Source organism: Mucilaginibacter sp. Bleaf8 (assembly GCF_018390515.1).
In the GTDB taxonomy this organism is placed as follows: Bacteria; Bacteroidota; Bacteroidia; order Sphingobacteriales; family Sphingobacteriaceae; genus Mucilaginibacter.
On sequence record NZ_JAHBBK010000001.1, the window covers coordinates 1,845,491 to 1,960,833 of the forward strand.

The following is a 115,343-nucleotide window of genomic DNA, read 5'->3' on the forward strand; positions in this document are numbered from 1 at the left end:
GCTGCAATACGGGTATTGTTTTGCTTAAAGTCGGGGAAGTTTTTATATAAAGACTGGATGCTTGACGGACTAAAGAAAGCAATCACATCATAAAACACCTCAGCCAGGTCAGACAAGTCGCTGCATACGGTACGGAAAAGCACTGCAGGTGTAAAATTATAGCCATTCTCTGTCAAAAACTTCTGCGTTTCCTCCGCTGCTACGTCCGAGCAGGGGTACAGGAACTTTTCGCCGGAATGCTTTTTCAATACCTCTGCCAGATCTGCCGCGGTTTGCTTGCCAAAAAAGATCTTGCGCTTACGGTACTGAATGTACTTTTGCAGGTAAAGCGCAATCGTTTCAGACAGGCAGAAGTATTTCATATCAACCGGAACCTCAAAGCGCATCTCTTCGCAAATGCGAAAAAAGTGATCGGCTGAATTACGGCTGGTGAAAATTACGGCTGTAAAATCAGCCAGGTTAATCTTTTCTTTACGGAAATCCTTTGCAGGAACGCCTTCTACATGGATAAAAGACCTGAAATCAATTTTCAGATTTAGTTTCTTAGCCAGTTCAGCGTATGGATTTTTGTCGGTTTCAGGTTTGGGTAAGGTAACTAATATACTCTTAACCTTTTTCTTTCTATCTTCCAATTTTTTGTGTCTAACTACCTAAGTGTCTAATTGTTCAGTGCCTTAATCAATATTAAAATTGGGCAAATTTCGAGGGCACAAAGATAAATAAATAAATAAAACTTATGAAATTTAAAGTTTGAAATGATACTCACACTACTACGCAGATATTGCCACACAAATATAACCACCACCAGTAGCAGCGCCACCATCAATACATAAGGTATGTATCTGGCCGCCAACAGGCTAAAACATAGCGTTACTGGTAAAAAAACGAAGGTTATATTGAAGTAGGTAAGATACAGGATGGAAGTGTAATCGCTCACCAGGCGACCCACGTTGAACACAAAACCGAGAAAACGCAGCAGGATCAGCTTTACAGCAAACAGCACAATCACCAGTAGTGAAAACGATACAAAAAGCTGTACCCCGCTGATGCTGTAATAAACCTCAAAATAGGAGGTTAGCTGATAAATGAACAGCCCGAAGGTTAAACCAAAAAGCAAGAACAGTCCCACAAACGTCCACGAATTAAGCAGGTTTTCCTCCTTACTCACTTGCGAGAGGATACGGTTATTGTAAAAAGACTCCAGCACATTGCGGATGTCTTTACTCATGGCCCGGTTAAGCAGCCCCATGTATACCAGTAAGGCGGTAATAATTAAAATCACCCATTGATCGCGCGTGCGGCGGGTACTGCCTTCGCGCAGATGACCGCGCTTATTATCGGGACGGTGAAATATGGTATAATCGCTGCTATCGTAGCTTTTAAGCATACTATCTACAAATAAATTGCGGCGATGCGGATCGGGCGCCTGCACAAATATTTTAGAAAGTGAATCGCCTACAAAATACTGACGTGCCTCCAGTGCATGGGCTACAGAATCGAGCAGACTGGCCGCAGCAGGCGGCGGTGTGTAAATGCGTTTAGGCGGCGTAGTATCGGCTGTTTGCTCAACCAATGAGGTATCTTCTGTCTGCGCAAAAGCCGTAGTACAGCAAAAACCAAATATTAATAAGCAAAACAGTATTAAACGCATAATTAAATGATGCTTCCAGCTCTAATTGGCCGCAAAAGTACCGAAAATTTAAAAGCAACCCCAACTTTGGGCCGTATTAAGTTATTGTAACCGGTATAAATAGTTTTAAAAGCAGCACTAAACGCAGGTGCCGCACGTTTAGCATAAGTTAAACTACAATGGTGGTTTAATGCCCAAATGGTTTTTTGTTATTTTTGCAGTATGGCCGGTATTTATATTCATATTCCTTTTTGTAAGCAAGCCTGCCATTACTGCGACTTTCATTTCAGCACATCGCAAAAATACCGCAGTGAAATTGTTGCAGCTTTAGCCAAAGAAATAGCTTTACAAAAAGATTATCTGAACGGCGAACCTGTTGAAACCATCTACTTTGGCGGTGGCACACCTTCTGTATTGGATGCCGGTGAAATTAATTTTTTGCTGGATGCTGTTACCCAACATCATTTAGTTGCATCCACAGCCGAGGTTACCTTAGAAGCAAACCCGGACGATTTAAATGACGACAAGGTGGCCGCGCTACGGCAAACGGCTGTGAACCGCTTTAGCATAGGCGTACAATCGTTTTTTGATGAAGATTTGATTTGGATGAACCGCGCCCACCGGGGCGGCGAGGCCGAGAGTGCCGTTAAACGCGTGCAGGATGCCGGCTTTAGCAACATCACTGCCGATTTGATATACGGCTACCCCCTTCTTAGCGACGATAAGTGGGCACATAATATCAACCAGATGCTCAGCTTTGGAATTCCGCATATTTCGGCCTATTCTATGACGGTTGAGCCCCGCACGGCTTTGGCTGCACTTATTAAAAAGAAACAAACCCCACCGGTAAACGACCACCAAAGTGCCGTACAATTCATTACCCTTATGAACGCGCTGCAGCAGCAAGGTTATGAGCATTATGAGATATCCAACTTTGCCCTGCCCGCACAGTATTCGCGCCATAATTCCAATTATTGGAAAGGCGTTAAATATGTAGGTATTGGCCCCTCGGCACACTCTTATGATGGGCACAACCGGCAATGGAACGTAGCTAACAACGCCCGTTACCTTAAAGCCCTGGATGCCGGCACACTGCCTGCCGAACTGGAAGAGCTTACCCTGAGCAACCGCCTCAATGAATATATCATGACCTCCCTGCGCACTATGTGGGGCTTGGATCTTGACCATTTGGATACCTTGCTGCCGTCGGCAGCGAAGCAGCTGCTTAAAGAAGCGCAAACCTTTATTACCCAGGGCTGGGTATTCCGCCAAAACGATAGCCTGTACCTCACTACTGAAGGCAAGTTATATGCCGATTACATTGCTGCCGAGTTGTTTTTTTAACGCTTAATACAATAACAGCTGCAACGTAATTAAAGCTTTTTTGGTTCTCAACTTATTACACCAAAGGGTTTTAAGTAGTTTGGCTATAAAAAAATCCAGAACATCCGGCAGGCCGTAATTCAGTCATATTTCAAAACATAACCCACTATGAAAAAATTACTGATTGCGGCATTTGCCTTGGTAGCTTTGGCAACCGCACCCCAAACAACATTTGCACAAACTAAAATGGTAGGCGGCGCTGCCATGTATCCCACAAAAGACATTGTTGATAATGCCGTAAACTCGAAAGCCCACACCACCCTGGTAGCCGCAGTAAAAGCAGCAGGCTTAGTTGAAACATTAAAAGGCGAAGGCCCCTTTACCGTATTTGCACCAACCAACGCCGCTTTTGATAAACTGCCTGAAGGTACCGTAGCAACCCTGCTAAAACCTGAAAACAAAGCGCAGCTAACCAAAGTACTCACCTACCATGTAGTAGCGGGTCGTTTAAGCGCTGCCGACTTAATGGCTAAAGTTAAAGCTGGCAACGGTAAAGCTACTTTAAGCACGGTAAGTGGCGGTACCTTAACAGCTATGATGAGTGGCAAAAAGCTTTATTTAGTTGATGATAAAGGCGGCAAATCATGGGTAACCATCTCTGATGTTTTCCAAAAAAACGGTGTAATCCATGTAGTGAATGCCGTATTGCTACCTAACTAACCATCAGTATATTACTGCTTCAATATCTGATTTGATGAGCCCGGCAGCCTTGAGCGCCGGGCTTATTTATTTTGTCAGGCTTACATCAAAAACAAAGCATGCATTTATTGCTTTTCAAAATTAGTTACATTTGTACGTTAATTAATTGTGAACTATGGGTTTGATTCTTACCCCGATTGATCGGGTTGACAATATCAGTAAAGAGGATTTTATTAACAATTACTTAAATCCGCGCAAGCCGCTGGTTATACGCAATGCCACCCAAAGCTGGCCCGCTCTGCAAAAATGGACCTTTGAATATTTGAAAGAAAAAGTGGGCGACCAGATGGTGCCGCTTTATGACAGCTCCAAAGCCGACCCTACCAAGCCCATCAACGCCGCCGCTTCTGAAATGAAATTTGGCGACTATATAGACCTGATACAGAAAGAACCTACTGACCTGCGTATCTTCCTGTTCGATCCTATCAAGCATGCGCCCGATTTACTGGATGATTACCGTTCGCCAAAAGACCTGATGGGTGGTTTTTTGGATAAGTACCCTAATATGTTTTTTGGCGGTGCCGGCTCGGTAACTTTTTTGCATTATGATATAGACCTGGCGCATATTTTTCATACGCATTTCCATGGCCGCAAGCACATTATGTTGTTTGATTACAAATGGAAAGAGCGCTTGTATTGCATCCCGTTTGCTACTTACGCGCTGGAAGATTACGATATAGAAAATCCTGATTTCAGCAAATACCCTGCACTGGATGGCATTGAAGGGCAGGAAACTATTCTGGAACATGGCGATACCCTGTTTATGCCTACCGGCTACTGGCATTGGATGAAGTATCTGGACGGATCGTTCTCTATATCGCTGCGCGCCTGGGATAAATCATGGGCCATCAAAGCCAAAAGCTTGTACAACCTCACCATCCAGCGCAAGTTTGATAACTTCATGAAATCCAAATACAAAAAACGTTACATGGACTGGAAAGAAAACCTGGCCGTTGAGCGTGCTAACAAAGCTTTAGCAGCGGGCGAACCGAGGTAAAGTGATCTTAGACAATACTTTCATAAACGTCATTGCAATAAACAAAGCAATGACGGTTTTTTGTTTACCGGTGCTTAGTCACCCCAACCTGCTGGCAGTAATTCAGTACCGGGCAGGTGGAGCAATGCGGCGCAGAGCCGGTACAAATATGCTTGCCAAACGGCATGAGCAAGCGGTTGATATCAATCCATTTTTCCTGAGGCACTTTTAGTTCCAGTTGTAACAAGGTTTTTTCGGGATGGCTGGCTTTTATATACCCCCAACGGTTCACCACCCTATGCACATGTACATCTACACTAATAGCCGGCACCTGTGCAGCTACCCCTAAAGCCAAATTAGCACACTTAGGCCCAACGCCTTTTAAATCGGTCAGCACTTTAAAATCAGCCGGTAACTCACCCTTATATTGTTCGACAGCAGTTTTAGCGATACCCAGCATGGTATAGGCCTTTTGTCCGGGATAGGATGAGCCATGCAACAATGCTTCCAACTCCTGCGGCGTAAGGCGCAGCAGTTGTTCGGGCGTTCGTGCTTTAGCAAACAGGCGTAGTGATACCGGAATAGAGGTTTCGTCGAGTGTACGGATGGAGATAATGCACGATAACAACTGCTCGAATAAAGAAGTATACCCCTGCTCATACAAATCGAACATGGCAGCCTTGGGGTACGGCGCAACGGCCTCCGCAATACGGCTGAGCATTACATCCAGATCAAACGGCAATTTGGCAACGGCTTGCATGGTAATGCTAACCTTGCCAAGCATCAAAATGTTTATTTATAATATAGATACGCTGAATCCTCGTGAGAGAAAATTTATTCTGAAGGCGGCCTGTTTTGCAGCCGGTTCAGCATGGTACCCAAAATAAGGCCTATACACAGGCCAATGATAAGTTTGCGGGTAGCTACCCCCAGGGCCAAACCCAATATCAAACCTAAAACAACATAATTTCTGCGTGGCCTCATAAATGCAATATAATGAATAAAACCATGCCATTGTGAGTATAACCTGGCAATCGCTTTATCAGAAATTGCCAGGTGCTATCATTCCTCACAACAACATGGTTTAAAAGCCTTAAAGCCCTCCGTATGGCTGAAGCTATATCATTACCTTATCGGGCGTAATGGGCAGTTCACGGAAACGCTTACCGGTTGCATTGTAAATGGCGTTAGCTACCGCGGCCGACATACCGATCAGCGCAATTTCGCCCATACCTTTGGCCCCCATCGGGTTCACTTTGTAATCAGGTTTATTTACAAACAGCGCATCAATCTGCGGAATATCTGCGTGCACCGGCACGTGGTACCCAGCCAGATCGGCATTGACGTAACGGCCAAACCGATGATCAATAACCGCTTCTTCCATCAGGGCCATACCAATACCACCAATAGCGCCGCCTACCACCTGGCTGCGTGCCGTTTTAGGGCTCACAATATGACCGGAATCGGCTACCGACACTACTTTATTGATACGGGTTACGCCGGTTTTGGGGTGTACCTTTACCTGCACAAAGTGTACCGAATAGGAGTAGCTCGAAAAATCGCGCATTTCGGATGAGCCAGAAGAAGTGATGGTCACATCCAACTGTTGCAGCCCTTTATCTTTTAACACTTTGGCGTAGTCGGGCTTATCGGAGCCGCCATTCCCTATCAACTGCTGAAACTTCTCTTTAAGTGCCAGGCAGGCATCATGCACAGCACCACCTACGGTTGACGTAATCATGGAACCACCCTGCGTTGGCGATGGCGGCAGTGACGAATCGCCCAGTTCAAATTTAATTTTGCTGGACGGTATACCAAAAGCATCGGCGGCAATTTGCGTCATAGCAGTACCTGTCCCTACACCAATATCAGTCACGGCGGTTTGCAGCAGTAAGATACCATCACTCTGCATGGTTGCTTTTACCGTAGCACGGCCCCTACCTGCCCCAAACACCCCCGAACCCATACCATAGCCTATCAGCCAGCCGTCTTCGGTTAGTGTACCGGGTTTGGACGGACGGTTTTTCCAGCCAATTTTGTCGGCGCCCATTTCATACGCTTCTTTCAGGTATTTGGTACTGAAAGGTTTGCCGTTCTCCGGGTCAGTATCCGCATGGTTGCGTATGCGCAGCTCAATCGGATCCAGGTTTAGCTTGTAAGCCAGCTCATCAATGGCTGATTCCAGCGCAAAGGCGCCGGTGGCCTCGCCCGGGCCACGCATCCAGGTTGGTGTATTGGTATCAACCGGTGTAATTTTATAAATGGTGCCTACGTTTGGGCAGGCGTACATAAAGCGCGCCATATTCACTGTACCTTCTGTAAACTCTTCAAAAGATGAAGTTTGCGCGCGTGCCTCATGTATCAGGCCAGTGAACTTACCATCGGCCGTAGCACCGATTCTGATTTTTTGCCAAGTGTATGGCCTAAAACCTACTGAGTTAAATTGCATTTCGCGGGTAAGCACCAGCTTTACCGGGCGCTTTATCATTTGAGCAGCCATTACGGTAGCCGTTTCGTGCGGCCAGGTGCGCAAGGCATTACCAAAAGCGCCACCTACAAACTTGGTTATCACCTGTACATTATCGGGCGGCAGTTTAAAGGCTTGCGCAATGGCATTCTGGGTTGATTTTACACCTTGGGTTTTGTCGTATACGGTTACTTTATCATCCGCCGTCCAATGTGCTACAATGGCGCTTAGCTCCATTGGGTTATGCACCTCAATGGGGATGATATATTCTTCTTCCACCTTTACAGGTGCATTTTGCCACTCCTCCGGGTTGCCTCTCTTGTAATCGGCAAAACGGGGACCTTTAGGCGTATCAGCCTTATCCAAAACTTTGGATGCATCCGTTTGAAACGACTCTTTGTTATAGGTAGCCTTTACCAGCGATGCGGCATAAGTGGCACGCTCAAAGCTATCGGCTACTACCATGGCTATCGGGTGCCCGTTGAATTTTACCGTATTGTCCACAAACAACCGTAGCGGACCGCCGCCGGTTGGTGGTTTGCTTGGATCTTTACCGCTATCATAGCCGGGTAGTTTAGGCGCGTTTAAGTAGGTAATAACTTTGAGTACGCCGGGTGCCCGCTCGGCGGCCTTGGTATCAATAGTGCTGATAGTACCTTTGGTAATGGTACTGGGCACCAATACAGCCCAGGCCATATTAGGCAGGTTAAATTCGGCTGCGTATTTGGCTGCGCCGGTAACCTTTAGTTTGCCGTCTACCCGGTTTATGCCCTCGGTAAACGGCGGTATATTTAAAAGTTCTTGTTGTTTCATGGGGTGAGATGATTAAGCTAAACCTGCAGCATGTGTTAAGGCTTCAATAATGGCAGCCGGTGCCAGCTTCAGTTTAAAGGCATTGTCTTTAAACGCTTTCGCACCTTGCATGGCTACCTGAGCTGCCTGCTCAAAGCTGGCCGCATTGGCAGGTTTACCCACAAGCGCTTTTTCGGCAGCGGTTAGGCGCCATGGCTTATGCGCCACACCACCCATAGCCAAACGTGCCGAACGGATGGTACCGTTATCAATATCCAGCGCAGCGGCTACCGAAACCAGCGCAAAGGCGTATGATGCCCTGTCGCGTATTTTAAGGTAATGGCTGTGCGCAGCGTAGTTATTTTCGGGTATTTCAACGGCTACAATCAGTTCATCTTTAGCCAGGTTATTATCCAATTGCGGCGTATTACCCGGCAGGCGGTGAAAATCAACAAAAGGCAAACGGCGTTCGCCTTTCTTACCGGCAATAATAACAGTTGCATCCAGTGCTGCCATAGCTACCGCCATATCCGACGGGTGCACAGCAATACACTGCTCGCTCATACCAAAAATGGCATGCATACGGTTAAAACCTTCCAAGGCGCCACATCCCGAGCCGGGATTGCGCTTGTTGCACGGTAAAGCCACATCATAAAAATAAGGGCACCGCGTGCGCTGCATCATGTTACCGCCTACGGTTGCCATGTTGCGCAACTGTGCGGAGGCACCTGCATTGAGCGCCTGAGACAACAGCGGAAACTTGGCTACTACCTGCTTATCCTCAGCCACCTGGCTGTTAAGCGCCAGCGAACCGATGTGCACCCCATTTTTAACTGTGCTGACGTTACGCAAGGGAAGCTTGTTGATATCTACCAGTTTGTCGGGCGTCATTACGCCGTGCTTCATCAAGTCGACAAGGTTGCTGCCGCCTGCGATGATTTTAGTACCGGGCTGAGCTATAGCAGCCAGCACGCTTTGCTGCGTAATGGGGCGAATGTATTGAAACTGCTTCATACCTGCTGCCCCCCTGCTTTCACTTCCATAATGGCGTTTACGATATTGGGGTAAGCGCCGCAACGGCAAATATTACCACTCATGTATTCGCGTATTTCCATTTCTGAACCGGCATGCCCTTCGCGTACGCAAGCCACGGCCGACATGATTTGCCCCGGTGTGCAATAGCCGCACTGAAAACCATCGTGCTTAATAAAAGCTTCTTGCATGGGATGCAGTTCATCGCCTTTGGCCAGCCCCTCAATGGTGGTTACTTTTTTACCATCTACCATCACAGCAAGCGTAAGGCAGGAGTTAACACGATGCCCATCCACATGTACGGTACAGGCGCCGCATTGGCCATAATCGCAGCCCTTTTTGGTACCGGTAAGGTTCAACTGCTCGCGCAGCAAATCCAGCAGGGTTACACGCGGCTCAACTAATACATTATGTTTTACACCATTAATCTCAATATCTACAGGTAGCTTTTCAAATACGGCGGCTACATGCTCGTCCACATGGTTCTCGGCTGCTTTTACGGCCACGCCTGGCGTTAAGGCTACCGCGGTTAATAGTGTGCTTTTCTTCAGGAAATCTCTTCGTGGGTTACCGGCAGACTGTCCCTGCCCATCCGGCAAACCTTCGTTATACTGTTCGTCCATAGGTATGGTATAATTTACACCAAGCTACCCATTTTCATTGTCAGAACACCAATCAAATACTTATTTATACCGATTAAAAATAGCACTGTAATGGCTATTCAATCGGTTGTAGGAGCTTAGCTTATAACTGCCGCTGCCATGCTTAACTCCGCCTATTCCGGCCCAGATAAAGGTGTACCACTTTTTGAAGTGGTACAAAGCGGAACAAACCGGTACACAGCGGAACAGGTGGTACACTTTGGTACACCCAAAACGGCCTTTGCAGCACATAGAGGCACTTTATAAAAAGTGGTACAGCGTGGAACACCCGGTACAGTTTGGTACAGGTATTTATACTCGTGACACGATCGTGTCAGTACGTAAAACCCAACAAGAACTTGGCGGTTAATATATTTTTAGTCTATTTGTAAGCATGACGACAAGACCACAAGCCCTGATTTTTGATTTGAACGGCACCATGATCAACGACATGGACTATCATACACAGGCCTGGCAGCAGATATTTAATGAAGAGCTGGGCGGCAACTTTACCTGGGATGAGGTGAAGCCACAAATGTATGGTAAGAACTCGGAAGTACTGGTGCGGGTGTTTGGCCCGCAGCGGTTTACCGACGACGAGATACAGGAGCTGTCTATCGAGAAAGAACGCCGGTACCAGCAAGCCTTTTTGCCTAAGCTGGCCTTATTGCCGGGGTTACCTGAGTTTTTAGAAAAAGCATACCAGCAAAATATACCCATGGCTATCGCATCGGCAGCTATCCTGTTCAATATAGATTTTGTGCTGGATAACCTGAACATCCGCCATTATTTTAAAGCGATTGTCAGTGCCGAAGACGTAACTTTAAGCAAGCCACATCCCGAAACATTCCTGAAAGCGGCCGAACTGCTACAACAGGCGCCAACCGATTGCCTGGTTTTTGAAGATGTGCCCAAAGGCGCCGAGGCGGCTTTGAATGCAGGCATGAAAGCCGTAGTATTAACCACTACGCATCAACAACAGGAGTTTGCCCATATGGATCACATCCTGCACTTTGCACCCGATTTTACCGGCAGCTATTTTACCGGTTTACTGGCATAAACATTTTTAACAGCATTGTCATAAACAACCACACCAGCCTTAGCACAGCATGGTTTATTGTAATATTGCACCGAATATATTTTACTATGGAACAATTAACCGGAAAAAATGCATTGATAACCGGCGCCGGCAAAGGCATCGGTAAAGCTATGGCACTGGCTTTGGCTAACGAGGGCGTTAACGTAGGCTTAATGGCCCGCACCACTGCCGACCTGGAAGCTGTTGCCGAGCAGGTAAAAGCTTTAGGTGTTAAAGCCGCGATAGCAACTGCCGATGTTGCCGATATCAATTCCGTAAACACAGCAGCAGATAAGCTGAAAGCCGAACTGGGCAATATTGATATTTTAATTAACAACGCAGGTACCTCAACTTTTGGCGGTTTCCTTGAGCTGGATCCGGCCCGTTGGGAAGAAATTATCCGTATTAACCTGCTGGGTGTGTACTATGTAACCCGCGCTGTTTTACCGGGCATGATAGAGCGTAAAGCGGGCGATATTATCAATATCTCATCTACCGCCGGGCAGCGTGGCGCAGCCGTTACCAGCGCTTATAGCGCCTCCAAGTTTGGCCTCATTGGCTTATCAGAATCACTGATGCAGGAAGTGCGCAAACATAACATCCGGGTAAGCACACTTACGCCAAGCACCATTGCTACCGACCTGGCTATTGACCTGAAACTTACCGACGGCAACCCCGACAAGGTAATGCAACCTGAAGATTTTGCCGAGTTTGTAATAGCCAACCTGAAACTGAACCGCCGCGTATTTGTGAAAGAAGCCGGCCTGTGGTCAACTAACCCATAAAATTTAAAGGCCTGTCGGGCAGGAATTATTATTCTTATCGGGCAGGCTTTAGCTTCTGCTCTTTTTACCCGCCAAGGCCTTATTCCTGAAGTTAATGTAAAATTTTTATAAAAATTAATCTATTAAAATTACCATGTATAGCAGCCTCAACTAAGGGGCAATCTATTTGTTAGACAGGCTATTTGTGTTAATACTTATATAAATATTTACATCACCTTAACCCTTACATTAACTTTTGGCTAATCACCTGTTAGCCAATTATAAAGACTCATCCATCTGGGTTAGAGTATAAAAATCCATTGCAATAACTTTAATGCTTTTCTCATAAATAACCAACCGGTTCATTAGCCTTTGCAGCTTGTTGATTTAACTCAAAAACGGCTTCAAACGCCTATCTAAAGCCGTTTTGGTATTTATCAGCCCTAAACTTTATACCGATGTAAAATGTATCTTAGGAAAACTTTTACCTATCTGTATGGACTTAATAACCGAGCTTGGTGCGCTTGCCCTGGCCACCCGCTTAAAGCGACTGAGTGAACGACTGGCGCAGGATGTGAACAAAATATACAAGGAACTCGACCTCAACTTTGAGTCGAAATGGTTTCTGGTGCTTGAGCTGTTGCGCAAAAACAAGATGCTTTCGATTGTTGATATTGCCGAATCATTAAAGCTCACCCACCCGGCCATTGTTCAATTTGTAGATCAACTACTTAAAGCCAAGCTTATTACCGTACATAAAGATATAAACGATGCCCGCAAACGCTTGGTTGCGCTCTCGCCCAAAGGCAAAAAGTTGTTAGAAGAGCTGGCTCCAACCTTAGCCATTATTAAAACCGAGAATGAAAGCTGGTTGGAAGAAGCCGATCATAACCTGCTCGATACCCTTGCCCAACTGGAACAGGCGCTTGACAAACAAAGCATGTACTACCGCATTAAAAAACAAATGGTACCTGCAGACGGACTATAGCCCCGTGCACAACGCCTAAATTAGTTTTTGCCTTTGCAGACCAAAGCTTTTAGCCTGCATACACAATATTATTCAACAAAAAAGCCGGCTTAGCGCCGGCTTTTTTGTTGATGGTTAATTACAATATTTTCTGATGGCATCGTAGGCTTTCTTTAACCCTAACTCGCCCGCTTTACTCAAATCAAGGCAGCCGCCATTCTTTTCGGCCGGGATGGTTGCCCGCAGTAGTCCGCGCTGGTAGTAGGCATCGCGGTAGCGCGAATCGAGCGAAATGGCCGTACTGTAATCTTCAATAGCACCTTTTATGTTTTTGAGCGCCGCTCTGGCGTTACCTCTGTTCAAATAAGCTTCTTTATTGCTTGGAAGCAACTGAACAGACAGGTTGTAATCCTGCTCAGCACCGCGATAATCCTGCTGCTTGTACTTAGCCAGGCCACGGTATACGTAAGCATCGGCATTGCCGGGATTCATATCAATAGCTGTATTATACTCCTGCATGGCATTAATCGAATCGCGCATTACCAAACGGGCTTTACCACGGTATATAAACACCTCTTCGTTTTGCGGCTCCAGCTCGTAGGCCCGGTTAAAATCGTCCATCGCACCTAATGAGTCGGGCAGGTGGCTTTTGGCTACACCACGGTAGTTGTAAGCGGTTACGCTGTTCGGGTTTTTATCGAGTGCACTGTTATAACTGTCAATTGCCCCCAGATAATCGTTCAGCCCCATTTTCACATTACCCAAAAACAAGTAAGCCTCTTCGCTGCTGTTTTTTGAAATGGCACGGTTAATATCAGCCAGTGCACCTTCATAATCACCGTAACCAGCTTTAAGGTTGCCCCGGTTCTGATAAGCATCGGCATAACCGGTATCAATTTTTATTGCCTGATTAAAATCACGGGCTGCACCCTGCATATCGCCTAGGTAGCTTTTGGCTACCCCACGCTTTACAAACAAGGCCGTGCTTTTAGGATTTAGCTGCAAGCCCAAATTATACACCTGTATAGCGCCCTGAAAATCGCGGTACATGCTACGGGCGTTACCCAACTTCAGGTAAGCATCTTCGCTTTTGCGCGGCGACATATCAATAGCATGCTGATAATCCTGCGCAGCGCCTACAAAGTTGCGCAAACGTGTTTTTACATTGGCGCGGCTAATGTAAGCTTCGGCATAAGCAGGTTTTAGTTCTATAGCTTTGTTATAATCTTCGAGCGCACCGGTAAAGTCCTTTAATTTGAATTTTACCTCGCCGCGGGCATAATAGCCGTATTCGTTTTTAGGATTGTACTGTATGGCCGTATTAAAATCCTGCAAAGCGCTAACGGTATCTTTTAATGATGACTTAGCCATGCCGCGCTCTATATAGGCACCGGCTAATTTAGGATTGAGCTTTAACGCCTCCTCGGCATCGGCCAGGCCATTCTCAAAATCTTTATTGATATTATACAAACGTGCCCGGTTTTGGAAAGCTTCAGCATACTCGGGCTTTAGGCTGATGGCTTTATTGATATCGGCCAAAGCTTTTGCCGTATCACCCAGATTGGTGTAGGACACGCCGCGGTACAGGTACAATTCGGGATTATCGGGTGCAGATGCCAATGCTTTGGTATAATCGGTAATAGCGCCCCGGTCATCATCCACATTACTTTTGGCATTGCCCAGGTAATGATATAAGCCGGCCAACTTAGGATTTATTTTGGTGGCCTGACTATAATCTTCAATAGCGCCCTGGTTGTTACCCATGTTGGCTTTGGCGTTACCGCGATAATAAAAAGCTTCGGCATTACGCGGATTCAGTTCAATGGCTTTGTTAAAATCCAGTATGGCGCCATAATAGTTTTTAAGGCTGGCCTTGGCATTAGCACGGTAGTAATAAATATCCTGTGTTTTAGTTTTCAGGGCGATGGCCCGGTCATAATCCATCACAGCGCCGTTGAAATCGCCCACGTTGCTTTTGGCTACGCCACGGTAAGTATATAGATCAGCCTCATTTGGGCTCAGTGCCACAGCCCGGTTAAAATCTTCAATAGCGCCGGCATGGTCGGCCATGTTCATTTTTGCATTTGCACGGTAATGATACAGGTCGGCATTTTTGGGCTTGTAGGTAAGCGCCTTGGTATAATCAGTAATAGCGTTTACATACAAACGGGTATTGGAGTAAGCATTTGCCCGGTAGTAATAAGCATCTGCCAGATCTGGTTTAATGTCTATTGCTTTGGTATAATCTTCAATGGCTCCCTGGTAATCGCTCAGGTTACTTTTGGCATTTGCCCGGTACAGGTAAGCCATTGCATTTTGTGGTGATACCTCTATAGCCCTGGAAAAATCGGCCACGGCCGCTGTGTAATTTTTTACATTGGCTTTGGCGTTACCTGCCTGCATATACTTGTCGGCTGTTTGGGCCATTGCACAAATGGGCAATAACGCTACAATAATGAGTAAAATTTTCCCCATACTTATTTTAACACGGTTAGGTTGCGACGATATACTTACAGTTAATTCCAATGCTTACAACTACTTTAATAATCAAAATTTAACAGCCAATGCCATCTCGAAGATAAACACTTTTATATCAGCAAAGATGGTAGTTAATCTTTCAAAATAGATACTTTTAAGATTATAGTGAAAGTATATTCTTAAAAATTTCATTCTTTTATTAACAAGTAAATAACCTTTAAGCTTTAACTTTAAACATAAGCGGAGATGACTGTTCATCACCATCTGCTTTTTCCACCACACTAACGCATTCTTTTCAATTAACTGCTATTTAATATGCCATTAGGTGCAAGTATCATGCTAATTAGTATAAAAGCGCCATGCCGATGTAAACATGCTGCGAATAAACCTTTAGCATAATACCTTATACAAACAAAAACGCCTGTATTGCTACAGGCGTTTGTAAACTGATAAAGCGTTATTTCTGATTAGAAGGGCTTCGACTCTTTAGCCACATCTTCGGCCTGATGCACAGCATCGGCAGAGCCGGTGGTACCGATAGGGCCTTTTTGCATGGCAGCGTTTTGATCGTTCAGGGCATTCAGTCCTTCAGCTACGCGGCGACCATAATCGGGGTCGCACTTGGTAAAATGCTCAACCATTCTGTCCTGAATTAATTTATTGGTTGGCGCCAGCGTATTTACCAGATTTTTGATCAGGTCATCGCGTTCCCAATCTTCAAACAGGCGATAGCGTTCGCCGGCTTGCTTGTAATCATTGGTACGATCAATTTTACGACGAACGAGTTTAGCCGTTTTATATTCCGGCTCGTGATCCTGACCCGCTTTAGGCGCTTCATTTAAGCCACCCAAAGCAGTTGATGGCTCGTAGTTTACACTTGGGTTTACGCCCGGTGCCAAATCTACATGATAGGCCATCTGCCCACCACGCTGGTTGGTAGCAACATGTGTACGCGGCGCATTAATTGGTAATTGCAGATAGTTTGTACCCACCCGGTAACGTTGCGTATCCGAATAGGCAAAAGTACGGCCCTGCAGCATTTTATCGTCAGAGAAATCCAAGCCATCAACCAGTACACCAGTACCAAAAGCAGATTGCTCTACTTCGGCAAAATAATCGAGCGGGTTGCGGTTTAGTGTCATTTTACCTACCGGCAGCCACGGAAACTGGTCTTCCGGCCACAGCTTGGTATCATCCAGCGGATCAAAATCCAGCTCCGGATGCTCATCATCGCTCATGATTTGCACCAGCATCTCCCATTCCGGATAGTTGCCAGCCTCAATAGCCTCAAATAAATCCTGGGTAGCATGGTTAAAGTTTTTACCCTGTATTTCCTGAGCCTGCTCCTGCGTTAGGTTTTTGATGCCTTGCAGCGGTTCAAAATGATATTTTACCAATACCCCTACGCCATCCTGATTTACCCATTTATAAGTATTTACACCTGATCCCTGCATTTGGCGGTAGTTGGCCGGAATACCGTAAGGCGAAAACAGGAAGGTAATCATGTGCATAGCCTCGGGCGTGCTGCTGATGAAATCGAAAATACGCTCGCCATCCTGAATGTTGGTTACCGGATCGGGTTTGAATGCATGTACCAGATCAGGGAATTTCATCGCATCGCGGATGAAGAACACTTTCAGGTTGTTGCCTACCAAATCCCAGTTACCATCTTCGGTGTAAAACTTAACGGCAAAGCCGCGTGGGTCGCGCAGGGTTTCAGGCGAGTGGCCGCCATGAATTACGGATGAAAAGCGTACAAACACCGGGGTTTGCTTGCCCTTTTCCTGAAATAATTTAGCGCGGGTATATTTGCCGGCAGGGTCATCACCTACGGTTCCGTAAGCTTCGAACACGCCATGTGCACCAGCACCACGGGCATGCACTACACGCTCGGGAATACGCTCGCGGTCGAAATGCGACATTTTTTCCAGAAACTGGTAATTCTCGAGCGTAACCGGACCGCGGTTGCCCAGCGTGCGTACGTTCTGATTGTCTGTTACGGGATGGCCCTGGCGGGTGGTCAGGGTTTTCGCTCCTTCGCCTTCTGTTTGGCTGTTAGGATTTAAAATTCCGTCTTTGTTCATAGTAGTTGTTGTTAGGTTTTACGCCATGTATATTTAGCAGCTAAGCCACTTACATGCAGATAATTAATAGCTTAATTATCAAACATCACCATTCAAAACTACAGCCCAGAACACGATATGTTTTTAATATAAATCAATAAGATAGCCCATAGTATTTATCTATAGGTTAATAGCTTTTTAATTACAATATTAAGAATTCACCAATCACTTAATGAAGTGTAGTTATAATGCTACGCTTTATGACGGGGTAATTTAAAGTAAAACGTAGTGCCTTGTTCATAAACAGTATCAAACCATATTTTGCCGCCCAGGCGGGTTACTATTTCTTTACACAAGTACAATCCAATGCCTAACCCCGGTGCTTTGTATACATCGTTTACCTGATAAAAACGGTCGAAAATAAAAGGCTGTTGTTCTTTTAATATACCGCGGCCAAAATCCTGTATGCTGCAGGTAAGCGAATCTTCATCGCAGTTGAGCCTTATATAAACTTTATTTCCTTTCGGTGAATACTTCACGGCGTTATCCACCAGGTTTGATATGAGCTGTATAAAACGCTCGCGATCCGCATAAACCTTACACGGCTGATTCTCGGTAATAATTAACCTGTGCGACGGAAAAACCAACTGAAGATCGGTGATTAGTTCGGCCAGTGTAATATTTACATCAAACTCGGTTTTACTGAAGCTCACATTGCCCGATTCAATTTTGGAAATATCCAGCAGATCTTTCACCAGCATATCCAACCGGCTTATCTGCGTACGCATTCGCGATAAAAAGCCTACCGCCCTGACATCATCCACAACATTTAAGCGGGTAAGCAACTGCTCATACGCTTTGATAGAGGTTATGGGCGTTTTCAGTTCGTGGCTTACGGTGCTGATAAATTCATCTTTTTGCAGCTCCAGATGCTTTTGCCGGGTAATATCCGTACATGAGCCTACCATGCCGGTAAAAGTACCATCGCTAAGGTAGCGAGGCGTACCCAAAGCAATTACCCAACGTATAGAGCCGTCGGGATATATAATGCGGTAATCGGCCTGGTATTCGCTCTTTTGTTTATGTGCTTGCAGGTATATGATATTTACCCGATCCTGATCATCCGGGTGAATGATGTTTAACCACCGTAAACCCAAGCTCTGATTAATATCATCATCATTGGCCCAATCCAGCCATTTTTGATTTACGTAGGTAACATTACCATCCGTATCTGACATCCATAAAACTGCCGGCGCTGCCGAGGTGATGGTTTGCAGCATGGATTCTGACTCCTCGCGCGCATGTTGCAATTCAATTTGCTGGCTTATATCCATCATTGACCCCAACATACGCACGGCTTTGCCGTTCCGGAAGATGGTATAACCACGATCCAAGATATACGCGTAGCTGCCGTCGGCCTTTAAAAACCGGTAATTGTCTGACCAGTTTTTTTCACCCCGGTTGATGACGGAATAAATATGCTCCATCACACGGGCAAGATCATCGGGGTGGATACGGTTGGTCCACGAATTCACATCCTTTTCCACACTGGCTTCGTCGTAACCAAACATCTGGAAAAACGAGGTGCTCCACCAAACGCTGTTGGTTTCCAGGTTCCAGTCCCAAATGGCATCGTGTGTAGCCTGGGTAATCAGGTTAAAACGCTCCAAATGCAAGCGGGGCTCGGTTTCATCATGTGCAATTACCAGGCGGGCATCGTAACCTTCAAACTTTACAGGATAAGATATGATGCTAACATGAATTACAGAACCATCTTTGATTTTATGCCTGAACGAACGCTTTTCAGTATTTGCGCCGGGCAAAGTACTTAATACAGCTTCGAAAATGGGGATGTCTTCTACAGGCCTTATGTCACGGATGGTCATGCCCAGGAACTCATTGATGGAGTACCCATAATGAGCAATAGCGGCATCGTTCACCTCCAGAAAGCGGAGCGTTTCGATATCGAATATCCACATGGGTTGTGGATTCTGATAAAATAAAATTTCAAATGAAGCTCCGCCGCTGGCTATTTCGATGCTATCCATGTAAATATTGGTCAATGTATCTGTAGCCAATATACAGATACTTCATCACTGTATTTGATTGCACATTGAATTGGGTATGGATACGGAAAAGCAGCAGAACAAGTTTCGGCAAAATTAAATATCTGCCGAAACTATTAGATAATATTCATCATCCCTTAATTTTGATTAACCGGCTGATGATGTGCATGGCAGGCCTCCGCACAAACCAGGCAGGCCAGGGCACATTGCTGGCAGTGATCGTGCTGGTGCTTACCGCATTCGGCAGCACATTGGCGGCAAATCTCTTCGCACAACAACAGGTACTGCAGAGCAATGTCCGACTGGCGCTGCAGCAGGCGGGCTGCCTGTGAACAGATATCGGCACAATCTCGGTCGAGCCGGATACACCCAGCCATCATCTTCACATCCTCTTCCTGCAGACAGGCGCTTGCACAGTTTTCGCAAGCCAGGGCGCAATCTATCAGCTTTTGAATCACATCCTGATATTGATTTTTAATTTCCATAGTGTTTAGTGTTTAACGTTCATTAATAAAATGAGCCTTAAACAGATATGTTTTCGATAAACGAAAAAAGGCATAATCCCTGCGGGCCATGCCTTTTCACAAAAACTACTAACATTTATTAACTTTTATTATTGCGCGTCCTGATCGTCGCTATCATTATTTGATGGAACGATGGCCACCACATATACTTTTTTACCTTCCTGGTTACGCTGCTCTTTCAGGTAGATACCGTCTGGGGTTACGTAAAACTTTTCACCGTTCAGGGTGATTTTGCGGCTGTCTGACGGCAACTCATCAATCACATCCCCTACCAGCGGATAATCTCCCTGGCTGGTACCTACCTGCGGAGCCTGACCATCCTGACCGGCTTGATCGGTTTCCAGTTCGCCGTCTTTACCGGCTATACGGTAAACTAACGAGCCATTGTTTCTGGTGATAGGCTCATAATACACACCGTTCAGTTCATAGTACTGCTGACCGTTAATTACAATTGACTCGGCACCCTCGGGCAAACGATCTATCTCGGCACCTACAGGTGGTTCAACTACCGTATACTGATTGTTGTTTTGTTGATAATAATAACCATCACTATAAAAATATTGGTTAGGACCGTAATAGAACGGATAATAACCGTAAGGCAATACACCTAAACTGAAACCTATACGTGGGTAATAATAGCGGTTGTAAAAGCCACGGTAATTGTAGTACAAACCGCCATATGGACGGCCATAATAGCCACGCACACCGCCGCGATAGTAAGGGCGGCCGTAAAAGTAACTACGTTGCGCATAACCGAACCTTGAACCTGCGCCTGGGTAACGATAAATGCGGTTGGCCTGGCCGGGAATACCACGGTAACCGTAGCTGCCTCGTGGTGCTGCACCAAACCTGTTGCTGTAACCGTTGCCAAAGTTGCCACGGAAAGCGCCGCGACCGCCCTGATAGCTGCTACCGGCATTGCCACGAAATGCACCGCCAAAACTGCCGCCCCGGGAGCCGCCGAAGCTGCTACCTCCGCGAGAGCCGCCACCGAAACCGCCGCTACGCATAGCACTACCTCCACCGAAGCTACCACCACCACGCATGCCGCCGCCGCCGAAACCTCCGCCACCGCCACCACGGCGTTGCGCATCAACAGTGCCCGAAAAAAGCAGTCCTGTCATCACACTCAAAGCCAGGGCTAATGCATATTTGTTGAATCTTTTCATGTTGTTTATAATCGATGCTTAAAAAGCTGTATTGTTATTTACAGTTTTTGACTAAAAAACAAGTTAACGGTTTAACGTACAGCATAAAATATTTTCAAATACCAGGCCACATTTCCATATAAATTTCAGACGTGTTAAAAACCGTCCGGGCTTAAAGGAGTTACTTTATAAAACAACAATAATTATGGCACTATCAAATGGAAATATAAGCGAACAAAACGACTTCTTAAACACCAACGAGAATGAACGCGCGCAGGACACCGGCAACAGTGATGCAGCTAAGTTTAATGCCGATGAACAAGAACAGGCTGTAAATGACCGTGAGTTTGTGGAATATGAAGACGACAAGAACCTGGACACCGGCGCATCAGCCAAGCCCGACCAGACTGCCTCGCCTCTAACCACGCAAGGCGATTTTAATGAAGTAGAAGAAAACATGGGCGGCACAACTAATTTGACACTCGACCAGTTAAAGAAAGAAGGCGACCCGGAAGGTGAGGATGCTTAATTCACACAAATTAACTGATATGCATAAAGGCTGCTTAATGCAGCCTTTTGCTTTTTATAAGCTTTTATGTCAGTATAACTTTCTGGATCTGCAAAAAACGGTAACTTTATATAAAGCAAACTTTATTACATGATCAACTACTGTAAACTTATTATCTCTATAAGCTTATGCACTTTTGCGTGTTCAGAGATCAAAGCACAAGAAGGTGTAAATATTGTAAACGACGGTAGAGAATTACGCCTTGCCGGAAAAGTACATACTACATCCAACGAATCAAATTATTTGATAAATGAATGGAGTAAAGGATCGGTTAAAATGACAGACGGATCTGAGTATAAAAACCTCTATTTAATGTATAATGTAAAAAATAATATCTTACTTTTTAGAGGAGACCAGTTACAATCTTTAGAATTTGATAAACCAGTTAAAGAATTTACGTTAATAAACGAAGATAACAACGAGACGGTTAACCGTACTTTTAAAAACGGTTTTCCTGCAATTGATGGTGGGTCTGCAGCTACTTTCTATGAAGTTTTGGCAAATGGTAATACCATGCTGCTTAAACGTACCTCAAAAAGATTGGAGGAAACCAGAGAGGCTGGTTCATTGATCCCCACTAAACGGTGGGAAGTCATAGACATTTACTATTTAAGTAACAAAGACGGCATCGTAAAATTGAAAAGGGACAAAAAATCAGTACTTAACGCATTAAAAGAAAAAAGTACTGAAACGGAATCATACCTATCAGCCAATAAATTAAACACAAAGGATGACCATGATTTAATAAAGCTGATTAACTACTATAATACATTATAATTCAAAAGCACAACGTTCGTATTATTTATTGCCACCTCCCCTCATTAAAGAACCGAGTACAAAGGATTTTGAAGACACTTGGTGCCATTATCTTTAAGATGTAAGGGTAACCCGTACAAATAAAAAGCCCTGTAACATTACGCTACAGGGCTTCTTGCTTCATTAAACCGTCTCTTATCTGCGTATTACAGCCAGAATTAAACGATAGCCTTGGTTACCGCTAATAGTATATCCAGACTTATCAACATTTGTTATGCTGACAGGAATGATATAACGGCCACCAGGTGTTAATGTAGATGGCGTAAAAGTTACAGTAATAGATCCATCACGACTGCCTGCTGGAATTTTAGCTACGCCGCCGTTAGATAAAGTGTATTTATCGGCCGGCATACGGGTGTAACGGCTTGCTGCTGCAACGGTAGCATTATATGCATTGATCTTAGCATCATCCTGATCTACGGCTAAAGTAACGTTCAACTCCTCACTTGCAACATCCTTAGCAGATAAATGCACAGGCACAGTTAATGTTACAGGCGTGGTAGCCGGACGATAAGTTATCGGATTACCATCGGATCCGTCATTCACTACAAGCGGATATGTACCTGATACTGCAAGCGACGTATTGGTTGACGGTATGTTAATTACCTTGTAAGACTCAGCAGCTTCTTGATTGATGCCAGTTTTGAAATCATCATACGCTTTATCTTTCAAACAAGATGCAAAACTTAAAGAAAGTAATGCAAGCGTCAATATTTTGGTGAATTTCTTCATGTCAGATTTAAATTTTTAATTATTATTTATCCCAAAAGATACGTGACGTTTGCGTATCAATTGCTCCTTGTGCCGCCACATTGGCTGAATTGTACTGATACTCGCTTTGCGGGTATGCTAAACGCAATGGAATTACTCTGTTTAATCTGTTAGTGTTTTGTGATAACGGTAAATCAGACGGAACGCCCAGTCTTCTGTAATCAACATACGCTTCGAAATTATCCAGACCAATTAACGACAAGTATTTTTGATAAACAATCTGCTCAACGGTTAAGCTTGTACCAATCGTAGAGGTAATGTACTGTTCGGCCTTATCTGCAGGAGCACCAAGATAACTATAAGATTCGCGGATTGCATCTTTAGTGGTTTCTAATGCATTACCAGAAATCCAGCCTCTTTGTTGCGCTTCAGCCTGCATAAATAAACTTTCTACAGATGTAATTACCGGCTGATCTTGTGTTGGGCTTTTAGCCAAGCCAGGGCCGGCCACGTCTGATTGATTTGGCGCTCTGTAAGGATCAGCGTTTGATACTATCTGACCGAAGTTAGTTCCACGATAATCCCAAGGTAAACCACCTCCACCTACCGGACCAGCAGTTGGATCTAATACAGGATTACCATCCTCATCTTCTACATATGCGTTTACTTTACTGAATACAAATTTAAATCGAACATCATCATCAGCCGTTTCACGGCGACCATCAGCTCCATAATATTTATAGAGTATATAGTTATTAGCTCTGTTGTACTGATCTAAAACACCTAAAGGTGATGTTTTGTACGTATCGTAGAATGGATTTTGCTGATCAACATTGACAGCATAACCCGGGTTAACAGCTGCAGTTTCATTTGCACCTATAAAGCCCGCACCATCAGCATTTATTTGTGCAATAACTGCTTGCCGCGCTGATGCTGATACCACCTCTGATTCATGCAGTAACAACTTCAAACGCAAGGTATTAATGAACTTACGCCATTGTTGAGTATCACCACCAAACATAATATCAGCTTTCGGAATACTCAGATCACCTTCAGTTTTTGCATTTTTGAACAACTTTGCAGCTGCATCCAACTGTACAAACAAATCAGCATAGATGTTTTCAGCTTTATCATAAGATGGAAGCAAGTTACCTTGAATATCAAAAGCTTTGCTGTAAGGTACATTATTATACTGATCAACCAGATACATGAAACCTATGGCCTTTAAAGTTTTGGCAGCAGCTTCGTAAAAAGTATTACCTGATGCTTTAGCTTTTTGCTCCATGATATTTTCATCATTCAAAATATCATACCAGCCGCTCCACTGGCCACTTTGAAAACTAGTGGTTATATTATAAGATTCTTGCTCAATAGATTGACCGTATGTACCAGAACGAGACCAATAGCCAGTCCACATGGCAGCATAGTCAAAGTTAGTTGCAATTCTGGCACCAGTAACCTGTAATGATCTTGGCAATATAAGGTTAGGATCTACCTTATCAATAATAGGAGAATTTTGATTCTCGTTTATATCGAAAAACGATTTTTTACAGCTCGGTGCGGTTAGCAACGCGATTGCAAAAAGTGGATATAAATATTTCTTCATTGTCTGTTTCAATTAATGTGTCTTAAAAGGTAAGTGTAATAGTACCACCAAAGGTTCTAACCGGAGGGTTAATAGTAGAGTTACTGATACCTGCCTGGTTGCCTGTGGTTACACCTGTTGTACCCCCGTTACCAAAATCAGAAGCGCTTGGGCTGAAGGTAAAGTCAGGGTCACCATACATGTTTGATTTAGGAACCCAGATAAACAAGTTACGGGCAGTAAACGCAACATTAGCAGATTTTATTACTTTTTGTTTTTTCAACAAGAAAGCTGGTAAATCATATCCAATGTTTAATTCGCGTAACCTCCATGCTGCAGCGCTGATGATATAGTTAGAAGCTGCTGAACGTGCAGTACCTGTAAAGAAGCTTTCTGGATTATTAAGGGTCACGTTTGTGTTTGGCACATACTGTCCGTTAACCAGAATAGACGAATTAGGGAAGATAAAGCGTTCGCGGTTGTTAACAGCTGACAACTGAGATACACCTGTCCAGGCCATCGCATCACCAATATCACTGTAAGCATAATAACCACCTTTATACTCGAAGTTAGCTGTTACGCTTAAACCTTTCCAACGTACATTTGGTGTAATACCAACAATCCATTTAGGCAAAGTATTTCCGAAAATTTTAGTGTTAGGATCAGCCGATGGTGTACCTGTACGCGCATCAACAATTACACGACCTTCTGAATCTCTTAAATAATCAGTTGCTCTAAGCACAAACGCCGGATAACCTACAGTAGCATAGTTACCTGCATAAGTATAGCCACCTATCGAAACTTCATTCAAATCACCATAAACTGAGGTTACTTTGTTTGTGTTATAAGTTGCGTTAACTTTTAAATTTACGTGAACTTTACCAATGTCAACTAACGGAGTAAGTCCTAAGTCCATCTCAACACCTTTGTTTATGAATGATGCAGCGTTGATTGTGTATGAAGTGATACCAATAGCTGATGAGGTGTTGATTGGAATAATTTGGTTAGTATTGTTCTGACGGAAATAGGTAGCCTCTAAATTAATACGGCTGTCCAAAAAGCCGGCTTCAAAACCAAATTCCAAGTTTTTAATACCTTCTGGTTTTAAGTTACGTACAGTTTGTGAGTTACTGGCTGTATAACCAGGCAGGTTACCATATGGGAAACCTACAGTTTGCCCGTTAGCCGATTGTGTGAAAGTTGGGGTTAACTGGTATGGGCTAATATCAGCGTTTGCTGTTTTGCTCCATGCACCTCTTAACTTCAGATAAGAAACGTATTTGTTATCCTTCAAAAACGGAAGCGCATCAGATAAAACCAATGAGCCGGTTACACCCGGATAGAAATAAGAGTAATTATTCAGGTCAAGTACAGAGGTTTGTTCCTGACGACCTGTTACCTCAACGTTAGCCCAGCCTTTGTAGCTTAATGAAGCACTACCATAATATGCTGCCAGTCGGGTACGGCGGCCAGGTGAACTACCTGTTAAGTTACCTGTACGTTGTGAAATATTGTATAAATTATCGACAACCAGATTAGTTGCGCCAACACGAGTATCGCGGGAATCGTCTTGACGAACGTAGAAGCCTAAAATACCGGTTAACTTAAAGTCTTCATTAAGCTGTTTGTTAAAGTTACCAAAAATCTCTTGAGATAAACGCTGGTAACGGTATGAGCGTTCTTCTAAAGTAGCAGGAATTGAGTTAAAACCTCTTACATCAATACCAAACTGGTTAGCGGTTTCACCCCTTGAGAATCTTCTTTCATCAATAGTAATGGCATTAATGCCTGCACGATAATTCAGGTTAAACCAATCAGCAACTTTAAAATTTAAATTCAGGTTGGTGATCAAGTCTTGTCTTTTACCTGTTTTACGCCAGTTGTCAATCGCAAAATAAGGGTTCAAACCATAATCGGTATAATAGTTATTATACTGAGCATAAGGGTTGTTTTCAAAATCTTTGAATTGTTTAAGCGGAATATAACCACCGGTGTTAAACAACAGGTTCATTAAACCTTGATTCAGACCAATGTTTTGGGAGCTGTTATAATCACCCATTCCCTCAGCATCAAAGATGTTGTAATTTTGCTGAATGTAATTGGTGTTGATATCTACTTTTAAACGGCCATATTCTCTTTGCGCGTTAAGACGAATACCTGTTCTGCGATTTTTATCATCAGGAACGATACCATTAACATTTGCATCCTGTAAGCTCAGGTAGAAATTTTTATCACCGTAGCTAATGTTATTCTGAATTACAGATCCTGTGTTAAAAAAGGTCTGACGATCATTTTTATTAGAATAAGTGGTAGTTAGCGGATCTAATTCAACACCATTACGACGATAATTAGGACCATACTGAATTGTTTCACCAGTATATGCAGGTCCCCATGACCAGTTTTCGGTAGGTGTATAATCACCTAAACCAGCACTTGTACCACCGCCACCTAAGCCAAACATTGTTTGAAACTTAGGAAAGTAACTAACTTTTTGAAATTGAGTTGAGTTGCTAACCGTGATAACAGGTTGATTGTTACGGCTACCTTTTTTAGTAGTTACCACAATTACACCGTTACGTGCATCAGAACCATAAACACCTGCCGCTGCTGCACCTTTAAGTACAGTTACATCTTCAATATCATTAGGATTTAAAGATGACAGGTAATTGATATCTGACTGCACACCATCTAATAATAACAAAGGGTTATTATTACCGGTTAATGAACGGATACCACGAAGGTTAATTTTAACATTCTCGAATACACCACTGTTAGTGGTAGTAACATTCAAACCAGATACCTTACCTTGCAAACCGTTAGCTAAGTTTACAGCATTACCAGAATTCAGGGTTTTATTATCTACTGCGGTTGCAGCAAAGCCAATCTCCTTTTTCTGTCTTTTAATACCCAACGCACTGGTAATAGTTACTTCTGAAAGCTGTGTTGCTCCGGAAGATGTTAATACCGCGTTAACTGTAGCACCGCTTGCAGGCAATTCAATAGTAGAATAGCCTATAAAGCTAAATACTAAAGTTGCACCAGCAGGAGCATTAATTGAATAATGACCTTTAGCGTCTGTTTGAGTGCCAGTTGTAGTGTTTTTAACCCTGACAGTAACTCCCGGCAGTGTAAGTCCGTCCTCTTTGGCGGTTACAGTACCAGTTACTGTTCTGTTCTGCGCAAATACGTCCACTGTAAACAGCGACAGTATGCACAAACATACTAGTAGAAGTTTCTTCATTTTGTTTCTATAAGATCAGTTAATATTTAATTAGTAATAAAAGTAGTATTAAGCTTTCATTAAGTCAAATAAAAAGTTAAAAAATGTTAATAATTCAAACAATATCTAAAAAATAAAAATAAAAGGTACTATGTATTGCATAGTACATTACAAAACATATATCTTTGTATCATGATAGTTGAAAACACACAAACCCAAATGCGCAAAGGGATACTTGAGTATTGTATACTTTGCATTATAGCCAAGGGTGAGATATATGCGTCGGATATTATTGCCGAACTAAAGCGCGCGCAGCTGCTGGTAGTAGAAGGCACCCTGTATCCCCTGCTTACCCGGCTAAAAAATAATGGTCTGCTTACCTATAACTGGGTTGAATCCACCTCAGGGCCGCCACGTAAATACTACGTACTTGCTGATGAAGGCCGCAGTGTGCTGGAAAAGCTCGACAAAACCTGGCAGGAATTAGCCTTTGCCGTACAAACCTCCATCGAAGGCAGAAAGTAACCAACATCACTAATCACAACGTCATGAACAAAACAATCATCATTAATATAAACGGGACTGTATTTCACATTGAAGAAGGAGCCTACGAGCTATTAAAGGAATACATGACTGAAGTAAAACGGCATTTTTTCAATTCGGCCGACAGCTTAGAGATCACAACCGACATCGAGAACCGTATTGCGGAAATGTTTACCGACATACTTAACCGCGAAAACCGGCAGGCACTGGTAGATCAGGATGTAAAATATGTAATTGAGCAAATGGGCTCGGTAGAGGATTTTGAAACTTTTACCGATGAAGACCCGGCCTACCAAGCAAACACCTACAGCCATAAAAACACTACCGGCCAGCGCCGGCTGTTCCGCGATGCGGACGATCACCTGATTGGTGGTGTGTGTGCCGGTATAGCTAACTATTTTGATGCGCCTGCTACTTGGATACGTTTGGCTTTCGCTTTGGCTTTTGCTTTTGCAGGTACCGGCTTGTTTTTATACATTATATTATGGATCATTTTGCCAAAGGCCGTAACCCGTGCCGATCGTATGGCAATGAAAGGTGAACCACTGGATTTGCAGGGGTTTAAAAGAAGCTTTGAGGCTGAGATGAGCATGGTAGGAGGCCGCCTGTCTGATTTGCACCAGGAAGCACGTCCGCTTATTTACAAAACCCGCGATTTTGTAGGTGATTTTTTTCACCACTTGGGCAAGTTCTTGGGCGGAACGGGTAAAATACTGGTTAAGTTATGTGCTTTGGCTATTATATTAGGCTGTGCAGCAGGTATTATTGCTACCATTATAAGCGTGGTGCTTGCTTGGGCATTTGGCGATAAAAGTCATTTCTCGGTACCGGATGTCTTTTTTAACTACCGTTACATTGACCAGGTTTATGCTGCTTTTGCGCTGGTTGCTATCATTCCGCTGGCGGCCCTTATTATACTGGTAGCCCGTGCAGCATTCAATACTTTGAGCTTTAGCCGAGGTACGGGTTATACCTTATTAATAGTATGGATATTTTCGTTTGTAGTTTTAGCTTATCATGGTGCACGTGTTGCCAGTGATTTCAGGGAATCGGCCGGGTTTACGCAAACCATCAATCTAAAGCCTGTAAAAAACCAGACATACCGACTGATGCTGAATGAAATTATGTACCTGACGCCCGAAGACAGCGCCCGCCTGGACATCAAAAATCGTTTTAAAAATGTAACCCTCATTGATGATGAGAACGAAAACTTTGAACCGAACCACGTACGCATTGATATTGAAAAGGCGGATGTAAGTTATCCGGTTTTGGTTGAGGAATTCAGCGCACGTGGCCGTGATTACGAAAGCGCACTTACCCATGCACGTAATGTTCGTTACATATTTACCCAGCAAGATTCTGTTTTAAAGTTTGATTATAAAATTAGACGCCCTGCAGGCGAGCAATGGCACAATGAATCTGTACGCCTGATACTGAAGCTGCCCCTGCACGCATCGGTAATTATAGATGATAAGGTAAACCGCTACATTACTAACATGATGGATATCTATGATTGCAATATGCTTAATGGCCGTGAAAGTGGTGCAGCTATATTTGCCATGACCGATAGCGGCATGCAATGCAAGGTAGATACCACCCTGGCGGCAAAAGCACGCTCATTAGCTGCGGCAAAAAAAGATACCGTTGTAGCCGACACGTTGAGGGCTGATACCCCTGTTAAAGCTACCCCGAAAAAATAAATTACCTTTATAAAGAAGGTTATTGTACCTAATTGGTGCAATAGCCTTCTTATCAAGCTTACGATTAACCTAACCTCTAATTTCACCGGAAAATTTTTCCGCCATTAACCCAACCCCTACCGTTATTCACCGATGTTTTCTGTACAATTACCGATTTCCGCAGAAAAACAGCATTCCATACTGTAACCATTTGGCACTTTATTGCATCTTATTGACAAATAAGCAAAGCAGCCAGCTACGGTAAAATAAGAGCAGCGAACCATTTTTAGCTTACTAACAAAAATTTAAAAAGACGAAAAATCTTTAACAGGATAACTATTGCCTCAATATTTACATCAAACAACACACTAACGATCATGAAATCAATCACATATATCATCTCTTTCGCAACGTGCCTGCTATTTGCCATAGGTACGGCAAAAGCACAAACCGCACCAGGCACGGCAAAAATCACCGGATCGCTGGTTACCGAGCAAGGCAAACCTGCCGATTATGCTACCGTTAGTTTGCTTAGGGCAAAAGATTCATCCATTGTAAAAAGCTCATTAAGTAATGAAGCCGGTGCGTATACGCTTGATCGTATCAGTACAGGTACTTATCTTATTAAAGCTACTATTATCGGCTATAACAAATCATTCAGCAGCCCCATCACCGTGGCTGCGGGCAGCACTGTAAATGTACCGGTAATCAAGTTACAGCCTGCTACCAACAGCCTTAAAACTGTCAATGTAACCGCCACCAAACCACTTATTGAACGTAAGGTTGACCGTACCGTAATCAACGTTGAAAACAGCGTACTGGCCGCCGGTAACTCTGCTATGGAGATTTTGGAAAGAGCACCGGGCGTTACTATTGATAAAGACGATAAGATCAGCCTGCGTGGCAAACAAGGGGTTACGGTTATGATAGATGGTAAGCTTACCTATCTTTCGGCCGATCAGTTAGCCCAGTTTCTGCGCTCAACCGATGGTAACACCATTCAATCTATTGAAATCATTACCAACCCATCGGCCAAGTACGATGCTGCCGGTAACTCTGGTATCATCAACATCAAAATGAAAAAGAACCGTTCGGCAGGTACCAACGGCAGCTTTTCGGCCAATGCCGGTTATGGCAGAAACCACAAAGCCAGCAGCTCACTTAACATGAACCACAAAGATGGCAACTTAAACATTTTTGGTACTTACAGTTATAACAACAACAAACGCCCGCAGGATATTACACTAAACAGAACAGTAGTTAACAAGGGCGTGCCTACTTATTATAATGAAGCAACCGATTTTACCGGCAACCGCAGTGCGCACAATTATAAATTAGGTGCCGATTATGATATTAGCAAACGCAACACCATCGGCGTACAAATAACTGGCTACAACACCAATTTTGATGCTAACACCTTTAATAACACATTAATCAGCCCAGACCGTATTACGATTAGCAACGTTACCACTACCAGTAATCTGGCCAAAGAAAGTTACAACAATATTGCCGCAAATATCAACAATCGCCTTATACTGGATACCACTGGTAAAGAACTAACTATGGATGCCGATTATTCCTATTTTTATAATAAGCAAAGCAGCAATTATCGTAACAGTTATTTTGCAGCTAATGGTTCTACACTAAATAAATTATCAATATTAGGCAACAACCTACCCACTTATATCAACATAGGTACTTTTAAGGCCGATTATACCAACCCAATTGGCAAAACTATGAAGCTGGAAACCGGTGTAAAATTCAGCTATGTACATACTGACAATGATTTACGATCAGACTCTGTGTTAAATGTTATGAGTAGCCCCGCTAATCAGGTAAAAGGAACCGATTGGTCTCGTACTAACCTGTATATCTATACTGAAAATATAAATGCCGGTTATGTAAACTTTAGTAAAACCTGGAAAAAAACTTCATTACAATTAGGTTTAAGAGCAGAGCAAACTAATTCAAAAGGTGATTCAAAAGATTCTACTAACATCTCCAAAATCAATGACAGGCACTACCTGAACCTTTTTCCAAGCGTATTCCTGAACCATGAAATTTCAGACAAACACAGCATCGGCCTCAATTTCAGCCGTCGTATTGATCGCCCAAGCTATGATGATTTGAACAGCTTTACCCAAATCATCAACGCTTACACTTACCAGCAAGGTAACCCTAACTTAAAGCCACAGTATACCAGCAACTATGAGTTATCTTACACTTATAAAAAGAACTACAATATAACTTTAGGCTACAGCAAAACAACCGATGTAATGGTAGAAGTGCCACGCCAGATTGATGCGCTGGGCGTTACATTTATTACCCGTGATAACCTGGCTGTGCAAAATGCCTACAACTTAAACATCAGCGCACCATTTAATTTAACAAAATGGTGGAACAGCAATAATAACCTGACCGGCTTTTATCTGGGCTTTAAAACCAATTCGCCCGAGTTGCAGCTAAACGATGGACAGTACGCAGGTAATGTAACCTCTATCAACACCTTTACCGTAAGCAAATCGGTTAAGCTGGAAGGCACCTATAACTACCAGTCGGGCTTAACATATGGCCTGTTCCATATCCGCAGCAACTATTCATTTGATGCCGGTATCAGCAAGTCATTTGCAGAGAAAAGAGCAACGCTGAAGTTTTCGGTGAGCGACATTTTCAACACCCGCCGGCAGTACTTAACCGTGCAGCAAGGCAACCTGAACTTCAATGTGTTCCAGAAAAACGAAACCCGTATTGCCCGCCTTACTTTTACCTACAATTTTGGCAACACAAAAATTCAGTCAAGAAGACACCAGACCGGTGCTGATGATGAAAAAGGCCGCGTAAAAAGCAACTAATACAACCGCCCCAACATATATAGCACAAAGCCGTCTTTCGGGGAAACCCGGAGACGGCTTTGGCATTGTCCCTCCCTTTCAGCAGGAATCATAAATAAAAAGAGCGCAGATGTTTGTCGACATCTGCGCTCTTTTATTTAGAGGATTCTATTACTATTTCGGAATTAGGTAGCTTATTGCACCATAAACACGGCGTTACTAAACAACAACTTGCCGTTTTCCCAAAAGCTGCGGAACAGCGGATCGTCGGTCAGGTACACAACCGAACCACGGCCCATTGATTGTACGCCAAACAGCAAACCGCTGTTCAGTTTTTCTTTAGCTTTTTGGCCGGCAAAGCCGGTGGTATAACTGTCTTTTTTTAATACACCTACATTCCAGCCGTTATCGCCCAGGTAGTCGTACACATCGGTGCTTAGTTTAAGGCTGTAATAATAATTGGGGAAACCATAACCCAGCGGATGCGTGTTATCCAGGTACACTTTGTATATAGCGCCAGGGATATTGTACCTGATACTTTCGCGGTCGCGCGTATCATAAGGCTTCAACTCAGTAGCTTTACCTGATGCTTTTTCATCCTTCTTATCGTCTTTGGTTTTTAAGGCATAGCCTTCTTTTTTATTAGCGAGTTGTGCCACGGCATTTTCCATGGCGATGAGCCTGCCGCCTTCCTGTACCCAATTTTGCAGGCGTTCGCCAGCCAAGTCATCATAATAACCATCGGGTGCAATAACCACATCAAAATCGCTCAGTTTAACCCGGTTTAAATCCCGATAGCGCACCAGGCTAATTGGGTAACCAACCTGTTGTTCAAAAAAGTGCCAAACCTCGCCCATGGCATTGGCCGATACGCCCTCGCCGGTGAGCAGCATTACTTTAGGTTTTTGAATGTAACGCACCGCGCCCGACCCTAAGTCGGCACCCTTATCCACAAAACCACTGCTAAGCGGTATCAGCGTACGGCCGTATTGGGCGGCCAGATGGTTGATCATCCGGTCAAAATCGGCCACACGGTTGCCCGAGCGGGTAATAATGAGCGAACCGGCCGTAAACTTTTTACCGGCAGCATCAAACGGCGTTACGCTGTAGCGTACTTTGATGTTTTTGTTCAGCAAGGCGGCCAGAAACTTCACATCCTGTACCGACTGCCAGGGAGCCACATAAGCATAAGCTTGTGTAGCTACTGTACTCACCGCTGTAGCTGCCGGTTGCGTTGTGCTCGGCTTAACCGACTCGGTTAAAGCATAAGCCCTTAAACCATAGGCATATGGTAAAGACCATGCCGTAATATCGTATGTATTGGAATCAGTTACCAATGTTTTGGGTTCCAGCAATACGTTCAGCAAAACGGCTTTGGGCTGATAGGCATTTACCACCAAATCATTAGCGTTTACAGTGTAGCTCTCTGTTTTACCGGTAAAGTAGTTGTAGCCGTTTACCTTGCGGCTTACCCCGTAGCCGTACTGAATCTTGTTTTGATCGAGCACCTGAACCAAAGCCTTTAGTTTGTCGGCATTATCATTACGGATGATATAAGTTTTGTAAGTGCCCGGCGGGTTGCTGCGGCTGTTGTCAAAATACTTTTTAAACTCGCTCAATACGCGGTCGGCATGGGCGGAGGCCGTTTCAATAGTGCTTAAACTGTTGGAAAGATGATGTGCAATACGATCGGCCAACGTTAAAGTATCGCCGCTGCTGGTTACTACGGCCAGGCCACCGGCCGAGTGCCCGCCCTGCTCATAGGTCATGCCGATGGAGCCATTGTAAATGGGATACGTATCGCCGTAAGACGGGTAAAGCAAATCAAACTCTTCTTTAGTAAAATACATCCAGCCGTTCTGGTCAAAGTATTTGGCGTTGTTTTTACCGATGGTGGTTTGAAATTCGCGCTGCCACGCAGTAATATCTTTATGAAAAGGCTCGGCAGCGGGGGCAAAATAATAGGGATTGTTATAGCCCTGTTCATGAAAATCAACATGAATTTGCGGCAGCCACTGGTTATATAAAGCAACACGGGTTTGCACTTCTTTTTGCGTTTGCCAGGCCCAATCGCGGTTCAGGTCAAAATAGTAGTGATTGGTGCGTCCGCCTGGCCAGGGTTCCATATGCTCACGCGAAGCCGGATCGGCATCGGGAACGGCACCGCGGGTTTGGTTATAAAAGTTAACATAGCGGTCGCGCCCGTCGGGGTTCATACACGGGTCAATAACCACCAGGGTATTCTTTAACCAGGGTTGCGTGCGGGTGTTGGCCGGGTTCACCATATCATACAAGGCCTGCATGGCGGTTTCGCTTGAACTGGGTTCGTTGCCATGCACATTATAGCTCAGCCAAACAATTGCCGGGGCGTTGCTGAGCGTAGCCGGACTGTTGCTTAAGCCAGCCAGGTACAGGTTATGCTTGCGGATATCCTCCAGCCGGTATATATTTTCCTGCGACCCTATAAAGGCTACCATCAGCGGGCGGCCCTCATTGGTAGTGCCGTACTGTACCAGCTTTACATTCTTGGCATTTTGAGCTACATACTTAAAGTACTCGGCAATACGGTAATGGTAGGTAAACTGGTTGCCCAGCGGATAGCCCAAAAACTGGGAAGGCGATTGTAAACTTTGAGCGAATGCCGTATAAATACAGCTAAAAGCAAGGAATAAGGCGTAAAATTTTTTCATTTGTTAAGGTACTCGCTAAGCTACTAAACATTACCGGCAAACCCTATCCCAGCCTAATTAATTTAGAAAAATGCCATTATTTTTAGTATATTAATACCTTTGTTTGCATACCATGACACCCTTACAGGCACTACATAAATACTACGGTTATACCCGGTTCAGGCACCAGCAGGAAGCCATTATACAGCAAATATTAAATGGCGGCGATGCCATGGTGCTAATGCCCACCGGTGGTGGCAAGTCCCTTTGTTACCAGCTACCTGCTGTGTTACTGCCTGGTTTAACCATCGTGATATCACCGCTTATTGCGCTGATGAAAGACCAGGTAGATGCCCTGAACATTAACGGTATCCCGGCGGCTTACTTAAACTCTACCCAAAGCAGCGATGAACAGCAAAATATCATCAGCCGGTTACGTTCGGGCGATATCAAATTGTTGTACCTGGCACCCGAGCGGTTGTTTAGCTCCGAAAGCCGTTTGGTGGCGTTTTTAAAAACGTTGCCGGTAAGTTTGATTGCCATTGACGAAGCACACTGTATATCACACTGGGGGCACGATTTCAGGCCCGAGTACCTGATGCTGGCCCACTTTAAAACGGAGTTCCCCAAAACGCCGGTTATCGCCTTAACAGCAACGGCCGATAAAGTTACCCGCGAGGATATTAAAGCAAAGCTGGCACTGGCAAACCCTGCCGAATTTGTATCCTCCTTTAACCGGCCCAACATCAGTTACCGCGTAGCACCTAAAAAGAACAGCTACCAGCAGCTGCTCAGCTTTTTGGATTCGCGTAAGGATGATTCGGGTATTATTTACTGCCTGTCCCGTAGCTCAACCGAAGATTTGGCGAGCGATTTGAAAGCACAGGGCTACCAGGCGGAGGCCTATCATGCGGGGTTGGACAATGATACCAAAGCCCGTAACCAGGAAAGGTTTTTGCGCGATGAGATCAAGATTATGGTGGCTACCATTGCCTTTGGTATGGGCATCAACAAATCGAACGTGCGGTACGTGGTACATTACGATCTACCCAAAAACATTGAAGGCTATTACCAGGAAACCGGCCGTGCCGGGCGCGATGGCTTGCCGTCAGAAGCGCTGCTGTTCTTTTCGGCTGGCGATGCATTCAAGTTACAGCGTTTTGCGCGCGTGGATGGTAATGAAGAGCAAAGCCGCATCATGCTCAAAAAGCTGGATGATATGGTAAAATACTGCCAGTTGCAAACCTGTCGTCGCCAATATTTGATGCATTACTTTAACGAGCCTTTTCCCGATCATTGCGGCTCGTGTGATGTTTGCCTCACTGAGTTTAAGAAGATCGACGGTACCATTATCGCCCAAAAAGCCCTATCGGCCGTAGTCCGTTTAAATCAGCGCTTTGGCACTACGTATGTGATCGACTTATTGCGCGGATCCAAAAGTGAAAAGATACGCGATGAGCATAAACAACTGAAAACCTATGGCATTGGTGCCGACATCAGCAAGGCCGACTGGCAGCGCTATATCGGTCAGTTACTATTGCAAGGCTACTTGCAGGTTACAGATGATGCTTACCCGGTACTGAAACTAACTGAAAGCAGCGAGGCGGTACTAAAAGGCCAGCAAAAAGTAGAATTTACCCAGGCCGAAGAAGTTGAAGTTGCGGAAGAAATTCAAACCCCGGTTTATGAAGCCGGCTTGCTGCAGGAATTAAAGACTATTCGCTTTAACCTGGCCATGAATGAGAACGTCCCCCCTTACATCATCCTGTCCGACGCTACCCTGCTCGAAATGGCCACCTACCTGCCGCAAACCTTGCAGGAGCTGGGCCGCATATCCGGCTTTGGCGAGGTGAAACTGAAACGCTATGGCGATGCATTTTTGCAACCGGTGGCAAGCTACTGCCGTCAGCACAACCTCAGCTCGCAGATGAGCAGTAAGCGAGCAAAAGCTACCTCATCCAAACCGAAAGCCAGCAGACCATCCAGCGGTAATACGCAGCGCGAAAGCTTTGAGCTGTACCAAGCAGGTAAAAGCATTGCCGAGATCGCCGCACTGCGCAGCCTATCAACCACTACTATTGAAAGCCACCTGTGCAGCTTTATACAAACCGGTGAAATGGAGGTGACCCAGATGGTAGCCCAACAAAAAATACCCGCCATACAAAACGCTATTGACAGCTACGGTGCCGACCGCTTAGCTCCTTTAAAGGAAGTTTTGGGCGATGGGTATAGCTATGCGGAAATTAAGGCAGTAGTGAGTTGGATGAAGCGGGAGGGTTAACGATTTCACGCTTTTTAATAAGTAAATAAAAAGATAACACAAACCTTTCAACCTTCAAAATGCCGAGCATGACTGCCAAACAGATCTTATTATCCTTAATTATAGTATGCTGCTGCCTTACTTTTGCCACCGCACAGCAATCACATTATAAAGTTTATGCTATCGGGTTTGCACGTTCCGGCTATCCATTTATGGAAGCTGATTGGGCGGCCGGAGCATCTAAAGCTAAACACTTGGATATCACTTTTTCTATCTGGTTGATTAAAGGTGATAAAGGGCGGAATATTTTAGTTGATGCCGGTTTCTATAACGACACAAAAGAAGCCAAAGAATTTCAGCTTACAGAATATACACGTCCGGACTCTGCCCTAAGAAAGCTTAATGTTAAACCGGAGGATATTACAGATATCATTATCAGCCACCCGCATTGGGACCATATTGATGGTATAGATTTATTTCCGAAAGCGCATTTCTGGATGCAAAAGGAAGATTACAACTACTTTGTTGGCCAAGCCTGGCAAACACCTAAGGATACCGGCGGATTCATAGAACGGAATGTAAGAAAACTACTGGAACTCAACCTTAACGGAAGACTGACGCTAATTAATGGTGATAATAAAGAAATTATGCCTGGTATCCGGGTATTTACAGGCTCCAAACACACCTATGCATCACAATACACATTAGTAAATACCGGAACAAATCGGATAATATTGGCATCCGATAATGTATGGATTTATGCCAATATAGTTCAAATGCTACCACCGGTGAGTGGTGGCACGCTGAGCCCAACCGGTTATATCAATGCAATGAAGCGAATGAAAAGCATGGTTTCAGATATACGATATATTATACCGGGACATGATGGAAAAGTATTTCAAAAGTTCATTGAAGCCAGTCATAATATTGTTGAAATAAAGTAAAGGCTTCGGCGCTGACCGTAAGCCCCATAAAATTGGGCAATAGGTTACAATTATGCGGAAATTAAGGCGGTGGTAGTTAAATAAAGCGGGAGGGGAATGAAATTTAGACCTCCTAAAATGCTCCATTTTGTCATTCCGAACGATAGAGAGGAATCTTATACAAGCGCTTTTTCAAACACAAGCAAATTTATGCTATTCCTTCTGAACAACAGCTTACAATCATGCTATGTGGAATTATAATTTTTTCCTGTACATAACAACCAATCCGTCTAAAACTACACTATATGTAGGTATCACGAATGATCTGCACAGGCGCTTACAAGAACATGAAGCCAACAAAGGTAAGCCGGAAACCTTTGCTGGTAGGTATTACTGTCATTGGCTTGTTTATTATGAACGCCATACCAACATTGAGCATGCAATAGCAAGAGAGAAGGAGATCAAGAAATGGCGTCGAGAGAAGAAGATAGCCTTGATACAATCTATCAATCCAGAACTACGCTTCTTGAATAAAGAGGTAATGCCCGATTAATAGTCTGATTCAGATTACGCCTTAACAACAAGAATGCTCTTTTTTAAGTAATGAGTTAACGTATAAGATTTCTCGTTATCACTCGAAATGACATCAGTAGTGATCAGAAGGGCAATTTTACTTCTTCAACTTATCCAACGATTTCTGATAAGTTTTACCCAGTTGGCCAATCATAAACTTGCGGGGCAGCAGTTTCATAAACCGGCTGCCAATGCGGTTGAGTGCGCCGGGGATATGGATAAAATGACGATTTTGTAAGGCACCTATACCCTCTTTTGCAGCCTGGGCAACAGGCATCAGCCAGCTTTTCAGGTCATTAAACTTTTCGCCTTCGGTCATTTCTGTGGCAATGCCGCCTGGCGCATAAACCGTGAGCGAGAATTTCTTATTCTTCAGCTCGGCCGACAGGGCATTGATAAAGTTCAGGATAAAACCTTTAGTGCCCGAATATGCCGCCTGGTAGGGCACCGGGAACATGGCTGCCATGCTGGATACTACCATTAAGCCCCCCTCCTTGCCCGTTTGCTCAAAATGATTAACAAACGCACTGGTCATACGCGATACACTCATCACATTGGTTTGCACAATACGCTCAAACTCGCTTTGTGAAAGCTCGGTGTGCGGGCCAAAGTAGGTTACACCGGCATTGAGTATGGCACCATACAAGTCCTGCCCCTGCAAGCTGAAGGCGATAAGCCGCTCTACATCATCGGGCACCGACATATCAGCCACCAGCACCTTCACCTGTACACCGACCTGTTGCTCCAGCTCTGCCTTCAACTGGTTTAGCTTATCGGCCCGCCGGGCGGTAATCACCAGGTTTGCTTTATACTGGTGGGCTAACTGCCTCGCCATTTCGTACCCCAAACCGGACGATGCACCGGTAACCAAAATCCATTTATTGTTAAAATCAAGCGGCTTCACGGTGCCAAATCTACTGTTTAAAAGTTGTATTCTGTGGCAAATCCTTTCAATTTGCTAACGCTGTAGCCTGCATTGCCAGGTAACTTTCGATATAGTTTTTAGCTGCTTTTTAACCTTTACTTTAATCAAGTCCATTATATTTGGCCGCTATATACTCAATACTGTACCGTATGAAATTTAAAAATTACACGCTGCTGGCCCTACTGATGTTGCTCATTTCTGGGGTTAGCGCACAAAACTTAACTGTAGCTACCTTTAACCTCCGCATGGATAATGCCGGCGACGTAGGCAACCTTTGGACGGCCCGCGCCCCTATTGTAGCCAGCCTCATCCGCTTCCATGACTTTGATATTATGGGCACGCAGGAGGGCTTTCCCCACCAATTAAACGACATTACCACTGCTTTACCCGAATACCAGCGCTATGGCGTTGGCCGCGATGACGGGTCGGACAAAGGCGAACACTCTGCTATATTTTTCAAGAAAGACCGCTTTAAACTGCTTAATAAAGGTGATTTCTGGTTGTCGCAAACGCCCGAAAAGCCTTCATTAGGCTGGGATGCCACCTGTTGCAACCGTATCTGCTCATGGGTGCAATTGCAGGATTTGAAAAGCAAGAAGAAATTCTTTGTATTCAACGTACATTATGACCACCAGGCCATGGTAGCGCGCGAGGAAAGCAGCAAATTGATTCTGCAAAGAATTAAAATTATTGCAGGCGGCCAACCCGTAATTTTAACCGGCGACTTCAACGGCGATAACAACAGCAGCTGGTACAAACGTGTGGCTACTTCAAGTATCTTAAAAGATACTTACGAGCAAGCTGCTCACCCTTACACCAACAACGGCACCTTCAACGATTTTGGCCGCAACATTCAGAGTGATGCCATCATCGATCATATCTTCACCACATCGGCATTCAAGGTGGAGCGTTGGGGCATTCTGTCTGATAGTTATCATGGTAAGTACCCGTCAGACCATTTTCCGGTAATGACGAAGTTAACTTTCTAATTTATTTCGGCTCACAACAAAAAGCCCCGCTTTACAAAGCGGGGCTTTTGTTTGTATAGCAATTTGTTTGATTCATAATTAATCTATAGCTGCCTGCTAAGAAACTCTCAAGGCTTCGAATGCTGCTAAGCGGTTTTGCCAAATGGCCACCTTTAATTCCGTATAATTTGAAAAATGGTTTTCATTATATTTAACCGTAGCACCGTTGGTAAGTTCAATCTCCTGCTGCTGGTAGCTGCCAGCTATGCTATCTCGCATCACTCTCGTTCGTAGGGTATGGATGGCTTCCATGTCGGTATAAGGAATCAGATGACGTATGCTTATAAAGTAATAGCTGATGATAAGCCCATCTTCACCAGCTTCCATACTTCGCATCAAGCCTACCCTGAACAGTACGACATATTGATAGATGAACCATAACAAGGGCAAAGCAACGCAAAATACTTTCCCTTCCGTTTCATAATTGGAATTGTAACTAAGTAAACAAGCTACCGCCACAAGCAAACCTACGGCTTTGATGATGAATACCTTAGCAACATTGAGTGGATGACGGACTGCGTGAACGATATACGGCATTGGATGGATATTAAAGTGATAAGGGTGGTGATCCCGAAACTTTCTTTTGATAAAATTAGCCAATTTCTGATATATATTTGCTTTATGCTTACCGAACAACTCTACCAGCTATATCTGCAGCACCCGGTTATCAGTACCGATACCCGCAAGATTACAGAAAACAGTATGTTTTTTGCCTTGAAGGGCGATAAGTTTGATGCTAACACATTTGCCCAACAGGCACTGGAAGCAGGCGCAGCATATGCGGTAATTGACAATGAGGCCTATCGCATCAACGATCGCTGCATACTGGTAGAGGATGTACTAACCGCCCTGCAGGATCTGGCCCGGCATCACCGCCGTCAGCTGCAAATACCGGTTATTGGCCTTACAGGCACTAATGGCAAAACCACCACTAAAGAGCTGATCAATGCGGTACTATCGCAACAGTTTAAAACGCTGGCTACCATCGGCAACCTGAACAATCATATCGGTGTACCTCTTACTATCCTTTCTATACGTCCTACGCATGAGGTTGCTATTATTGAGATGGGCGCTAACCACCAGAAAGAAATTGAGCTGCTTTGTACCATAGCGCAACCCAGCCATGGCCTGATTACCAACGTAGGCAAAGCCCACTTGGAAGGTTTTGGCGGTGTTGAGGGAGTAAAAAAAGGCAAAGGTGAGTTGTATGATTACTTGAAAGCCACAGGTGGCATGGCCTTTATCCATAGTGATAGCCAGGCGTTGCTGGAGATGCAGGATCAGCGTGAATTAAAAAACGTAACTTATTACGGCACCGATGCCGTTATGAACGCTATAAGCGGCCAACTAACCGGCAATGCACCTTATTTAAGCTTAACCTGGCGCCGAAAAAGCGAGGAGCAACAATACCACGTAGCCTCACAGCTTACCGGCGAGTACAATTTGCCTAACATATTGGCCGCTATTTGCATTGGCGATTATTTAAAATTGAGCACCGAACAAATAAACCAGGGCATTGCAGGTTATCAACCTAAAAACAATCGCTCCCAAATATTACAAACAGCCACCAACACGCTTATCTGCGACTATTACAATGCTAACCCCAGCAGCATGGCCGTTGCTATCGAAAACTTAGGTAAAATGCAGGCCGAACACAAGGTGATGATTTTGGGCGATATGTTTGAAATGGGCGATGAAGCCCCTGCCGAGCATCAGGCTATCATCCAGAAAGCACTCAGCGTACCTGCCAACCAGCATATTTTTGTGGGCGAGGAGTTCTATCAGCAAGGCCAAAACCACCCGGCTACTTTTTACCGCACTGCCGAAGAGGCTATTGCTTATGTACAAGCTAATCCGATCACAAATGCTACGGTATTACTGAAAGGATCGCGCGGTATGGCATTGGAGCGATTGGTACAATATCTGTAAATATTTCTTTCCGGTAACGACGAAATGTCAGTACTGCAGGCCTTTGCTTAGGCCCCTTGGGCCAATGTGAGGCTGTAGGAACGGTTTTTGAGACAGCTTAGGCATGGATCATTTACAATTAATAACCGGATACATAGCAGGATCGGGCGGTTTTAATTCCGCCTGGTTGCTGATGATTATAATTGCTTTGGTGAGCCTTGGTGTACAATGGCGTTTCAGAAGCAAGTTTAAAGAATACGCAGAGATCGGGTTAATGTCGGGCATGTCGGGGGCGGAAGTTGCTGAACGCATGCTGCGCGACAATGGCATTTACGATGTGCAGGTCATATCGGTAGAAGGACAGCTTACCGACCACTACAACCCCGAAAACAGAACCGTAAATTTGAGTCAGGATGTGTATTACAGCCGAAGCGTGGCCGCTGCGGCCGTAGCTGCACACGAGTGCGGACATGCCGTACAGCACGCTAAATCCTATAGCTGGCTTAAATTTCGATCGGCTATGGTGCCGCTCGTAACTACTGCCTCTACCATTACGCAATGGACATTGATGATTGGTGTAATGCTGATGTTTTTTTCGGGCAATGCAACCGTCTTATTTATAGGTGTGCTGGCACTTGCCGTGGTAACCGCCTTTAGCTTTGTTACCCTGCCTGTTGAATTTGATGCCAGCCGTCGCGCACTGGCCTGGCTTGACAACAATCACAGCGTAATGCAAACCCGCCAGGAACACGCCGAAGCTAAGGATGCCCTATGGTGGGCTGCCATGACTTACGTAGTTGCTGCATTAAGTTCATTAGCTACATTGCTGTACTATGTATCTATACTCAACAGCCGTAACAGAGATTAATGTCTGATTGTTATTTCATAAAAAAGCCCGCCCGGAATGTACCGGCGGGCTTTTTTTATTATTCATCCAGCAACATTTCGCGTATGGTTTCGGCCGATTCAATTACATCAAAGTTACTGTCGCCCACAAATACCTTGGTGGTGTTGCCATCAAAATCGGGCACTTCGTAAAAGTATTGTATGTGTTTCGTATTGAAATATAATTTACGGTTGTCGGGTGCTTCGGTTAATACAATAATGTTTGCCATAGTTTGCTGTTATAGTTAGTAAAAAGCTTAACATGTTATTAAAGTATTAGTTTTTCTACCATATCTTCTTAAAGCAATACATTTAAAGTCCGATAATCAACATTTAGCAATACTTTAATATATTGCATTACTAAACCTGATTACAATAATAATGAGTAAGAGAATTGACTCACAAAAAATTATGCTTGAGCATTCAGAAGCGAAAGTAAAATTATTGAACAAGTATTTAGACCGATACCTTAATATCATTTCTAATGATAAACACACAAAGAAGATAAGTGTCTTTGATTTGTTTTGCGGTGAGGGAATTTATGAGAATGGAGGACATGGAAGCCCATTAATTATATTAAATGCAATTAACAAACTCCATGAACTTAACACAGGTAGTATCAAATCTATTCCTCCAATAAATGTATTCTTAAATGATAAGAAATTAGAAAAAGTCGAAAAGGTAAAGTCTATAATTAGAGAGCAAGAGCTGCATAACGAAGCATATGGGAAATTAAACTTCACAAATAAAGATTATAAACAAATAATCCCAAAGCTTAGCACTTACTTAAGAAATCTCAAAGACGAAAAAGCTTTTATATTTATTGACCCATATGGTTACAAAGAAATAAGAGCTAGTGAGATAAAAGCCTTATTAGAATCGAATAAGGCTGAGATTCTTCTGTTCTTGCCTATACAATTTATGTATAGGTTTGATGAGAAAGGAACACCTATTTCATTAAAAGAATTATTGGAAGATTTGGTACCAGATGATACTTGGAAGTCAAACAATTCCGTTTATCAATTTATTGATCAGTTCAAAGAAGCTTTTAAAACAAGTTTAGGATCGACCTATTTCGTTGATACATTCACAATTCAAAAGGATCCAAATACGGTATACTGCTTATACTTTTTTTCAAGTCATATAAGAGGCTTTGAAAAGATGTTAGAATCTAAATGGGAAATTGACTCGAATGAGGGTAAAGGATGGAAATATGAAAAATCTGGAAACTTGTTTAGTGATTTTAAAACGAACAAGCTTGAAGAAGATATACTAAAATACTTAGCAATTAAGCCGAGGAATAATAAAGAAATTTATAACTTTACATTACATTTGGGATTTCTACCTAAACATGTAAATGAAGTATTAAGCGCATTGCAGGATAGCTCTAAAGTAATAGTAACACTCTTTAATGGAGAGAAAGCAAGAAAAAAAGCCTTTTATATTAGCTATGACTATTATAAGGAAGAACATCCTAAAGCAATGATTAAGTTGGTTTAAAGATGGCACAATCTGATATTGAATGGACTGAAATTACATGGAATCCAGTTACAGGATGTAATAAAGTTAGTCCGGGGTGTAAATTCTGCTATGCAGAGGTTATGTCAAAACGACTTAAGGCTATGGGTATTGAAAAATACAAACATGGCTTCAAGTTAAGATTGCATTTAGAGGCACTAAGCACTCCTTTCACATGGAAGAAGCCAAAAGTTGTATTTGTCAACTCTATGAGCGATTTATTTCATGACGAAGTACCACTTGAATTCATTCAAGCTGTATTCTCAGTCATGAATAATACACCACGCCACACTTACCAAGTTTTAACTAAACGATCTGATCGACTTTTAAAACTGGCTCCTCTTTTACAATGGAGTAAAAATATTTGGATGGGTGTCTCTGTTGAAAGCGAAAACTACACCTACCGTATCGATGATTTATCAAAAACCCCAGCCCACATAAAATTCCTGTCAATTGAACCACTTATTGCCCCTTTAAAAACTTTAAATTTAGAGAATATTAACTGGGTGATTGTCGGTGGAGAATCCGGTCACAAAGCCAGGCCTATCAAAAAAGACTGGGTTGACTTTATTAAGTTAAAATGCGCTGAAAAAGATGTAGCATTCTTTTTCAAACAGTGGGGAAAAGCAAAGTTTAATATTAATCCATCAGATCCAACAATTGAATCATCTCATCCGAAACATGCCAAAGGAGGCTGCGAATTGGATGGTCATATATATCGTCAAATGCCGATTGTTGCTGCATGATACTAACCTTGAACTATCAAGAGCAATAAAACTAAAAAGCCCCGGCTTATAATAAGTCGGGGCTTTTCAATATCCGTTATAAAATTGTTAATTCAATTTAAAAGGTGCAATTAAGTAAAACTCCGGTATCTGCGCGTTAAATGTCGAGTTATCAATTAAACGTAGCATTTCATATTCACCTTTCATGCTGCCCATATCGGTTTTCAGGTTGCATCCCGAAATATATTCATGGGAGTGGCCCGGCTCAATAACAGGTTGCTGCCCTACCACACCCTCGCCTTCCACCTCGCGGCGTGTACCGTTCGAATCAAATATCTGCCAGTGGCGGCGCATCAGCTGCACGGTATAGTCGCTCAGGTTTTCAATATGAATTTTGTAGGCAAACATAAAATGATCATTTGCCGGGTTTGAATACTCTGGTTGATACTGCGTTTCAACCGACACCTTTACTCCATCTGTTATTGTAGTAGTAACCATATTTAAAGTTATACTAAAGTATCTCAATAATCAAGCCATCTCCGTGGCGTATTTTTCATTTATCTGTAATAAGATATCGAATATCTCTTCCAGGTTTTCGGTTTGTACCAGCTTCATTCTAAACTCTTTAAAGTTTTCTAATCCTTTAAAATAGTTTGAATAGTGCCTGCGCATCTCAAATATCCCGGTTTTGGGGCCTTTCCACTCAATCGACTTTTCCAAATGCGTGCGGCACACCTCTATACGCTCGCTGATAGTAGGCTTTTCGCGATGCTCACCGGTGGCAAAAAAGTGTTTCACTTCCCTGAAAATCCAGGGATAACCAATGGCAGCTCTGCCAATCATCATGCCATCAACGCCATACTCCAACCGCCAGTTGGCAGCCTTTTCGGGCGAATCGATGTCGCCGTTTCCGAAAATGGGGATTTGGATACGCGGATTCTTTTTGATCTCCCGAATCAGCGTCCAGTCGGCCACACCTTTGTACATCTGGGCGCGGGTACGGCCATGTATGGTTAAAGCTTTAATGCCTATATCCTGCAGGCGCTCGGCTACCTCGTAAACGTTTTTGGTGTTATCGTCCCATCCCAAACGGGTTTTAACCGTTACCGGCAAATGCGTAGCCTCCACTACCGCTTTGGTCATGGCTACCATTTTGTCAATATCCTGCAGTAAGCTGGCACCGGCACCGCGGCAGGCCACGTTTTTTACCGGGCATCCGTAGTTGATATCCATCAGGTCGGGCCCTGCTTGTGTAGCAATCTCGGTAGCTTCGCGCATACTATTAATATCGCTTCCAAAAATTTGAATACCTATAGGGCGTTCATACTCAAATATATCCAGCTTTTTACGGCTTTTGACGGCATCGCGTATCAGCCCTTCGGACGAGATGAACTCGGTATACATCATATCCGCGCCGTTTTGCTTGCACACATAACGGAAAGGCGGATCGCTAACATCTTCCATAGGAGCCAGCAGCAACGGAAACTCACCTAAATCTATATTTCCTATTTGTACAGACATGCGTATCTTTAAGGCTGCAAAAATACGAAATTTTCAACAGATATAATGATTCCCGGAACTCCGCATAAACGTACCCCACTGAGCCCCTCATTGCAGTTTGCTATATTGATCTTACTTACTATCTCGATTTTAATAGCGGGTAATTTTATCAGCATGGCTGTAATTGCAGGTTTGTATGGTACAGATACTTTCAACAACGTGATCAGTTTTAACCCTAATGCACCGCATATTGCGCAAGGCTTATGGATACTGCAAATTATAAGCACCACCATACCACTGTTTATCACGCCCATTATATTTTCGATGTGGATTGTGCGCGAGCCGCAAACCTATCTGAAAAGCAATTTTAAGTTCAACCCGTTTTTAATGGTGATTGTGCTGGCTATTATGTACGTATCCTTGCCGGTGATGGAAGAAATGATCAGGCTGAACCAGCAAATGCAACTGCCCGATTCATTAAAAAATATAGAAAACTGGATGCGCAATATGGAAAATGCCGCACAAAAGGCAACCGCCGTGATGCTGCGCATGAATACCATAGGCGATTTGATAACAGCATTGCTGGTTATCGGCCTGTTTACAGCCATTGCCGAAGAATTTCTATTTAGGGGATGTATGCAAACCATTTTTGTACGGTGGACCAACAACCAGCACGTAGCCATATGGATAACGGCAACATTGTTCAGTGCTTTCCATATGGAGTTTTTCGGGTTTGTGCCGCGGCTGATGCTGGGTGTACTTTTTGGTTACTTTGCTGCCTGGAGCGGCAGTATATGGCCGGCGGTTTGGGCACATTTTTTAAACAATGGGAGCGCAGTGTTGATTACTTATTTGTATCAGCATAAGCAGGTTAACATTAATCCGGATGCAGACTATACCTTTAGCTACTCAACCTATGCGTTAAGCGTAATAATTACCGTACTTTTGATGTTGAATTACCGCAATGTGGCCTTAAATAAGCCCTATTTTAAAAAATACTGATGGAAAGAAACTGGGTTAAGATATATACCTCAACCAACTATTACCAGGCTGAAATTATTAAGCAGGTATTGCTCGAAAACGAAATCGGTGCAGTATTGCTTAACCGCCAGTCATCATCGCACCATACTTTTGGCGATATCGAAGTTTACATTCATGAAGAGGATTTTAGTGATGCCATTGAACTGATGGTAATGAACCAGATTGCTTTATGAAAACACGCGCTATAACCGGGATATTTTTTGTAGCTATAATGCTGGGTTCCTTTTTTGCAGGACCAGTTGTTTACAGCGTTTTTTACGGCCTGTTGAGCTTGCTTTGCCTGCAGGAGTTTTACAGACTTTTAAAGCAAAGCGGGCAGCAGCCTAATATAGCCGTTGGTTTACTGAATGGCTTGCTGCTTTTCACCGCTTTTGCCTGCACCTTTTACCTGGATGCCCCCATCAGCCATAAACTGCTGATTGTTTTGATACCTGCCATGAGCGGCATATTTGTTCATGAGCTTTATAAAACAGGTACGGCGCCTTTTGCCAATATTGCCTACACTTTTTTAGGGTTAATATTTACCATCGTTCCGTTTTCCTTTTTCCATGCATTAGCCTTTGCAGGTCCGGCAGGTTTCAACAGCCATTTTCCGATGGCGTTTTTGCTGATGCTTTGGGCTAATGATACCGGTGCTTATCTAACGGGGCGCCAATTTGGTCGCACCAAGCTGTTTGAACGGCACTCCCCTAAAAAAACATGGGAAGGATTTATTGGCGGTATTTTGATCAGTGCTATTGCAGGTTATATCATCAGCATTTATTTCACTGAATTGCCTTGGCGCAATTGGGTATCCATTGCTGTTATTATTGGCATAGTGGGCACCTCAGGCGACCTGGTCGAATCCATGTTTAAGCGCAGCATCAACGTCAAAGACTCGGGCGGTATACTGCCGGGGCACGGCGGCTTGCTGGACAGGTTTGACGGGCTGCTACTGGCCGCACCTATCGTATTTGCTTATTTGTATTTTGTGCTTAATTAAGATTTAGAAAGCCTCTTCGGAGGCTTTTTTGTTTTGGTATATAGTACTATATTAGTGGCTAACCTACCACCGCATAACCTATGGTGAAGCATAACCTTAACCAATTAGCATCAAACACATTGATGCGCCTGCTACTGTTTATCGTCTGTTTAGTAAAGGGAACTGCACCTGCTATCGCTCAAGATTCAGTTAGGGCAAACATCAATCAAATATTTTTGACGGTAAATAACTTTAATATAGAGCAAGCGGCTGAGAAATTATACTTGCATACCGATAAAACCTATTATGCTATTGATGATACCTTATACTTTAAAGCTTATTTATTGCAGGCAACCAACTTAACTGGATCTGTAAAAAGCGGCGTAATGTATGTAGAGATTGCTAATGACAGTAACCGGGTAATGAAACGCACTGTTCACCCGGTTTATAGAGGGGTAGCAGCAGGGCAAATCACCTTAGATAGCAAAGAGTTTCCACAAGGAGAATACACATTACGCGCCTACACTAACTGGATTCGGAATGTTGGCGAATCATGTGTTTTTAAAAAGCAATTCATGATTAATCACATTAATAGCAAAGAGTGGTTAATTACGTATAAGACTCAAGCAACTACCATTGCCGATAAAAGCAGAATACAACTTAATTTACGAGTTAATCAAATTGACCAATCGCCCGCCGGGCTGCGCAAATTGCAGTTAAAGCTTACTGACGGCCAAAGAACAATATTTAAAAACGACGCAGAAACAGATTTGGGTGGGCAGTTAGCTATGGATTTTAATTTGCCACAAAAAGCTGACAGTAAACGCCTATCATTAACTATACAGGACTTACGTAAAGGCGAAACAGACAGAAAAGTGTACATACCGCTCACCCTTAACCGGCCCGATCATGTAGACTTACAATTTATGCCTGAGGGCGGTTATTTGCTTGCCGCCAACCCAACCCGTGTTGCCTTTAAGGCTTTGAATGAGGACGGATATGGCGCAGATATTTTGGGCGATATTTATGACACTAAAAATCGTAAAATAACAACGTTCACATCACTACATAAGGGCATAGGCACTTTTGATCTAACGCCCGAAATAAATGAAACCTATATAGCCAAAGTAAAACTACCCGATGGCACCTATAAAACATATGCGTTACCTACTGTACAAGCATCAGGTATAGCCTTAAAAGTTAATAATATTTTTAACAGCGATAGCATAGAGGTCACGCTTAATTCCACACCGGATATCGCATCTGTTGGTCATGCTTATTACCTGATAGGCCATTCGCGTGGTGTAGTACACTATGGCTCCGCTTTACGCATTACCAACATTCGAAAAAAAATATGGGTAAGCAAAAAGCTTTTTCCCAGCGGTGTTGTACATTTTACATTAACTGATCTCAGTAAAAAAGCATTGAGTGAAAGAATTGTATTTATTGACCATGATGATGATATTAAAATTCACGTAAGCGCTAATAAACCCGTTTATAAGCAACGCGATAGCGTGGCATTAAATATCCAGGTAACAGATGCCGACGGAGCCCCACTGCAAGGCAGCTTTTCTATTGCAGTGACAGACGATGCACAGGCAAAAACAGATAGCATTAGCTTTACTTCGATAACAACGCACATGCTGCTTGCTTCTAACTTGAACGGTACAATTGAGGATCCTGGCTTTTATTATAAATGCAGTACGGATAGTACTAAATGGAAAATGCTAGACAATTTGCTTTTGGCACAAGGCTGGGTAAAATACAATTGGAATGATGCATTTTTACCAGCCAAGCCCTTCGCCTATAATGCAGAGCCGGAGTTTGTTATATCAGGTCGTGTTTCTAATATTTTCAATAAACCTGTTGCCAATTCGGGGATCACATTGTTTTCAAAAAAGCCTATGATGATAACCGACACGGTTACCAACAGCAAAGGTGCTTTTATTTTTAAAGGTATTATGCCTACTGATACTACCGTTTACTTTCTCCAAGCCAAAAATAAAAAAGGGAAAAGCTTTAACGTAGGCATAGAAATGGATGAATTTAAACCACCAGCCTTTATGTCACCAATTGAGCGGCTGGTACCCTGGTATGTAAACATTGATACTGGCAGTATAATAGCTGTTAAGAAACAGGTTTTATTGCAAGAAAATTATAAAAGGCTTACCGGAGGTAATGTACTTCGTGATGTGGTTATTAAGAGTAAACGAATCATTAAAGATTCTAAAAATTTGAATGGAGCTGGAGAGGCTGACTTAATAATAGATGAAGCCGAACTGGAGAAAGCAGGCAGAACCACCTTGGGCGATTTGATGAGAAATCGGGTTAAAGGCTTTGGTGTTAAAGCTACTAAGGAAGGGAAATTCTATTACCATATTCTCGGCAATTTGTTACACTTGGTTATAGACGGAATTAATACCGACTTCTTTTTACCTGAAGGCGCATCGAGATATGAATTCCTAAATGAATACTTTGATTATTACGACGCTGAAGAGATAAAAGGTATAGAAGTAATGAGTAGACCTTCATACGCAAGCCGTTATACTTCTGAATTTCTAAATCCCATGGAATCCCCTTTTAAACACTCCTTTATCGAAGTAACGACTCGTAGTGGGCATGGGCCGTTTGTTAAGAAAGCAGTCGGCACTTATGTATTCAGACCTACGCCTTTTACGATTTATAAGCCGTTTTATGCACCTAAATACAAAGTAAACAGCATACCTGATATGACCGATATCCGTTCTACCATACACTGGGATGCCAACATTATTACCAACCAGGACGGCAAAGCTACTATTAACTTTTACACCAGCGATAATACAGGAACCTATACCTACGTAATAGAAGGAGCTGATATGGCTGGAAGTATAGGGAGTGCAAGAGGAACAATTTCTGTTAAGTAAATTAGGCACACCAGGATACAAACCTGCACTACCAGCTTTTATAGAATTTTTACGTTGGCTAATTTGGCTTAATTAGTATTTTTGTTGTTTACATTCTTATATTTAACACATGACTTTTCATAAAGAAGGATACACCTCGATGGCCTTGTGCATTCTGGTAATTTTTGTGCTGAATGCGCTGGTTCACTTTTACTATCCTGATGCCGTTACATTAAAATGGATTGTATATATCCTGTCGGCTTTTCTGTTTATTGTTATCCTGCAGTTTTTCCGCAGCCCTAAATTCGCTATCAGCCAGGACGAAAAAACAGTGCTTTGCCCTGCCGATGGCAAAGTGGTAGTAATTGAAGAGGTAGAAGAACCTGAATTTTTTAAAGATAAACGCATCCAGGTATCGGTATTTATGTCACCTGTTAACGTGCACGTAAATCGCAACCCGATATCGGGCGTAGTTAAATATTTTAAATACCATCCGGGTAAATACCTGGTAGCATGGCACCCAAAATCATCTACTGAAAATGAGCGCACTACTATCGCTATCGAAAACAGTGCCGGTATACCCGTATTGTTCCGCCAGATTGCCGGTGCTATGGCCCGCCGTATTGTATGGTACGTAAAACAAGGCGATCAGGTACATCAGGGCGATCAGTTTGGCTTTATTAAATTTGGGTCGAGGGTGGATATCTTTTTACCTTTGGGCTCGAAGGTAACCGTAGGTTTAGGCGAAAAAGTTAAAGGCGGACGTACTGTACTGGCCGAATTACCCGTTAATAATGCATAACCCGTTCAAATTATTTTAAACCCTGATATATGAAAAAATTTACTTTAATGATGGCGTTAGCCTGCACCGTAACAGCTACCCAGTCTTTCGCACATGACAAAGACAAGGGCAAAGAAAAATGCACTGCCGGTAAAGAATGCTGCAAAAAAATGAGCAAAGCATCTGCTTCGGCTAAAGCCAAATGCGCTAAAATGTGCGCTGACGCTAAGAAAGCATAATTTAAAAACTCGTTTTAAACGAGTCAAATAAAAAAGCCACTTGTATATACAAGTGGCTTTTTTATTTGACTAAACCTTCGTCTGTTCAATATTAGATCTCAGCATATCTTAAAGCATAAAAGCCTATGAGTATGCATTTAAATCCATTAGAGGAATGCTATTAAACAATGCATAATGCATCGGTTCTGCAGTACAATATTTTATATACTAAAAACACAAACCAGTAATCTTCCAGCAGTTCAACCTAGCCTGCTCAATCACATATGTTTATATCGTTCAAACAACAATAGCCCCTCGTTTTGCGAGAAACTATAAAGTGCAAAAAAGCCCTTCCAGCCGAATAGCTGAAAAGGCTTTGAATATCGTTAGGTAAAAATTAAACTCTTTTTGATTTGATACGAGCAGCTTTACCAGTAAGTGCGCGCAGATAGAATAATTTTGCACGACGTACTTTACCGTGGCTGTTTACTTCGATCTTATCGATGTTTGGAGAGTTGATAGGGAAGATACGCTCAACACCTACACCGTTTGACATTTTACGTACAGTAAAAGTTTCGGTAGCACCGGCGCTGTTGCGCTGAATTACTACACCTTGATACAGCTGGATACGCTCTTTGTTACCCTCTCTGATTTTATAATGTACGGTTACAGTATCACCTGATTTAAACGCAGGAATTTCCTTTTTTACTACCGATTGCTCTTCAACAAATTTTACTAAATCCATGATTTTTAGCTCTTAAAGCGATTTTTAGCCCGTAAAAATCGGACTGCAATATTAGGTATTTTTTTTGTTTTTAAAAAGTGTATTTAAAAAAAGTTTTAGCTTTTTTTAAAGCGTTGATGGGGAACGAAGAAATCGGAGCAAGAAGCGGGGTTGCAGGATATACTTCTCAATAGTTAAAGTATCAAATTGTACTTTACAACCGGTCCTAATTTCTCGCTCTCCGCTCTATATCTCCCCGCACCCAAGGTTACTCCAGCAAATCGGGCCGGCGCTTACGTGTGCGCTCTAAAGCTTGCTCAAAGCGCCACTTTTCTATTTCGGGTGTGTTACCGCTCAGCAGTATATCGGGCACCTTGTGGCCGTTCCAATCGGCTGGGCGGGTATAAACCGGGGCATCCAGCAACTCGCCCTGAAACGAATCGGACAGCGCAGAAGTTTCGTCTGATAACACACCAGGTATCAACCTCACAATTGCATCTACCAGCACCGCTGCAGGCAGCTCTCCGCCCGACAATACGTAATCGCCGATAGAGATCTCGCGCGTTACATATAAATCGCGTATACGCTGGTCTATGCCTTTATAATGGCCGCACAGGATAATGATATTCTTTTGAATGGAAAGCTGATTGGCAAGCTGCTGATTAAACGTTACGCCATCGGGCGACATAAATATAACCTCATCATATTCACGCTCGCTCTTTAACTTCTCAATGCAAGTAGCAAAGGGCTCAATCATCATCACCATACCACTGCCGCCACCATAAGGGTAATCATCCACATTTTTATGTTTAGCGGATGAATAATCGCGCAAATTATGAACATGTATTTCGGCAATGCCTTTTTTTTGCGCACGTAACAATATGGAGTGCGCAAAGGGACTTTCAAGCAGGCCCGGCAAAACGGTGACGATATCGAAACGCATTTGTTTAAGAATATTTATAAGTCTGAAATAAAGATTTACTGCATACATATTGCAGTAAGTATCATCAATACAACATAAGCGATGCTGAGAGGCCTGTTACGGATTCAAATACACATCCAGCAGCCCTTCGGGCAGGTCGAGGTATATTTCGCCACCTTCTACATCAATGCCTTTTATAAAGGCTGCATTAAGCGGAAAAAGCACTTCGCGATGCTGGTAATGTACCGAAGCAATAGTTTGTTGCGGATATTCAATAACATCGGTAATTTCGCCCAGCTCGCCATGAGTTTCATCAATAGCGATAAAGCCCTGCAAATCCTTCAAGGTAAACTCTTCTTTTTTCCTTTTAGGTTTCAGCTTGTTAGGCAAGTATACTTCTTTTTTAACCAGCTGTGCCGTTTTATCCACATGGTCCACCTCTTCCAGGTTAAGGTAAGCGGTGTTGGCTTGTGGGTATTTAACCGAGCTTACAAAGTACGGAACCAGTTTGCCGGCCACATCAATAAACACGGTATTATACTTTATTTTTTCCAGCTCGTCAAAATCCACATATACCTGTAGCTCGCCTTTCAGGCCGCGGGTTTTAAGTATGGTGCCTATTTTAAAATAATCTTCTGTTTTCATGGTTGCTACCAATGTCATTAAATAACAATAGCGAAACACCGGTTAAAGTAGTTTCGCTATTGCTGTAAAAGATTTTTATAAAATTATTCAGCTGATTCAGCTTCAGTAGACTCTGTTGCTTCTTCAGCAGCAGGAGCTTCTTCTTCAGCAACCGGTGCATTTTTAGCAGCGATAGCAGCAGCTCTGTCTTCTTTCTTTTTAGCTTCAGCAACTAAAGCAGCTTTACGTGCTTCGTCTTTAGCGTTAGTTAAAGTTGATTTTTTGCCGGTAATTTTACCTTCTTTTTGCTCAACCCACTCAGCAAATTTAGCATCAGCCTGTTCTTGAGTTAAAGCACCTTTGGTAACACCACCTTGTAAGTGTTTTTTGTATAATACACCTTTGTATGACAGGATAGCACGGCAAGTGTCAGTAGGCTGAGCACCTTTGTTTACCCAATCAAAAGTTTTATCGAAGTTGATATCGATAGTTGCAGGGTTAGTGTTCGGGTTGTAAGAACCGATACGCTCAATAAAACGACCATCACGTGGTGCACGGGCATCTGCTACTACGATGTAGTAAAAAGGTTTACCTTTTTTACCGTGTCTTTGCAATCTGATTTTAGTTGCCATTCTTTTTTCTTCTTGTTATGTATTCAACATTCCCCCGGAGCTTCTTCTGCGGGGACGCAAAGATAAAAAATAATTTATTATTTAAAATACTGAAATGCAAACAAAAAGGCATTATCCCGAAACAGCGGAATAATGCCTTTTGCTATTAACTAATTGGTATAATTACAGAGACAATATCTCTACAATTTTCATCAAGTTGCTATCTACATCCGTAGTATGCTTAATTGCACTTTCAAACGGTGTGTAAGATATTTCGTTGTTGATGATACCGATCATTTCATGGCTGTGACCCTGCATTAACGCCTCAACAGCGGCAACCCCTACACGGCTTGCCAACACACGGTCCATACAGCTTGGGTAACCACCACGCTGCATGTGGCCTAATACAGATACACGGGTATCATAGTTAGGGTATTTTTCTTTAACTAAACGACCGATTTCAAAAGCGCCACCGGCTTCGTCACCTTCGGCTACAATCAGGATTTTTGATGATTTATCACGACGGCCTTGCTCCAAACGCTCGTATAGCGCTTCCAGGTTGTTTTTGGTTTCAGGAATCAGGATAGCCTCAGCTCCTGATGCAATACCGGTACGCAATGCAATCAAACCTGAATCGCGGCCCATTACCTCAACGATGAATAAACGGTCATGAGATTCGGCAGTATCGCGAATTTTATCAACCGCCTCAACCACCGTGTTGATAGCCGTATCATAACCTATGGTAAAATCGGTACCTTGTAAATCGTTATCAATAGTACCCGGTAAACCCACAATCGGAATATCAAACTCGTTGCTGAATATTTTTGCGCCGGTAAAAGTACCATCGCCACCAATACCAACCAAAGCATCGATACCATAACGTTTTAACTGGCGGTAAGCCTGCTGGCGACCTTCCGGTGTGCGGAATTCTTCGCTGCGTGCAGTTTTAAGGATGGTACCACCACGCTGTATAATGTTGGCTACTGATTTACGATCCATCGGAAACAAATCACCGCTGATCATACCAGCATATCCGCGACGGATACCGGTTACTTCCAGGTTATAGTATAAAGCTGTACGTACTACGGCACGTATGGCAGCATTCATGCCGGGCGAGTCGCCGCCCGAGGTGTAAACTCCAATATTCTTAATTTCGGCCATTGTTATTCTGATAGGCGGCTTTACCGCTGTCTAAAAATTTAATGTAATTCGCTACATCATAATTTGCACCCTGTGGCGGTACTAATACATCGCCCCTGGCATTCACTATAACATAATACGGCTGCGAATTTACATTAAAATTCTTAGCTTCATAATCACTGTTTTTATTCCCTATCGATTTAATCTTCTTTTTACTGAAATCAGAAACGTATTGCTCATTAGCCGGCAACTCGGTTTTCTCGTCAACATACAGCTCCAGCAATACAAAATCATTCTGCAAACGCTTATGCACTCCCGGGTCGCTCCATACTTCCTGCTCCATTTTACGGCAGTTGGCACAGTTCCAGCCGGTAAAATCAATCAGCACCGGCTTGTTCAGTTCTTTGGATACCTGCAGGGCCTGTTCATAATCGTACCACTCATCAAGCCCGGCATGCTTGCCGTTTACAAAAAGCGCTTCGTATTTCTTTTCTTTGATAGATACCGCTTGCTTAGGTGCAGCATCTGCACTGCCCCCGCCATTGGTCAGGTAAAAATCCTGGGTGGCCGGGGGTGGTAAAAATCCGCTCAGCACTTTAAGCGGCGCTCCCCATAAGCCGGGGATCATGTACATCACAAAAGCAAAAACAACAATCGCTAAAAACGTGCGGGGCACCGACAGGAACGGTAAATCGCTATCGTGCGAAAACTTGATTTTACCCAGCAAGTACAGGCCTAACAAAATACCTAACGCTATCCAGATTGACAGGAACACCTCACGGTCAAACCAGTTCCAGTGGTAAGCCAGGTCTACGTTGGATAAAAATTTAAGTGCAAAGCCCAACTCCAAAAAGCCTAAAAACACCTTTACGCTATTTAACCATCCGCCCGATTTAGGCAAACTTTTTAACATAGAAGGGAATAAAGCAAAAATGGTAAATGGCACGGCCAGCGCAGCCGAGAAACCAAACATACCCATGGCCGGCCCTAAACGCTCGCCTTTTGATGCAGCATCAACCAGTAAGGTACCAATAATTGGCCCTGTACATGAAAAGGACACCACTACCAGGGTAGCTGCCATGAAGAACAACCCGGCCAAGCCGCCTTTGTCTGAGTTCTCATCCAGCTTATTAGCCAGCGAGCTTGGCAGTACCAGTTCAAACGCACCTAAAAAGGAAGCACCGAACACCACCAGCAACAAAAAGAAAAAGAAGTTGAATATCCCGTTAGTTGCCAGAGAGTTCAAGGCATCGGATCCGAATAGTAAGGTGATCAGGAAACCCAGCGCTACATATATAATGATGATAGAAACACCATAAATAAGCGAATGCATTACCGCTTTGCTGCGGCTACCTGCCTTTTTGGTGAAAAAGCTAACAGTTAATGGCAACAGCGGATAAATACAAGGCATAATAAGTGCAGCAAAGCCACCTACCAACCCCTGAATAAATATTTGCCAAAGGGTTTTAGGCTTCTCTTCGGCCTTAGCAGCTACTGCGCCGGCTGCTTTAACTTCGCTCGACTTAACTGTTTTCTTTACCGTATCGGCAGCGGTTGCAGCATCTGTAGTTCCGGAAGAAAAATCAACACCATCTGCCGAAATCAAAGTATCGGCAGATGAAGATTGTGCTTTGGCAACAGAAATAGTTCCTGCACCGATAGTTATAATACCTAAAAGAAGGATGAAAAAAAACTTGATTGCCGTTCGGCTATATGTATCTGTCATTTTCGGCAACTTACTTGGTGGCTACAGCTACAGTAAACTCAACTTCATCAGGCGGCAAGCATTTATGATCGTTACATGTCATGAACTCTACTTTGCCTTTAACCATAGCCTGACCAGGTGATTTTAACTTAACCTTTTGCTGAAAAATTACCGATTTTTCAAAATAGCCTACATTCATTTTAAACGCATTCTCGAACTTGGTAATGGGTTTTGGCTCAGCAGGCTTCCCAACCAGGGTATAGCTGCCCGATGGTGCAAAAGTTATTTTGGTTGCCACTGGTCCGCCGTCTTTTAAATGCTGAGAGTATACATGCCATCCATCATCAATAGTAGCTTTAATAAACACAACAGCTTCGGTAGCACTTATTTTTTTTGCAGCGTATGCCCATTTTACCGGAGTTTCAATTTGTGCAAAGGCTGCTACCGTCATAAACAGGGATACAGCTACTAATAACAGTTTCTTCATTTCGATTAATGATTATGTAAAAATTCTATTTCTTTTAAATTGTATAGATGAGGCTTTTGCTCATGTACAACTTTCAGCAAGCCGTTATCAGTTACCGTTGTAATAGTACCTTCAAACACCTCTCCTGCTGCCGTATACAAAGCCGGCTCATTGTAACGGTAAAGCGCCTGCAAATACCGTTCTCGTATCAGACTGGTTTCACCTGCCCGAAGTTTAATGTACCAGCTTTCTATACCGGCACAAAGTTCAAACAATAAGGCTTTCAAATCATAATCTTTATGTAAGATTTGCTTGAGCGATACTGCATTGGGTACCCATTCAGGAAAATTATCCTGGTTAATATTTAGCCCTATGCCTATAATGCTATGCTTAATAGCGTTGCCACGAATAGTATTTTCTATTAAAATGCCACCCATTTTGCGCTTGTCTACGTATACATCATTGGGCCACTTAATTTTTACGGCCTCGCCAAGCAAAGGCACAAGCGCCTCATGAATACCTAGGCTTATTGCACGCGTAAGGTCAAACTGCTGGTCGGGTTTAAGAAACGCAGGGTTTAAAAGGATACTGAAAGCAAGGCTTTCGCCTGTTGAACTGTACCAGCGATTTTGCTGCTGACCGCGGCCGGCATACTGGCTTTCTGCCATAATGACCGTTCCTTCGGGTACTGGCGTGGAATTTGCCAATATATTTTTAAGGTATGTATTTGTAGAGTCAACTTCTTTTAGGGTTACTAACTTTTGTGCAACAAATAGTCCTGAAAAAATGTTATTTTGCAAGGTGTACTAAAGATTAAACTACAATCGTTCAAAATTAAAAGTTTTTAATGGTAAAAAACAAAGTGTTAAATGAATCCGCTTATATTTCTGAATTAGCAATACACGGCATTCAGGAAAAAAAGGGAAATGAAATTGTCAGATTAGACCTCCGTAATATTTATAGTTCTGTATCCGATTATTTTGTAATCTGCCATGCTGACTCCACCACACAGGTGAAAGCTATTGCCAACAGCGTGGAAGAGGAAATTTATAAAGCCACCCAGGCTGAGCCATGGCGCAAAGAAGGCCTTCAGAATGGTGAATGGGTACTGCTCGACTACATTGATGTTGTTGTTCATATTTTCAGAACCGACAAACGTGAGTTTTACGGAGTAGAAGATTTATGGGGCGATGCCGAGATTAAGTACTATCAAAGTGCTTAACTTAGCCCCTTGATCAAAGTGTAAAATTTAGAAAGCAAGTTTGAGCTTATAATAAGATGAAAGATAGTAAACCAGATAGACCGAGATCCTTCAGACGGATACCGAATAGAAGAAATACTCCCCGCCCGCCAAAGTTCAATTTCATGTGGATTTATGCCATTGTGATACTGGCTTTGCTGGTGGTACCCTATATTTTTACCGGCACTGCAGGTAAATCTATTTCGTTCAATCCGCAGTTTGTAAACATGCTGAGAAGCCGCGACGTGAGCAGGCTTGTTGCTTACAAGGATGGCGACCGTATTGTTGCCGAGGTTTATATTAAAAAAGACAGTTTAAAGAAAAAGCAGCAGTATGCCGAAGTAAGGCAGCAGCGCTCTATCAACGTTAATTCTAACGGCCCGCAGTATACTTTTACCGATGCATCTTTTGAAAGCTTAAAGCAATCATTGGCAGCAGCGCAAAAAGACATGCCCGATGCTGACAAAATATCACCTGAATTTGCAGAAGCACATGAAAACCTGTGGTCAAACACGCTGGTGCAATGCGTAATTATGGTGGTACTGTTTGCCGGCTTATGGATGTTCATTATGCGCCGTATGTCTGGCGGTGGTGCCGGCGGCCCTGGTGGTCAGATATTCAACATTGGTAAATCAAAAGCTACCCTGTTTGATAAAGAAGCCCAGATCAATGTAACCTTTAATGACGTAGCCGGCTTACAAGAGGCTAAAGAAGAGGTGATGGAGATTGTAGACTTCCTGAAAAACCCTAAAAAATACACGAACCTGGGTGGTAAAATCCCGAAAGGTGCACTGCTGGTAGGTTCGCCGGGTACAGGTAAAACCCTGATGGCTAAAGCCGTTGCCGGTGAAGCGCAAGTGCCTTTCTTTTCCCTGTCAGGTTCCGATTTTGTGGAGATGTTTGTGGGTGTGGGTGCATCACGTGTACGCGACTTGTTCAAACAAGCTAAAGACAAAGCGCCGTGTATCATTTTCATTGACGAGATTGATGCCATTGGCCGCGCCCGTGGTAAAAACAATATTGTAGGTGGTAATGATGAGCGCGAAAACACCCTGAACCAATTGCTGGTTGAGATGGATGGTTTCGGTACCGATTCTGGTATCATTATTATGGCTGCTACTAACCGCCCGGATGTATTAGACTCCGCTTTATTGCGCCCGGGCCGTTTTGACAGACAGATATCTATCGATAAACCCGATTTGATTGGCCGTGAGCAGATTTTTAAAGTGCATTTAGCACCGTTAAAATTAGCCGAAGGCGTAGATGCCAAAAAATTATCAGCCCAAACCCCAGGTTTTGCAGGTGCCGAAATTGCCAACGTTTGTAATGAGGCTGCCCTGATTGCTGCCCGCCGTGACAAACAGGCGGTAGATATGCAAGACTTTCAGGATGCGGTTGACCGTGTGATTGGTGGTCTGGAAAAGAAAAACAAGATCATATCACCAGAAGAAAAACGCATTGTAGCTTACCACGAAGCCGGTCACGCTATTGCAGGCTGGTTCCTGGAACATGCTGATCCGCTGGTTAAGGTATCTATCGTTCCGCGTGGTGTTGCTGCTTTGGGTTACGCCCAGTATCTACCCCGCGAGCAGTTCCTGCACACAACCGAGCAATTGCACGATGAGATGGTGGTATCAATGGGTGGCCGTGTAGCTGAAGATATTGTGTTTGGCAGAATATCAACCGGCGCACTGAGCGACTTGGAACGTATCACCAAACTGGCCTACGCCATGGTGAAAATATATGGTATGAATGATAAAGTAGGTAACCTGTCATTCTACGATCCGCAAGGCGAATATCAGTTTAACAAACCTTACTCTGATACCACTGCCGAGCTGATTGACGCCGAAGTACGCAAGCTGATTGATAACGTTTACCAGCGCACCAAAAACCTGCTGACCGAAAAACGCAATGGCTTGGAATTGTTGGCTGCAAAACTGCTTGAAAAAGAAGTGTTATTCCAGTCTGACCTGGAAGAGCTTTTAGGCAAACGTCCGTTTGAAAACCGTACGACTTATGATAAATTTGTGAACGGTGAGGCTGCATTAAATCCGGAAACTGATAACAACGCTATACCGGAAAGTGTAACCAACCCTGAAACCGCCCGTATAGACGGTAACACAGAGAAATAATTAATAAAGGAATAATTCTTTTTATATTTAAAGCCACTATTTTTATAATAGTGGCTTTACTTTTATACATGAAAGACAATACCACGCCCAAAGAAAGGTTACTGAAAAAAGTACGCAAAGCCCTACTGGAACGCCGGGACAATCCGTACCCAAATTTGGAAGACCTGCCCCTGTATGCGGCACCTGCCGAGGATGATATACCCGAACTTATATTTGCCGAAGAGTTTATTGCTGCGGGCGGGCAGTTTGTTTTTTGTGAAGACGAAATTCAATTTATTGAATCACTGCTTAACCTAGCCGAAGAGCGCAACTGGCACAAAATATACTGCTGGGAATCGGGCTTGCAACAACTGCTTAACCAGTACGAATACCCATATTACGAAACTGACAAGAACTTTGAACGTGCCGATGTAGGCTTTACGCTTTGCGAAGCATTAGTGGCACGTAATGGCAGCATTTTGTTATCCAACGCGGGGATGGCAGGCCGTCGCTTAAGCATTTATCCGCCGGTGCATATAGTGTTGGCCTATACCTCACAGATGGTACTGGATTTGAAAGATGGCTTTAAATTATTAAGAGATAAATACCGCCACAGCTTACCCAGCATGATTACCACCGTAACCGGCCCAAGCCGTACGGCTGATATTGAAAAAACGCTGGTAATGGGTGCCCATGGGCCTAAAGAGGTGTTTGTATTTCTGCTGGACGGATAACGTTAGCGCTTAGGGTTTTCGCAATATCTTCCAGCCGGGCTTCATCAAGCACAATCCTTTCTGATACACCGTGTGCATTATACTCCCATTTAATAAGGCGTATAAAGCCTTCGGCTATTTCAATACCGGTTATGTCACCGTCATCAAAACAGCAGCAACCGGTATTAAAATAGGTAGGCTGGTAACCCGGAAAGTTAAACTGGCTTTCGCCTTTTGCATTCAGCACCTTAATTTGGTTGCGCAGGCTTTTCACCCGCTCATCATCACCAGCTTCGCGGGCTTTTTCCAGGTCTATATACAAACGCTCTAGATGAGTTAACGATTGGAATACCGGTTGATGGGTGTGCCCGGTTACAAGCAACAGGTTTTGCTGGCAACTGCTCCAATCGTACATAATTTGGTTATGCAGGGTTTTCAAATGATCGTTAGCCGCCGGCGTGTTGGGGTTAATGCGCAGATAAGCCTGTACCAGTCCCCATACGTTTGCTACAAACCATTTACTGAACCAATTACCATCACTATGCAAATCGCCCTGGTGGCCGTGCGTTAAAAACAGGGATAAAGGCTGGCCATTCACTTCGGTTTGCAATATCACCCCTTCATAAATTTTAACGGGCACTTTATAAATCAGCTTTAAATTGATGGCGGCCAGCGGATCATTATCCCAGTACAGGTCGTGGTTGCCAAACACTTTGATAAAAGCACTGCGTTCTAAAAACAGGCGTTCGGCAGCAAAGGTTGCGCGGTTATGGCGCTTTACGCCAGCCAGCCTGTTTTCCCAGAGCTCTTCGCTATCCCCCAAGTTAATATAGTGATACTGTTGCTCATTATAATAGGCCAACGCTGCCAGGTAGTTCTTTTCGGCTAGTACAAAATCATCAGAAGCGTCCCTTGTTCCTTTATGCTGATCGGACAGGATAATGAACTTATCTTTTGACAGGTCATAAGGAATAATAACACCGCGTTTCCCCGGCTTATCCAAAAGCAACCGGTACAGTTCGCTCAATGCAGTATGCACCCGTTGCTTATCGGGCCGTGACGAATATTTATCTGCCAAGCGGATAAGCGTTTTGGAAAAGAGCGTCTGTAATAAACGGCGTACCATGTTGGATAAACTCACTGCAGGCGCTTTTGTGTGGCATATCGTAAATGGCATCTACTTTTCGTATCTTACCTAAACTCTTTGCTACTATAAGAGTTAAACTATATTGTATTCACCCTATCGTTGATACATTTTACCATGAAAAAGAAGGAAGAGAAAAAGCAGATCAACAAAAAATGGAAAGGTTTGAAAGCTCGTATCCAATCCTTTCTGGCATCAGCCGATCAGAACGAGCTGCACCAGTTCAGGGTGCAGGTTAAAAAACTAAAAGCCTTACTGGTTATGCTGCAAAGCGACAAAAAGAACCATAAATTACTGAAAGACTTTAAACCGGTAAAGCAGATATTCCGCGAAGCAGGCGACATCCGTAACGCTTATGTAAACCTGCAACTGAGCGAGCAATATCACCTCCAAAGCCCTGACTTTGCAAAACATCAGCAACAAATTATGGAGCAGGGTACTATTGCTTTTAAAACCAACAGCTTTAAGCATATCAAAAAGCTGAAAAGAACCCATACACGCATTAACCACGATATACACCAACTGGACAATAAATCGATCAGGCAGTTTTATCAGGACAACCTGTTCGACATTGAAGCTTTTCTACAAAACATTGTGTTTGATGAACAGCTGCACGATTGCCGTAAAAAAGTAAAGCTACTGATGTATAACCAAAAGCTTGCAGGCAAGGTGCTACCTAGAAAACTCAGGCTGAATACCGATTACCTTAACCAGTTGCAAGATAGCATTGGCCAGTGGCATGACAATGCATTAGCCATGGACCTGTTTAAGCCGGATGAAAACCGGAATAAAGCAGTGTTGAACAAACTGAGAAAAAACGGCCGGAAGCTACGGCAGGAGATTATAGACCTGTCTGAAAACTTTAAAGCAAAAGTTACGGCCCCGGTTGTTAAAGAAACCAAGCACAAAGACAAAGCCCAAACAGATCACGAAAAACAATAAGACAATGGGTATAGAGATTGAACGTAAATTTTTGGTTGATCATAAGCTCTGGCAGGAAGCAGACAAGCCCGAAGGGATACCCTATCGCCAGGGCTATTTGCTTAACACGCCCGAAAAAACCGTCAGGGTAAGAGTAGCCGGCACTAAAGGTTATATTACCATAAAAGGAGCAACCGAAGGATTTTCAAGAAAAGAGTACGAGTACGAAATACCTGTAGCTGATGCTAACGAGCTATTAGGCGGGTTTACCGAAAAGCGCATTGAAAAAACGCGATTCAAAGTACCTTATGCCGGTAAGCTTTGGGAAGTTGATGTTTTTGCCGGCGATAACGAGAGACTTATTGTTGCCGAGATAGAACTACGAAGTGAAGATGAAACGCCGGAGTTTCCACATTGGATAGCCGATGAAGTAACGCATGACAATCGGTATTATAACTCGGCTTTATCTATACATCCTTATAGTGAGTGGGATAAATAAAAGGCTTTGCTTAATTAAGCAAAGCCTTTTATTTTGTAACGGCGTTATTTTTACAGACCAAATTTGTAAGCAATACGGAATGCTACCTGACTGGCAGTTGATCCGTCTTGTGACCAACCTTCATAACGAACACCAAAATCAATATCATTTTTATTGGTTACAGGGAATGAAACGCCAATACCAGGTGAGTAAACGAATGACGTACCTGCGTTATTATTAGTGCCAATTAATGCACCTAATTCACCTTCACCATAAAAATTAGGTGAAAAATAGTATTTACCACCTGCTTTCAGCGGAACAAAACCGGTATAAGTATCTTCGCCAAAATACTTAGCTAATTGCTTTATTTCATCTTTATAATAGTAAGAGATATAACCGGCAGTAAGTGTAAAATTAAAAGCAGGCGCAACTGGTATCTCAACCTTACCATTGCCACCGAAACCGATTGAATAACCATCAGCTAAAGATCCGGTAGGTACGCCGAAATCCAAGCCAATACTTAATTTAGGACCGCTTGAATACTTGCTTTGTGCTGATGCGCCCATGAAAAGGCCAGCCACTAGAATGGCTACGAGTAAAGTTTGTTTCATCATTGTGATAAAGATTATCGTTGAAAAATTAGTGTGCAAAAGTACATTTTAAACTTAATTAAGCAACACCCGGTTTGCTGATAGTAAAATTCATCTCCGTTTCCAAAAATTGAGAGATTAGCTACACCTTGCTTTCTTACAAATCGGGTATATATCACCTGCTATAATCCGTATAAATACGGGTTATTACCTTTTTCTATTCCTGCACTTTTGTATTCTCAATATAGAGATACCAGACGTCCGCAAATAGTGCCGGGCTGATTACATTTACACTATGTCAGGAATTAACAAGGTAGTATTAGTAGGGCATTTAGGGAAGGATCCTGAATTCAGACAGTTAGAGAACCAGATAGCCGTGGTAAGTTTTCCACTGGCTACGTCAGAAATAGTTAACATAAACGGCGTTCGTGAAGAGCAAACCGAGTGGCACAACGTGGTGATGTGGCGCGGCCTGGCCGAGGTTGCCGTTAAATACTTAAGTAAAGGCAAACTCATATACCTGGAAGGCAAACTGCGTACCCGCCAGTTTGAAGATAAAATGGGCGTAAAAAAATATACCACTGAGGTGCTGGCCGAAAACTTTACCCTTTTAGGCCGTAGCAGCGATTTCACCTCAGAAAGAGCATCAGCCGAGAAAGAATAAATCAACTCTCCTTTTATAAACCTAATAAAAGCCCGCAGCACTTTTGCTGACGGGCTTTTTACTTATTTACATTTTTTATCGGGATGCATTGGTACGGTTATCAGCTATTAAGCCATCTTTAACCATACGCTCATGAATGGATTTCACATACCCTTTTAAAAAGTTGTCGATGCTGGATGGATCGTAGGTTTCTGATTGGGCGGCCCAAATCAGCTCCTCTGTTCTGGCATCATACAGATTAGTTTCCAGATAATATACCTGTTGCTGGTCATAGTAGCCCGGTGCATACAAATAAGGGTACCAATTATTGTAATACGTCCAAAACCGGTTATAATAACCATAGCGCAATCCCGGGTTCCAATAAGCGCCGCCGGTATTTACATAGCAGCTGTTGCATCAGGCTTGCGCCACGAGCTGGTTACCTGGGTTGTAGTACCGCAGGCGCTTATCATAGCCACGGCAATCAGCACTACTACGGCATTTATTTGTTTTTCATGGTGTTGTTCGTTATGATATTTTACAAAGCATGGGGTATTCTGCCCCGCTCATCGAGCAAATCCAGCGGACCAGTGAAAGGCGATTGCTTGGTAAACAAGGCGCTTCCGAAAAGGAACATACCCAGCAACAAATGCGGCCACACCACAAACGGATAAAACTTATACAGAAAAGGCGATACCATTAAAAAGAAGCCCAGCAGCATATCAATTACCAGGTGCGTTTGCAATGGTATCACTTTAATAAGGCCTGTTTCGTGCCTGGTAAAAATTACCATCAGCATTTGCAGTATGCCAAATACCAATGGAATAAATAATGGAGCTCCGCCCAGAGGCGCAAAACCGAACAAGTACGGAGACGCGGTAACTAATATGCCGGCTATGTAATCGGCCACGCCATGCATACGGGTTGAAATAAACTGTTTCATAGGTTATAGAATTAAAAATTAATTGACGCACTTGTTATCAATACAGCGCAGTACAATTGGGTTAATAAATGTTTTGATTGTGTATGGAACAGAGAATATGATCAAGGCACATACCAAATCTGACATACAACCGCCAGTTTGGCAACCTAAAAGAAGTAGCAAGTACCGAGCAGGAGCTTAAAAGCGCCTGAATTTGTAACAGCAAGAATATCTGTTGGTTTTTCGTTAAGATTAATTTATTTAATCCACAAACCACTTACACAACCGAAAAATTGGTTCTACAAGCCGAAGTTTAGGAATTGATGTCGCCTCTATATCGCTATACCTTTGACTCGTCAATACAAAGGAAATGCATAAACAATCTGATCACTATAAGCAAAAGCATGTATCCAGTTATTGCCAAACATAAGCTAACCGGCACAATCAACCCTGCATGAATAAACATTTACAAAAACAGATATAATTAATAATAACCATGAAAAAGTCAATCAAATTAGGCACCCTTGCACTTGCCTTAGCTACCATATTTACTTTCAGTGCAAAAGCACAGGACACTACACCTGCACCAAAATCAACCACTACCTCATCAGGTATTAAATTAAGCATCGGTCCGGAAGTAGGTTTGCCGGTAGGTAGCCTGCACGATGCATATAACTGGAACCTGGGCAGTTCAATCCAGGCCGATATTCCGGTATATGCCAACAAATTGTTTGTAACCGTTAATGCCAGTTTTAATAACTTTTTTGCAAAAGATAATAATCTGGGTATAGCAGCTAAAGACCTGCAACTTATCCCGGTTAAAGCCGGTTTAAAATACTTCCCGGTAAGTAACTTTTATTTACAAGGCGAAGCTGGTGCATCTTTTATAGCTGATAAAGACAAAGTAGGTGCCGATAAATCAGCCAGCTTTGTATATGCACCACAGGTAGGTTACCAGTTCCCGTTAGGCGGCCGTAACTACTTAGATGCCGGCGTTCGCTTTGAAGGCAACACCAAATTTTACAACAACGGCAGCAGCAATAACTTCTTGGGTTTACGTGTTGCCTATGCATTTGGCTTATAACAATCTGCGCTCTTGAGTTTATAGTGATTATAATTTGACAAAGCCTGCCCTACTTTTGGGCGGGCTTTTTTGTTGATGTGACATTACGCCAACCTTAAAATGAGATAAGATCAACTTTTATGTGTCGGGGCTTATATTTCTTTGCATCGTCAACTATTATATTACAATGGATGCCGATGCTCAACTTTTAGATATTCCAAACGCACTGCTAAGCTTTAACCCCATGCAGGCACTTACAGATGAAAAACTTTCTGTTGAACCTTTTCAGGAAACTTTAATTATACAGGATAACTTTGCTATAATAAAGCATGAAGGACCGCTCACTGACAGGCTCCCTGTTAAAACCAATCACTACGCTTTAGTACTTTGCCTGCAAGGCAGCGTTACCCGCACCATAGGCAGCTTTCAGTTTAGTGTTACATCTGATACTTTGCATTTAGCTACGCCTAAGCTGTTAAACTCTTACCAGCATGCCAGCCAGGATTTGCAGTTGTTTGTTGTGCTTTTTAAAAGAGACTTTTTAGATGATAGCCTGACCCGGTCAAGCCTGCTCGATAACTGGCTTGATGGCAATCCCGGCCACGCTCCTATTGTGACACTATCAAATACCAGTCGCGACCGGGTTTACGACCTGTTTCAGAAACTGGACCAAGAGTATCATACCAACGAAAACCACCATGTAACCATGCTGAAACTCCAGCTGATGGAACTGTTGTTGGAAAGTAATCGTGCCTGCAAAGGTTGCCCGGCAACTGTACATGCACATCTGGGCCGCTTGCAGCAATTGGTAAAGAACTTCAGAAGCCTGGTTGATGAGCATTTCCTTACCCACCGTACGGTTAAGGAATATGCCGATTTATTATTTGTAACTGCCAAGCACCTGAGCGAAGCCGTAAAGCAGGAAACTGGATTAACGCCCTTACACTTCATTCATCAACGACAGTTTCAGGAAGCCAGCTATCTGCTCAGTTCATCCGATCTCTCTATAAAAGAGATTGCCGATCAGTTAGGGTTTGATACCAGCTCACACTTCAGCCGGTTTTTTAAACATTTTTCGGGTTACACCCCTACGGCTTATCAGCAAGTTCAAGGCGTTATATCTTTTTGAAAGATTATAGAAATTACCTATATATGGGTAAAAACAACAAAGGCTCAGCGAATTATCACTGAGCCTTTGTTGTTAAAAGCAGATCTTATTATTGAATCAAAGTTGCTTGCAGGCTTTGCTTTAAGTTATAAGCTCTGCTTACCGGGCAATCATTTTTTGCACCTTCGGCAATCTGCTGAAACTGCTCTTCGGTAATACCAGGCACTTTGGCTGTTAATACCAAATCTGAAGTGGTTATGGTACCGTTATCCAAAGTAATGGTTGCAGTAGTTTCCAGTACATCAGGTGTAAAGCCAGCTGTGGTTAGGTCAAGGCTCAGTTTCATGGTAAAGCAGCCGGCATGGGCGGCAGCCATTAGTTCTTCCGGATTGGTACCTACGCCATCGGCAAAACGACTGTTAAATGAGTATTGCGTTTTATTTAAGGTAGTGCTTTGGGTGGTTAAGTTACCATTACCTTCTTTGATAGTACCGTTCCATACGGCGGTTGCATTACGTTTCATATGCTTGTTTAATTTTTATAGTTGATATACAATTTATACTTAAATACTTGGGCTGATGCACTATTATTTAAGTGCATTTTTAATTTCTGCAGCGGCCTGCAGCATGGCAGAACGAGTTCCGGGAATGGTAGCTAATGGATTCAGCAGGCCCCAGTCGTGAATCATGCCATTATAACGGGTGGCAGTTACTTTAACGCCGGCTTCATCCAATTTACGGGCATAAGCTTCGCCTTCATCACGCAGCACATCGTTCTCGGCAGTTTGTACCAGTGCTGGAGGCAGGCCTTTCAACTGTTCGGTTGTGGCGCGCAATGGTGAAGCATAAATTTCGTTACGGGCGTTTTGATCGGTAGTATAGTTATCCCAGAACCAGATCATCATATTTTTGGTCAGGAAGCGGCCGGTAGCAAACTGGTTGTAAGAGCCGGTTTCAAAATTAGCATCAGTTACCGGCCATAACAGTACTTGCAGCTTTATTTTAGGGCCATTCTCATTTTTAGCTTTTAAGGCCACAACGGCTGCCATGTTACCGCCTACGCTGTTACCTGCAACGGCCATGCGGTTACCATCCACACCTATTTCGTTACCATTTGCGGCTACCCATTGGGTTGCGGCATAGGCCTGGTTAATAGCTACCGGATAATGAGCCTCCGGAGACGGCGTATAATTTACAAACACGGCTGCTGCGCCAGATTCAACTACCAGATCGCGCACCAGGCGTTGGTGAGTTGGGAAATCGCCCAGCACCCAGCCACCACCATGAAAGAACATAAATACCGGTAAGGTGCCTTTGCTATTAGCAGGTTTTACAATATCCAGTTTGATGGACTGCCCACCTGCATTAATTGTTTTTTCGGTAACAATAATGCCAGACAGATCGACTTTTACAGAACTTTGAGCGCCGGTAAGTACGGCACGGGCATCTTTAGGGCTTAGTTGCTCCAGCGGCTTACCGTTACCTGAATTTAATACATTTAAAAAAGCTTTGATGTTGCTTTCGATATGTGGATCCTGAGCCGGATTACTTACCTGTGCGTTAACGGTAGTGCTTAGAGCTAATGTACCTACTATTGCTGCTTTTTTGAAGATGGATTGCGTTTTCATGTTTTTGTGATGTTAAAGTTGTTATCTCTTATTGAACATCACAAAGGTATAGCGGCCGGTCGGCCTGCACCATGCACCGTTTTCGACACGAATAGGACAATTTTCCCTCCGTGCGCTTTGTGTAATAATATATTTCTCAAAAAGATTGCTACAACATCGTAGCGCTCATTTATTAAGACATTTTACTTAATCCTTTCAAATACCGGTTATTACCTTTGCTTGGTATGCTAAATACGTTTTAATATGAATACTACTTTACTGAGACTGATGTTTGGATTAGTCGTTTTTATGATATTGAGCTATGTAATAATTAAGAATTCGGATCGTCAAATCGCAGAACGTGAGACATTTGTTAAAAGCTTACATCTCAAAGTAACTTTTACTATTGAGGACATGGTAAGAACAAATAATCATGGAGCAGGTATCATTTACGGTCGGATTATCAAATCCAACAAACAAAAGCTTAATGCTTGTTTCAAGAATAAATATCTGTTTTGCAAAATCAATAAGGGAAAATTTGTTCTTGTATCTCAAACAACAGAAGATATCAATGTAGCAGATACTATCGTCATAAACTCCGATTTACCAAACTATACGCTGCGCACCAGCCGTGGTTTGATTGACAGTCAACCTTTGTATGTCAGAACAGACAATTCTTTGTCAGACCTTGTGAACAAAGATAAAGCCGCTGATATAAAGCGGTATCTTGGCGAATAATTACGCAACTGTAATTTCTCGGAAATTTTGACTGTTATACAGGTAGCTGGCCATGTACAGGCAGCTTCGCAAACATAACCGAGATGCCCAAATCAGCCTTGGTGCTGGTAGGCGGATCGGAAGCTTTGAGGTGAAGTTTCTACCTGTTTGGTAAACAGCCGGGTAAAGTATGAGGTATCATCGTAACCCAGTTTGTAGCTTATTTCTTTTACACTCAGCTGCGTATGCACCAGCAGCCTTTTCGCCTCCAATATAATCCGGTCTTTTATAATATCGTTAGGCGTGGTTTGGCTATAACGGGTGATACGTTTGTTTAATGCCTTAGGGGTAATGTTGAGCAGCTCGGCATATTCGGCTACGGTATGGTGCCTGGTGTAATGCCACTCCACCAACTGGCTGAACTTTCTGGAAAATTCTACCTCCTGCTGCGCCTCTTTAGTTACGGCATGGTGCTCCTGTTTCCAGATACGGGTTGATTTAATGATAATTGTTTTAAGCAGAATACGCAGCATTTCTTCCAAACTGCTATCATCATGATCCAGCTCGTCTTTTATTTCCTGCAAAAGCGATTGCATAGCGGCTGCGTCTTTTTGTTGCATGTATACAACCGGTATTTCATACACGTTATTAAATAATATACCATCGCAGGCCACCTCCTTGTCGTGTATCTCCACACAATAAAAATCGCGGTTATAATAAATCATGGTACCGGCACAGTTTTCATCAAAATGATAGTACTGCCCATTACTCACAAAAAAAAGTGCATCCTGACCGGGTTGATACTCCTTGAAATCAATAACGGCTTTACCGCCAGCCTTCAGGTAAATTATTTTGATGAACGGACTCAGATCAACCGCTGCAACTTGTTGCTGTAAATTGTGATCAAAATCGAGATAACCGAATTTCTTGAAAGTAAACTCTTTAAAACGGGCCATTTGCAATAAAAAATACAGGGCAAATTAACAATTAAATCAGGGTAAACCGATAACATAGTAAGCTATGCAATAGGATATGACTCTTGCTAAACAAGCGCTATCTTAATAATTAAATGTTGCTACATAACCGGCAATCAATATAACTCCTGCACAAAAATGTATAGGTATAAATTCGGTTTACGGCATTTTTTATGTTTATTGGGCTTAAAACTTAATATTTATATCCCATGGCTGTATTAGTAGTTGAAGATGAACCAAGCGTGGTTTCTGTTTTAAAACGGGGACTGGCCGAATATGGCTTCGAAACCAGTATTGCCACCAACGGCTTAACCGGCTTGCAAATGGCATTAAATCATCCGTTTGATCTGGTTGTATTAGATGTAATGCTGCCCGATATGGACGGCATACAAATTTGCCACCGCATACGCGAGCAAAACCCGGCCTTGCCTATATTAATGCTCACCGCCCTGGATTCAACCGAGAATGTAGTAACCGGCTTAGATAGCGGGGCTGATGACTACATGGTAAAGCCATTCAAAATGGCCGAACTGGCAGCCCGGCTCAGAACCTTGATGAGGCGCAGAACCGGTAGTGAACCAGCGCCCGCAACCAGTATTTATATCATTGCCGATCTGGAAGTAAACACCGACGCCCGGACAGCCACGCGCGGGCAGGCTCCGCTTAATCTTACTTCAACCGAGTACCGCTTGCTTGAATATTTGATTAAAAACCAGCGCAAAGTTTTATCGCGTATACAAATACTGGAAAACGTTTGGGATATTGATTACAACATGGCTACCAATGTGGTTGATGTATATATTAACTACCTGCGTAAAAAGCTGGACAAAGCCGGAGATGTGAAACTGATACACACCGTATTTGGCATGGGATACATGATGAAGGATGAAGATTAAATGAAAATTCAGAGCAAAATAACGCTGCTGTTTTTAACACTTACCGGCGGCATACTGCTGCTGCTAAATGCGTTCATTTTATACTTTGACTACCAGTTTAATTACGAAGATTTTTTCAAACGGCTGGAATCGCGCGTTAACCTGGCCGCACAGATCAATTTATACCCCGGCGAGCAAAGCCGCGCCTACCTGGAGGTAAGAAATAACTACCTGGAAAGACTGGAATCGGAACAGGAACTTATTACCAAAGCCGACGCCAAGGGGCAGATTGACAATGCAGACTTACCCCGGGAGTTTTACCAGGAACTTATGAAAAGCAACCGCGCCCGCTTTCAACTAAAAAACAAGTTTTTTGCGGGCAAACTGGTTACTGTTGATGGCAGCCGGTACATGGTAGTGGTTACCGCACTTAACCCTTACGGAATGCGCGAGTTGAAAAAGCTGCAGCAAATTCTGCTGTTTGGTTTTGCCGGCTCACTGATACTCGTATTTTTTGTAGGTAAAGCGTTCTCCTACTACACCTTTTTGCCTGTACGCAAGCTTACCGAAAAGGTAAACAGCATTAAATCCACCAACCTGCATACCCGTTTGGACGAGCCCGGCGGCAAAGATGAAATAGCCGAGCTTACCCAAACCTTTAACCACATGCTGAACCGGCTGGCTACCGCGTTTGAAACGCAAACCAATTTTATTAGCAATGCCTCGCACGAATTGCGCACACCGCTTACGGTAATTAGCAGCGAGGTAGAACTTGCGCTGAACCGCGCCACCGTGGATGAGGAAAGTCGTAAGGCGTTGAATGTGATAGCCGCACAAACAGATAAATTAACGCAAATATTAAGCAGCTTACTGCTGCTTGCACAATCGGGCTATGATGGCAAAAAACAGCAGTGGCAGCAATTGCGCATTGATGAATTGATATGGCAAGCCATTGGTCAGGTAAAGAACATATACCCCGACAGCCAGATTGAGGTTGATTTTAAAGACTTACCTGCCGACGAGCAGCAATTGACCAGTTTAGGGAATGAGAACCTGCTTTGCCTGGCTCTAACCAACATCCTCAGCAATGCCTGTAAATACTCGCAAAACAAGTTGGTGCAGGTTAAGCTGTCTTACCAGGATCAAAGTATTGTGACTACCATAAGCGATCAGGGGATTGGCATTCCGCCAACGGAGGTACAACACATTTTTGAACCTTTTTACCGGGCTTCCAATGCACAGGCCTATCAGGGGCAGGGCATTGGGCTGCCTTTAGCCTTAAACATTATCCGTATACATAACGGCTCCATTAACATTCAAACAGCAGTAAATCAAGGCACCGTATTGCAGCTATTCCTACCGGTTGTAAAAGATATTTAATTTCTTATAAAATTCTAATGTGTTTCTTAAGACTTACTAATAACTGCACCTTATTATTGTATTGAAAGCCAATAATTTAAACAACAGTAAAGAGTTATGAAAACGGTGCTGATGCCGACAGATTTTAATATCCAATCGCTTAGCAGCATCCCTTATTTATTGCAGCAGTATAACACAGAAAAAATCAACATTATACTGATACATATAATGAAGGTAACCGGCTCTAGGCAAGAACTGTTAATGCTTTCCAAACGATCAAGCGATTACTAGCATATCTCGGATGAGTTTAATAAGGCTTGCGCTGATCTGCAAAGTAAATGCAGTAATCAGATAACTGATATACGGATAGAGTTCTTTTATGGCAGTACAGTAGCTGTATTTAAGAACTTTTTGGAAGCCAATAGTATAGATGCCGTTGCAATGCTGAATGAGTATCCCTATCAAATGCTCAACAAAAACAGCCTGGCACCATCCCTTTTAGTGGGCCGTTTGGGTGTACCGGTAATTAATTTACCATGGCAGCACCCTGGTTTATTTGCAAGCCACAATTTGCAAAGCTTAATTGAACAATGATAGGACATGAATTAGCCTAAGGAGCCAGTTGTGTTTATATATATTGTAGTGTGTGTTTGAATCGCCGCCACGTGAGTAAAATCCGGGCGGCTTTCTTATTTTTCAACCATTTTATATACCCGCACATAATCAACCTCCATTGCCGCCGGGAACACGGTTTCGTCCACACCTTTTACACCGCCCCAGTTACCGCCAACGGCCACATTAAGCAGCAGGTGGAACCGCTTATTGAACGGCCAGCTTGCATAACCTTTGCCATCATTTATAAACTCAAACACGGGTTTATTGTCAATATATCCGCGTACGGCATCGGGGGTCCAGTCAACCCGGTAAGTGTGGAATTTAGTAAATGCTTCCTCTATCTTTTTAGCCTGACCTTTTTGGGTACCTTTTGCACCATTATAGGCTTCGGTATGTACGGTGATATGAATATTTGCAGGATCATATCCTACGTGTTCCATAATATCAATTTCACCCGATTTTGGCCAGCCGCCGTAAGCATTATCAGTAGGTAACATCCATATTGCCGGCCAGGTACCACGCCCGCCAGGTATTTTAGCCCTGATCTCGAAGCGGCCATATAAAAAATCGCCTTTGTGCTTGGTGGCAATACGCGCCGAACTATATTCCCGGCTGCCTGAACTTTCTTTACGGGCGGTGATTGTTAAAACACCATTGGCCCTATTAACATTGTGGGTGCTGTTGGTATAGTTTTGCAGCTCGTTGTTGCCCCAGCCGTGGCCGCCTAAATCGTAACTCCACTTCGTACTGTCGGGCAAACCGCTGCCATTAAATTCATCGGCCCAAACAGGCTTTTTTTCAAATTTCCAGCTTTTATTTGCCGGTGCCAGCTGAGATTGCACTTTGCCGGTATCAGGTAGCGCAGCTTGTTGCTTTACTGAACCAAAGCTGCATGCCGACACTGCGGCCAAGATAAGTTTACTGATTATAATTGGTTGCATAGGATTCGCTAATTTACAGGGTTGGGTTAATACTTACTTATTTATTCGTATAAAATTGCGGTAAACAACCCGACCTACTTAAACTGGCTTAGTTTCTGAAATTCTGCGTTATCATTAAACCGTATATACCGCCATCCAGCACACCGATGCCCACCCGGCTAAAAGCGGCATTTAAAATATTTGCGCGGTGCCCCGGCGAATTCATTAAACCGGTGTGAGCTATGGATAAAGTTTGGGCTACGGCCAGATTTTCGCCGGCGGTTAAAAACTGCACGCCATCACGTTTCATCCTGTCAAACGGGTCAAGGTTTTCCGGCGTATAGTGTGAAAAGTAGCTTCGTGCAAACATATCGGCAGAATGCTTGCGGGCCACAACAGCCAGTTTTGGATCGGCCTTTAAAGGCAACAAACCACGACTAAGGCGCTCGTTATTTACCAACTCCAGCATTTGTGATTCCAGATCGGTGCGAACCTTGGCATCTTTGACACTGTAGGGCAGTTTAACTGTCCGTTCGTTATCCACCTCGGCGGTCATTTTAGGCACCGCATGGTTTAGCGCGTCACCAAAAATGGGTGCCAGCTTGTTTTCGGCCCAGCTTACGCCAACTACCAGCTTATTGGCCAGCCCGCCATCGCGCATCCGGTTAAATACCGGCGCTGTAACGGGCAACAGTAATAGAAAAGTACCTGCTAATGCTGCCCATATTAAACCATTTATCAATCCGGGTATAAAGCCCAGCGCTTTATTGGCAGCATTTTCGTGCACACGGTCGGGCGTTTTACTCAACAGCTTATCAACCAGATAAACCAACAGCAACCGGCAAAGCGTAACGGCCACTATAAACGCCAGCGGCGCCACCCAAACCCCTAATGATGGAACGACCATTCGAATGAGCGCTGCAAGAGGGCTATAAGCTATAAACCCCACCAGCAAACTGCCTACCCAAACCAGCAATTCCAGCCCCGCAACAATAAAGCCTCGCTGTATGCTCATCCATACCGATAAGCCTACAATCAGAACCAATACAATATCAATTAAATTCATTCCTGGTTTTTATGCGTACGTAATATACAATTAAAACCAAGCCTTGTTGACAGCAGGCCGCCAGCCATAGCTAAGTACTATACTTTAATGAGTTTACCCTGATGAATCACTTTACCCTTCAAGCTGATTATGTATATATATACCCCCGTGTTCACATTAAGCGTAATGGTATTTTGCAGTTCGGTTAGATTGGTGGTTAGCCTTACATTACCACTGGCATCATACAACTTAAATTCATAATCATTAATATCACCACTCAGAATATTTACATGCGTACTAACTGGGTTTGGATAAACCACAAATTGATTGGGCTGCAAATAATCTGCACTGGCCAGGTCGGTATAGCTAATGCGGTTATCGGTAGTAGTAAACTTGGCCCGGTAATATTGAGTACCTTTTTTGGGATTGGTGTCGGTAAACTGGTACGCCAAATTATTGCTAGTTATGGTTGTAGTGCCCAAAGTAAGGTACGTATCTGCACCCGCCATTTTCTCCCAACTAATCGTTTTCAGGTTGGCCACACTACCTACCTGCAGGTTAAGCAATACAGTATTCCCCGTTACCAATGCGAGCAGGCTTTTCACATAACAGCCCACACCCTGATTGGCTGTGTTTATGGTATAGCTTTTTATGCCTTCAAAACCATTGCCCATAGCGCTCACCGCAAAGTAAGGCGCATTTTGCTGCTGCACAGGTATTAGTACTGTAGTATCGGTTGCCGTGGCAAGCTTTTGCAGCTTATTCTCCTGAATATTATAAATCACATAACCAGTGGAGCCAAGCTGTGGGTTCCAGTGCAGCAGGGTACCATCGCTGCAGTTATATCCCACATCCAAATTTCGGGGCTTGCTTAGCGTAAACTCTTTACTAATTTGCGCCTGCCCGTTTATTTCCATTTTAAGCTTGGCAGTGGTGAACACATCGGGTGCGTGCCACTGATAGTAACTATTTTTCAAATTAACGCTGCCAATTTCCTGCCAGGTAGCGCCATGATTATAACTGACACTCAGTTTTCCCGTTGTTGCATCAAATGAATTTTGCCAGTGTAGGTAATTCTCGCCTACAGCAAAAAGCTGATCGGGGCCTGATGGATAAACCCATTCAAAACGGTTGGCCGGTACCGCCTGGTAGGCTACATAAAATATCTGCTGCCCTACCGGTATTTTACTTCCCTTTACGTGTACGGTATAGTTGCCCGGAACCGGGTTTTGCAACGTTATCTGCTCCACGTTGTTTATGGTATCCCTGCGCCTTTGAGCCGGGGCCAGCAAAGAATCCAGCGAAGGATAAGTACTCAACACCCAAGGCAGTAAAGTACTGCCCCGAGGGGCGGTTACTGATAAATCCAGATCATTTACCAATGCCTCGGGCGCGTTCAGTTCGGCAGGTATATCATTCCAGGCAAGCGTTACTTTGAGTTGCCTGCAATTGGGTGGAACGGTGATAGTGAAATCATGTTGTTGCTTGACCGTAACTACCCCTTTTTGAAACCGCTGATCCTTTATAGTTCTAATCGCCTCCAAAGCATTCAGTTTGCCATAGCCCGTTTTAAAATCGACAGCGGCTTTACCTATATCATCAGCAGCGTTGATCAGTATACTTTTTGTTAGTGCTGATGGGGGTTGCTGATGATATTGCTGCTTGTAAGCCTGCTGTAATAAGGCGACCGCACCCGACACCAACGCGGCGGCACCCGATGTGCCGTCCTCGCCGTCGGCTACCAGTTCGGGCTTTACGCGCCCATCATAAGCAGGGCCGCTGGAGCTTAAATCCTGCGGTACATCGTTTCTTCCGGTTCCACCAACAACCAATACATTTTTGGCTTGCTTGAAATCCCCCGAAAGGTTAGCGAAGTTTTTTAATCCACCATAAATACCCGTTTCGGGCGCTGATGTACCTACGTTACCCGACGAAAATACATGTACTAAGGTATCTACATCCAGCACTTGCTTATCATACGCTGCCGATTCAATACCGTAGTAATTTTCGATTCCCGTACCGTAGGAGTGATTCTGAAGGGTAATATTAAATTGTTTAAAGATGCCAACGCTATCAGGCATCAGGTTGGCAAAGTCCGACGAGGTGAACCTTACCTGCGGTGCTGCGCCAAGTCCGGTTATAAAGCTGTTTCCGCTACCCCCTATCAAAGTGGCCATGGTAGTGGCATGGCCGGAAGTAATACCGGCTGCGGTAAAAGAGGTAAAGGTACGCCCCAGCAAATCCAGGTCATCATCATACCTGTTCTCCTTAACTGCCACGTTGATACCGGCACCATTTATATCCGGGTAATTATTACGAATTGCGCTTATGGCGTTAACTCCCAGGTCAATATCGTCAATGACAATTTCCTCATGCGGCTGCCTGCGCTGATTGGCAAAAACAACAGCGGGAAGCGATAGCAATTCGGGCAATTGCTGTAAAGTGGTTTTAATGCGAATATGACTGCCGCTTTGCACAGTGATGGTGCCATACCTGGCCATATCAGTACTTATTGGCTTACGGATTTCCACCTCCAGTTCAATTGTACTGCGGCTATTGGGATGTTTTTGCCAGAGCTGTGCCAGATTATCGGCCGCTTTCCATAAACTGTTGGCTTGTGTAACCTCTTTCAGGTGCGGGTTAGCAGCTATGCCTGATGAAGCCGCTATCACACTAAATTCAGGAGATATCTTCTTGACGATACGCACACCTGATATTTGTGACGGGTTACTGAATTTTACCAGATAGTATTTAATGCTATCCGTATTTTTAGTTGAACCCAGACTTTGATACACGCTTCGGATAGCTTTTTCACTCATCATCTTCTGCCCAAGCGCCGCGTACGATCCGGCTATGAGGAACGATAAACAAATTACTTTTTTAATCATGCACCATTTATACAAAAGCAAAGGGGAGCTTATTACTCCCCTTTACCCGTAAAACTATTTAATTGATCAAATAAACACAATACTGTCAAATGCTTTTAATACAGATAGTTAAGCGCTACAACATCATTTGCATTAAAAGTACGGTCGGCGCCGTTTGAGCAGGCTAGCATGAATGAACCTGCATCAGGTGTTGATGGCGTACCTGGAATTTGTACAGCCCCCGGATAATTTTGCGGATTGCTGCTGCTGTAAGTGCTACCTTCATTTGTGGCAGTACCGCCGCAACTGTATGCACGGTTCATATAGTCGGTATGACGGAAACCGATGCAGTGGCCAATCTCGTGCTGTAATACAGAAGTTAAATAACCCACATTTGGATTAGTACCATAAGCTGCTGTATTGGTGTTCATCCTGATTTGGCTGTATGGATTACCAGATGTAGTTGGGAAACCGCCCGAACCTAAGGTGATGTAGCCACCGCTTGGCCCCTGGTTAAAACCAACAATATTAATCTGACCACCACTGCTCACCATCTGAAACTTAAGTGTCAGGTTCAATTGATTGTAGCGGGCAACAGCATTTGTGGCTGCAGTAGTATAAACGGTAGGCAGGTTAGACACCGAAACTGTAATAGTACGTGGCAGATTTTTAACCAGATTGGTGGTACGATACTGCTCATTTTCGGCAATACGTAAAACGGGGCTGCTGCTGGCTTCCGAAAGATTGGCCTCCGTTAGCAAAATATCACCTTCAACAAGGTAACCGCCATCCGTCTTTCTTACCTGATCGGTACTGAAACCCAGTTCGGCAATCTTCTGCTTCACAGCAGTTGACACTTCATCCTGTGAGGTTTGAGCCACGTCATTCTTTTTGGTACAAGAGAAAAAAATGGACGCAGCAAGGACTGTACATAGGCTGGCCCTAAGTAAAAATTTGTTTTTCATGATTTTTAAATAATGATTAAGTTAATCCTAAAAACCGCAAACAAATTGGCTGGCCAGCATTACCGGTACTACTTTTTAAGCATATGATTGCGAGACTATGCCGCTAAGCAGTACGGTAAACAAATATTTAATTACAATCTCTATTGGTTTTACAGGGTATCCCAATTTACTTACATTAATTTAAAATAAAAAATAAATTTTACTTAGAAATTAAAAAAAATTATCCACACGGCAACCTAAAAGCCTGCTACTATTGCCAGTATTACAATAATACCAAACTGCGTTAATGAAAAAGGCGCCATATGTGTTGTTTTGATACGGCGCCTTTAATATTGAGGGCAGTTTTAGCAAATCAAGATATTATCCTAATACTTAATAATAGTAAATTCTGTCCTTCTGTTTAATTGATGATCTGTTTCGCTGCATTTTACGCCGTTGCCACAACGGTTAAGCAGGCGGCTCTCGCCGTAGCCCCGTGCAATAATGCGATACTCATCAATACCGCCAACAGTGGTAATGTAATCAACTGCGGCGTTGGCCCGGCGCTCTGATAGTTCCTTATTATAATCATCATCGCCCCGGCTGTCGGTGTGTGAGCCCAGCTCTACTTCAATGGTTGGGTTGTCTTTTAATATCTTGATCAGCTTATCCAACTCTATAGCAGCATCCGGCCTGATATCTGCCTTATCCAGATCGTAATAAATATTTTCGAGCCGGATCGCTTTTTTAAGCACAATTTTTTCCAGATAAAGGTTCTTCCTTATCTCCTGAGTTGGCGGCAGGCCTGCAGTTGAGATCGGCCTGTCATCGTTATCGCTTAAATAACCTTCTTTGGCGCCTTTTAAACGGTACTCGCTGTTGCTTTGCAAGGTGAATTTATAAGCCCCGTTTGCATCGCTTTGTGCTTTAAGGTCGCGGCCTTTAACCGGGGTAAGCGTGACGGTACTGTTAGGAATGCGCTGACGGGTGCTTTTGTTAAATACTACGCCGGTTAACAAATAGGTTGGTGCCGGCTGATAGACAAAGCTGTAAATATCATCGCTACCTGCACCGCCCTGCCTGTTTGACGACAGGTAGCCCGTGGTATTGCTCGACAACAAAAACGCAAAATCATCTTGCGGCGAGTTGAACGGATAGCCCATGTTTTGTTTCTGATAACCGTTAATTCGGGGTACCGCCCTAAAAACATCCAGCCCACCCATTCCTTTCGCACCATCGCTCGAGAAATAGAAAATGCTATCTGTACTCATAACCGGCGTGCGCTCGTTGCCAGTGGTATTTAGCACCCTGAAATTTACCGGCTTTGCCCAGTCACCATCAACGCCCCGGTTGCAATACCAAATATCGGTACCGCCCGTTGTGCCGGTCATATCTGATACAAAATACAGCGTTTTGCCATCGGGCGTAATAAACGGATCGCCAACCGACCAATACTGCACGTTGTTATACTTAAACGGTACGGGCTTTTCCCACCGTTGGCTTATCGGGTTCTTTTTGCTGGTATAAACTTCAATGTTTACCGTTTTGACCGAATCTTTACGCCCTTCCCATCTTTCGGGAATGCGGGTCATGGTAAAGCACATTTCGGTACCATCAGCGGTAAACGATGGCGGCCCTACGTGATAATCGGCCCGGGCGGGCAGTTCAAAAAGTTGTATAGCATCGGTAGTTGCCGCATTTTGAGGCACGCTATACAACTTCAGGTAACTGCGACCTGTCCAGCCGTATATGTCCTTATTTGGCCCCTCATTACGGTAGTCGAATCGTAAGAAAGGTTTATTTTTCTTAGTTACTGCTTCTTTATCTTTAGCCGAACGGTCTGATGTAAACAAAATCTGGTTATTGTAAATTACAGTACCCCAATCTGATTGGTTGCTATTCAGCGAAGCCTCATTTTTAAGGGTTACCGGTACTGGGTTTTTCATCCAGCGCATGGCAGAGTCACAGGCTGATGTCCAAAAATTGAGCCTGGCCGTATCTATCGGTCTGCTTAAAGTATAATACTTGGTGTACTGCGCCTTAGCCTCGGCATACTTTAAGTTATTTTTTAACGCCTCGGCATATCTTAACACATTTTCGGTTTTGCTACCGGTTTTGGCTGTCGTGATAGCAAACCACTTTTCTGCGTTAAGATAATCGTGCATAAAACGGTAGCTGTTGGCCAGGCGTTCGGCGTTGTGCAGTGTTGAATCTTTTTTATAGGCTTTCAGGTACAGCTCAACCGCTTTGCTGTAGTTAAAAATATCGTATTGCTGATCGGCCTGTTTTACGATATACTGTGCCCGGCTGCTGAGGCCCGGCAACACCAGTAACAGGAATAAAATAAGCTTGGTATATAATTTCTTCATCGTTGATATCTTCAGATTAAGGCCGGTTAAAAATATCGTGGGGTAAGCATACGCGTTTTAGCCGTTCTGAAATAAAAGCCCACCGACAATTCGTGCGTACCGCTGCTATAGCCTTTCAGCGGTCCGATTGAAAAATCATAAGCATAACCTACACGCAGGTTTTCGAGCGGGAACAATTCAACCGCGCCCACAACCGAGTTAAGATTGCTCAGATCACGCTGCAGATAGTCCTTACTATACAGTTTAACACCAGTACGGTATGAGGCACCCAGCCAAAGCTTTTGGCCGAACAATAAAAATGCATTTACATCCAAACTGGTAGGGCCTCCCCTGTCATCTTTCAACAGCACACTGGGCTTCACCATTACATCTTCTGATAATGGTACCAGCATACCGGCGGTAAGGTAATAATGCGGTTTGGGCTGGGCCAGATAGCTATTGCTCGCTTTTACGTCAATAAACTGTGCAATCAGGTTATCGGCAGATAAGCCTGCATAGTACTTGTTGTCTGAGTAATAAACGCCAATACGGCCATCGGGCATCAGCTGGCTTTGGTTACCTACCGGCTGGTAAACTTCAGGATCGTTTGTATTGAGCAAGTTACCGTTGATGCCTGATTGTAGCAAACCAATACCTAAGCCAAAGGCCAGGCGCGAGCTGCCATCGGCGTTCATCCTTAACCGGTAGGCGTAATTAGCATAGGCCGACAGGAAGTTTTGCGCCCCCAGCTTATCGCTTGCTACCTGTAGCGCCAGACCCACATTACCATCATTGGCCGTAGCATCAACTGCCAGCGACATGCTTACCGGGCCACCGGGCATACCCGTCCACTGCGAGCGGTAAAAGCTGTGTAGATTCAAGCTTTGCTTATATCCCGCATAGGCCGGATTAATGTAAATTCCGTTAAACATATACTGGCTCTGCTGCACATCCTGCTGCGCAAAAAGCAGCTTTGTGCTCAATAATAATATAGCCAGGGTTAAAATTCGTTTCATAGTGTAGTATTTATCGCACCAACAAACAAGCATCCAGGTTAATTTTTAAATGTTCTGATCAGTGTTATATAACCTTTAAATACTTGCCAGTTATCATTAATCTTAACTTTAAGCAGGTAATAGTAAGTACCTTCTTTAAGGCCTTCGCCGGTCCAGTTGTTCTGGTAGCCGGATTGATGGTACACCTCGTTGCCCCAGCGGTTCACAATCACCAGCTCGTTTTGCGAATACTGGGTAAGCCCCCTGATCTCGAAAGTATCGTTCGCACCGTCGCCGTTAGGCGTAAATAAAGTTGGGATATTGAACAGCGCCGTGGCGTTGCTGTTTACAGTTACCGTAGCCACATTGGTATAAATACCGTTCAGATCCTTTACCCGGTAAGTAAACGTATCCGGACCGGTATAACCTGGATTAGGCGTGTACACCACGGTACCATTTGAATTTGCCACCGCAGTACCATGCTCGGGTTGGGTCATTACCTCAATAGTTGTTGGATCGAGTGCTGTACCGGCGCCACTATCGTTTGTAAGTACGCTGATAGCCACCGGCTGGTTGTTGCCGCTATAGCCCACATCATTGGTGGCAATTGGCGCTTTAGCAACGGCAGTTGTTGTGGTGGCCGAGTTGGTAACCGTATTACCTGCGGCATCGATGGCCGTAACGCTTGCGGTATTACTTACCGAACCAGCATCTCTATCAGGCTGGGTTAGTGTATAAGTACGTGTTATGGTAACGCTGTTGCCAGGCAGCAGGCCGCCCGCAGGTACATCCACACTGGTATTGGTTTGCCCAAGTTTGGTATCAGTAAACAATACATTATTTAATGCCGAGTTACCGGTGTTGGTAATCACAAACGTATAAGTGATGAAGAAAGAGTTTAATACCCCGGTTTTGGTTATACGGATGGCACCGGCAGGCAGCGGTGATATGGTAACCACCGTTGGGTCATTAGCCGCTAAGGTAGACGGATCATCGGAGCGCGCCGTTACCTGAGTACCTTTCGGGTCGGTACCTGTTACGGTAGCCTGATTGCTGAAGCTGCCTGCTGTTACATCAGCCTGCGTAACCGTATGGCGGGCCGTAACAGCGGTATTAGCGCCGGGTGCCAGGCTGGCTATACTTGCAGGTGATATAGAACCGGCATCAGCTCCGGCATCGGTAACCACTAAATTGGTTAAGGTAACGCCGCCTGTATTGGTAACCACCAGGGTGTAATTAATTACATCGCCGGCTTTGTTAACGGTATTGTTGGCTACCTTGGTTAACCTAATAGCTGCGCTATAAATAGTTACATTAACCGTGATAGGGTCGGATACTATCCCATCAGGTGTTGTTAAGGTATACGTATAAGTATCGGTACCAACATAACCAGGGTTAGGCGTATAGGTTACGGTACCATCCGGGTTTACAGTTGTAGAACCGTTAGCACCATTGGTTGGCGTAACGGTAGTATTTATACCACTTGGCCCATCGTTTGATTTTACGGTAGTAGTAACCGGTGTATTCACAGGTGTAATATCCGTATCGTTCACGCCAACCGGCTTAACGCGGATAGTAACCGTAATTGGTGCAGACACTAAACCATCAGGCGTAGTAAGGGTGTATGTATAGGTATCTAAACCAATAAAGCCATTTTGTGGTGTGTATATTACGTTGCCATTTGCATCAACCGTGGTAGTGCCATGCGCACCATTGGTTGGTGTAACGGTATTATTCGCCGCCCCGGAGCCATCATTAGCTTTTACATTTGTGGTAATGGGCGTATTAATAGGCGTTACACCTTCATCATTTACACCCAACGGGTTTATGGTTACTGATATTAAGGCCGCCGGGCTTTCGCTGCCCAAGTTATCTTTTATAGTGTAAGCTATAGGCGTTGTGTTACCGGTAAAGGCTGCAATTGGTGTGAATGTAACCCGGCCGTTGGTTGTGTTTACGGTATAGGTACCCTGGCCGGCTATAGTTACACTGGTTTTCCTGGTATTATCGGCAGGGTCAATTAATAAGACAGAACCGGGGTTGAGCTGCCCGTCAGCGTCCGAATCATTGCTTGGTACGTTAATGGTTACCGGCTGTGCTATACCGGTAACAGCTGTATCGGCCACTGCAACCGGTGCCTGGTTAATACCGAGGTTAACATTACTTATATCCAAGCTGGTGCCTGGTGTTGATACCTGCACCTGTAAGTTTGGCGTACCAGGCTGTATACCGGTATGGCCGGCGTTGTTGGTACCATACGCTGCGCCGGATGGCTGCCACCCCGCAGGCAGATTTGCTGCTACGGCAGAAAGCGGGCTGCCGGTATCCACACTGCTGGTTGACACCGCTACCGTATAATTGCCGTTATTTGTATTGGTAAAGGAATAGGTACCGTTTGTACCTACAGTATCTTTAGCAACCACAGTGCCGGTGGCATTATCAATCAGGTAAGCAAACAGCTGGGCATTGCCAACAGACTGCAAACCGTTGCCAGCAATAGCATTATCGGCGGCACCGTTACCATCATTTACAACTGCACCTGATATGGTAATGCCTAAAATATCTTTAAAACGGTAATCTTCGGTTTCGCCGTCAGCAGCGAATGAGGTACTTCGTTCATCGGCAGGGGTGGATGTATCGTCAGTAAGGTTTGTTGTGGTAATTCTTAGCCTTACGTACAAAGGCCCTACCCTGATTTTACTGGCGAAGCTTGCATTTGGATAGGTTAATGTAAATGTACGGTTAACGGTATTGGCCGGCACTGTAATTTGCAGCCTTTCATCAGGTGTAAACCTGCCATCGCTATTAAAGTCAACCCAGGTATGAAGCGTAGCCGGAATATTCCGGTTATTTGTTGCGGGGATGCTAAGCACCACATCACCAACCTGATTCACTCTAATGTCCGGACGGGCTGAAGGGGTTATGGTGTTCTCGTCATTATTGTTAACCTTTTCGTCACTATCCGCATTCACCACATTTACAGGCTGCCCGTCGGGGTCAACGTTATTGGCGCCAATGTATACGTTAGCCTTGGGTACTAATCTGGTTGTATCATAATTAACCACCGCATAAGTACCATCTCCGGCAAAGTAATCGGTTATTTCAAAATCATTGATGTAGTTACCTGCCACACCATACGTAGCCGGATCATCGCCTAAATCAAATGGCAGCACAAAGCCTATTGCCATAGCAGTGATACCCGAACCTTTCATCCCCACATTGGTGAGGCGGTGCGCACCGTGGGCAAACATAACTGCCTGTACGCCAAAATTACCCGGAAGCGAATCGGCATATAATTTGAACGTTTTCCCGCTGTTGGTTAAGTCCATTTTATAATGCTCATCTGCTCCATTGTTTTGCGTACGCTTATTAAGCAACTGCCATGAAATTGGATTAGGTGTAGTGCCGGTTATATACTCGCCCCCTACGTCTATAGACTCTGCATCGGCTATGATCATGCCCGGATAATCAACTTCTGTCCACTGGTTATTGATCAGGATACTAACCGTAATAGCGATATCGAAATTAACTGTACCACCATAACTTGTAGACATGCCCGAAGCCCGCACACCTCTCGAATCCGTCCCGGGTAGCCCGTTACCCGAATAAATCAGGTTCAAACCATCGGCATAGTAATCGCCGGGCGTGTAGGAGGTCATGTACCCACCACTCGAAAACACTTCATTACTAATGGTAGCCGATATCCGGACCGTTGGTGAGAACTGCCAGGTATAAGTACCGTTAATGATGTGCGAAGCATCGGCACCGGTGGGTGAGGATATGAGTGTTGAGTTCGGTGCTGCTGGGTCCCACGTAAGCCAGTATACGGAGTTATACGTGTTAGGCCCTGCACTGCCGCTTATAGCATATTGCGCCGATGCCTTGGTAAATACATGGCAAAACAACACAAACAATAAAGCTACTTTGAGCAAGTAATTGTTGAACATAGAATATATTTTGCAGAGGCATCACTAATTGTAACTGCAGAACGTTACAGGTTAAAGCCCCTGTGAATGTATAGCTTGAAGAGGAACCTTAGGTTAACTGACTGTTGTGCGCACTATAGTTGAAGGCACGATGATGCTACAGCCCGAAAAGGCTTTAAGGAAAGGTAAAGTTTTAGTCATATGGCTGATGTTTTAGGTGTACAGATCCAAAATTGCATGATTAGAAAACACAGTTTTTTCCTTGTACGAAACCTAAAATAATTGGTTACTACCTATGTGTCAATATTTTTAATAATTAATTTATTAACATAGTAGGATAAAGCTATCCACAATTACCCATCAGATTAAGCCTGTTAATTGGTTGGCAAAGAGAAGTAAAAGGTGGAGCCCTGTCCTTCGGTACTTTCGGCCCATATTTTGCCGTTATGCTCCTTAATAATGCGGGTGGTTATATACAAGCCCATACCCAGGCCGGCTACATTTTTTGTAACGCCATCGGCCCGGAAAAACTTTTCAAAAACTTTAGACAGGTCTTTTTTGGAAATACCTACGCCCTGATCGGCCACTGATACGGTAAGAAGGTGAGGAATGCTGACATCAACCTTAACAGTGATATTTTTACCTGATGCCGAATACTTAGCTGCGTTACCAATCAGGTTAACCAATACCTGCTCTATCCTTAGTCTATCCATGCTTGGATGCACCGGATGAGCCAGCTCCAGGCTAATGTGATGATTGGGGTTAGAGAGCTCGGCAGAAGTTACCACATCTGATAAGAACTTGTTAAAGTCAACCCTTTCCATCCGGTAATCAACTTTATCGTTCTCAATTTTCGACAGGTCCATCAGTTGCTGTATCAGCACATTTACTTTTGAGGCTTGCTGGTCTATCTTATCCAGATATTCAACCAGGCGGTTTGGGTCTTTAAGCGTTTTAGCTACCTGTGCGTATGCCTTAATTACAGTTAACGGCGTGCGCAGCTCATGGCTGGCTATAGAAAGAAACTCGGATTTTTTCGCATTCAGAATATTAGATAAACGCAATTGCTCCTCACGCTCGCCAGCCAGGTTAATCAGTTCCTGGTTCTTTTGCTTAATCTCTTCGTAAGGCGTTATGGTAATGGAATTCTGCATATACTGTATCAGCTTATTAACTTTAAGCTTGGTAAGCTGTACAGTGCGCGGCAGGCCCAGTTTAAGATCAATAAACGTATGGCCGTCCTGGTGCCTTACTTCCAGTATGGGTACTAAGCGGTGTGCATACTTAAATTCCTCAGCATGTTTGTTAAGCGCTGTTTTTGCAGTACGGATGGTTGCTATCAGAAACCAACGGTCGCTGTTATCTTCCAGATAAAATGACAGCAGGTTTTCCAGGGTTCTTTCCAGCACAACACGGCAAACTTCTGAAACAGCAGTAGCAAAGGTAGTTTGCGTAGAAAGCGATAACCCAAGTTGCTGACCGATAATTGCTGCCCTTTTATGCGTAAGGGGCAAATCCATTTCATTATCCAGGGTTATACTTGAAATCTCGAGCATGCTTATCTTAATTTAACAACAATCACCGAAGTATCGTCAGTTCGTCTTGAAAAGTCTTTATATATAGCGGCAGCAAGCAAAGCCGGATCGCACTTGTGCACGCCCTGGTACTTACTGATATCCCATCTTGATTTAATACCGTCCGAACAAAAAATCAGCAAATTATAGTCGGCAATTGAAACCTGCTGATCATTCATGGTGTTCGGAATGTTATGACCAATAATACCATTATAGGAAATATGGTTTTTAACCAAGCCGCCAAAATTTAAAAATTTTGCAGCTACGTTACCTATACCGGCTATTTCAATGCTTTTAGTATCCATGTTGATTGCAGCTACAATACCTACCATGCCACGCGTTTTGCGAATGCTTTGGTGCAGGTACCGTAACCTTTCAACCGGCGATGAAAAAGGTGAGCTTCTGAATGCATTGGCGGCCTCATTTATAGCCAGATTGGCCTCCTTGCCATGCCCTAAACCATCGGCAACCATGAGATGTACTATTTTGCCTGATGCAGAGCAATAGATACCATCACCGCTTACCACTTCGCCGGTTTTGGCAACTACCAAAGGCCGTATCTCCGGATACCTGATTGCTGCTATCGGCGTTTTTAACTCGTTTTTATAAATGCGGCTTAATATTATGGTTCCCCAGCCTTTTATTGAAAAAACATCAAACCTGTCAGACAGGCGCTTCATGCTGCCTAAACCATTACCCATTGTATTGGTGGTAGAATAGCCATCGATCATTACTTTGGCTACATCGGCCATGCCGGGCCCGTTATCAATACAGATAATTTCCAGGTATTCGCCATACTGGTCATGCAACAGGCCGGCCAGTATTTCGCCACCTGTTGCATACTTGTGCAAATTAGAGGTCATTTCGGCCAGCACCAGATCTAATGCAGCCAGTTTTTTGGCATCAAAACTGGCTTCCTGCGCCTTATGATGTATGTCTTTTTTTAATAAAGAGTAATAGCTTCTGTCATCAGCCGGATAGCTGGTATGTGTAGCGTCAACCATTGGCCCACTTAATTATGGTAACCGTAGTTCCCTTTCCTACTTCGCTTTTTAAATCAAACTCGTTCACCAGCCGTTTGGTGCCGGGCAGGCCCAAGCCTAAACTTTTGCCGGTCGAAAACCCGTCAGCCATAGCCTTTTTAATATCCGGAATACCGGGACCCTGGTCTTTGAATATCAGCCGGATACCATTATCGCGCCCACGGCTAACTACCTCAACGGTAACTTCGCCGCCGCCGCCATACCTTAGCATGTTGCGCACCAGTTCGCTGGCTGCCGTGATTAATTTGGTTTGGTTTACCAAACCCATTTTAATACGTACAGCGTGCTCTTTTACCCGGTTACGCAGCAATATCACATCCTGTTCTTTATAAACCTTAAGGATGTCTTTAGCTAAGGGCAATATCATCGTCTTCGTCTTCTATTTCCTCATCATCAACAACAATCATTCCTTTTAATAACTCCATGCCTTTTTCTACGTTCAAGGCGGTATGTACGCCCGGTAATTCGAGGCCCAGTTCAACCAATGTAATGGCTACTGCAGGCTGCATGCCCACTACAACGGTTTCAGCATCCAGCAGTTTAGACATGCTGGCGATGTTGCCAATAATGCGTCCCATAAAAGAGTCAACAATGCTCACGGCTGATATATCAATCAGCACGCCTTTAGCACTTGTTTTGTTTACCATCCTGATCAGATCTGCTTCCAGATCCATAGCCAGACGGTCATATAAATCTACCTGAATGGTCACCAACAAGAAGTGACCCATTTTTAAAATAGGAATCCTGTCCATTTACAGTAATTATTAGGCCGACGCTGTAGCTTTTTTTCTAACTTCCAGACGTAAGGTAGTAAACGCAAATTTAAGTGCGCTCGCCAGACTGGCTTTTGTTACGATGTTAGACAAGTCGATACCCAGATGTACAATAGTTTGTGCAATTTCAGGACGGATGCCACTGATTATGCACTCGGCTCCCATTAAGCGGGTAGCACTTACGGCTTTTATTAAATGCTGAGCCACCAGCGAATCAACCGCCGGAACGCCCGATATATCCAGAATAGCAATACTGCTGCCGGTTTCCACAATTTCCTGTAACAGGCTTTCCATCACAATCTGGGTGCGGGCACTATCCAGCGTACCAATAATAGGTAACGCTAAAATGCCGTCCCAAACACGGATAACGGGGGTGGAAATTTCGGCGATCTCATCAGTTTGACGCAAGATCACTTCTTCGCGGCCACGAATAAAGGTTTCGAAAGTAACGATACTAAAGCTATCAACCAGGCGGTTCACTTTTAAAGCCTCCTGATATAAAGATACCGGATCATTTTGCATTTCAGTTTGCAATATTTCCAGTAAAGCCTCTTTTAAACTTAAAACAAAAGCGCCGGTTTCACGGGGACTAAATCCCTGGCGGGCTCTTGACATAGATATGCCTGCTAAGATTTCAAGCACCGGATCAAAGTCTGACGATTGTGGATTGGTGATGTTTTCGGTATTAAGGCTATCCACTAAAACCTGTACCATTTCTTCTGACTGCACACGCAAATCTTCATTGCTCATCAGGTCATCTCTTAAACCAATGTCAGCCAATTGGTTTTTCATCCATAACTCCAGGATCGAACTTTGCTTATTTTTAAAAATCTCAGCAGCGTTTGGCATTTCAGTTTAATTTTGAGGAATATACGTTTTTTGGCAAATATAGAATAACGGTAAGTACTTTTAGTTCATAATACAACAATTATATTTTAAATTAACTATCAAGCATACCGTTATTAATTAACAAGTACTAAGAACCATTATATATTAAATAATTAAAGGCGGCCTTTAAGGCCGCCTTTAGAAGCAAACAAACGCTTTAAGCTATCGAATTGCTACACCACTTTCTACCCGCTTTTTGTACGCCCAATAAAACACAATCGGGAATACAAACAGATTGAACACGGTGTTGGTGATTAAACCGCCTATCACCACAATAGCCAAAGGTTTAGATGCCTCGGAACCTATGCCTGATGATACGGCTGCCGGCAACAAACCTATGGCTGCCATCATAGCCGTCATGATCACCGGGCGCATACGGTCTTCTACCCCCTGATACAACGCCTGGGCGAAGGTTAATTTCTCGGGGTGGTGCTTCATCTCTTTCATGTTGCTTTTGAACTTGGTAATCAGGATAACGCCGTTTTGCACGCATATACCAAACAAGGCTATAAAACCGATACCGGCCGAAATATTAAAATTAATTCCGGTGATAAGCAGAGAAAGAATACCGCCTACAATAGCGAACGGTACGTTATTTAACACCAGCAACGAATCGCGGAAGTTGCCGAATAAAATAAACAGAATAAAAAAGATGATGAGCAAACTGATAGGCACTACCTGCCCTAAACGCTTGGTGGCTCGCTGCTGATTTTCAAAATCGCCGGCCCATTGCAGGTGGTAGCCTTTTGGCAGTTTAATTTGCGCATTTACTTTCTTCTGCGCTTCTTGTATGGTACTACCCATATCGCGGCCACGGATAGAGAACTTGATTGCACCATAACGCTCATGGTTATCACGGTAAATTAAGCTTGGGCCAATAATTTTACGAATGCTGGCTATCTCGCGCAGTGGCACGCGGCCGCCATTCAAGGTTGGTACACGCAAATCACCGATAGACTCTTCGTTGTTACGGAAATCTTCAGGGTAACGAATACGAAGATCGAACTTACGCTCGCCTTCATAAATTTGTGTAGCCGCCTTACCGCCCAAAGCCATCTCAATTACCGCATTGGCATCGGCCGTGGTAACACCGTACATAGCCATTTTGCTTTCATCCAGGTTAATCTGTAACTCGGGCTGGCCTAAGTTGCGTAGTATACCCAGGTCGGCAATACCATTTACGCTTTTTAATATTTTATAAATGGACTCCTCTTTGTTTTCAATGTAATGAAAATCATCACCAAACATTTTAACCACAATGGAGCCTTTTACACCTGATACCGCTTCTTCCACGTTATCTGAAATTGGCTGGGAGAAGTTCAGGTCGAGCCCCGGAAAACCTTTCAGTTTATCCTGCATGCGCTCAATCAACTGTTCTTTGGTTTCCTTACGTTTCCATTCCGATTGGGGGTAGATATCTACCTGAAACTCGATGTTATAGAAACCGGTTGCATCGGTACCGTCATTTGGGCGGCCGGTTTGCGACATTACCTGCTTAACTTCATCAAAACTCAGGAAAATACGACGCATCTCGTTAGCCATTTTAACCGACTCATCAAGCGAAGTGCTCAGCGGGCCAGTAGCACGTACATAAATGGAACCCTCATTCAACTCAGGTAAAAACTCAGTACCTAAAAATTTGAAGCAAAACAAACCTACCACCAGCGCAATAAGCGATATAGGCAATACACGGCGCTTTGCCCTGAAACAGAAGTCGTAAAAGCGCATGGCATTACGAATAATGGCTTCCAGAAACTTGTTGTGCTTTTCGCGTACATCTTTTTTAAGCAGTACGCTGGCCATGGCCGGTACAAAAGTAAAGGTTAGCAACAAGGCGCCCAGCAAGGCAAAGCCCAATGTCCAGGCCAAAGGCGAAAACATTTTGCCTTCCACCTTTTCAAAGCTAAAGATAGGCAGCAGGCCGGTGATGATAATGAGCTTGGCAAAGAAGATGCCTTTACCGTTGGTTAAACAGGCTTCTTTAATCATACCCAGCTTGCTCAGCCGGTTGAATTTTTCCATACCCATGCTCTTGGCCCGGTGATCGAGCACTACGAAGATACCCTCGACCATGACGACCGCCCCATCGATGATGATACCAAAGTCGATAGCACCCATAGACAGCAGGTTGGCGGCCATACCTTTCAGCTTTAAGCAGATGAAGGCAAACAACAGCGCCAATGGAATAATCAACGACACAATAAGGGTGGTACGCCAATCGGCCATGAACAGGAACACAATAACAGTTACGAAGATGATACCTTCAAGCATGTTGTGCATTACGGTGTGCGTAGCAAAATCAACCAGCTTTTCACGGTCATAAAAAGTTTTGATTTTGACATCATCAGGCAAAATTGAGGTATTCAGCTCCTTAATCTTTTCTTTCAATGCTGCAATTACTACGCTTGGATTTTCGCCTTTGCGCATTACCACAATACCTTCCACCACATCGGGGTCTAAATCGCGGCCTACCTGACCTAAACGGGGCAAACTGCTTTCAGCTACATCGGCAATGTTTTTTACATAAACAGGCGTACCATTAATGTTATCAACAATGATATTTTTAATGTCGTTGATATCATTGAGCAAACCGATACCACGCACTACGTAAGCCTGTCCGCTTTGCTTAATTACATCGCCACCTACGTTGATGTTACTTTTTGATACGGCAGTATAAACTTCAAGCGGTGTAACATTGTATTGCAGCGCACGGCGCGGATCAACGGTGATTTGATAAGTTTTAACTTCACCGCCGAAGCTGTTCACATCGGCAACACCCGGTACCGAACGTATTTCCCGGTCAACCACCCAATCCATAACCGTTTTCAGTTCGCGTACGGATTTACGGTTACTGGTAAGGCTAAAGCGGTAAATTTCACCGGTTGGACCATAAGGGGGCAAAATGTCGGGTTTTACACCGTCGGGCAAATCGGCATCACCAATGTGATTATTAATTTGTACCCGGGCAAAGTTATAATCGGCATCATCATCGAAAGTGATTTTTACTACCGAAAGACCGAACAGTGATGACGAACGAATGCTTACCTTACGCTCGGCCGGATTCATGGCTATTTCGAGCGGGCGGGTAACAAATTTTTCAACCTCCTCGGCACTACGGCCTGGCCATTGGCTAATAATGGTAACCGACGTATTGGTTACATCCGGAAAGGCATCAATAGCTATATTTTTGAAGCTGATATAACCGGCCACGGCCAGCAGCAGCGTAACAAAAAATATAAAGAATTTATTTTTGAGGGCAAATGCCAGAACGGATTTTATAATCTTGTTCATTGCTTTAAATACTTAGGGCGTAAAAAATCAGTCTTTTAACGACTCGTACAGAAATACCTGGCGCGAAGCCACTACCCTGTCGCCGGGTTTTAGTCCGCTGCTGATGTAGGCATACTCATCGGCCTTTTTAGCGATAGTAACCGGCTGTATGCGGGCATGAGCTTTGCCATCAATTACCACTACGTAATACCGATCATTATCGAAAACCAAAGTGCGGGTGTTTACCTTAGGCAAAGTTTCGCCGCTTTGAGATTGCACCTGTACGCTGGCAAACATTTCGGGCTTTAATAAATTACCGGCATTGTTAATTACCACACGCGCCTGCATTACTTTATTATCAGGATCGATAGTACTATAGACTTTATCTATACGGCCCGTAAAAACTTTATCCGGGTAAGACAGCGTGGTGATCTTCACCTCGTCGCCAGTTTTGATAGAAGCAATGTCCGACTCATAAATATTGATCATTGCCCATACGGTTGAAAGGTCGGCCACGGTGAACATATTCTGGTTATTATCAGCCCTTACCTCAGAGTTGCTGGTTACATTTTTTTCGATTACCGTACCTGATATAGGCGATATTACTTCATAACCACCAGCATTACCTTTGTTGATATTAAGTACAGTGCGTGAACGATTAGATTCGGCCTGGGCTTTTTGGTAATCACTGCGGGCAGCTTCTACATCTTTTTCGGATGCCAGGCCGCTTTTATACAAATCCTGAGCTACCTGCAGGTTGCGTTTGGCATTGCGGATGTCGGCATCAGCAGAAATTACATCTTTGGAAAAGCCGGCCATCTCCACACTTTTCATCGTTGCCAGCACCTGGCCTTTGTGCACCACATCGCCCATCTGTACGCGTACATTTTGGGTAATACCACTCACCATCGGGAATATCTTGGCCATTTTGCTATCATCAGCAGTAATTTTACCGCTCAATGAAATCAGGGCGTCGGCATTACCGGCTTTCACGGTATCTACCAGCAGGCTATTTAATAAGGTATCCGTTACCTGAAATTTATCATCTTTAGGCGCCTCATGCGGATGCGACGAGCAGGCACTCAATGCGCCAATACCTATACCCAATGCTGCAATTAATACAGGGTATGAAAATTTATATTTATTGTTCATGACGGGTAATCTTTTTATTGTTTGTTGAAGAATGAGGTTCCGGTTACGTAGTTAAGTTGCTCCAAGGAGTTGGCACGATCCTGTTGCAGGGTATTCAGTTGCAGGGTATTACTTTTATAGGAGTCGTAGAAATCCAGAAACTCCAGTAAGCTGATGTTGCGGCGCTGGTAGTTTTTAAACACCTCATCAATCAGGTGATTAAAATCGGTTTTAAATTTAGGGTCAAAACTGTTAGCCAAACGGTCTAACCGTATAGCACTTTGGTAACTGTTAGCCAGTTGGCTTTGCACCTGATCCTGCTGTAGCTCCAGCTGCGTTTTGCTGGCATCAACCGCAATGCGGGCTTGTTTAATGCCGCCCTGGTTACGGTTAAAGAAAGGCAGCGGCATGGCAATACCTACATAATTGTAATCGCGGATGTAGTTACCCTGCTTATCATAGCCAGCCAGAATAGTAATATCAGGTACAGCGTTGGCTTTTTGCAACCTTAAATTCGTGTTGCTATAGTCAACCGCAGTACGCGCGGCTTTCAGATCGGCCCGGTTGGTATAGGCCGAATCAAGCAGTTGCGGATAAGCAACGCTTTGCAAATTCATGGTTGCAGCTGGATCGGCCTGATAAACGGCAGATACATAAACTTTAGGGTCGGCTTTCAGCAGCAGTTTGAATTCGCTTTGTACATCATCAATGCTGTTTTGCAGGGTGGCTTGCTCTGTTTGCAAGGTGTACAGTTGCGACTGGATACGCAGCACCTCTTTTTGTGCGATATTGCCTTTGGCATATTGCTCCTGAAAAGCTTTTAAAATTTTGCTCAGCGAGCTTATTTCTTCGGCATAAACCTTAGCAGATTGCTGCTGGTAGTAAATCTGGAAAAAATCGGTACGGAGAGTATAGCGCAGGGTACGCAGCAAATCAAAAAACTGGTACTGTGCCAATTGCACATTCAGGTTAGCCAGCTGGATATTTTTATTGCGCTTGCCGGCGGTGGTAATCAGTTGCGATACATCGGCCTGATACTCCTGCCCCTCGTGGCTGGTATCAAAAAACTTTTTGGCAGTTGGGTTATACAAACCATGCTGCAGTTGAATTTCAGGATTATTAAACAGTTTTGCGGTAATTACCTGTGCCTGCGCATCGGCAATGTTATAGCGCTGAGCAATCAGGCTCAGGTTGTTTTTTAAAAACAGATCTTCGGCATCGGGTAATGTAATCCGGAGTGTATCGGTACCAATGGATTGCGCCCGTGCCGCACTGCCCACCATTACGCATACTACCGGTATCAGGGTATAAAACAATGCTCTTATATACTTTGAAAACATAGCTTAATTAATTTTCTTAATCAAAGCTATGTATGCTGCATTAGAGGCGAATTAGGTTCACATTAGAACGGGATTAGGATTTTAATTAACCACTCAATGGGAGAATGTAATGACAAAAGTAGTGCCTGTGCCTGGCGCTGAATGCAGACTGATTGCACCGTTGAACAGCTGCACAATCTTTTCGGTTACGTACAAGCCTATACCGCTACCTGGGTAAGGCTTAGCGCCCGGTGCACGATAGAAGGAAGTAAAGATTTTCCTTTGCTCTTCCGGCGATATGCCAATACCCGAATCCTGAATTTCTAATTGCACGCGTGTATGGTTGGCAACCAGCGTTATTGTTACCGGCTTATTGTCTGAAAACTTAAAGGCATTGCTAATAATGTTATTAATGGCAATTACCAGCAATGATTTATTGGCATTTATAAGCAGGTCATCCGGGTTTTCGGGCAACTGTTTAAAATCGAGTTTAAGGGCGCCTTTGCCTAATTCGGCCGTCCATTGCGCCTGCAACTCCCACAGTAACTCATCAACGGGTACCGGGCTCAGGTTGGCACGGGTATAATCACGGTCGGCACGGGCAATTTCCATCAAAATATTCACCGTATCGCGCAGGCGTTTCGAGTCATTCAACAGACGGTTCAGTATCTGCTGGTACTCATCCACGCTGCGCTGCTGCTGCATGGCCACTTCAATGTCGCCCATTAAACTGGTAACCGGCGTTCGCAACTCGTGCGATGCATTGATTACAAAGGCATGCTGCAAATCGAAAGCATTTTCAAGATGCTCGAGCAGCTTATTGAAGTTCATGGCCAGTTCGCTGATCTCATCTTTACCGTTGCCCTCATCAACCCGTTGACTCAGGTTACTGGCCCTGATGGTTTGCATTTGCTTAATTACCACATGAATGGGTTCCAACGATTTTACCGCAAACCATTTACTGATAAAATACAAGGCCGCCGATACCACTACAAAAAGGATCAGCATAATAATGGTTAAGGTATGCAGTCGCCGCTGGGCTGACAAATCAAAAGCCGATGCCATGATAACGAAATTACCCTGGTTGTCTTTAAAAAAGATACCTATGGTTTGCCGCTCGCCCTCGGCCAGTTGGATTGACTTTTTGCGACGAACTTCTTCAATAATGTTATCGGGCCAGTACTGCTGGTTATCTTTAATGAATGAGGCCTCGTTCTTTTTATCATAAATACGGATCACCTCCTCGGGCAAGCGCTGCAGGTAGCGTTCGCGGATGTAGTTAAGCGAATCCGAACTAATTTCGTCGGCCTTTAGGTAAAGCTGGGCCGCCACCTTTGCCCTGTCTTCCAAACGGTTATAAAAATCAGCATGAAAGTACACCTCAAAGGTAATATAAATGGCTGCCATCAGCACCAGCATTACCCCCGAACTAATGAGGGTAAAATTCATGGACAACCTGTCTTTTATTTTCATGCCGCTTTATCAGCTTTTAATATGTAACCCATGCCTATTACCGTATGTATCAGTTTACTACTAAAACCTTTCTCGATTTTGTTGCGTAGGTAGTTCACATACACATCAATAAAATTGGTACCGGTATCAAACTCAATTCCCCAAACGCGCTCGGCAATATAATCGCGCGAGAGTGTTTTGTTGGGGTTTTTCATGAACAGTTCCAGCAGCGCGTACTCTTTAGCTGTAAGATTGATTTGCTTGCCATCGCGCTCGGCTGTTTTACTCCATAAATCCAGTTTCAGATCGTTGTAAGTAAGTACATGATTCTCTTCCACCTGCTCGGGATGACTGGTGCGGCGCAGCAGGGCTTTGATACGGGCCGTAAGCTCCATAAAGTGAAAAGGCTTGGCCAGGTAATCATCTGCCCCGGCCTGCAAACCGGCCACCTTGTTTTCTACCTCGGCCAGGGCCGTTAGCATCAGGATAGGAATGGTATGGTTAACCTGCCTGATACGTGCACAAAGGTCAACGCCAGATGTATCGGGCAGCATTACATCGAGTATAATGAGGTCGAACTTTTGCGTGGCAAACATTTCCTGCGCTGTGGCGCCGTCAGCCGCAACAATTACAATGTAATTGTGCTCTTCCAGCCCCCAGCGTATAAATGCCGAAACTTTCTCTTCGTCTTCAACCAGCAGAATTTTGTACATATAAGATCAAATATGAAACTTTTACCTAATAAATTTCATACCCAACTTATAATATTAGGTTTGCTGCACAGTATATTTACGCCTTTAGTACCATTTCAAAAAATTTAATAACAATACGGCAAGCCTTATCCGGCAAATTCAGGTTGCCCCGGTTACGATGAACAGATACTCGAAACAAACACGGCTATTACTGGCAGTTGATTGTATCATCTTCGGTTTTGATGGTGAATCGCTGAAGATTTTGCTGATTAAACGCGGATTTAAACCCGAGATTAACAACTGGAGCCTGATGGGCGGTTTTGTGCAGCCCGATGAGAGCGCCGAGCAGGCATCAAACCGTATACTGAAAGAACTTACCGGCCTGGAGGGGGTTTACCTGGAACAACTGCACGTTTATACCGACCCCAGGCGCGACCCTATTGAGCGCACAGCCTCCATTGCCTATTTTGCTTTGATTGATATTAATCGCTACGAAGCCCAGATTAACGAGCATTACCATGCCGAATGGTTTTCATTGAAAAAAGCGCCTCGGCTGGTATTTGACCATGAGCGTATGGTGGAAGAAGCCAAAAAACGGCTGCGTTACAAAGCCGCACTGCATCCTATTTTGTTTGAGTTGCTCCCCAGCAAGTTTACCCTGCCGCAACTGCAAACCCTGTACGAAAGTGTGTTTAATACCACACTCGATAAGCGCAACTTTAGCAAGCGCCTGCTGGCTACCGGACTGCTCATCAAACTATCCTACAAAGACAAAACCAGCAGCAAGCGCGGTGCCTTTTACTACCAGCTGGACATGAAAAATTATTACTCCAAGTTCCAGGCGTTTTTGAATTTAATACCGAATCCGGATAATTTGCTGGGGTGAGGTTAACCTTAATAAGATTAAGGTTTGTATTATAATTTAATATTACTAAAAGCTTCATCCTAAAGTAATAGTATTTGCATTTTAAAATGCAATGTAAGGGGTAGTGTACTAATATTAATCTCTTGCATAGAAAACATAAAAAGCTGTTAGTAAACTAACAGCTTTTTATGTTTTCAGTAATTGTCGAATAATTATTTAAAATGCGTATCGAGTTGCGTAAAATGCAACTCCATTCAATTCATATCCTGGAGGCGCTTGCTGGTTTAAACCGTAGACATAATCAAGGTGAGCATAATATTCGTACATCGGCTGCGGTGAAATACCTGCTGGAGGAAATACTGCATAACCAATAATCCCCTCTAATGTATATTTGGGCCTATCAATCTTATTCATTGAATAATAATGTAGATCATCTTGCACATTAACGTATCTATATACCGCAGAATTAACAGGGCCAATCCCCAACCTGCCTAAATATCCGACAGTCCCTTCATATTCAAACCCATTGGCCCCTGCACCTAACTCATTAGGATTAGTAGTGTAAAAATGCTTACCGTCTGACCTTCTAAAATATTGCAGTATTGGCAAACTACTGCCCTGGGGTTGTTCTGGCTGCAAAGCAGATACGGTCAATATTCTTTTACTTTTTGTTTCAGCATTTGCGGTATCATTATGAAACTTGAAATTTGGATCAAAAAGCTTGGGCACATTTGCATCTCCATTTGAAACGGATATTGCATTAGAATTAGTTTCATTCTCTACATTTGAGCTTTCCTTTTTACAAGCGCTAACTACCGTTGTAAGAATAAGAAATGTGTAAAAGATTTTTTTCATGTTTAAGTTGATTTTAACTATAGCAAAAATATTTTTTCCATTTAATTACAAGGACCTATACTTATTAATTTATGATAAAATTTATATTAAGTACGTGTTTAATACGCCTTGAATTGATTCTGGTATCCTGCATTTAATTGTGATATTATAATTGAAGTATCTTAAGAACAATAGTTACCTTATCGCAAAATCAAAGTTTTATACAACATCTGCATTTTCACTATCATATATTGAGGACATACAGGAAATTGCTTATAAACATTAGAAGGTTCTAAAACTAAAACAGCCCATGCCTAACGCATGAGCTGTAATTTTTGCTATTCTGTACCCCCGACGAGAATCGAACTCATATCTAAAGTTTAGGAAACTTCTATTCTATCCGTTGAACTACAGGGGCGGATTAGATGTACAAATTTGCAAAAATTACCCGAACCTGCAATGTAGATGCGAAATATATTGACGTTGCCTGTTTACTTAAATAGATAATTACACGATGCCCGATATAACCATTAATTATTCCTGGGCCGCCAGTGCTTTATTGTCGCCTATAGGGCTATTATTAAAAAAGAAGTCGCCGCGCTGAACTTGGTATTGCGGAAAAAAGCCAGGCTCTGTTTGGGTACTAACTACCTTTGATACGTAAAATTCGTGCTGGAAAGCTACCGGCTTAACCTCGCTGCCATTTTGGGTGTACAAAGTCAGGTAGCTTTTGAATAGTAACGGCGAATTTTCTTTAGTAAAATCAGCCGTTTTAACATTTGCCTGTACATCACCTACATCGCCAAAAAGTTTAACCTTTTCTTTGTGTAAACTACTTTCGGGAACATGTAACGTTCCCTGCGTCAAATTAAGCGGAACGTTGGCAATCTGGGCGTGTGGGGGCAAAAATGTTATATTCTTAGGTAATTCGGCCACTGCATTTAATGATCCTGAGGTTAAATTAAGGGCCCCAAAAGCCGCACGCCGGTTCCAATTATTGTCATTATAAGTTAAGGCATTGATATTACCATTAATATTTACTTTGTCAGATGCGTAGCTATAAGCTTCATTGCCAACAATAGCAGCCGACCGTTGCCAATCAACATACAGAGGCTTATCCAACTTATTATAAACTTTTATACTAATTGGGGCATTGTTCCCATAAAAAGAGTAGGATATCTTCACCGAGTCGTTCTCGAAGTAAAAAACCCCCGTCTTATCATCTTTGATACTGTTCGTACTGCTGATGGTACTGATTTGATAAGTGCTGCATGAGGCAACAAGCGAGGTCACTGCAGCAAGGATGGGTAGAAGCAGTTTTTTCATGGTAATAGGTTTGTGGTTTGCTTTTTAATGCAAAATAGTAAAAGGCTGACTTGATATTTTGTAAAAGGTTTAATACCAAGTCAGCTTTTTTTTTACCGCACTACCGCACCGCTTGGCATGGCTGCTACCGGCGATACGAAGGTGAGCTCACCTTCGGCATTTTCGGCCATAAGTATCATGCCCTGTGACAGGATGCCTTTGATTTCGCGCGGCTCCAGGTTTACCAGGATGCTTACCTGTTGGCCAATTATAGCGTCAGGTTCAAAGTGCTCGGCAATGCCCGATACCACGGTACGCTGATCAATACCGGTATCAATGGTAAGCTTTAACAACTTTTTGGTTTTAGCAACCTTCTCGGCAGTTAGTATGGTACCGATGCGGATATCCATCGCTGCAAACTGCTCAAAATTGATATTTTCTTTGGCCGGTGTAACCGGTGCGGCTGCTTCGCTTTCTTGTACTGCCACTTCTATTGCTTGTTTTTTATTAATCAATTTCTGAATTTGTTTTTCAATCACTTCTTCTTCCAACTTCTCAAACAGTAATGTTGCTGCATTCAGCTGATGCCCATTGGTAAACACCACTTCTTCATCAAAGTGGATAGTTTGCGCTGGCCAATTCAGCATGTTTAGTATTTTGGTTACCGTGTTGGGCAGAAAAGGCTGCAGGCCGGTGGCGATATGACCAATAAGCACCAAACAGTTGTGCAGGGCCTCGCGGGCCGCCTCTGGGTCTGTTTTGATAGTTTTCCACGGCTCCTTTTCGGTCAGGTAACGGTTACCCAGGCGGGCCATATCCATTACCACCTGTTGTGCCTGGCGGAATTTGTAACTTTCAAAACTTTGTTCCAGTTCGTTGTACAGTTTGTTTACTTCCACTTTAACACCTTCATCCGTCAATGTTAATTTATCAGCGCTGGTTTCAACCTTACCGTCAAAAAACTTGTGCATTAATATCATTACCCGGTTTACCAGGTTACCCAAAATAGCTACCAGTTCGTTATTCACGCGGGCCTGGTAATCTTTCCAGGTAAATTCACTGTCGCTGGTTTCGGGTGCAATGGCGGTTAGGTAGTAGCGCAGCTCGTCTACCCTATCTGGAAAATCCTCCAGGTACTCGTGCATCTCAATGCTCCAACCCCGGCTTGTAGACATTTTGTCGCCCTCCAGGTTCATAAACTCATTGGCTGGCACGTTTTCGGGCAATACAAACTCACCATGCGCTTTCAGCATAGCCGGGAATACGATGCAATGGAAAACAATATTATCCTTACCAATAAAATGCACCAGCTTGCTTTCCTTATCCTGCCAGTACAGCTTCCAATCCTTGCCGTTATCTATAGCCCACTGCTTGGTGGCTGATATATAACCGATAGGCGCATCAAACCAAACATACAGCACTTTGCCATCGGCACCGGCGACAGGTACTTTTATACCCCAGTCCAAATCGCGGGTTACGGCGCGGGGTTGCAAACCGCCGTCAATCCAGCTTTTGCACTGGCCGTAAACATTGGCTTTCCAATCGTGCGCATGGCCTTGCAATATCCATTCGCGCAGCCAGCCTTCATATTTATCTAAAGGCAAATACCAGTGCTTGGTTGGGCGCAGTATCGGTTTATTACCGCTCAGGGTTGATCGCGGATCGATCAATTCCTCGGGGCTTAACGAGGTACCGCACTTTTCGCACTGGTCGCCATAGGCATTCTCGTTGGCGCAAACGGGGCAGGTACCTACAATATAACGGTCGGCCAGAAACGCGCCGGCTTCTTCATCATAGTACTGCTCCGATTCTTTCTCTATAAAGTCGCCTTTATCGTTCAATACCGTGAAGAAGTCCTGCGCGGTTTGGTGATGAATAGGCTCGCTGGTACGGTGATAGATATCGAATGAAATATTCAGTTTATTGAAACAGTATTTAATCAGCTCATGATATTTATCAATAATGGCACGGGGCGTGGTACCTTCTTTCATGGCCTGGTTGGCAATGGCGGTACCATGCTCGTCCGATCCGCACACAAATACTACATCGCGGCGTTTTAAGCGCAGGTAACGTACATATAAATCAGCCGGAATGTAAGCGCCGGCCAGGTGGCCAATATGTTTAGGTCCGTTGGCATAAGGTAATGCCGCAGTTATGGTATATCGTTTATACTTTTGCGTTTCCAAAATATCTGTAAGCTTTTATATTTTAGCAAAGATAAGTCAAATATGAGCATAACTCCCCCATATCTTCAAAAAGGTGATCGCGTGGCGATTGTATGTCCGGCCAAAAAGTTACCCAAACCTATGGACGATGCCGTTCGCCTGCTGCAGAGCTGGGGGCTGGAAGTGATATTGGGCGAAACCGTTACAGCCGGCTACCACCAATTTGCCGGTGATGACACCCTGCGTGCCGCCGACCTGCAACGCTTTGTGGATGACGACAGCATTAAGGCCATTTTTGCTGCCCGCGGCGGTTACGGCACTGTGCGAATTATTGACCAGGTAGCTTTTAGCCAACTGGCCACGCACCCAAAATGGCTCGTTGGCTTTAGTGATATTACCGTGCTGCACGCCCACTTGTACAGCAATTACCAGCTTTGCACCATACATGGGCAAATGCCCATCAATATCCCTGACGCAACCGCTACTTCGGTTGAAACGCTGCGCCAAGCATTGTTTGGCGAACCATTGCAATATACCATTACGTCTCACCAACTAAACCGGCAGGGAACAGCCCAAGGCCCCCTGATAGGCGGCAACTTGGCCATACTGGTATCCATAGCTGGCTCGGTATCCGATTATAATTACAGCGGTAAAATACTATTTATTGAGGATGTGGGCGAATACCTGTACGCAATTGACCGCATGCTGTATATGCTGAAACGTGCCGGCAAACTTAAAAACCTGGCGGGCCTCATTGTGGGCGGCTTTACGGATTTAAAGGATAATGATATACCGTTCGGACAAACTGCGGAAGAAATTATCAGGAATGCAGTTGAGGAGTATGATTATCCGGTTTGCTTTAACTTCCCGGCGGGGCATGTGGCGGATAATTGGGCGATGGTGTTTGGGGGAAATATCCGGTTGACGATCAATGATGAGCAAACCGTCATTTCAAGTATTTAAGATACCTGTATTAATGAAAAAAACCGGCTTTGTTAAGCCGGTTTTTTTCATTAATACAAGTTACGGATTTTGAACGATCTTAGGATTCGAAGTTATTTCGTTTTGTGGTATTAACCATTCCCACTGTGGATCTCCTTTAGGAATTTCAAGCACTTTGGCAACTGTTGTTACATGATTAGCTCCATTGCGATTTAATGCTAAGTCTAAACGTTTTAAATCGAAGAACCGGAAACCTTCTCCCCAAAGCTCCACACGACGCTGAGTCATAATTTCATCAATTAACGCAGCACCTGTATTTGTTGACTTCACATAACTTGCATCACGATTTTTTGCTAATGTATACAAGGCATCTTGTGCTAACACATCTTTACCTTGGCGCGCATTAGACTCAGCCTCAATCAAATACATCTCTCCAGCACGCATAAAGGTTAAGTCTCCATAGCTATTTGCTGCGCTGTTAGCTAAAAACTTTCTGTTCATATATGGAAATCTTGATCCATTAGGAGGGACAGGAAATGTTGCATCAGTACCTGTTGGATCCCATAGTTTTTTTCTTACATCAGTAGCGCTGATTCTCTCGTATAATGCTGAATTTATACATTTAGGATTACTACGAATATTAGTAGAGTTGAAGTTTACCGACATGTACGCGAAGAAAGAATAGAAATAGGTGGTTTGGTCAGAGATCTGAGTTATACCCCACATCCACTCTGTATTCGACAAATTATTGAAGCCAGCCATGTAATCAGCATTAGACATTAATGATAAGCCAGTTCTTGCCAATGCTGCATAAGCAGCGGCGGTAGCATAATCCTGCTGAGTTAACGCCACTCTTGCTTTAAGCCCTTGCGCTACATTTAAATTAATGTGTGATTTAGTAGTTCTGGCAGATGCACCTGTTAAATTAGTTATAGCAGCATCTAAATCGGCATTAATTTGTTTGTAAACATCTTCAACAGTAGCACGTGGTTGAGGCTCAACAGAAGTAGTAGCTACTAAAGGAACACCTAACTGCGTGTTGTTACCACCAGCAACATAACGTTTTCCATAAAGTTGAACTAATTTAAAGTGACAAAAAGCACGAATCGCCAAAGCTTCGCCTTTGATCGCCTTTTTGTCAGCATCAGGACCAGTTGCAGCATCAATATTTTCCAATATCTGGTTAGTGTTACCTATCAAACGATAATAGTAACGGTATACAAAGTAATCCTGACTCGAGTTTACAGTACGGTGCATTAGCCACTGATAGGAATCTACAAACCAGTTGTTACCTGTTGTTGGAAAAACCAAGTCTTCACCCAATAAATCAGCGTCTATCATTACGGAGCTTTCACCACCTTCATTCTGATTGGAATACTGTGAGTACATTAACCGGTAAATGCCATTAAGAACACCATAAGCATTAGCAGTGGTACTAAATACCACATCTTTATTATACTGATCGGTAGGAGCAGTATTTAAGTAATCCTTCTTGCATGATGACAATGCCAGTGAAGCAATTGCAACAGCACAAAAACTATATATATATTTCTTCATTTTATTCTCTATTATAAAGTAACGTTTAATCCCAAACTTAAAATGCGTGAAGGCACAAAAGCGTTAGTTACACTACCTATCACGGCAGTATTTGTGGTATAAGCCTGTGATGGATCAAAACCTTTTCTTGCTGAGATCAGGTACAGGTTTTCACCGCTTACAAAAACGCGGGCATTTTTAACACTAATTTTTGACAACAGCTTGTTTGGTAAATTATACGACATTGATGCATTTCTGAAATACAGATAAGATGCATTAGTTAACCAGCGACTTGATGCTGCATACAAGTTAGCAGCATTGCCCTGATCAAGTCTTGGAAATTCGGTAACATCACCAGCTTTTTGCCAGCTCTTTAACGCATCCACATGCAATGCTGACCCGTAGCTACTAACACTCATCAAAGAAGCATAGTTAGAATCATAAATTTTGCCCCCTAATGAATAGTTAACTAAGAATGAGAAGTCGAAGTTTTTGTAGCGGAAACTGTTGCTCAATGAACCAAATACTTTTGGAACAGATGATTCACCAACATACATCAGTTTGGCATTACTTGCAGATGTAGTATAGCTTACACCATTAACAGTTCTTACAGTGCTTCCAGTTAAACCATCATTAGGGATATATAAAGAAGAACCATCAGATGGATCTACGCCTGAGAAGGAGCGGGTATAGAAATCATAAATAGAATGACCTTCAGATAGCTTTCTAGTACCAGAAACGATCTCTTTTTGTGCATCCGGCATCTTGGTGATCCTGTTTTTTAACGTTGAGGCATTTAAGTTAATACTCCATGTGAAGTTTTTGGTCCTGACAGGATCGCCACCCAAGTTAACCTCAAAACCTCTATTATACATAGTACCAACATTTTGCCATTGTGCTGTTACACCATTTGATACTGGAAGTGGTACAGAGAATAGCAGGTTTGATGAGCGACGGTCATAGTATTCAACACTACCGGTAATACGGTTTTTGAAGAAACCAAATTCTACAGCTAAATCAAGTTGCTTGTTAACCTCCCACTGTAGATTTGGATTACCTGCAGTAGTTTGCTGAGAGAAGCCTGACTCATAAGCATTGTTATTGATGTCATATAGAGCCTGATACAAATAGTACGCTTGAGAGCCGTTAGAATAAAGTGTTTGATAGTTACCTACAGTACCATAGCTTGTGCGCAATTTTAATAAATCAATCCAGGTGTATGATTTCAGAAAATCTTCACGGTCAACTCTCCAGCCTAAACCCACTGAACCAAAAGTTCCCCAACGCACATTTTCAGCAAACCTTGATGTAGCATCACGACGGATAGAAGCAGAGAACAGGTATTTTTGATCATAATCATAATTTACCCTTGAAAAGTAACCTTCGGAACGATCTCTGTCTTTATAAGATGTTAAATTACTAGTTGTGGTATAGTTAACCAGTTCAGTATTACCGCCAACTACTAAAGTATTACGGCTACCGCTTAATACATCATATAAACGTGAGTAATTCTCATGGCCAACCAATACATCAAAATTATGTTTGTTGAATGTTTGGCTATAATTTAATATCTGATTCAGGTTGTATGTTGTTGTTAAGGTGGTAGTTCTTGTTGAACGGCCAGCCGGAGCACCATCACCAACTATAGGGTTATCAAATGATGAACCATAGTTAGAGCTGTAATCAGCACTTAGGTTTGTAGTAAATTTAAAATGCTTAAGGAATGAAACCTCGCCGTAGGTACGTACACTGAATAGATTACGTTTAAATAAGTTATCATTTAATAATGTTTCCTGCAAAATATGACGACCAGGACTGGCACCACTCGCACGAGAGGGCACACCTAAAGCTGTTAATCCACCTAAGTCATAAACCGGAGAACCGTCAGCATTGTATAAAGACGCTCCTGTTGCTGGGTCATGTGCATAAACGTTATATATCGGACCAATGTTACGTGCAAAAAAGATCGGATTTACATAAGAGGTACCGCCATCAGTGGCAGGAGACTGGTTAGATTGAGTAGAAGTACCGGTGAAGTTCAAACCTGTTCTAAACCATTTAGTGGCTTGTGTATTAATATTCAAACGAGCGTTTAAACGAGAGAAATCTGTCTTCAGCAGGTAGCCTTTTTCATTAGTATAACCCAATGAAGCATAATAGTCGGTTTTATCAGTTGCTCCGCTATATGACAAGCTATAGTCTTGACGTGCTGCAGTACGCTCTAATGGTTTATACCAATCCAAATCATTATATCTCAATTGTGCGTTCGGATTAATGTTACCGTTTACATCTACGATTTGTGTACCTGATACGTTGAACGGATTGTTGCTTTGTTTGTACACACCGCCCGAAACTAAAGAACCCAGCGTTTGAGAGATATCTAAGTAAGTCTTGCCATTCAAAACTTGCAGGTTATTAGTATTACGCGTACCTAAGCCAGAAGCTAACATACTTGCTTGTTCAAGGTTTAATCCTGAATTAGCTGCGTAAAAGATGCTGTTACGATATGCTTGCCACTCTAATGGATAGTACTGATAAGCATTAACGCGATCATACTCAGGAACACCACGGCGACTAACACCTGTAGTCGCTTTAACCGATAGTTGTCCTATACCTTTTTTACCTTTTTTGGTAGTGATGATAATTACGCCATTTGCTGCCTTAGCACCATACAGCGATGTCGAAGATGCATCTTTCAATACCGACATATTTTCTATATCCTCAGAATTAATATTAGATATAGAACCTTCATATTGCACACCATCCACAATAATTAATGGATCATTTGAGGCATTTACAGAACCAAAACCACGGATACGAATAGTAGGCGAAGCACCAGGCTGCCCACTTGAAGTATTTACTTGAATACCAGGTGCAGCACCAGCCAAAGCGTTTAGCGGGTTGGCTACTTGGCGATTTTGCAAGTCTTTAGCGCTGATTGAGGCTGCAGAACCAACAAAGGTTTCACGTTTTGCTGTACCATAAGGAACCACAACAACTTCATTTAATTGATTCTGAGCAGGAATAAGAACTAGGTTAATTACCGGCTTGGCAACCTGCTCTGAGGTAATAAAGCCAATGAATGAGAATACAATAGTTGCGTTACCTGAAGGTACTGTTATAGAGTACTTACCATCAGCATTAGTTTGCGTACCTGTTCTTGCCCCTTTAATGGTTACGCTAACACCTGCGAGCGGCTGTCCGTCATCTTTTCCGGTAATTCTACCGGTTACTGTTTGGCTTTGTGCATAGGCTTGGGAACCCAGCAACATCAAAACCCATAAGAAATTGAGTAAAATTTTCTTCATGCGTTATAGTTTAATTAATAAGTGCCACAATTTATAGGTTACAATCGAAATAACCAAAAACAAATCCAATAAAACTTACATTTTCTTCGTTTTTATCTAATAAATAACGCTTAAAAATGAAAAAGTCTCAACTCCAATAGGATTTTGTTAAAATAATTATTATTTCAGGCAAAAAGGTATCAATTCACCTTTTAAGGAGTAAAAAAAGGAAAGACAACCGCATAAATACTTTCATTTCATGAAGAAAGTACGCTAAAAGTTAGATATAGAAGAAAACTGAACTAAAACATATCTTTTAGCAAAGACTTAGTTTCAAAACCATCACATTCCGCGCCAATATCCTGCAACTTACTTTAGTAAGCGGCAGAAAGCTGTTATTCAATTTTAATAGTAGAGATTTGAAATATACGGACAAGTGAAAAAAAAGCAAAATAATTTTTCACTTTTTTTCACTATAATAATTTTTTAGAAATTCTTGCTGTCAGTCCGTTTAACAAAAACTTATACAAGTAATAGATTACTCTTAATAAGCCTCGGCTATAAACAAGCAGGGTTCGCTAAACTGAATTTTGAAAAACCCATCGCGTGTGGTTTTGTATTGGTTATGGGTTAACGGTGCCAAGCCCTCTTCCAGCATTTCTACTTCGGGACCAACAATTTCTATTATCTCATTGGCCGGCTTCCATTTACTGAAGCCTGATGCAATGGGGTATATTTTCTTCTGGTCAAAGAATACGACAAAGTCTATTTGCCCGGCGTAAGTCTGATAAGTGTTCAAATCAAATTCATCGGCAATAATATTTACTGCCGGGTATCCTTGTGAAATTAAGAAATGCAACCCGGTTTGAAGCAATGGCCAACCGTCATTCACTATCACCCTAACATCCGATTGTGATATTACCATGCCTTCGTCGGCAATTACATAATCAATTTTAATATCATAAACATCAAGCTGCTCGGCAATAGCAGGCGGCGCAATTACCGTTGGGCTCCATTCCAGCAACTGCCCCAACTCATCGTCGGTGATGTGTTCCAGACTAAGTACCAACAATGCAGGTTCCTGCTTTTCACGAACTACGTGATGTGACGACATAAGGTTTTGATCTAATTTATAACAATCATACAACTGCACTATTAACGCAGTTGTATATGGCAAATGTATAAACAAGCAACAACTTACTTACAACTACAAGGATATACAAATGCAAAAAAGGCCGAAGCATTACTGCTTCGGCCTTTTATTCTTGATTAAAACTTTACTTTTTCAGAACCTCCGTAATAGGTTGCCCTATACAGCCATTGGGTGCTTGTATATGCAACAGCGCAGCAATGGTGGCTGATATATCCGTCATGTGTGTTTCACGATCCAAACTACCGTGTTTAACGCCCCAGCCCATAAACACCAGCGGAATATGCGCATCATAAGGATTCCAGGTACCGTGAGTAGTTCCAGTTAAGCCGCCTGAAAACCATCCCGGTTTCAGGATGATTTGTATAACGCCGCTATGCTCCGGGTTGTATCCATTAATAATACGGGTACGTAAGGCATCCGGAATATTGGCCGCCTGTACTTTTTGCATATCCACAGCGTAAGCTATAGTGGGTTGCGTTTGAAGCCATTTAATACAATCGTACTTGAGAGCCTCTTCATTCAATCCTTTGTTTTTAATGGCTGTATTATCAAAATTAACCTGGTAGTTATCCATGCTAATCACCAGCGACTTTACATTGTATTTATCTTCCAGCATTTTATTCAGGTCGCGCTGGGTGTTACCTGCGCTCCATACGCCGGCCGGTATATTATGATCCTGCAAAAAGGCCGGGTTGTGTGCAGCACCATGATCGGCTGATAAAAATACGGTATATGCACCTTTACCAACTTTAGCATCCAAGTAATTAAAAAATTCGGCCAGATCACGATCCAGGCGCAAGTAGGTATCCTCAACCTCAATAGAGTTAGGACCAAACTGGTGACCAACATAATCGGTAGATGATAAACTGACCGCCAAAAAATCGGTTACGGTGTTTTTTCCCAGTTGTTCGTTATCTAAGGCTGCTTTAGCCATATCCAGCGTCATGGTATTACCATACGGTGTTGAACGGATAAGACTCGGATTACCTTTATAATATTCTGAAGTTTTAACCGGCATAGTTGGCGCATCTGCTCCTCTGAATTTACCTTCATGGCGGTTATTATCCGCCTCGCTTTGCAGGTAGGTATTAATCGGGTACAAGGTGTTCCAATCCTGCTTCAAGTATTTTTCGGCCAGCTTCTGATCATTCACTCTTTTTACCCAGGCAGGCAAATCCGTCATATAATAGGTACTGGATATCCAGCTGCTGTTGGCATCATCGTACCAGTAGGCAGCATTAGCTGTGTGCCCGGCAGGCAAAATTCCGCCGCGGTCTTTCAATGCAATACCGATCACTTTTGAACGGAAGTTGGTTGCCAAACGCAACTCATCAGTA

General features: G+C 43.5%; 100 protein-coding genes and 1 tRNA gene (2 of these 101 running past the window's edge). 40 read left to right on the plus strand and 61 right to left on the minus strand.

Translation table 11 applies throughout. The annotated features are described in order from the left end of the window. On the minus strand, window positions 1–632 hold the 5' portion of the coding sequence (locus KHS38_RS08030; protein ID WP_213487973.1) for a uroporphyrinogen-III synthase. Its footprint begins 127 nt before the window's first position; only the first 632 of its 759 coding nucleotides appear in the window; the start codon lies at window positions 630–632; its stop codon lies beyond the left edge, outside the window. Window positions 633–658: 26 nt separating this feature from the next. After that, window positions 659–1,651: a DUF4271 domain-containing protein gene (locus tag KHS38_RS08035; RefSeq protein WP_213487974.1), complete on the minus strand. Its 993-nt coding sequence runs from the start codon at window positions 1,649–1,651 to the stop codon at window positions 659–661. 201 nt (window positions 1,652–1,852) lie between these two features. Between KHS38_RS08035 and hemW the strand changes: the two genes are divergently transcribed. The 3 genes from hemW (at window position 1,853) to KHS38_RS08050 (ending at window position 4,709) form a co-directional block, all read left to right on the plus strand. Continuing rightward, window positions 1,853–2,974 (plus strand): radical SAM family heme chaperone HemW, encoded by a 1,122-nt coding sequence (gene hemW / locus KHS38_RS08040; RefSeq protein WP_213487975.1) that lies wholly within the window; start codon window positions 1,853–1,855, stop codon window positions 2,972–2,974. A 147-nt stretch (window positions 2,975–3,121) separates the two neighbouring features. Continuing rightward, the gene (locus KHS38_RS08045; protein ID WP_213487976.1) at window positions 3,122–3,673 is read left to right on the plus strand and encodes a fasciclin domain-containing protein; all 552 of its coding nucleotides are present in this window, start codon (window positions 3,122–3,124) and stop codon (window positions 3,671–3,673) included. Between the two features lie 154 nt (window positions 3,674–3,827). Beyond that, window positions 3,828–4,709: a cupin-like domain-containing protein gene (locus KHS38_RS08050; protein ID WP_213487977.1), complete on the plus strand. Its 882-nt coding sequence runs from the start codon at window positions 3,828–3,830 to the stop codon at window positions 4,707–4,709. Window positions 4,710–4,773: 64 nt separating this feature from the next. Here KHS38_RS08050 and KHS38_RS08055 read toward each other — a convergent pair whose 3' ends face one another. The 5 genes from KHS38_RS08055 to KHS38_RS08075 all read right to left on the minus strand — a co-directional run bounded on the left by KHS38_RS08055 (window position 4,774) and on the right by KHS38_RS08075 (window position 9,602). Beyond that, a complete protein-coding gene (locus KHS38_RS08055; RefSeq protein ID WP_213487978.1) occupies window positions 4,774–5,472 on the minus strand; it encodes an endonuclease III domain-containing protein in 699 nt (232 codons plus the stop codon). 50 nt (window positions 5,473–5,522) lie between these two features. Next, on the minus strand, window positions 5,523–5,672 hold the full coding sequence (locus KHS38_RS08060) for a glycine zipper domain-containing protein (protein ID WP_213487979.1): 150 nt from the start codon (window positions 5,670–5,672) through the stop codon (window positions 5,523–5,525). 133 nt (window positions 5,673–5,805) lie between these two features. Then, complete coding sequence (locus tag KHS38_RS08065; protein ID WP_213487980.1) at window positions 5,806–7,968, minus strand: xanthine dehydrogenase family protein molybdopterin-binding subunit; 2,163 nt, start codon at window positions 7,966–7,968, stop codon at window positions 5,806–5,808. A 12-nt stretch (window positions 7,969–7,980) separates the two neighbouring features. Beyond that, entirely contained in the window at window positions 7,981–8,961 is a 981-nt protein-coding gene (locus KHS38_RS08070; protein WP_213487981.1) for an FAD binding domain-containing protein, read from the minus strand. After that, window positions 8,958–9,602, minus strand: a complete 645-nt coding sequence (locus KHS38_RS08075) for a (2Fe-2S)-binding protein (protein WP_213487982.1) — start codon at window positions 9,600–9,602, stop codon at window positions 8,958–8,960. The genes KHS38_RS08070 and KHS38_RS08075 overlap by 4 nt, the downstream gene beginning before the upstream one ends. Before the next feature lie 138 nt (window positions 9,603–9,740). Between KHS38_RS08075 and KHS38_RS08080 the strand changes: the two genes are divergently transcribed. The 4 genes from KHS38_RS08080 to KHS38_RS08095 all read left to right on the plus strand — a co-directional run bounded on the left by KHS38_RS08080 (window position 9,741) and on the right by KHS38_RS08095 (window position 12,450). Next, a complete protein-coding gene (locus tag KHS38_RS08080) occupies window positions 9,741–9,887 on the plus strand; it encodes a hypothetical protein (protein WP_213487983.1) in 147 nt (48 codons plus the stop codon). A 127-nt stretch (window positions 9,888–10,014) separates the two neighbouring features. Then, entirely contained in the window at window positions 10,015–10,680 is a 666-nt protein-coding gene (locus KHS38_RS08085) for an HAD family hydrolase (RefSeq protein WP_213487984.1), read from the plus strand. 86 nt (window positions 10,681–10,766) lie between these two features. After that, window positions 10,767–11,483 carry a 3-ketoacyl-ACP reductase gene (locus tag KHS38_RS08090; protein ID WP_213487985.1) on the plus strand — a complete coding sequence of 239 codons (717 nt, stop codon included), beginning with the start codon at window positions 10,767–10,769 and terminating at the stop codon, window positions 11,481–11,483. Window positions 11,484–11,958: 475 nt separating this feature from the next. Beyond that, window positions 11,959–12,450, plus strand: coding sequence for a MarR family winged helix-turn-helix transcriptional regulator (locus KHS38_RS08095; RefSeq protein WP_213487986.1), 492 nt, complete (start codon window positions 11,959–11,961; stop codon window positions 12,448–12,450). Between the two features lie 114 nt (window positions 12,451–12,564). On the opposite strand, the gene KHS38_RS08100 is transcribed toward KHS38_RS08095, so the two are convergent. The 5 genes from KHS38_RS08100 to KHS38_RS08120 form a co-directional block, all read right to left on the minus strand. Beyond that, window positions 12,565–14,904 carry a tetratricopeptide repeat protein gene (locus KHS38_RS08100; protein ID WP_213487987.1) on the minus strand — a complete coding sequence of 780 codons (2,340 nt, stop codon included), beginning with the start codon at window positions 14,902–14,904 and terminating at the stop codon, window positions 12,565–12,567. Between the two features lie 470 nt (window positions 14,905–15,374). Further along, window positions 15,375–16,991 carry a catalase gene (locus tag KHS38_RS08105; protein ID WP_213487988.1) on the minus strand — a complete coding sequence of 539 codons (1,617 nt, stop codon included), beginning with the start codon at window positions 16,989–16,991 and terminating at the stop codon, window positions 15,375–15,377. Window positions 16,992–17,221: 230 nt separating this feature from the next. Beyond that, window positions 17,222–19,018: a PAS domain-containing sensor histidine kinase gene (locus KHS38_RS08110; protein ID WP_213487989.1), complete on the minus strand. Its 1,797-nt coding sequence runs from the start codon at window positions 19,016–19,018 to the stop codon at window positions 17,222–17,224. A gap of 155 nt (window positions 19,019–19,173) precedes the next feature. After that, window positions 19,174–19,521: a four-helix bundle copper-binding protein gene (locus KHS38_RS08115; RefSeq protein ID WP_213487990.1), complete on the minus strand. Its 348-nt coding sequence runs from the start codon at window positions 19,519–19,521 to the stop codon at window positions 19,174–19,176. Between the two features lie 128 nt (window positions 19,522–19,649). After that, window positions 19,650–20,729, minus strand: a complete 1,080-nt coding sequence (locus KHS38_RS08120) for a DUF6515 family protein (protein ID WP_213487991.1) — start codon at window positions 20,727–20,729, stop codon at window positions 19,650–19,652. A 184-nt stretch (window positions 20,730–20,913) separates the two neighbouring features. Here KHS38_RS08120 and KHS38_RS08125 point away from each other — a divergent pair, with 184 nt between their 5' ends. Next, entirely contained in the window at window positions 20,914–21,237 is a 324-nt protein-coding gene (locus KHS38_RS08125) for a hypothetical protein (RefSeq protein ID WP_213487992.1), read from the plus strand. 129 nt (window positions 21,238–21,366) lie between these two features. After that, window positions 21,367–22,053, plus strand: a complete 687-nt coding sequence (locus tag KHS38_RS08130) for a hypothetical protein (RefSeq protein WP_213487993.1) — start codon at window positions 21,367–21,369, stop codon at window positions 22,051–22,053. Between the two features lie 174 nt (window positions 22,054–22,227). Here KHS38_RS08130 and KHS38_RS08135 read toward each other — a convergent pair whose 3' ends face one another. The 3 genes from KHS38_RS08135 to KHS38_RS08145 are packed head-to-tail and all read right to left on the minus strand — an operon-like array spanning window position 22,228 to window position 27,629. Beyond that, window positions 22,228–22,824: a DUF1735 domain-containing protein gene (locus KHS38_RS08135; protein WP_213487994.1), complete on the minus strand. Its 597-nt coding sequence runs from the start codon at window positions 22,822–22,824 to the stop codon at window positions 22,228–22,230. A 22-nt stretch (window positions 22,825–22,846) separates the two neighbouring features. Then, window positions 22,847–24,409 carry a SusD/RagB family nutrient-binding outer membrane lipoprotein gene (locus KHS38_RS08140; RefSeq protein WP_213487995.1) on the minus strand — a complete coding sequence of 521 codons (1,563 nt, stop codon included), beginning with the start codon at window positions 24,407–24,409 and terminating at the stop codon, window positions 22,847–22,849. Window positions 24,410–24,431: 22 nt separating this feature from the next. Continuing rightward, window positions 24,432–27,629: a SusC/RagA family TonB-linked outer membrane protein gene (locus KHS38_RS08145; RefSeq protein ID WP_213487996.1), complete on the minus strand. Its 3,198-nt coding sequence runs from the start codon at window positions 27,627–27,629 to the stop codon at window positions 24,432–24,434. Between the two features lie 171 nt (window positions 27,630–27,800). Here KHS38_RS08145 and KHS38_RS08150 point away from each other — a divergent pair, with 171 nt between their 5' ends. The 3 genes from KHS38_RS08150 (at window position 27,801) to KHS38_RS08160 (ending at window position 32,682) form a co-directional block, all read left to right on the plus strand. Next, on the plus strand, window positions 27,801–28,133 hold the full coding sequence (locus KHS38_RS08150) for a PadR family transcriptional regulator (protein ID WP_213487997.1): 333 nt from the start codon (window positions 27,801–27,803) through the stop codon (window positions 28,131–28,133). Window positions 28,134–28,156: 23 nt separating this feature from the next. Beyond that, window positions 28,157–29,851 (plus strand): PspC domain-containing protein, encoded by a 1,695-nt coding sequence (locus KHS38_RS08155; protein ID WP_213487998.1) that lies wholly within the window; start codon window positions 28,157–28,159, stop codon window positions 29,849–29,851. A gap of 356 nt (window positions 29,852–30,207) precedes the next feature. After that, complete coding sequence (locus KHS38_RS08160; protein WP_213487999.1) at window positions 30,208–32,682, plus strand: TonB-dependent receptor; 2,475 nt, start codon at window positions 30,208–30,210, stop codon at window positions 32,680–32,682. 173 nt (window positions 32,683–32,855) lie between these two features. Here the strand turns inward: KHS38_RS08160 and KHS38_RS08165 are convergent, their stop codons facing one another. Then, on the minus strand, window positions 32,856–35,351 hold the full coding sequence (locus tag KHS38_RS08165) for a M14 family metallopeptidase (RefSeq protein ID WP_213488000.1): 2,496 nt from the start codon (window positions 35,349–35,351) through the stop codon (window positions 32,856–32,858). A 112-nt stretch (window positions 35,352–35,463) separates the two neighbouring features. On the opposite strand from KHS38_RS08165, the gene recQ reads away from it, so the two are divergent. The 3 genes from recQ to KHS38_RS08180 all read left to right on the plus strand — a co-directional run bounded on the left by recQ (window position 35,464) and on the right by KHS38_RS08180 (window position 39,066). Beyond that, the gene (gene recQ / locus KHS38_RS08170; protein ID WP_213488001.1) at window positions 35,464–37,611 is read left to right on the plus strand and encodes a DNA helicase RecQ; all 2,148 of its coding nucleotides are present in this window, start codon (window positions 35,464–35,466) and stop codon (window positions 37,609–37,611) included. A gap of 68 nt (window positions 37,612–37,679) precedes the next feature. After that, window positions 37,680–38,534: an N-acyl homoserine lactonase family protein gene (locus tag KHS38_RS08175; RefSeq protein WP_213488002.1), complete on the plus strand. Its 855-nt coding sequence runs from the start codon at window positions 37,680–37,682 to the stop codon at window positions 38,532–38,534. 226 nt (window positions 38,535–38,760) lie between these two features. Next, complete coding sequence (locus KHS38_RS08180) at window positions 38,761–39,066, plus strand: GIY-YIG nuclease family protein (protein ID WP_213488003.1); 306 nt, start codon at window positions 38,761–38,763, stop codon at window positions 39,064–39,066. A 117-nt stretch (window positions 39,067–39,183) separates the two neighbouring features. On the opposite strand, the gene KHS38_RS08185 is transcribed toward KHS38_RS08180, so the two are convergent. Next, on the minus strand, window positions 39,184–39,990 hold the full coding sequence (locus KHS38_RS08185; RefSeq protein WP_213488004.1) for an SDR family NAD(P)-dependent oxidoreductase: 807 nt from the start codon (window positions 39,988–39,990) through the stop codon (window positions 39,184–39,186). 170 nt (window positions 39,991–40,160) lie between these two features. Between KHS38_RS08185 and KHS38_RS08190 the strand changes: the two genes are divergently transcribed. Then, window positions 40,161–41,000: an endonuclease/exonuclease/phosphatase family protein gene (locus KHS38_RS08190; RefSeq protein WP_213488005.1), complete on the plus strand. Its 840-nt coding sequence runs from the start codon at window positions 40,161–40,163 to the stop codon at window positions 40,998–41,000. A 96-nt stretch (window positions 41,001–41,096) separates the two neighbouring features. Here KHS38_RS08190 and KHS38_RS08195 read toward each other — a convergent pair whose 3' ends face one another. Then, window positions 41,097–41,576, minus strand: a complete 480-nt coding sequence (locus KHS38_RS08195; protein WP_213488006.1) for a hypothetical protein — start codon at window positions 41,574–41,576, stop codon at window positions 41,097–41,099. Window positions 41,577–41,660: 84 nt separating this feature from the next. Here KHS38_RS08195 and KHS38_RS08200 point away from each other — a divergent pair, with 84 nt between their 5' ends. Then, entirely contained in the window at window positions 41,661–42,968 is a 1,308-nt protein-coding gene (locus tag KHS38_RS08200; protein ID WP_213488007.1) for a UDP-N-acetylmuramoyl-tripeptide--D-alanyl-D-alanine ligase, read from the plus strand. A 103-nt stretch (window positions 42,969–43,071) separates the two neighbouring features. Next, window positions 43,072–43,815, plus strand: a complete 744-nt coding sequence (locus KHS38_RS08205; protein WP_213488008.1) for a zinc metallopeptidase — start codon at window positions 43,072–43,074, stop codon at window positions 43,813–43,815. A gap of 58 nt (window positions 43,816–43,873) precedes the next feature. On the opposite strand, the gene KHS38_RS08210 is transcribed toward KHS38_RS08205, so the two are convergent. Next, window positions 43,874–44,062 (minus strand): hypothetical protein, encoded by a 189-nt coding sequence (locus KHS38_RS08210; protein ID WP_213488009.1) that lies wholly within the window; start codon window positions 44,060–44,062, stop codon window positions 43,874–43,876. Between the two features lie 151 nt (window positions 44,063–44,213). Here KHS38_RS08210 and tcmP point away from each other — a divergent pair, with 151 nt between their 5' ends. Continuing rightward, window positions 44,214–45,332, plus strand: coding sequence for a three-Cys-motif partner protein TcmP (gene tcmP / locus KHS38_RS08215; RefSeq protein ID WP_213488010.1), 1,119 nt, complete (start codon window positions 44,214–44,216; stop codon window positions 45,330–45,332). A 2-nt stretch (window positions 45,333–45,334) separates the two neighbouring features. Next, the gene (locus KHS38_RS08220; RefSeq protein ID WP_213488011.1) at window positions 45,335–46,096 is read left to right on the plus strand and encodes a DUF5131 family protein; all 762 of its coding nucleotides are present in this window, start codon (window positions 45,335–45,337) and stop codon (window positions 46,094–46,096) included. A gap of 87 nt (window positions 46,097–46,183) precedes the next feature. On the opposite strand, the gene apaG is transcribed toward KHS38_RS08220, so the two are convergent. Continuing rightward, window positions 46,184–46,573 (minus strand): Co2+/Mg2+ efflux facilitator ApaG/CorD, encoded by a 390-nt coding sequence (apaG, locus tag KHS38_RS08225; RefSeq protein WP_213488012.1) that lies wholly within the window; start codon window positions 46,571–46,573, stop codon window positions 46,184–46,186. A 30-nt stretch (window positions 46,574–46,603) separates the two neighbouring features. After that, the gene (gene dusB / locus KHS38_RS08230) at window positions 46,604–47,596 is read right to left on the minus strand and encodes a tRNA dihydrouridine synthase DusB (protein ID WP_213488013.1); all 993 of its coding nucleotides are present in this window, start codon (window positions 47,594–47,596) and stop codon (window positions 46,604–46,606) included. Between the two features lie 45 nt (window positions 47,597–47,641). Here dusB and KHS38_RS08235 point away from each other — a divergent pair, with 45 nt between their 5' ends. The 6 genes from KHS38_RS08235 to KHS38_RS08260 all read left to right on the plus strand — a co-directional run bounded on the left by KHS38_RS08235 (window position 47,642) and on the right by KHS38_RS08260 (window position 53,482). After that, window positions 47,642–48,577: a CPBP family intramembrane glutamic endopeptidase gene (locus tag KHS38_RS08235; protein WP_213488014.1), complete on the plus strand. Its 936-nt coding sequence runs from the start codon at window positions 47,642–47,644 to the stop codon at window positions 48,575–48,577. Continuing rightward, window positions 48,577–48,789: a putative signal transducing protein gene (locus KHS38_RS08240; RefSeq protein WP_213488015.1), complete on the plus strand. Its 213-nt coding sequence runs from the start codon at window positions 48,577–48,579 to the stop codon at window positions 48,787–48,789. The genes KHS38_RS08235 and KHS38_RS08240 overlap by 1 nt, the downstream gene beginning before the upstream one ends. Beyond that, a complete protein-coding gene (locus KHS38_RS08245; RefSeq protein ID WP_213488016.1) occupies window positions 48,786–49,598 on the plus strand; it encodes a phosphatidate cytidylyltransferase in 813 nt (270 codons plus the stop codon). Before KHS38_RS08240 ends, KHS38_RS08245 begins: the two co-directional genes overlap by 4 nt. An 80-nt stretch (window positions 49,599–49,678) precedes the next feature. Continuing rightward, window positions 49,679–52,483 carry a hypothetical protein gene (locus tag KHS38_RS08250; protein WP_213488017.1) on the plus strand — a complete coding sequence of 935 codons (2,805 nt, stop codon included), beginning with the start codon at window positions 49,679–49,681 and terminating at the stop codon, window positions 52,481–52,483. Between the two features lie 109 nt (window positions 52,484–52,592). Next, window positions 52,593–53,264 (plus strand): phosphatidylserine decarboxylase family protein, encoded by a 672-nt coding sequence (locus KHS38_RS08255; RefSeq protein WP_213488018.1) that lies wholly within the window; start codon window positions 52,593–52,595, stop codon window positions 53,262–53,264. Window positions 53,265–53,293: 29 nt separating this feature from the next. Next, window positions 53,294–53,482: a hypothetical protein gene (locus tag KHS38_RS08260; RefSeq protein ID WP_213488019.1), complete on the plus strand. Its 189-nt coding sequence runs from the start codon at window positions 53,294–53,296 to the stop codon at window positions 53,480–53,482. A 376-nt stretch (window positions 53,483–53,858) separates the two neighbouring features. Here KHS38_RS08260 and rplS read toward each other — a convergent pair whose 3' ends face one another. From rplS to KHS38_RS08300, 8 genes are all read right to left on the minus strand, one after another. Next, window positions 53,859–54,206, minus strand: a complete 348-nt coding sequence (rplS, locus tag KHS38_RS08265; RefSeq protein WP_213488020.1) for a 50S ribosomal protein L19 — start codon at window positions 54,204–54,206, stop codon at window positions 53,859–53,861. A 247-nt stretch (window positions 54,207–54,453) separates the two neighbouring features. After that, on the minus strand, window positions 54,454–55,128 hold the full coding sequence (gene trmD / locus KHS38_RS08270) for a tRNA (guanosine(37)-N1)-methyltransferase TrmD (RefSeq protein WP_213488021.1): 675 nt from the start codon (window positions 55,126–55,128) through the stop codon (window positions 54,454–54,456). A 96-nt stretch (window positions 55,129–55,224) separates the two neighbouring features. Beyond that, complete coding sequence (gene rimM / locus KHS38_RS08275) at window positions 55,225–55,752, minus strand: ribosome maturation factor RimM (RefSeq protein WP_213488022.1); 528 nt, start codon at window positions 55,750–55,752, stop codon at window positions 55,225–55,227. A gap of 83 nt (window positions 55,753–55,835) precedes the next feature. After that, a complete protein-coding gene (locus KHS38_RS08280) occupies window positions 55,836–56,363 on the minus strand; it encodes a 30S ribosomal protein S16 (protein WP_213488023.1) in 528 nt (175 codons plus the stop codon). Window positions 56,364–56,525: 162 nt separating this feature from the next. Next, a complete protein-coding gene (gene pfkA / locus KHS38_RS08285; protein ID WP_213488024.1) occupies window positions 56,526–57,503 on the minus strand; it encodes a 6-phosphofructokinase in 978 nt (325 codons plus the stop codon). After that, the gene (locus KHS38_RS08290; protein WP_213488025.1) at window positions 57,490–59,208 is read right to left on the minus strand and encodes a protein-disulfide reductase DsbD family protein; all 1,719 of its coding nucleotides are present in this window, start codon (window positions 59,206–59,208) and stop codon (window positions 57,490–57,492) included. Before KHS38_RS08290 ends, pfkA begins: the two co-directional genes overlap by 14 nt. A gap of 10 nt (window positions 59,209–59,218) precedes the next feature. Beyond that, window positions 59,219–59,674, minus strand: a complete 456-nt coding sequence (locus KHS38_RS08295) for a protein-disulfide reductase DsbD domain-containing protein (protein ID WP_213488026.1) — start codon at window positions 59,672–59,674, stop codon at window positions 59,219–59,221. Between the two features lie 5 nt (window positions 59,675–59,679). Beyond that, window positions 59,680–60,453 carry a biotin--[acetyl-CoA-carboxylase] ligase gene (locus KHS38_RS08300; RefSeq protein ID WP_213488027.1) on the minus strand — a complete coding sequence of 258 codons (774 nt, stop codon included), beginning with the start codon at window positions 60,451–60,453 and terminating at the stop codon, window positions 59,680–59,682. A 47-nt stretch (window positions 60,454–60,500) separates the two neighbouring features. On the opposite strand from KHS38_RS08300, the gene rsfS reads away from it, so the two are divergent. The 3 genes from rsfS (at window position 60,501) to KHS38_RS08315 (ending at window position 63,738) form a co-directional block, all read left to right on the plus strand. Continuing rightward, window positions 60,501–60,875, plus strand: a complete 375-nt coding sequence (rsfS, locus tag KHS38_RS08305; protein WP_213488028.1) for a ribosome silencing factor — start codon at window positions 60,501–60,503, stop codon at window positions 60,873–60,875. Between the two features lie 56 nt (window positions 60,876–60,931). Then, window positions 60,932–63,025: an ATP-dependent zinc metalloprotease FtsH gene (ftsH, locus tag KHS38_RS08310; RefSeq protein WP_213488029.1), complete on the plus strand. Its 2,094-nt coding sequence runs from the start codon at window positions 60,932–60,934 to the stop codon at window positions 63,023–63,025. 68 nt (window positions 63,026–63,093) lie between these two features. Further along, window positions 63,094–63,738, plus strand: coding sequence for a LutC/YkgG family protein (locus KHS38_RS08315; protein WP_213488030.1), 645 nt, complete (start codon window positions 63,094–63,096; stop codon window positions 63,736–63,738). Here the strand turns inward: KHS38_RS08315 and KHS38_RS08320 are convergent. Further along, entirely contained in the window at window positions 63,704–64,858 is a 1,155-nt protein-coding gene (locus KHS38_RS08320; RefSeq protein WP_349627917.1) for a metallophosphoesterase, read from the minus strand. The genes KHS38_RS08315 and KHS38_RS08320 overlap by 35 nt on opposite strands. Window positions 64,859–64,978: 120 nt before the next feature. Here KHS38_RS08320 and KHS38_RS08325 point away from each other — a divergent pair, with 120 nt between their 5' ends. After that, a complete protein-coding gene (locus KHS38_RS08325) occupies window positions 64,979–65,803 on the plus strand; it encodes a CHAD domain-containing protein (protein ID WP_213488031.1) in 825 nt (274 codons plus the stop codon). 4 nt (window positions 65,804–65,807) lie between these two features. Continuing rightward, window positions 65,808–66,281, plus strand: coding sequence for a CYTH domain-containing protein (locus tag KHS38_RS08330; protein ID WP_213488032.1), 474 nt, complete (start codon window positions 65,808–65,810; stop codon window positions 66,279–66,281). Between the two features lie 50 nt (window positions 66,282–66,331). Here the strand turns inward: KHS38_RS08330 and KHS38_RS08335 are convergent, their stop codons facing one another. After that, complete coding sequence (locus KHS38_RS08335) at window positions 66,332–66,874, minus strand: hypothetical protein (RefSeq protein WP_213488033.1); 543 nt, start codon at window positions 66,872–66,874, stop codon at window positions 66,332–66,334. Window positions 66,875–67,145: 271 nt separating this feature from the next. Here KHS38_RS08335 and KHS38_RS08340 point away from each other — a divergent pair, with 271 nt between their 5' ends. Continuing rightward, window positions 67,146–67,514 carry a single-stranded DNA-binding protein gene (locus KHS38_RS08340; protein ID WP_213488034.1) on the plus strand — a complete coding sequence of 123 codons (369 nt, stop codon included), beginning with the start codon at window positions 67,146–67,148 and terminating at the stop codon, window positions 67,512–67,514. A 75-nt stretch (window positions 67,515–67,589) separates the two neighbouring features. Here KHS38_RS08340 and KHS38_RS08345 read toward each other — a convergent pair whose 3' ends face one another. Together KHS38_RS08345 and KHS38_RS08350 are read right to left on the minus strand one after the other, a co-directional pair. After that, window positions 67,590–67,862 carry a hypothetical protein gene (locus KHS38_RS08345; protein WP_213488035.1) on the minus strand — a complete coding sequence of 91 codons (273 nt, stop codon included), beginning with the start codon at window positions 67,860–67,862 and terminating at the stop codon, window positions 67,590–67,592. Between the two features lie 169 nt (window positions 67,863–68,031). Beyond that, window positions 68,032–68,436, minus strand: a complete 405-nt coding sequence (locus KHS38_RS08350; RefSeq protein ID WP_213488036.1) for an SPW repeat domain-containing protein — start codon at window positions 68,434–68,436, stop codon at window positions 68,032–68,034. 475 nt (window positions 68,437–68,911) lie between these two features. Here KHS38_RS08350 and KHS38_RS08355 point away from each other — a divergent pair, with 475 nt between their 5' ends. Beyond that, complete coding sequence (locus KHS38_RS08355) at window positions 68,912–69,499, plus strand: hypothetical protein (RefSeq protein ID WP_213488037.1); 588 nt, start codon at window positions 68,912–68,914, stop codon at window positions 69,497–69,499. A gap of 166 nt (window positions 69,500–69,665) precedes the next feature. After that, entirely contained in the window at window positions 69,666–70,607 is a 942-nt protein-coding gene (locus tag KHS38_RS08360; RefSeq protein WP_213488038.1) for a helix-turn-helix domain-containing protein, read from the plus strand. Window positions 70,608–70,695: 88 nt separating this feature from the next. Here KHS38_RS08360 and KHS38_RS08365 read toward each other — a convergent pair whose 3' ends face one another. Both KHS38_RS08365 and KHS38_RS08370 read right to left on the minus strand, forming a co-directional pair. Then, window positions 70,696–71,109, minus strand: coding sequence for an OsmC family protein (locus KHS38_RS08365; protein WP_213488039.1), 414 nt, complete (start codon window positions 71,107–71,109; stop codon window positions 70,696–70,698). A 63-nt stretch (window positions 71,110–71,172) separates the two neighbouring features. After that, entirely contained in the window at window positions 71,173–72,213 is a 1,041-nt protein-coding gene (locus KHS38_RS08370) for an alpha/beta hydrolase (protein ID WP_213488040.1), read from the minus strand. A 243-nt stretch (window positions 72,214–72,456) separates the two neighbouring features. On the opposite strand from KHS38_RS08370, the gene KHS38_RS08375 reads away from it, so the two are divergent. Further along, a complete protein-coding gene (locus KHS38_RS08375) occupies window positions 72,457–72,930 on the plus strand; it encodes a hypothetical protein (RefSeq protein ID WP_213488041.1) in 474 nt (157 codons plus the stop codon). 92 nt (window positions 72,931–73,022) lie between these two features. Here the strand turns inward: KHS38_RS08375 and KHS38_RS08380 are convergent, their stop codons facing one another. Then, window positions 73,023–73,865: a helix-turn-helix domain-containing protein gene (locus tag KHS38_RS08380; protein ID WP_213488042.1), complete on the minus strand. Its 843-nt coding sequence runs from the start codon at window positions 73,863–73,865 to the stop codon at window positions 73,023–73,025. A gap of 227 nt (window positions 73,866–74,092) precedes the next feature. On the opposite strand from KHS38_RS08380, the gene KHS38_RS08385 reads away from it, so the two are divergent. The 3 genes from KHS38_RS08385 (at window position 74,093) to KHS38_RS08395 (ending at window position 76,711) form a co-directional block, all read left to right on the plus strand. Then, the gene (locus tag KHS38_RS08385; RefSeq protein ID WP_213488043.1) at window positions 74,093–74,779 is read left to right on the plus strand and encodes a response regulator transcription factor; all 687 of its coding nucleotides are present in this window, start codon (window positions 74,093–74,095) and stop codon (window positions 74,777–74,779) included. Continuing rightward, entirely contained in the window at window positions 74,780–76,138 is a 1,359-nt protein-coding gene (locus KHS38_RS08390; protein ID WP_213488044.1) for a HAMP domain-containing sensor histidine kinase, read from the plus strand. Window positions 76,139–76,528: 390 nt separating this feature from the next. Further along, a complete protein-coding gene (locus KHS38_RS08395; protein ID WP_213488045.1) occupies window positions 76,529–76,711 on the plus strand; it encodes a hypothetical protein in 183 nt (60 codons plus the stop codon). A 95-nt stretch (window positions 76,712–76,806) separates the two neighbouring features. Here KHS38_RS08395 and KHS38_RS08400 read toward each other — a convergent pair whose 3' ends face one another. The 17 genes from KHS38_RS08400 to KHS38_RS08480 form a co-directional block, all read right to left on the minus strand. Further along, entirely contained in the window at window positions 76,807–77,673 is an 867-nt protein-coding gene (locus KHS38_RS08400; protein WP_213488046.1) for a glycoside hydrolase family 16 protein, read from the minus strand. A gap of 88 nt (window positions 77,674–77,761) precedes the next feature. Further along, entirely contained in the window at window positions 77,762–78,718 is a 957-nt protein-coding gene (locus KHS38_RS08405; RefSeq protein ID WP_213488047.1) for a CvpA family protein, read from the minus strand. A 77-nt stretch (window positions 78,719–78,795) separates the two neighbouring features. Continuing rightward, on the minus strand, window positions 78,796–81,585 hold the full coding sequence (locus KHS38_RS08410) for a S8 family peptidase (protein ID WP_213488048.1): 2,790 nt from the start codon (window positions 81,583–81,585) through the stop codon (window positions 78,796–78,798). Between the two features lie 95 nt (window positions 81,586–81,680). Beyond that, entirely contained in the window at window positions 81,681–82,529 is an 849-nt protein-coding gene (locus KHS38_RS08415) for a M57 family metalloprotease (protein WP_213488049.1), read from the minus strand. 365 nt (window positions 82,530–82,894) lie between these two features. Then, window positions 82,895–84,877 carry an OmpA family protein gene (locus tag KHS38_RS08420; RefSeq protein ID WP_213488050.1) on the minus strand — a complete coding sequence of 661 codons (1,983 nt, stop codon included), beginning with the start codon at window positions 84,875–84,877 and terminating at the stop codon, window positions 82,895–82,897. A 26-nt stretch (window positions 84,878–84,903) separates the two neighbouring features. Then, window positions 84,904–85,872 carry a PorP/SprF family type IX secretion system membrane protein gene (locus KHS38_RS08425; RefSeq protein ID WP_213488051.1) on the minus strand — a complete coding sequence of 323 codons (969 nt, stop codon included), beginning with the start codon at window positions 85,870–85,872 and terminating at the stop codon, window positions 84,904–84,906. 38 nt (window positions 85,873–85,910) lie between these two features. Next, window positions 85,911–89,798 (minus strand): CshA/CshB family fibrillar adhesin-related protein, encoded by a 3,888-nt coding sequence (locus tag KHS38_RS08430; protein WP_213488052.1) that lies wholly within the window; start codon window positions 89,796–89,798, stop codon window positions 85,911–85,913. Between the two features lie 353 nt (window positions 89,799–90,151). Further along, window positions 90,152–91,333: a sensor histidine kinase gene (locus tag KHS38_RS08435; RefSeq protein WP_213488053.1), complete on the minus strand. Its 1,182-nt coding sequence runs from the start codon at window positions 91,331–91,333 to the stop codon at window positions 90,152–90,154. 2 nt (window positions 91,334–91,335) lie between these two features. Next, on the minus strand, window positions 91,336–92,355 hold the full coding sequence (locus KHS38_RS08440) for a SpoIIE family protein phosphatase (RefSeq protein ID WP_213488054.1): 1,020 nt from the start codon (window positions 92,353–92,355) through the stop codon (window positions 91,336–91,338). Further along, window positions 92,348–92,761 (minus strand): anti-sigma regulatory factor, encoded by a 414-nt coding sequence (locus KHS38_RS08445; RefSeq protein ID WP_213488055.1) that lies wholly within the window; start codon window positions 92,759–92,761, stop codon window positions 92,348–92,350. The genes KHS38_RS08440 and KHS38_RS08445 overlap by 8 nt, the downstream gene beginning before the upstream one ends. After that, complete coding sequence (locus KHS38_RS08450; RefSeq protein WP_213488056.1) at window positions 92,742–93,146, minus strand: STAS domain-containing protein; 405 nt, start codon at window positions 93,144–93,146, stop codon at window positions 92,742–92,744. Before KHS38_RS08450 ends, KHS38_RS08445 begins: the two co-directional genes overlap by 20 nt. Window positions 93,147–93,158: 12 nt before the next feature. After that, window positions 93,159–94,016 (minus strand): STAS domain-containing protein, encoded by an 858-nt coding sequence (locus KHS38_RS08455; protein ID WP_213488057.1) that lies wholly within the window; start codon window positions 94,014–94,016, stop codon window positions 93,159–93,161. Window positions 94,017–94,217: 201 nt separating this feature from the next. After that, window positions 94,218–97,346, minus strand: a complete 3,129-nt coding sequence (locus KHS38_RS08460; protein ID WP_213488058.1) for an efflux RND transporter permease subunit — start codon at window positions 97,344–97,346, stop codon at window positions 94,218–94,220. A gap of 27 nt (window positions 97,347–97,373) precedes the next feature. Beyond that, complete coding sequence (locus tag KHS38_RS08465; protein WP_213488059.1) at window positions 97,374–98,477, minus strand: efflux RND transporter periplasmic adaptor subunit; 1,104 nt, start codon at window positions 98,475–98,477, stop codon at window positions 97,374–97,376. Between the two features lie 14 nt (window positions 98,478–98,491). Further along, window positions 98,492–99,796, minus strand: coding sequence for a TolC family protein (locus KHS38_RS08470; protein ID WP_213488060.1), 1,305 nt, complete (start codon window positions 99,794–99,796; stop codon window positions 98,492–98,494). Between the two features lie 93 nt (window positions 99,797–99,889). Continuing rightward, complete coding sequence (locus KHS38_RS08475) at window positions 99,890–101,248, minus strand: sensor histidine kinase (RefSeq protein WP_213488061.1); 1,359 nt, start codon at window positions 101,246–101,248, stop codon at window positions 99,890–99,892. Next, window positions 101,245–101,940, minus strand: a complete 696-nt coding sequence (locus tag KHS38_RS08480; protein ID WP_213488062.1) for a response regulator transcription factor — start codon at window positions 101,938–101,940, stop codon at window positions 101,245–101,247. Before KHS38_RS08480 ends, KHS38_RS08475 begins: the two co-directional genes overlap by 4 nt. Before the next feature lie 157 nt (window positions 101,941–102,097). On the opposite strand from KHS38_RS08480, the gene KHS38_RS08485 reads away from it, so the two are divergent. After that, window positions 102,098–102,805 carry an NUDIX hydrolase gene (locus tag KHS38_RS08485; protein ID WP_213488063.1) on the plus strand — a complete coding sequence of 236 codons (708 nt, stop codon included), beginning with the start codon at window positions 102,098–102,100 and terminating at the stop codon, window positions 102,803–102,805. Between the two features lie 195 nt (window positions 102,806–103,000). Here the strand turns inward: KHS38_RS08485 and KHS38_RS08490 are convergent, their stop codons facing one another. The 4 genes from KHS38_RS08490 to metG all read right to left on the minus strand — a co-directional run bounded on the left by KHS38_RS08490 (window position 103,001) and on the right by metG (window position 107,109). Then, window positions 103,001–103,639: a hypothetical protein gene (locus tag KHS38_RS08490; RefSeq protein WP_213488064.1), complete on the minus strand. Its 639-nt coding sequence runs from the start codon at window positions 103,637–103,639 to the stop codon at window positions 103,001–103,003. A 325-nt stretch (window positions 103,640–103,964) separates the two neighbouring features. Next, window positions 103,965–104,036, minus strand: a tRNA-Arg gene (locus KHS38_RS08495). Window positions 104,037–104,152: 116 nt separating this feature from the next. Next, a complete protein-coding gene (locus KHS38_RS08500) occupies window positions 104,153–104,944 on the minus strand; it encodes a hypothetical protein (protein ID WP_213488065.1) in 792 nt (263 codons plus the stop codon). Between the two features lie 92 nt (window positions 104,945–105,036). Next, the gene (gene metG / locus KHS38_RS08505) at window positions 105,037–107,109 is read right to left on the minus strand and encodes a methionine--tRNA ligase (protein WP_213488066.1); all 2,073 of its coding nucleotides are present in this window, start codon (window positions 107,107–107,109) and stop codon (window positions 105,037–105,039) included. A gap of 42 nt (window positions 107,110–107,151) precedes the next feature. On the opposite strand from metG, the gene KHS38_RS08510 reads away from it, so the two are divergent. Next, complete coding sequence (locus KHS38_RS08510; RefSeq protein ID WP_213488067.1) at window positions 107,152–108,051, plus strand: S66 peptidase family protein; 900 nt, start codon at window positions 107,152–107,154, stop codon at window positions 108,049–108,051. A 60-nt stretch (window positions 108,052–108,111) separates the two neighbouring features. Here the strand turns inward: KHS38_RS08510 and KHS38_RS08515 are convergent, their stop codons facing one another. The 4 genes from KHS38_RS08515 to pafA all read right to left on the minus strand — a co-directional run. After that, window positions 108,112–109,587, minus strand: coding sequence for a RagB/SusD family nutrient uptake outer membrane protein (locus KHS38_RS08515; RefSeq protein WP_213488068.1), 1,476 nt, complete (start codon window positions 109,585–109,587; stop codon window positions 108,112–108,114). 11 nt (window positions 109,588–109,598) lie between these two features. Next, on the minus strand, window positions 109,599–112,874 hold the full coding sequence (locus tag KHS38_RS08520) for a SusC/RagA family TonB-linked outer membrane protein (protein WP_213488069.1): 3,276 nt from the start codon (window positions 112,872–112,874) through the stop codon (window positions 109,599–109,601). Between the two features lie 523 nt (window positions 112,875–113,397). Beyond that, on the minus strand, window positions 113,398–113,967 hold the full coding sequence (locus KHS38_RS08525) for a thiamine pyrophosphokinase (RefSeq protein WP_213488070.1): 570 nt from the start codon (window positions 113,965–113,967) through the stop codon (window positions 113,398–113,400). 163 nt (window positions 113,968–114,130) lie between these two features. Beyond that, window positions 114,131–115,343 carry the 3' portion of an alkaline phosphatase PafA gene (gene pafA / locus KHS38_RS08530; RefSeq protein WP_213488071.1) on the minus strand. 446 nt of this gene lie beyond the right edge of the window, so the window shows 1,213 of its 1,659 coding nt (coding positions 447–1,659); its start codon lies beyond the right edge, outside the window; it ends in the stop codon at window positions 114,131–114,133.

Coding starts and splice junctions, on each gene's coding strand:
- KHS38_RS08405 (WP_213488047.1), bottom strand. CDS start 78,718: ATGAATTTAATTGATATTGTATTGGTTCTGATTGTAGGCTTATCGGTA.
- KHS38_RS08085 (WP_213487984.1), top strand. CDS start 10,015: ATGACGACAAGACCACAAGCCCTGATTTTTGATTTGAACGGCACCATG.
- KHS38_RS08420 (WP_213488050.1), bottom strand. CDS start 84,877: ATGAAGAAATTATATACCAAGCTTATTTTATTCCTGTTACTGGTGTTG.
- pfkA (WP_213488024.1), bottom strand. CDS start 57,503: ATGGCCGAAATTAAGAATATTGGAGTTTACACCTCGGGCGGCGACTCG.
- KHS38_RS08470 (WP_213488060.1), bottom strand. CDS start 99,796: ATGTTTTCAAAGTATATAAGAGCATTGTTTTATACCCTGATACCGGTA.
- KHS38_RS08125 (WP_213487992.1), top strand. CDS start 20,914: ATGGCACTATCAAATGGAAATATAAGCGAACAAAACGACTTCTTAAAC.
- KHS38_RS08315 (WP_213488030.1), top strand. CDS start 63,094: ATGAAAGACAATACCACGCCCAAAGAAAGGTTACTGAAAAAAGTACGC.
- KHS38_RS08120 (WP_213487991.1), bottom strand. CDS start 20,729: ATGAAAAGATTCAACAAATATGCATTAGCCCTGGCTTTGAGTGTGATG.
- KHS38_RS08140 (WP_213487995.1), bottom strand. CDS start 24,409: ATGAAGAAATATTTATATCCACTTTTTGCAATCGCGTTGCTAACCGCA.
- KHS38_RS08065 (WP_213487980.1), bottom strand. CDS start 7,968: ATGAAACAACAAGAACTTTTAAATATACCGCCGTTTACCGAGGGCATA.
- KHS38_RS08370 (WP_213488040.1), bottom strand. CDS start 72,213: ATGAAAACGCAATCCATCTTCAAAAAAGCAGCAATAGTAGGTACATTA.
- recQ (WP_213488001.1), top strand. CDS start 35,464: ATGACACCCTTACAGGCACTACATAAATACTACGGTTATACCCGGTTC.
- KHS38_RS08050 (WP_213487977.1), top strand. CDS start 3,828: ATGGGTTTGATTCTTACCCCGATTGATCGGGTTGACAATATCAGTAAA.
- KHS38_RS08335 (WP_213488033.1), bottom strand. CDS start 66,874: ATGATGAAACAAACTTTACTCGTAGCCATTCTAGTGGCTGGCCTTTTC.
- rplS (WP_213488020.1), bottom strand. CDS start 54,206: ATGGATTTAGTAAAATTTGTTGAAGAGCAATCGGTAGTAAAAAAGGAA.
- KHS38_RS08330 (WP_213488032.1), top strand. CDS start 65,808: ATGGGTATAGAGATTGAACGTAAATTTTTGGTTGATCATAAGCTCTGG.
- apaG (WP_213488012.1), bottom strand. CDS start 46,573: ATGGTTACTACTACAATAACAGATGGAGTAAAGGTGTCGGTTGAAACG.
- KHS38_RS08245 (WP_213488016.1), top strand. CDS start 48,786: ATGAAAACACGCGCTATAACCGGGATATTTTTTGTAGCTATAATGCTG.
- KHS38_RS08360 (WP_213488038.1), top strand. CDS start 69,666: ATGGATGCCGATGCTCAACTTTTAGATATTCCAAACGCACTGCTAAGC.
- KHS38_RS08060 (WP_213487979.1), bottom strand. CDS start 5,672: ATGAGGCCACGCAGAAATTATGTTGTTTTAGGTTTGATATTGGGTTTG.
- KHS38_RS08525 (WP_213488070.1), bottom strand. CDS start 113,967: ATGTCGTCACATCACGTAGTTCGTGAAAAGCAGGAACCTGCATTGTTG.
- KHS38_RS08280 (WP_213488023.1), bottom strand. CDS start 56,363: ATGGCAACTAAAATCAGATTGCAAAGACACGGTAAAAAAGGTAAACCT.
- KHS38_RS08180 (WP_213488003.1), top strand. CDS start 38,761: ATGTGGAATTATAATTTTTTCCTGTACATAACAACCAATCCGTCTAAA.
- KHS38_RS08515 (WP_213488068.1), bottom strand. CDS start 109,587: ATGAAGAAATATATATATAGTTTTTGTGCTGTTGCAATTGCTTCACTG.
- KHS38_RS08240 (WP_213488015.1), top strand. CDS start 48,577: ATGGAAAGAAACTGGGTTAAGATATATACCTCAACCAACTATTACCAG.
- KHS38_RS08175 (WP_213488002.1), top strand. CDS start 37,680: ATGACTGCCAAACAGATCTTATTATCCTTAATTATAGTATGCTGCTGC.
- KHS38_RS08385 (WP_213488043.1), top strand. CDS start 74,093: ATGGCTGTATTAGTAGTTGAAGATGAACCAAGCGTGGTTTCTGTTTTA.
- KHS38_RS08255 (WP_213488018.1), top strand. CDS start 52,593: ATGACTTTTCATAAAGAAGGATACACCTCGATGGCCTTGTGCATTCTG.
- KHS38_RS08195 (WP_213488006.1), bottom strand. CDS start 41,576: ATGCCGTATATCGTTCACGCAGTCCGTCATCCACTCAATGTTGCTAAG.
- tcmP (WP_213488010.1), top strand. CDS start 44,214: ATGAGTAAGAGAATTGACTCACAAAAAATTATGCTTGAGCATTCAGAA.
- KHS38_RS08155 (WP_213487998.1), top strand. CDS start 28,157: ATGAACAAAACAATCATCATTAATATAAACGGGACTGTATTTCACATT.
- KHS38_RS08190 (WP_213488005.1), top strand. CDS start 40,161: ATGAAATTTAAAAATTACACGCTGCTGGCCCTACTGATGTTGCTCATT.
- KHS38_RS08435 (WP_213488053.1), bottom strand. CDS start 91,333: ATGCTCGAGATTTCAAGTATAACCCTGGATAATGAAATGGATTTGCCC.
- trmD (WP_213488021.1), bottom strand. CDS start 55,128: ATGCGTTTCGATATCGTCACCGTTTTGCCGGGCCTGCTTGAAAGTCCC.
- KHS38_RS08365 (WP_213488039.1), bottom strand. CDS start 71,109: ATGAAACGTAATGCAACCGCCGTATGGAACGGTACTATCAAAGAAGGT.
- KHS38_RS08380 (WP_213488042.1), bottom strand. CDS start 73,865: ATGGCCCGTTTTAAAGAGTTTACTTTCAAGAAATTCGGTTATCTCGAT.
- KHS38_RS08290 (WP_213488025.1), bottom strand. CDS start 59,208: ATGACAGATACATATAGCCGAACGGCAATCAAGTTTTTTTTCATCCTT.
- KHS38_RS08430 (WP_213488052.1), bottom strand. CDS start 89,798: ATGTTCAACAATTACTTGCTCAAAGTAGCTTTATTGTTTGTGTTGTTT.
- KHS38_RS08450 (WP_213488056.1), bottom strand. CDS start 93,146: ATGGACAGGATTCCTATTTTAAAAATGGGTCACTTCTTGTTGGTGACC.
- KHS38_RS08475 (WP_213488061.1), bottom strand. CDS start 101,248: ATGAAAATAAAAGACAGGTTGTCCATGAATTTTACCCTCATTAGTTCG.
- KHS38_RS08390 (WP_213488044.1), top strand. CDS start 74,780: ATGAAAATTCAGAGCAAAATAACGCTGCTGTTTTTAACACTTACCGGC.
- KHS38_RS08295 (WP_213488026.1), bottom strand. CDS start 59,674: ATGAAGAAACTGTTATTAGTAGCTGTATCCCTGTTTATGACGGTAGCA.
- KHS38_RS08035 (WP_213487974.1), bottom strand. CDS start 1,651: ATGCGTTTAATACTGTTTTGCTTATTAATATTTGGTTTTTGCTGTACT.
- KHS38_RS08340 (WP_213488034.1), top strand. CDS start 67,146: ATGTCAGGAATTAACAAGGTAGTATTAGTAGGGCATTTAGGGAAGGAT.
- KHS38_RS08460 (WP_213488058.1), bottom strand. CDS start 97,346: ATGAACAAGATTATAAAATCCGTTCTGGCATTTGCCCTCAAAAATAAA.
- KHS38_RS08130 (WP_213487993.1), top strand. CDS start 21,367: ATGATCAACTACTGTAAACTTATTATCTCTATAAGCTTATGCACTTTT.
- KHS38_RS08480 (WP_213488062.1), bottom strand. CDS start 101,940: ATGTACAAAATTCTGCTGGTTGAAGACGAAGAGAAAGTTTCGGCATTT.
- KHS38_RS08165 (WP_213488000.1), bottom strand. CDS start 35,351: ATGAAAAAATTTTACGCCTTATTCCTTGCTTTTAGCTGTATTTATACG.
- KHS38_RS08075 (WP_213487982.1), bottom strand. CDS start 9,602: ATGGACGAACAGTATAACGAAGGTTTGCCGGATGGGCAGGGACAGTCT.
- KHS38_RS08355 (WP_213488037.1), top strand. CDS start 68,912: ATGAAAAAGTCAATCAAATTAGGCACCCTTGCACTTGCCTTAGCTACC.
- KHS38_RS08455 (WP_213488057.1), bottom strand. CDS start 94,016: ATGCCAAACGCTGCTGAGATTTTTAAAAATAAGCAAAGTTCGATCCTG.
- KHS38_RS08520 (WP_213488069.1), bottom strand. CDS start 112,874: ATGAAGAAAATTTTACTCAATTTCTTATGGGTTTTGATGTTGCTGGGT.
- KHS38_RS08510 (WP_213488067.1), top strand. CDS start 107,152: ATGAGCATAACTCCCCCATATCTTCAAAAAGGTGATCGCGTGGCGATT.
- KHS38_RS08465 (WP_213488059.1), bottom strand. CDS start 98,477: ATGAACAATAAATATAAATTTTCATACCCTGTATTAATTGCAGCATTG.
- KHS38_RS08070 (WP_213487981.1), bottom strand. CDS start 8,961: ATGAAGCAGTTTCAATACATTCGCCCCATTACGCAGCAAAGCGTGCTG.
- KHS38_RS08375 (WP_213488041.1), top strand. CDS start 72,457: ATGAATACTACTTTACTGAGACTGATGTTTGGATTAGTCGTTTTTATG.
- KHS38_RS08110 (WP_213487989.1), bottom strand. CDS start 19,018: ATGGATAGCATCGAAATAGCCAGCGGCGGAGCTTCATTTGAAATTTTA.
- KHS38_RS08210 (WP_213488009.1), bottom strand. CDS start 44,062: ATGGCAAACATTATTGTATTAACCGAAGCACCCGACAACCGTAAATTA.
- KHS38_RS08135 (WP_213487994.1), bottom strand. CDS start 22,824: ATGAAGAAATTCACCAAAATATTGACGCTTGCATTACTTTCTTTAAGT.
- KHS38_RS08150 (WP_213487997.1), top strand. CDS start 27,801: ATGATAGTTGAAAACACACAAACCCAAATGCGCAAAGGGATACTTGAG.
- KHS38_RS08415 (WP_213488049.1), bottom strand. CDS start 82,529: ATGAAAAACAAATTTTTACTTAGGGCCAGCCTATGTACAGTCCTTGCT.
- KHS38_RS08095 (WP_213487986.1), top strand. CDS start 11,959: ATGGACTTAATAACCGAGCTTGGTGCGCTTGCCCTGGCCACCCGCTTA.
- KHS38_RS08500 (WP_213488065.1), bottom strand. CDS start 104,944: ATGAAAAAACTGCTTCTACCCATCCTTGCTGCAGTGACCTCGCTTGTT.
- KHS38_RS08400 (WP_213488046.1), bottom strand. CDS start 77,673: ATGCAACCAATTATAATCAGTAAACTTATCTTGGCCGCAGTGTCGGCA.
- KHS38_RS08440 (WP_213488054.1), bottom strand. CDS start 92,355: ATGGTTGACGCTACACATACCAGCTATCCGGCTGATGACAGAAGCTAT.
- KHS38_RS08260 (WP_213488019.1), top strand. CDS start 53,294: ATGAAAAAATTTACTTTAATGATGGCGTTAGCCTGCACCGTAACAGCT.
- ftsH (WP_213488029.1), top strand. CDS start 60,932: ATGAAAGATAGTAAACCAGATAGACCGAGATCCTTCAGACGGATACCG.
- KHS38_RS08350 (WP_213488036.1), bottom strand. CDS start 68,436: ATGAAACAGTTTATTTCAACCCGTATGCATGGCGTGGCCGATTACATA.
- KHS38_RS08105 (WP_213487988.1), bottom strand. CDS start 16,991: ATGAACAAAGACGGAATTTTAAATCCTAACAGCCAAACAGAAGGCGAA.
- KHS38_RS08115 (WP_213487990.1), bottom strand. CDS start 19,521: ATGGAAATTAAAAATCAATATCAGGATGTGATTCAAAAGCTGATAGAT.
- hemW (WP_213487975.1), top strand. CDS start 1,853: ATGGCCGGTATTTATATTCATATTCCTTTTTGTAAGCAAGCCTGCCAT.
- KHS38_RS08090 (WP_213487985.1), top strand. CDS start 10,767: ATGGAACAATTAACCGGAAAAAATGCATTGATAACCGGCGCCGGCAAA.
- rsfS (WP_213488028.1), top strand. CDS start 60,501: ATGGTAAAAAACAAAGTGTTAAATGAATCCGCTTATATTTCTGAATTA.
- KHS38_RS08080 (WP_213487983.1), top strand. CDS start 9,741: ATGCTTAACTCCGCCTATTCCGGCCCAGATAAAGGTGTACCACTTTTT.
- KHS38_RS08490 (WP_213488064.1), bottom strand. CDS start 103,639: ATGAAAAAAATCTTTTACACATTTCTTATTCTTACAACGGTAGTTAGC.
- KHS38_RS08160 (WP_213487999.1), top strand. CDS start 30,208: ATGAAATCAATCACATATATCATCTCTTTCGCAACGTGCCTGCTATTT.
- KHS38_RS08410 (WP_213488048.1), bottom strand. CDS start 81,585: ATGATTAAAAAAGTAATTTGTTTATCGTTCCTCATAGCCGGATCGTAC.
- KHS38_RS08205 (WP_213488008.1), top strand. CDS start 43,072: ATGGATCATTTACAATTAATAACCGGATACATAGCAGGATCGGGCGGT.
- KHS38_RS08100 (WP_213487987.1), bottom strand. CDS start 14,904: ATGGGGAAAATTTTACTCATTATTGTAGCGTTATTGCCCATTTGTGCA.
- KHS38_RS08325 (WP_213488031.1), top strand. CDS start 64,979: ATGAAAAAGAAGGAAGAGAAAAAGCAGATCAACAAAAAATGGAAAGGT.
- KHS38_RS08250 (WP_213488017.1), top strand. CDS start 49,679: ATGGTGAAGCATAACCTTAACCAATTAGCATCAAACACATTGATGCGC.
- KHS38_RS08220 (WP_213488011.1), top strand. CDS start 45,335: ATGGCACAATCTGATATTGAATGGACTGAAATTACATGGAATCCAGTT.
- KHS38_RS08445 (WP_213488055.1), bottom strand. CDS start 92,761: ATGATATTGCCCTTAGCTAAAGACATCCTTAAGGTTTATAAAGAACAG.
- KHS38_RS08045 (WP_213487976.1), top strand. CDS start 3,122: ATGAAAAAATTACTGATTGCGGCATTTGCCTTGGTAGCTTTGGCAACC.
- KHS38_RS08055 (WP_213487978.1), bottom strand. CDS start 5,472: ATGCTTGGCAAGGTTAGCATTACCATGCAAGCCGTTGCCAAATTGCCG.
- dusB (WP_213488013.1), bottom strand. CDS start 47,596: ATGTCTGTACAAATAGGAAATATAGATTTAGGTGAGTTTCCGTTGCTG.
- KHS38_RS08235 (WP_213488014.1), top strand. CDS start 47,642: ATGATTCCCGGAACTCCGCATAAACGTACCCCACTGAGCCCCTCATTG.
- KHS38_RS08145 (WP_213487996.1), bottom strand. CDS start 27,629: ATGAAGAAACTTCTACTAGTATGTTTGTGCATACTGTCGCTGTTTACA.
- KHS38_RS08200 (WP_213488007.1), top strand. CDS start 41,661: ATGCTTACCGAACAACTCTACCAGCTATATCTGCAGCACCCGGTTATC.
- rimM (WP_213488022.1), bottom strand. CDS start 55,752: ATGAAAACAGAAGATTATTTTAAAATAGGCACCATACTTAAAACCCGC.
- KHS38_RS08425 (WP_213488051.1), bottom strand. CDS start 85,872: ATGAAACGAATTTTAACCCTGGCTATATTATTATTGAGCACAAAGCTG.
- KHS38_RS08485 (WP_213488063.1), top strand. CDS start 102,098: ATGAACAGATACTCGAAACAAACACGGCTATTACTGGCAGTTGATTGT.